The following is a 115,343-nucleotide window of genomic DNA, read 5'->3' on the forward strand; positions in this document are numbered from 1 at the left end:
TGTCGGCCATTTTAAATCTACCCATGCTAAGTCCTAACTACAAAGATAATCCTGAGCACTACAAACAACTGATTGTCAAGATCAATGAAGGAACAAATTTCCCCATGTACCTACACCAAAATGGGTATGTGTTGGTAAAACGGAGTGCAGGATCCATGGAGTTCAAGAACGATGAAGACCGTATCGTGCTGCAAACATCAAGAAGTCCGGTCACCTATTTTAACCGAAATGATTCCCATGATAAAGGACTGTTTTTCAAATATCTATTGCTCCGAAATCCTAATTTTTATGCTGCGGTACAAAATGGATTAGAAATCAGTAACCAAAAACACGAGATGGACACTATCGATTTAAAAACTGAAAAAATTAAACGGCCGACCGTATCTTTAGAGGAAAACTATAGTATTGTTCCGTTACAAAATACGACCTATTTACAAAAAGATAGGTACATCTCCAATGAAACGATCAACGACCACTTATTCAAAGGTCGGATTTTTAACGCCTATCACATTAGGGATAACGGCGGTAAAATTGCCAATATCGCCTTTCCAAAGTATGACTTAGAAAAAAGGGCTAAAAACTATATCATTTACAATAAGCCGTATAAAAGTAAAGCCGACAATAAAATTAGAAAGTTCAGACTTGTACTAAATCGAAAAGATCATTTTCTGTTTTATTCAAAACCTATAGCGCATCCCTCTCGAATCCTCTGTGGTGAAAGTGGCACTGACCTCCTCTCCTATCACGAGCTTCACGGAAAATCCGACAACTTTTATGTTTCCTTTGGCGGCAATGTATATAAGGAGAAACTAGAATTTTTTGTTCAGCTTATCGAACCTTATTTAAAAAGCAACACAGTTCATCTGGTGTCTATTATGGATAACGATAGTTCCGGTCATGAGTTCGATTTGAAGTTGTTTTCAGCAATCATCAACCACTATAACAAGAACGTTGATGTTGAACATGCTATTAGAAAGAATATCGTGAGTTTACATATCCATTACAAGACGAGCGTCAGAAACCGGATATCCAAACATCGGGATGTGATAGTTGCTATGAAAAAGGAATACCCTAATATGGATATGATTAAATGTGTAGCATTCTCTGATAAGCTTCTTTTGGAATTTCCATTGAAAGAGACCATCACCGCCAAGCATGCAGAACAAAAAGATAATGTATTCCAAACGGTGTTAAGAACAATCAATGCACTATACCTCCCTATTAAAACCAGCATCCATAAATCTAAAGGAAAGGATTGGAACGATGATCTTCGAGAATCTAAAAGAACAAAGTATCTAAAAATGGAAAAAGTGGTACCGAATAACCTGAACATAGGCGACAAAATCGAATTGAACACTACAAAAGGACCCGAGGGAACGACCAACCAGGGAATTATAAAGTCCATCGGTAAGAAAGGAGCTGAATGTGATTTTGGACTGCATTACACCTATGCAATCCCTTATTCGGCAGTGGCATCACATTTCAAGAAAATCACAGCGAAACATGTTTTGAAGATGAATAAAATAACAGAAAAGAACAGCAAAAACAGTAACTTACAAAGCCATACCTTATGAAAATCATGGAGCCATTATCCGAAGAATTAAAGAACAATCAATTTTACGTTTCCTTGTTAGACGAACTTATCGAAGAAAACGACCACCCCTTAAAGCACCGTTTGCAGAAAGCGGACACCTATGCGCGTTTTATCAATGAACAGGCTGGTCTATTAATGTACCAGACTATCGAGTACATCAGAGAAAACGAGACTTCGTTTTCAATAGCATCTTCCGCACTTATCGAAGAGTGGAAGGAACGGATGTTCAATTAGTTCATTACTTCATTTCATAATTTCAAGGTTTTATCATGAAGGATAAGAATTTGGCATTTTCGGCCATGCTACTCTCGGTGGCATTTTTCGCAGTTATCGGTTTTATTACCTATTACCCGTTCTTACATGGTCAAAACTGGAATTCAGAACTATCTAGCCTCATCTACCAGTTTTTGACACGGTTTGAACCCATACAACATCCGCTTAAAAGTAGGGTATTATTAGTGATGTGTATTTTAGGGGCAGTCTTACTTTACAATCCAAGAAAAAAAGAGGGCAAGTCCGTATTAGGTGGGCTTCTATATTTTGTGCTAGGCGTTCTTTTACTGTCCGTGTCTGCATATATTTCTTCGACACATACTGGCCTCATCTGGTCTTCTATAGCCCTATACAGTTTCGGATTTCTATTTACGGTTACCGGAACGGTACATCTCTTTCAAGTGATGAACTTTGGCAATTTGGTAGAGGATGACCCTTTCAACGACGAGAACGAAACCTTTAAACAAACAGAGCAACGAATCGATACTGAATATTCAGTAAATATACCTTACGAGTACCGCTATAAAGGGAAAATAAGAAAAGGCTGGATCAACTTTGTGAATCTTTTCAGGGCCCTGTTGATTATCGGAACTCCCGGTAGTGGGAAGTCTTTTGCATTGATAGAGGAGATAATAGAACAGTTCATTGAAAAGCGGTTTACCCTTCTTATCTATGATTTCAAATTCGACACCCTCAGTAAAATCGCTTATAACTATTGGAGACGAAAAAAAGAAGCATTGGAAAAGTCGAAATCCGGTAAACATTTAAAAATGCCGGAATTCTATACCATTAGCTTCGATAATATCGAAAAATCGCATCGTTGCAATCCAATAGACCCTTATTTGATGACAAACCAAACGGATGCCGCCGATGCCGCCACGATTATCATGAAAAATTTAAACAAGGACTGGATAAAGCGGAGCGACTTTTTCTCAAAGAGTGCCATTAGTTTTGTTTCGGGACTTATCTGGTATCTCAAGAAAAAATCGGAGGCACTCGGCAAGAATATTTGCACCCTACCGCATGTGATAACCCTATCAACGGTCAACATTGAGTACCTATTGGAAATTATGATGCAGGAAGTCGAGGTACGAAGTCTTATGATTCCCTTTAAGGATGCTATGGAAAGACAGGCGGGTCAACAATTGGCGGGTCAGACGGCAAGTGCACAGATATCCCTATCCATGTTGGCCAACAAGGAAATCTATTATATCATGACCGGAAACGATTTTCGATTGGACTTGAACAATCCAAAAAGGCCAAAAATACTTTGTATCCAGAATAACCCGGACCGTTCGGAAATCTATGCAGCTCCCATTGGTCTTTATATCAATAAAATTCTTCAGGTCGTCAATAAACCTGGCGGGAGGCCGTTAGGATTGATTCTTGATGAACTACCCACTGTATTTATCATGGGACTCCGTAAAATTATCGATACAGGCCGATCACATTATGTGGCGACTATTTTGGGTATTCAGAGTATAACCCAATTGACAGCTGATTACGGTAGGGAACTGGCGGAGGTCATCTTTGATAATTGTTCCAATGTTTTCAGCGGTGCGGCCAAAGGAGAGACGGCCAAACGTATCAGTGAGATTTTTGGCCGCATCCATCAAGAAAAAAAGACAAATACCATATCCAATAACGATACTACCGTAAATTTCAGCACCATACTTTCCGAGCTACTTCCCAAGAGCAAGATTACCAGCATGTCTACCGGGCATTTTGGGGGTATTGTAGCGGATACTTTTGAGCATCCTATATCACAAAAACTATGTTTTGGATTGATACGACCGAATCTGGAGTCGAAACAAATACAGGGAACCTATGACATTCCACCACATACACATTTTAAGAGTAAACATCACAAAGAACTGGTCGAAAGTAAATTACGTTTGATGAAGACCTTAGATTTCTCTACTATTATTGGTAAACTGGACTTTGACCAAACCGACTATCTTGGATTTTATAAGCGCTATTTAAAGGAGTTTTCCACTGAGCATTGTAAAAATCCTATACACCGCATGCAGTTTGTACCCCTAGCGACCGAATTAAAACTATTTGATCACCTGCAAAAAATAGAAGAATTAACGCATCCGGATTCAGGCTCTGCGGTAGAACTTACCTCGTTTCTGGAAGACTTGGTAGACCGCATGTTTTTGGATAAAGAAATCGACGCTGTACTGGATGCAAATTTCTTACAGGTGATAAGGGATATCGACGAGTTGGTTCAGGAAGAATATGTGACCTGTACGGGGAAACAACCAAAGTTGGCCGTATTCGACACCGATAAAACAGGTGATGAAATAAGTGCATCCTTGGAGAAAGACCAGGTGGTGGCCGATCAATTTATGACGGAGTATAACAAACGTTCTAGCCGGGAATTGGCGGATGCATTTCGTAAGGCGCACGAAATCCCTACTTTTGAGAAAGTTGCGGTTGCCAACGTGGCAGCGGTATCGGATGATACAACTTTTAACGATTTGGAAGATTTGTTTTCCAGTCATCCCGTGAATATGCTAGAAGATTAAAAAAAATAAACGTAAAACCTATGAAGGAAATAGACGAAATTATGAGGGCCTCGGTCGAGGACTTTGACTACATCGGAGAACGATTGCGTATCATACGCGATGAACTTATCGAAAAGGATACGGGCAATAAACGCACCAGTGCATTTTCCCGGAAAACCATTTCGGAACGCTTTGATATGGATTATAACACCCTTGCCAACGTAGAACGAGGAACCGTATCGCTAACGACCATAAAATTGGTATTGTACTACTATACCTTGGGTTACAACCCCATGTGGATACTGTCGCCCGACAACGAGTTCATTCCCAAGCACAATATCGGAGAGAACGTGGTCTACCAAACCGATGTACAAGAAGAATATAAAGATCTCGAATCTGTCATTGTCAATGCCTTGATGGACTTCAAAAAGAAGATTTAAAACTGTAGCGCTACCAAAGCATTCAAAGGGTATCACATTTTGTGATACCCCTAAAAAAGAAAGACATGACAAAAGTTGTACCTGAAATCATAGCCGATACCATACAATACCTTAGAGACCAAAAAGTAATTCTGGATTTTCATTTGGCCAAACTCTATGAAGTGGAGACCCGTGCCTTAAAACAGCAGGTTAAACGAAACCTTGATCGGTTTCCCGAAGATTTTATGTTCGAACTTACTCCAGAAGAAATCAACGAACTGGTATCACAACATGTGATACCTAACAAAAGTATTTTTGGTGGCGCAGTACCCATGGCCTTTACCGAACAAGGAGTTGCCATGCTTTCTAGTGTACTCACAAGTAAAAAAGCCCTCGATGTTAATATTGCCATTATACGAACTTTTGTACAACTGAGAAAGCTCCTAGAATCAAATAAGGAACTGGAAAAGCAAATACTCTCCATGGAACGGAAATATGATCAACAGTTTAAAGTGGTTTTTGATGCGATAAAAACGCTTATTGTGAAGGAAAATGAGCCTAGAAAACGAATTGGATATATTAATGAAGTATGAAGTCTGAAGATTTAGCGTCTTTATCTCCTTTGAAGGTTAAAGACTCTCTGGCGCTAATCAGTAACCCTGCTGAGAGAACGTCACCAACTTTCTGTAATTTTCGGGATTCCTGAGTATATAGTTGATTCATTTTTGAATACGATTCAAATGCTGTTATATCCTCGGTAAGAAATGATGTTAATCCGATGGTATCGCACTTTAAAGATATATCCCCATATTCATTTTTAAATGTATAAACTTTATCTTTATATCCAATAAACACCCGACAAGATTGCTCCATCAAGTCTTTACCTAAATTAGTAGCACTAGAGCAACTATTTGTATAGAAAAAAGAGTTGTTAAAAAAAGAATTGTCATTCCCAGCCATAACGAAAGGAACATTACCAACTGTAATACTATCCTCGTCACCGTGTGTAAATGCCGCCCATATAAAAGGTGGTTCCTTTAGATTCTGCAATGAGATGTCAATATAAGCTTGATTACATTTATTAGCAGATAGTTCAGTAACCCTTATTCTATTTCTATTTACTTCAATAGAATTGATTATCTCTATGGAATCATCTTTGCATAATGTGAAATAAAGCCCCAAGTCCGCATCGGAGTCATCAAAAGCAATTAATAAATTAATCATTTAATCGTTCTTGATTTGATGTTAGCAAATCAATTGCCAAGAGTAGAATACTCTTCTTCATTTGTCTACCTAACTCTGTTTCTAGTCTAATTTCAACCATTAAGTCTTCTAAGGAATAAACTTTTCCTGATTTTGTAGTTAAATAAGGCTTCTCTAACTCGTCCTGACTCCTCTTTGAAATCCATTCTTCCAAAATACAATCTACTCTAGTTTCAAGTTGATGAGAAGCCTTTTTTACTAGATTAACAACTGTTTCTGTAGATTCTGTATTTTGTATGAATGCCAAGGCATCGTTATTAATGAAATCGATTAAATCTTCCTTGCTAATTTCAATAAGTAGTTTAGCTGTCCAAATTATAACGTAGACAAGGGAAGTTGTTTCTCGTATTTTTTTAAATACGAAAGGTGCATTAGGATGACCAGTACCTAAATCAAAATCGAGTAATACAACGAGTTTAGTGGTTAGATTATTTTCTATAAATTCTATACCTTTTTCAGAAACTGGTTCTAAAATAACATTACCCTCTCCATAAATTTCTTTCAAAGTAATGATGACAGGGTCCATTGGAGATAAATCATCGTGTATTATAAGTACTTTAAGATTTTCCATCATCTTCTCTATTAAATGGGAATGTCATTTTAAATGTAACCCCCTTATTTTCAAATTCACTTCCTACTACTTCAATTGCACCATTTAATGATTCTATTCTTGTTTTTACAATATATAATCCAATTCCCGCACCACCTAAATCAGCCGTGGTAGTATAATAAATATCAAAAATCCTATTTTCATCACCTTTTTGTAAACCTTCACCATTGTCGGAATAATATAGCACAAATTCATTATTATCTATAAATCCAGAACACTTAATCTGCTTATCCTCTTCGTTTCTAAGTGCCTTTATAGAATTAGAGATAAGGTTTTCAAAAATATCTTCAAAAAACTTCTTGTTTGTAGGTATTGTAAAGCTATCACTAATTTCAATATTCGTTTTAATATTCTCAGCTTCAAAAACCGGCACATAAGAGATGTTGAATAGGTTAGTTATTAGCTCTTTTATATTTATGTCGTTAACATCTAAAGTGGAGCCTGCATAACTGAGCATAAAATCAATAACCTTGTTCAGGTTACTCATTTCTTTATAAATTGATGATGCATATTCAATAAAAACATTATTCATACTTGGGTTCGGAAATCTATCTTTAAAAAACTCTGCCATTCTTTTAACTTTGCCTAGAGATGTTCTAATCGCATGAGAAATATGAATAGCATAATCTTGTAGGGACATCAGGCTCAAATAGATATTTTCCTTTCTTATGAACTCATCCCTTTCCTTTTCTTGTTGAATTATACCTTGTCTAATAGATTTATCAATTGTTTTTGCTAATGTTTTAATTGGGACTAATGAATCTTTAAGATTAGGATTTTCTTTTGCTATTAACTCAATAGCTTGCGAAAATTCCTTAACATCGATGTTAGCACGAACTAATTCTTCATCAATTTTTTCTCGGAATATCATTCGTTCCGATTTTTTTAACTCCCCTATTGCATTTAATTGGTCAATCACATATTCTTTTAGTTCTCGATACTCCTGATTATCCACAAAATCCTGTCTATTTGTAGCGTCAGTAATGTTAGGGTTAAGTTCCTTGGAAATATCAAGTACTCCTATAATTTCTCGTGAACCAATTTTATCAAACGCGCCAGACCATAATCTTTTATCTATTCCTAAAACGTCTCTTTTTTTATCTCTTTTTTGTTCAAATTCTGCAAAAGGTGTGGTAATTATTCCATCTCTGTAAATTTTAATTCCATCTATTCTGTAATCTACATTTTTGTACTCTCTATTATACCTCATTTTTGCCTTCTCATTGAAGTAAAAAAGCTGAAGGGAAATAGGGCCAAAAGAAGCTATTGGAATTTCTTTTTTTCTTATCAAATTTGTCGAATTGTCGAAGTAGAGTGTTTCCTGAGTACCTGATTCAATATTATAATTAATTTTGAATTCGCTACTGGAATATTTAATGCTTTCAGCAACTATTTTTTTATGACTAAATTCAGGAAATTCATCAGATTCAATAACAATATTAAAAGGGGGAGTCAAGGGATGGAAAGGAGAAACAATTTTCTCTAATTCTCTTTCCAATCTTCTAATATCGTTTTCTGACCAAATATCATCTATAAATGATATAATCAACGAGGTTCCCTTTTCTTCTTTTGGAGCTGAAGTAAAAGTATATCCGTTTTCCACTTCTGTAAAAAGAGTCAACTGGGGCTGGTCAGACAAACGCTGATACTCCTCCCAATCTATATTTACTATTAATCGCTCCGAGCTATCTTCTTGAGTAGTCGAAATCTTTACTTTATCACCCAATTTATCAACTGCAAAGCGCCCAATGCCCTTTTCCCCAACATATCTCCTATTGAAAGGCTCCGCAGTAAAAAGTTCTTTTCTTTTACTTGCTGTTCCAACAACCATCCATTTATCTCTAATATCTTCAAAAGACATACCATGGCCATCATCTGATATGATGATTTTTGCATCAGGATTATTAGATGTACTTACTTTTTCAAAACGAACAACTACCTTAGTGGCATTTGCATCATAACAATTTTTAACCAACTCGTATATAGCAGTAATTCTATCCGTTATTAGTTCTCGTCCTAATAACCGGAAAGTATTAACGTCAAATCTCCATTTTAAAGTTTGTTTTTTACTCATTGCTATATTGTTCAATATGTTTTTGCACACTTACAGCAATCGCTTGACCTAATTTTACTGGAACTGCATTTCCTATCTGTTTAGCTATTCTCCCAGACGAAAAAACCCTTTTTGGGTCAACAAAGTCATATTTTTTAGGAAATGACTGTAATATTGCCGCCTCTCTTAGTGAAATAGCTCTGTCTTGTTCTGGGTGACCAAACCTACCATTATTGTATCCAATACAATACGTTGTCATAGTTGGTGCCACATCATTCCAACTCATTCTTCCGTATGCACTACCATATGCTTTTCCTCCCTCTTTTTTATGACAATCAGCAATCAATTCTTCCTCCCAATCTTTCCAACCACCTCCTTCAGGTGTTGCTTTTATCCGTTTTAAACTTAAATCACTTAACTTTCTAGCACGATGTAAAATATCTTTTTTATGTACTTCTCCTGATTCTATTTTTGGTAGTTTGCCTATGGCTTTCTTAACGCTATTAGTCTTTTTAACATGAGTATATGGTATCATCTCAATAGGACCATTCAAGGAGGCAAGTAAAACTAGTCGTTTGCGTCTTTGAGGAACTCCATAAAATTGTGAATCATAAACCTCCGCAGAAACGTGATATCCGAAACTTTTTAGGGATTGGATAAAATCATTAAGTACTTTGCCATTTTTAAAAGTTTTCAACAATGGTACATTTTCCATTGAAACTATTTCTGGCTTTATTTCCTGTATTAAATCAGCAAAGGAATATAACAACTTCCATCTTTCTGAATTCATATCACTAACGGAACCGTTACTTTTTTGATTGAAAATTGAGAAAGGTTGACAAGGTGCACAACCAATTAGTATTTTTCTTGAATCTTTACCAAAGAGGGAAGTAAGATAGTTAGAACTTAAATCGGCTACACTTTTGCCAATGAAACTAGCCTTATTGTTTTTTTCATACGCATACCGACAATCTTCATCTATATCCACCCCAGCAGTTACTTTGAAGCCTTTATCTAAAAAACCCCTAGTTAAACCTCCTACTCCGCAAAAGAGGTCTACTACTGAATACTGTTCTATTTTACTCATTAATTATTTCTAGTTATTAAAAGCTTATTTACATCTACCTCTAGTATTTCGGCAATTGAGATTAGCGTCTCAACAGACGGCTGTCTGGCATTAGTGCACCAATTAGATACCGTCGTCTCACTCTTAGAAAGCTTTTTCGCTAGCCATTTATTCGTCTTATCGCTCTCAACAAGAACCAATTTTAGCCGATTTAATTTCTTCCTATTCATAATTCGTTTTTAACGTATAAGCAAATATATTTAAGTATTAGCATACTTTTTAACATTAGTCTGATTATTTACCCTTTATATAAAGACACCCCGATACTTCGAATAATCAGTCAGCTCGTCCTTAAACCCATTAAAAGCTTCTTCTTCCACATAATTCTTACCTCCTAAAATTGAACTAAAAGCATATACGCTTTTTCTTAGTACAGCCGCAAACTCTCTATTAATTTTTTGGTTTGAAACTTCAAGTATCTTCTCTCGTAACCCGGCATCAAGATGATGCCCCATAACTTCATCATGCAGATTTGGATGTACCCTGTCATAAACCATCATGTAGGCTGCCTTATCGTAGAGTTTCAATTCAATCAAGTGCGTGACCCATAGGTTCTTTAATTGGCCCTGTGCATTCTCTTGGATTTTTCGGGTAATCTGGTTTTGTTGCGTTAGTAGGGAGTCCAAGTTTTTTATGGAACTTAAGTAAGACTTTGTTCTTTGCGACAACGGAATGCTAATTCCACTCTTGGAATAAATTGAACCTAAATGAAGGTCATTCTCTTTTCGTTCAAAATAAAAACCCTTGGCAATAAAGAGCTTGATATAATCCGTCGGCGACTTTTCGAAGTGTTTATTGAACTGTTCTGCCTTATGATGATAGGCTTTCAGGCTTATTTCCTCAAATCGTACTCGGTATTCGGGCTTCATTGCAACATATTGGTCAGGAAACATCATCGGTAAAAAAAAAGAAGTTGCCTTTAAGTCGGTAGATGTACTTTGATTTACTTCTGTAAGGATTTCCATTACTTTTTCATTTTGACTTATGAAACCTGTTGATATAAAGGAATTGGTTGTCTTTGGAATCATAAGTTTTCCCAAAGTCATAGGAACAGAGTAAGCATTCGAATTTATAAAGGATAGCCTTCCGTTTGCATACTTAAGTCCTAGACCTTGTAGTAAATGGAAAGGGATATTCGAACCATCTTCGGTTTCAAACGCCGATATCTCCATCACTTTGTTAAATAGCGTCACTTTTTCTTCCAAAGCTTCGATTTCTTGTTTTGACTGCGAAACAGCTAGTTTGTTGCGTACTCCCTCAAATTCCTGCTGCAGCTTCTTCAGTAGCACTTGGCGACCATTTTTGTCCGAATAAAAGTTTAAAAAGGTGTAGGACTTTGAATTTACGATACGGGGCAACAAATCCTTCAAATTCTTGGTCGTTACAAATTCAGATAGCAAATGGTTTCTTTTATCTGATCTCAAATACAATTCTACAAAGGCATTTTTTATTAATTTTTGGACTTCAAGTATCAATTGTTCGCTCTGGGAGTTGATATTGCTTTCAACGTCCTCATTATCGGATAGCTGTGGATGGTTCTTAAAATCGGTTCTAAAACCTATTTCAGCCTGGTTAAAAACATATCCTGACTTATCATAAAGAGTTAAACCAATAGGTCTATGCTTTCGGTCATACTGAAGCTCGCAGTCAATATTTTGATAGGTCTTTAGAATATCTGGCAAATCTTCGTAACGAATGCTTTCAAAGAGTTTCAGGGTTGTTGCCAACTGTTTTTCCAGACGTTTTTTGTGCATTGGAACTAGCTTCGATTTTCTATTACGCTCAAAAACAGCTTTGATTTTAGGACCACTTAGTTTCGGATGCACTTGATAACCATCTATAAATCGTGTTTTATACTGTTTTTGGTTGTTCAGTCCGTACGCTACTCCTACCCTACCATTTTCGTTAATGGATTGCTTTATGACAATGTGATAGGGTTCTAGAAGTATTTTCAGTTCATCGATGCTACGTATGTTGTATTTCTGAAACGTACTGTTCAATACCTCCTGAAGATAAAATCGATTGCCATTGCTGTCGTCAGTACTAAACTGTAATTCAGGCAATCGATGTATGGGTAATTGCCGCTCCGATCGCGTTTCAGGAGCTGGGGAAAGTCCGTATCTTTTTTCAAGATATTTTTGTGTGGCCACATTACGCCTGTAATCATGGGAAAGATTGATACTACTCCCATCGTCTGTTATAGTAGAGGAGACAATATGTATGTGCTCATGTTTGGTATCATCATGCCTCACTACAACATAAGGCTGCTCCCCATAACCCATCTGTTCCATATATTCTTTCGCCACCTCATAGAACTTGGTGTTATCCAAATGTTCGCCATGGGGCAGGTTCAATGTGATATGCGCGTACCGTTTGGTAGACTTTTTACGCTGTCCCAAACCATATAGTATGTTAACGAACAGTCGGGTATCCGTATCAAATTCTGAATAGGTATTTTGAAAGCCTAAAATGATTCTACCTTCTTTCCCGAAAACATAATTCAATACGCCTTGTACAGTTTCTCGGTATAAGATTCGGGCAATCATATTATGGCTTTTTTTGAATTAGTAATAGCATGACTTGGTGTAAAAGTTCATTTGATTTTTCCACCTCACTTTGCAATTTTGCCGATGGTGACCTCATGTTTTTGTACTGTGCCACTTTTGTCAATTGATTAATATTGTTTCCGATTTTGTTGATTTGATAGACTAAATTTGAGAAACCATCCGGCAGTTTATCCTCCTTTTCGGCTTCTTTATTTAAAATAAACCGTCTTAAAAATGGACCTACTGTTCCTCTTTTATTAAAATCAAGGTTATAGGATTGCAGCATCGTTTTGACTTTTTCCAATTCTTCATCGTTGAAACGCAGCATAATCCGGTGTTCTCTTTTCTTTTTGCCAAGACGCTTTCTACCTCCTTTGTTCTGTGCCACTATGGTATCAATTTTATAGACGTATCGTCGTTTTCACTTCGTAAGAAGTAGTAAGTTTTAAGCTGCTTAAAACATAACTCGCTATATTCTCCGAATATAAATATACTGAAATATTTCCATGTTGGATTTACCCATCATTTGACCTATTTATCCTCTAATACTTTATAGCTTAAATATTGAATCATTTTTATATTATGATTGATGTTTGCAAGTTAAAATGGCTAGTAATTATACTAATTTTTAAATTAGAGGACAGCTATGGAATTTCTTCCTACAACACCATCCCTCAAGACATGAATAAAGATAAGTGAACCGTGCTTTGGCAAAAAAAGTTCATGGGACTTTTTCGTCCCATGTGCTTTTGCGCGGTTACGAGGAGGCCCTGGATGCCGATAGGCATCCTTGGCTTCCGCAGGAACTTCGGATAAGCATTACATCTGTAATTTCAACTATTTCATGGCAATAACTATCATTAGCCTTTACACGAGACACAGCCAATTTTATTCTCTTCAGAAACAAGCCTTGGCTACAAAAAGTAGTGTGCTACCCTCAAGGTTTTTAGTTGTGTGACTACCCTTTGTTGGAAGCAAAAGTAATCTTACAAGACCATATCAATTACAGTTCCGTACCCATATGTATTCATGTGGTTTTATATGGTTTTACATTAAAATATAATCCATAAATGCTTGTTTATTAATGTTTTATATTTCTATATTCATCATTAATTATATAATTATTGAGGTATATAAATCATTGGTTAATGCATTCATCAATGTATTATTTAACTACGTATGGAACGAATTAAATAACTAATTATGGAAACAAAAATTATAAGTGTCGTTGGCGAAAAAGGAGGCATTGGAAAAACGACCTTGAACATCATCCTGGCCTCTGACCTTTTTTATGCTAAGGGTAAAAAAATAGTGCTATTGGATGCGGATAACCCCCAATATTCCATTTACAATAAAAGGCAGCGTGAACTGGAATCATTGGAGGAGAACGAAAGACAATCCATGCAATTTTATCCTATAGAACGGGTAAGCGTTACTAGTTTACAGGATACCATAGTAAAGCACTACGGCAATGTGGATTACATTATCTTAGATCTTCCCGGAAGCCTTAACGTAGAGATGGTAAAGGGGCTTTTATATGTGGAACATATTTTTGTGCCTTTCGATCATGATGAACTGGAAATCGACAGCACCTCCCATTTTTATTTTACCCTAAAAAATAACTTTCTGGACAATGAGGAACGTGTGCTAAAAAGTATTCATCTATTCTTCAACAAATACAAGCTGGTAAAAAAAACCAAGTTTGCCGTACTTCGTCAGCAGTTTTTGGAAGCGGATATCCCGATGATGGAAAGTGTGGTCAAGGATAAAACCATATATAAGGAACGTTACCGAAACACCCTCTACCCTATTCCCGAACATAAAGAAATGGGTGAAAAGGACATCAAACATTTTTTCAAAGAGATTGCCCAATTAACAAGCTAACAACCAATACTATGAAGAAAGAACCGAAAATAGATACCCTAGGCCTTATCCAAAAGATGACGGAGAAAAATAAGGAAACCATTGATGTTCTGGAAGGCTTAAAAAACGAACGATCATATAACAAGCCTCCGGTGGCGTCCAAACAACATTTGAAGACAAAATCCGTTAGCAAAAAGGACGAAACCACGGACACGGAGAATTTTAAAACCCCTAAACAGGAAAATGCACCAGAGGGTAATGGTTATGCGGTTCAAAAGTTCGAAGGGTTTCTAACTGCTGAAAATTTCAGGGACAGGAAAGAATCGTTTGTACTGTCCTTAAGTAAAGAGTGTATGGCCAAATATGAGAAATTGGCACAGGGTGCATCCTATAAATTGAATATTAAGACGCACCGCAACGATTTAATGCGCAAGGTTTTGGAAGATTTTATACACCAAAAGTTTAGAAAATTGCTAAACCTTATCGAACAGGAATAAAAAACATAATGAGTAATTATTGGTACATATTCGTCGGGTTGGCCCTTATTTATTATGGGTACATTACTTGGGTGTTGCTCAAAAAGAAGAAATCCACAAAGAAAAAAGATTCAAAAAAACTTGCTTATTTGCGTTTAAATAATAAATTTGTAAATAATTCCGATAATGAGCAGACTGATTTAGGAGCTGTACTCAACCAAATAACCGAGGTAGAAGATACTTCAAAACTTTTGGAAGCTTTTAAAGAGGGTTCATTGGAGGAAGATTCAAATTCCTTAACTCGCAAAAAGCATGAAAAACTCAAAGTTATCCGTAACAAGGATACGGCGAAAGAAAATTCACCGGACTCCAAAAACTGACGTACTCCTCCTATTTCTAGTCCTGCTCAGCATTCCAATATGCTCCTATGGCCAACTGGAACAATTGCTCCAAGAGGCGCAAGATTTCAAAAACGACTCGCAAACACTTTCCAGAGAAATCGTTGACATTATCAAGATTATTGCCGGCGTGGCCATAGCCATTACGGGTTTAGCCTATCTCTATATCAGAGACCAGCAGACGGACTTGGCCAATAAGCTGGGCAAGGCAATTATAGGGATAGCTATATTTTTTGCATTGGTCGCCATCGGCGAGGAAATTGCCAATATCTAAATTTTCTTACGCCATGGAGAATTATCATATCCCTATTAAGAAAGGGCTGCAAAAGGATGTCCTATATAGAGGTCTCAAGGCAAAGTACATCATGTACTGCCTTTACCTCGGCATAGGAGCAATTCTGTTAGGCCTTGTTCTATCCACTTTCATTCCGATGCTAATGGCGATGATAGCCGTTATTATCGCAGTTGCAGTTGTATTTCTAATACTCTTGTTTTACTCCAGAACTTATGGTGCCAATGGCTTTGTTAAAAAGTTAGCAGATGCGGCTAAGCCCAATTCCATAAAAGTCTCTAATTCATTTGAAAACCTATTGCTATGGAAAAACAGCTAGCTCTTTGGGATGCCTTCCCTATTTATGGTTATGAAAAGCAATCACTAATAGCAAAGGAAAAAGGTTGCGTAACCATTCCATTGCAATTGCAACTACCAGAGGTTTTTACCTTGGATGCAAGGGAATATGAAATAGTGCAAGAACTGTTTTTTAACATCATAAACGTTCTTGGACCAAATCGACTTTTACACCGACAGGACTTTTTTCTACAAGAAAACTACGAACCCATCCCGCAAAGGTTGCAAGGCGATATGTTGGAAAGAGCGAACGAGAATCATTTTGAAGGTCGTCCATATTTGAGGGATACACATTACATGTATATAAGTATTGTCCCAAAAAATTATATGAACTATAGTCCCAAACGTGCTAACTCGTTTTTGGGAAAAACACGGGAATTTTATTTTTCGCAAACGGTTCCGGAAGATTATATAGACGGAAATACCTTGAAAGATTTCGAAAATCAGGTACAGAGCGTAAACAACCTGATTAATTCAAGTGGACTCATCAAGTCCACAATTTTGGATTATAAGGAACTGTTCTCGCCAAATGGCCTGTTTGCCAAATACTTTGGACTTAGTGCTACAAATACGAATTTACCAGATATTGATTTTAACAATAAAACAATACATGTAGGAAAGAAGCAGGGTCAGTTTTTTACAGTTGAAAACTTAGATCAGTTTACTAAAGGTCATATAGGAACCCATGAGCTGTATGGCAAGTTCACCACCCGTGATAATCGATTTCCGATCGGTAATCTATTTTCATTGGGTTTTAAAGTGCCTTATGAACATGTTATCAATCAGTACATCTATGTTCCGAATCAAGAAAAAGCCCTAAAGAGCCTACACAAAAAGGCAAAGAGTTTTGAGCGATTTAGCTCAGGAAAACAAGATGACAGCAATTCCATTTATGCAAATCAAATCCATGAGTATATCAAGGACATTCTTGAAAATCACAAGGAAACAGTATTCTATCACTTAAATGTATTTGGTTTTGAGGATGAGTCCAAAAAACAAAAGCAAATGGAAAACGCTATCGCTGCGGCATTTAAAAGATTAAAAATAAATGCAAAACAAAATACCATTGATCGAAAGAACTTATTTTTTGCAGGGGTGCCTGGCAATGCGATAGGTATATCATCTGATATGTATATGCCGATGCCGAGCGATATGGCCGCTGCCCTACTCTATGTTGAGGGAGACTATAAAGATTCATCTAAAGCGGTTGATGGTATACGGCTTGTTAACAGAATTTCAGGTCGTCCACTATCCGTAAGCATATATAGTGAGCCGGAAAAAAAGGATTGGATATTTAATCGCGGTATGTTGGTCGCTTCCGGATCTGGCGGCGGAAAATCGTATTTGGCAAACCACTATTTCGCTTCTGAATTACGGCAAGGTGGAGAGGCCATTATTATGGAAGATGGTAATTCTTACGATAAACTTACCGAGGTATTTGGAGGTATTATTTTACAGCATGACGATGAACGGCCATTCACGTTCAATCCGTTCCTTTTAGATGAACATGATGTTATAGAAAGCCCGACCCATGAAAAAACATTGAGTGAAGATAAATTAGTATATATCATTACTTTATTGAAATTGATTTCAGGCGACCAAAGCAATACCAATAATTCTGAAGTTACCAACACAGTTCTTGAACATTTGGTTGCTGGCTATTATCAGTCTATGTGGCGGCTTTATACACCGTCTTTTAAATTTAATACTTTTTATGAATATTGTAAAAGGCACTTATCTGACTTTTTAACAAGTAAAGAAGTACCAAAAAAACAATTCGATGCCAAAGTTTTCCTTTTCATTTTGGAAAAATATTATGCCGAGGGCTCAAGAGGAAACCTATTGAACAAGGAAGACGAAAGAATTTGTAATCTCAGCAATGAAAAACTGGTGTACTTTAAATTGGGTAAACTGATAGACAACGAGCTATTGTTCCCTATTACCGCTTTAATGATTATGGACATCTTCAATAAGAAGATGCATGATTCTTCAAAATTATCGATCAATAAAATATTGGCGGTCGATGAAGCTTGGAAGGCCTTAGAACGACCAGAATTGGTGCATTATTTTAATAGTCAATCCAGAATGGCAAGAAAACTGGGAGGTCAGCCGATTTTCATTTCACAAAAGGTAGATGACTTTATTTCCTCCGAAATCATTAAAAACGCCATTGTTGTCAATTCGCATATTAAGGTGTTTTTAGACATGCGAGACTTTGCCCAATCATTTGACAAAATACAATCGATTATGGGATTGGGAGAAAAACAAAAGCAGCTCATTCTTTCTTTGAACAGGGACATTCCAAAGGACAAAAAATTTCGCGAGGTCGCCATTTGTTGGATGGACAGAGTAAAGGTGTATGGCGTAGAAACGTCCTTAGAAGAAAAATGCATTTACGAAACGAATCCCACCGAAAGCACTAAAATTGATCAATTATATCACAAAAATCATAGTAACTGGGAGTTGACGGCGAAGGCCTATGCTTTTACAAATACTACTAAAAACTAAGACTATGAAACGATTACTATTACTACTAGGGCTGTTGATATCCAATCCAATACTTGCGCAGATACCAGTAACCGATATCGGAACAAATACCAGCTTAGGCATTCTTAGTAAACAACTGGGTAACATGAATGTTCAACTAACGACCATGAACCAAAACCTGTCTCAGATCATAAATCTCCTCGAAGAAAACAATCAAGTAGCGGAGAAATCGAGAGGTATACTGGAAGAGGAACTGGAAGCAAAGAAAACAGCACCAGAATTCGTGATATCATCCACAGATGTGAGTACAACAATGGATTTGAAAACCAAAATTTTACAGGCGTATCGTTCATCGCAACATAGCCTAGAACAATGGGAATATTTAGATAGGGAGGAAAAGCAGGAATATATCGCTTTTGCCTCACTGGCGATTTCAGAAACCACAAATCTGTTCAAACAATGTAAGGATATTTTAACAACCAAAGCGATTATCCAGCCCGAAGAACGGCTAAAGAAGGTCAATGGTATAAACACCAAACTAGATAACATTCTTGATGAGCTAATCGCCTACAACAATAAATTATCAAGCACCAATAATTTTAGAAAGTCGAGAAGCACCCTTATCAATTTAGAAAAACAATAAAGAATACAGATGCAAACCACGGACAAAGGAATACGGGAGGCAGTCAACGAACTATTCGATCAATATATTATCGATGCTTTTGAATTGGTCGACCCTATCGTGGGCATAGGCCAACAATTCGCTTACATAGGTATTGCCCTTATAGCCCTTGGAATATTTCTTAATGAAGATAAACGTGCAGATTTATTCGCCTATTTGCGATGGGTACCCTTGGCTATGCTATTGTTGAATTACAGGGTTGTCACTTTGACGATATTTGAGTTTTATCAATCCATCGGAAACACGTTCAAGGCCAATGATATTTCGTGGGACATTCTCCAAATGAAAATATTTAAGGCACAGCTACAGGCTTTAGAAGCAGAGGATGGTACCTGGAGCTTATTGGCCTTGGATGCTGAAGGCCTTGCTTCGATAGCCTTGGGGTTTATGACGTCTCTGGTCACATCGATAGCTTCTTTAATAGCAGCAGTAGTGTTTATAGGGATAAAGTCGATGTCGGTCATATATCTGTTTGTCCTCATCATATTTGGGCCTCTAAACGTCGGTTTATCTTTTATACCCGCATTTTCCGGCATGTGGAAGACCTGGCTACAGAAATTCATGAGCGTTTGTCTATGGATACCTATGCTATATCTCATCGACAATTTCATGTTGAACGTGCTAGATAAACTGATTCGCACACTACTGTACGACGGGGAAGCTAATTTAGGTCTGGTACTTACTAGCGCTTTACTCATGCTCATGAACGTATTTGTATACCTCAAAGCTCCAACATTATCAAATTTTATAGTGCAGGGAATGAACGTTAGCGCAAGTCAGTTGAAGGATCGAACCAAACACTATGCGAAAAAGGCGGCACAAACTGCGGTGGACGTAAAGACGGGAGGGGCTACAAAAGGGGTAAGAACAATGATACAATAATCCAGTTACCGATAATAATGGAATTTCAACGAATACCAAAATACAAATGGACGACAATTATATGATTTTCAACGATTTAACAAAGATTCGGAGCAATAGTTACAGAGTTCTGTATGTATCTTTAGTACTAACGTTCGTATTGACAACCCTCAATATCTTTTATACCTACAGAACGAACGAGAGTGCCAAAAATAAATTTTACCTACTCGACAAAGGCCAAAAGTTGGCCGCTACCAGAATAACGGACCAAAAGCGGGCGGTAGACATTTTATGTGAGGGCCATATTGCAAATTTCCATGAACTCTTTTTTGCCTTGGAGCCTGATTTGCGCCATATCAAAAGAAGTATAGAAGGCAAAGCACTTTATATGGGAGATCACTCGATACAACGGTTATATAATCGCTTGATCGACCAGAACTATTATGAGGATATCGCTAAAAGTGGTTACTCCATTGAAGTTGAAACCGATTCGATTTATGTGGACTATTCACGTTATCCGTTTCCGTTTAGGTTCATTGGTAAACAACGTATTCTAAAAGATGGTAACGCGGAATATCGAACGCTGATAACGCAAGGGTATTTAGAAGAGACAACGTCGACACTTAACAACCTGAACGGCTTAAAAATTTTGAGGTTCGACGTTTTAAATAATAGAGACTTATAAAACCTACCTATGAAAAGTCTAAAGGAGAAGTTTAATTTATGGATAAAACGGCATTCGCTTTTTGCTGCCTTTGCTCCCATTATTGTGGGGCTATTGATATATTTCGTTAGTAACAACTTTAACGGAAAGGAGGGTGGGAATACAGACGCTTCTACAACCGGTCAATACAATAATACGCTTCCTAATCAAAAAAAGGAACTACAAGTGGAGGCACCCAAGGATATCTTTAAAAAATTACAGCAAGATTCTCTAATGGCCCGTAATGAAAAAGGTATTTTCAAAAGTATGCTCGACACTAAAAAAGAGAACGATTCTTTAGAACGAGTATTAGAGGAGTTGAATAATTTTTCATTGGATACCACTACTACAACTGCTTTAAATAGTGCGCAAGTCTATAGCACAAAGAATAGCGCTAAGACGGAAAATGTCTCTAAAACCTCCATAGCGCAGGAAAAACTTGCGTACAGAAACTTATTAATGCAAGCACGGGACGAAAGGCTTTCAAGAAGTCAGGATTACTCGGCACCATATGAGGAAGATATCGATGAGGTTCCAGCCATCAAAAAAATATTAAAGCCACAATTTATCGTGACCAGTTCGTGTTACCCGGTGATCGGGTCACACTACTACTAAACGAGGAAGTTTACTTGAACGGCTACCATTTTCCTAAAAATACGTTTGTCTACGCAACGGCCAATATACAGGCATCACGGCTACTATTAGAGGTCCAAAATATTAAAAGTGAAAAAATGAGTTTAACAGCTGTGGATCGGGAAGACGGGATGTTAGGCCTTTATAACAATAGAGCCGGTGAGCTACTTCAGGAATTTAACGCAACGATAGAGCAGCAAAGTGTAAACGAACTTTCGCAATATGTAGGAGAAACTACGGGCCTACCCTTGGCAAGGAACCTGATACGGTCTTTTGGAAACTTTTTCACTAAGAAAAAATATAGACAAAGAGATAAGATTTTACTGGTAAACGGTGACCAATTATATCTCGTGGAAAAAAACTAAATAGATGAAAACGAATTTTTTTTTTATAATCTCTCTCTTGCTAACTGGAAAATCGGTCGCACAGGTATGGACCGATACTATTCAGATTTCCAAGCATTACAAGACTATCGTCATTTTTCCCGAAAACATTTCTGAAAGTAGCATAGGAAATGATTTTGGGTTTATCGTGGACCTTCCCAAATCGGAAAACGGAAAATATAGTGGTCGAATTTCAAAATTATATTATGATGAATTAGCCACGGAGAAAGAGAACACAACAAATTATTTAGTAATAACCCAGTCAGGAAATGTTTATGATTTCCTTATTGAACTGGTTGAAATCCCTGTTAAGACCACATATTATATAAAGCCGAATATGGCAGTTGCCAACATTGACAGTTCATCAATAAACCAGATAGAAATACCGATGACGAATCCAAATCTTGGCGATTTCGTTGGATTAACAGATAACAAAATAACTCCCGATGCGGTTAGCTCCCTAGAAACGATTCAAGACAACTCGGTTGACAGAGCAACGGCAGAACTTTATAAGCAAGACCCTTTGGAATATTACCGCCTTCGATGCTATTATATGCAATTCGACAAGGCAAAAATCAGTCGTTATTTTTCAAGATTAGACAACGTCTTCTTATGGTTAAAAGGAGTCTACTATAACGAAAACGAACTCTATTTTCAGTATCGTATCGAGAACAAAGAAGGTTTGGACTTGGATATCAATTTCATAAAACATCAAATAGGGACCAATTACAAAAACAGCAGTAGCAATCAAAAGATATTGCTAGAACCCGTTTTTGTGTACAAACAACCAAAAACGGTCTCCCGAAAAAGCGAGAACCATTTTGTGCTTGTATTTAAAAAATTCGCTTTGGACGAAAAAAAGGAGGTCGTGGTTGTTTTGGACGAAGCGTCCGGTAATAGAAATCTTTCCCTGAGCATAGGTCATGAAATTATTAACAACCCTATACAATTCTAAGCAATGAACAAAATCATACTCTTAATAGCACTTTTAGTTATGCCTTTTGGCTATTGCCAAGGTGGTAATTATGCCTCTTCCTTAGGCATAAGCGGCGGATATGCAGAAGATGGATTTGGCGTCATGGGTACTTATAATTATCATCTAAACCGTAATCACTACGCACAATTAAGTGTATTTGCAGCCATTGCAGAAGACAAGGGCGCTTTCAATATTCCTTACAACATTTTTACAGTTCAGCCCGGATATTTCATAAGGGTTTGGGAACAAAAGAATTTTAAAAAATTCGCGCTTAACCTCGGAGGTGGTACAATTTTCGGCTATGAGGTCATTAATAACGGAAATAGTGTGTTGGAGACCGGTGCCGTAATCAATGCCAAAAGCCAGTTCATTTATGGTGCATTCATAGGACTTGAAGGTGAAATAACCCTTAGCAACGACTTTTCCCTTTTGTTAAAAGCAAACGAGTATTACCATATAAATTCTGATGTTGGCCAATTTTATCCTTATGCAGGGATTGGTCTTAGATATTTTCTTTTCTAAAGCATATAAACATGAAAAAAATAACTCCTTTGACCAAATATTCATTTTTTTTCGTCCTAGTATCCTTCATTCTAATACTTGCCTGTAGTAAGGATTTTGAAGATGTGATTCTGGATGATTTCGATTTTAGTTTTACAGGTGAAAATGAAGAAGAGAGCTTTTTATTTGAAAGCACGCGAACTTCTTTTTCTTTGGTTCCTGATAAGGAAATTACCACCGTAAACTATTTTGTGAAATATGCGACTACCAATAATAAGGGATATTTTTTGACCATGAAGGGCGATACCATTCACGCAAATGATACTTTGAACATAACTGACCGTAATTGGAACTATAATTATGTGGCTATAGATACAGGATCACATAAAGTGAAGTTTTTGGCATGGGACTCCAATAAAAATCAGAAAGAGTTGGCGCTAACCTACAATGCTAAATATGCCAGTTTTAGCTTTTTGCTCAACAAAGGGGTAAACGATTTTATTGTCAACTCCAAAAACCCTGTAAGTGCAACATTGCTTAGGGACAAAGAAACCGAAGACCCTAATAATAAAGGGGATTTTGAAGTTACGTATCAAATAGAAAACGGAACAGGTAAGTTGTATTTGGACAATGAAATATTCGATGCCGGAAAACCGTTTTTCCTTCCCAAAGGTATCTCCGAACTATCGTATCTGCCCGAAACATTGGGGGAGCATAAACTTACTGTAACGGCAAAAGCCCCCGATGGCGCAACCTTGACAGAAGAACTACTTCTAAATGTCCTGAATCTAGGTTTTATCATCAACGCGACTGCCTCATCTACACAGGTAGAACTCGATACCAATTTGGCCATTGCCATTGACCTAACTACCCAGGACGAAGAATCGGAAGTGGAATATGAAATAACCCATTCATTTGCCAACACGAGCAATGGCGGAGGAAAGGTTCGAGACCATAACGGAGGCGTGATGGATCCCGGTCAATATAGAACAATTGTACCCAACTCGTACAACTATACCTTTACGAGTACCGAATTAGGTAAAAGAAAAATATATTTCGATATCAGGGACTCCAACGGACAAATAAAAAGGGATAGTGTGGAAATCGAGGTAGCGAACATACCTTTTACTTTTTCTGGAAATTCTGAGAGTAATTCTGTTTTTGTCAACGAACGATCACAATTCAATTTTAATATAAAATCAAACGGCAATACGGAAAACATCGAATACAATCTTACCTATGAGATATTGGAAGGCAATGGAAGGGTTACCGGAATTAATGGAAATAATATTCAAAATTCAACCGATTATCCCGTTGATCTAGGCAATTTTTCGATGTTCTACTATCCCGAAAGTTTAGGCTCCCATCAAGTTTCATTCATCGTAACCGATAATTATGGACAGGAAGTAGGTCCAGTAATCATTGACTTAGAAACCAAACAGAACGATTTTCAGGTAAACATTACTCCATCGAAAACCTCCGAATTCGCCAATATTCCAGTAAACGTGATTATAGATATCGACGAAATTCCCGATGGTGCGAATGGTACTTACGAGGCTTTCTATTCCTCCGGAAGAAATAGCGCAATGAGGGTAAATGGCACGGAATACGGCCCTGGGGAAAAATTCCAATTAAGACCGAATAGCAACAATGTTGTTTACACAGGAACAGAAACAGGCCAGCACGATATTGTGCTGAGCGTCGAATCCGATGCAGGTGTAACCCATACGGCCAACACTTCGATTACGTATAATCAGGTAGATTTTCTGTTTACGGCAGGAAGCCAAAAATCGGATATTTCAGTAGGCGAAATCACTTCCTTGAACTTCAATATTTCCGAGAGTATAGGATCTTCAGATTATACGATGCGCTATAGTTTGAACGGGAATGCCCTAATAAAGAATGAAAACGGCATCGAAGTAAGCGCGGGAAATATTTATGACGTTCCCAAAGGAAACTTTAACTGGAGCTTGGAGGGTACTGATGAGAGCAACATCAATTTGACATTCTACGTCGTGAATGATACAGGTCTTGAAAAAACGGTTATTGTTCCAATCGTAGTGAGTCCAAAGGAGTATAATTTTACGGCTAGCTCAACATTGTCCCAAGCATTCACCGACGAGGAGGTAACACTTAACTTCAATATATCGGAATTAGGTATTGGTGGGGACACCTATGAAATGTATTATGCATCTGGAAATAATATAGGAAATTTTGAATATCTTGGAACTAGTTACGCAGCAGGGGAAAGTATTCCTGTTCCAATTGGTTCGTTTCAAGCAAAATATATCGGAACAACAGAATCTGACCATAGTATCGAATTTACCGTTCGATCCTCTTCCAATATTGAAAAGACCGGTATTGTTACAATTGAATATAACAGATACGTGGAGTTTTTTGATTTGACCGTAAGTCAGGCAGCAATTGATAAATATGAAGGTACTCCTTTTCCCTTTAACTTCGTAACTAATGCTACTAGTGGACATAATAATGAGATTTCATACGAGCTATCCTTTACGTTTGATGAAGGAGGTGCTGGGTATATTGTTTATGATAATGGAATCTACAGGGAGGGGGAAATAATTCCTATGGACTATGGTTCTACGTTCATGGTGTTTCATCCAAGAACCGATGAATCATTTTCGATTAATTTTCGAGTGGAAAACTCTACAGGAATTTCTCAGGCCGCTAGTGAATCTGTAATAATGTTTAAAATACCAAAGATAGCTGCAAAAGGAGAAAAACATAATGTGAGTTGCGGAGGTCTGAATGGATGTGATTATCAAATAAGATTATATACCTGTTTTGACACCAATTGTTCAGAAGCTTATAACGGTGCTACTTTACAACAGGTGGAAATCCGAATTTACAACCGATTCGACCGCAGATGGGATACTAAAATTTTCAATTATGACGATGCACAGGGTCCTGGATTTAATCGATATTTTCTAATTGAAGAAGAGCCAAGCGAGGGTACCCTAAGATATCAGGACCAACCTTATGAAGTAAGAGTAATGGACACAAATGGTCAATGGAGTGAAATAGCTACTGGTAATATCATTAGGGTATGATTAAGAAAGACAGAACATTCAATTTTTCCCATAAATTATTGTGACGATGACATTTTCCTCCCCAAGACTCTTATTTGTTTCAATGACAAGTTGAGACTTTGTCATTTCAATGATTCGCATGTCGTTTCTTGTTTCAAACCGAATAATATGATTATCGACCAGTTGATAATTATCACTTTCGATTGTTGAGAAAGGGTCGTTTTCATCACAGGCCAAACCGTTTTCATTAATTGAGTAGTCTCCCTCGCCAGCTATTCCCATTTCAGTAAAAAAGGTAAGGTTATCTTTGATACATTGCCTTATCTCTTGAGTATTGAAAAGATCTATATTTACCGTTCCATCTCCATTGATATCAACGGCTTTGTCTGTCATGATAGATTCATATTTCCATTGTCCCAATAGCGCTTTGCTTCTATCAGATACTGCTATCCCATCATCCGAACTACAACACATCAGTAATATTGAAAAGGTAAAGAGTCCTAAAGGGAAAATCTTAATTGTTAAAAGCCTGAATTGTATCATATATCTTTAAAGATAGAGAAAATATATAAACGACTAAGCTATAGAGAAAAAGAGATAAATATGCACTAGTAATTTTGGTAAACACCTACTTTTTAAAATTTTAAATATACTGGAATGGAAATACTGGTTAAATTAACAATCAAATAGACAGAAGTAATCTAGGATCTACTTAGCTCTTTCTCAACCTTGAGATTAATTAAAATATAATACTGGGATAGGATTAAAACGGAATGATATAAAATTACAGGGGTGCGATAATTAAGAGTTTGCCAAATAATGTATTTTACATTAGTACTACCAATACGTACTAACTAAAAACATATAAATCGAGAAAAAACTAATTACTAAATAAAGCGATGTGTAATAACAATAATGAAAAAGTATTATATCTGAAAAAAAATGTTCGTATTGGACTCTTGTTCTAAATAGACAACTCAAATCCTCCTTTTTCACCTGTATTTTGACTGTTTTTCAAATTGTTAAGTTTATTTTCAGCAATATCATGTCGAACTGCAATTTCTTTATTGAACTCAATCATTCCTGAATGCATTGCTACCATTCGGCTATTCCTTGAATCTACTACTTCAAACATTGGCGACTTCAAGTTCAATTCCTTAGCTAATTCATAGCCAAGATTGAATGCCTCCAAATATTCATTGTCAGTTTTCGTTTGTGCGCTCATAATTTAAAAAGTTTCGCGTGCATGTTTTTCGATATATTCATTAATCGAATCACGATCATAAATAATTATTTTTTTCTGAGGCTGTGAAAACCTGATTTTTCCACCATCCCTCAATTTTTGTAAAGTAGTTGTGGACTTTATTTTTAGTAGGCCCATTGCCTCATCCCCATCAATCCATTTGGCGGGTTTATCCTTTCGCTTAGTTTCCATATGCTCAATTACCTTATCAAATAAGGCATAAAAAGCTTCTTCTTGTAGACAGACTACTTGCATTGAATTATTTTTTAATCAGCTAGTTCGATTAATACTGAGTAATCAATAATATAATTTAATAATTTTTCAAAGTCTATTCGCCAAAAACAGTTTATAAGTCAATATATTAGTTAAAACCACCTAACCATTTCAAAAATTCACAACTTTTTCCAAAGCATCGTCAGTTTCCTTATGCATAAAATTAGATTGATAATTAACAGTTGTTGTAATTGAGGAATGTCGATATAGTTTTTGAAGCATTTGTATAGGGATTTTGTCCCCCGATATATTGCCAAAGGTATGGCGGGCAATATGCATGCTAAGTTTCTTGTCGATACCCAATTTTTCGGCTACAATTTCCAATCGCCGGTTTAGGTTTCTTGTTATGGTTTTTATCCGAATGGTCAAATGTCTTTTATCCCTTAAATTAGTCCCCTTCAAATAAGGGAAAACCAAATCATCCTTACCATTTTTGTTAGATGCATAATAATTCAATATTAATTCTACTTTCTCAGGATTAGCCAAAGAAACAAGTTTTTTGTTTTTACCCATTCGATAGTAAAGTCGATTATCGATAAAGTCGGACCATTTGAGTTGAAGTACATCCGAGACTCGAATACCTGCATAATAGAAACTTGTTAACCATGCATTAACCGCATGTTGTTGAGCGAGGGTTAAGTCATCAGCCGTTTCAAGCAATTGAACCTCTTCCATATTCAACCCAATTTTTTCAGATTCGGGAAACTTAATCTGGATTTTACCTTTACCAAATGGATAGTTTCTGTCATCTATCTGATATTCTTTTCGGGCAAAATTATATATAGTTCGAATAAGCATAAGGTAATTCATGGCTGTTCTTGGAGCTACATTTCTTTCATATAAAAGATATGCCTCAAAACTCTTCAGTAAGGTGACGTCCAAATCGGTAAAAGAAAGTTCTTTTCTTCCGAGAAATGATTTGAAAATATCCAATCTTTTTTCCTGATTGTAATGTTGATTGAACTTTTTTCTTTTGAGAAGATTTGAAAGAAATACTTCGCTCGCTTTGAAAAAATCATATTGATCCTCTCCAACAATTTTTCTTACTATGGTTGAAACGGTTTGTTTCTTTTCCTCAGCTTCGACCATCAAAGCCATATCATGAGCCTCGGTAACCTTCTTTAATAACATGTTATTAAGTCTTGAAGAAGTAGGATGGCTCTTTTTTGCCAAACCTTTAATCTCGTCCCAATCTTTTTCTAGAATGTACTCTCCAGTAAATAAAAATTTTGACTTTCTATCTTTGGTTAATCTCAAAACAATTGGATATGTTCCGTCCTTCTTCTGATAATTTTTTCTCAATACAATCTTAACAGTTGCCATATCCTTTTGATTTCATACATAAATATACAAAATCTATGTACAACATATGTACAACATTTTGTGTATTTTTATGTTATTTGATGGTTTTTACTCTTATATCATAAAACATAAATAACTCATAAACAGTTGATTATTAAACCATTTAAGACCATAAAGGCACAAATGTCTCAGGATTCATAACCCGGAGGTCGGGGGATCGTGCCCCCCTCTCGCTACAGTTAAAAGCTCTCTCAACGGGAGCTTTTTTTATAGAAACCAATGCCGGAATTTGTTGTCTACATACTGTATTCCAAAAAATACGATAAGTTCTACAAAGGCTATACTACCTCTTTAATTGAACGATTTAAATCCCACAACAAACTAGCTCGTAAAGGTTATACCGCTAAGTATAGACCATGGGAAGTGGTACATGTGGAATTCTACGAAACGAAATTCGAGGCAATGAAAAGAGAAAAGTTTCTTAAATCGGGAGCTGGAAGATGTTGGATTCGCGAAAAGTTCTAAAATAGGGAGGATTCATATCCGCCGGAGGCGGACGGGGGATCGTGCCCCCCTCTCGCTACAGTTAAAAGCTCTCTCAACGGGAGCTTTTTTTATAGAAACCAATGCCGGAATTTGTTGTCTATATACTGTATTCCAAAAAATACGATAAGTTCTACAAAGGCTATACTACATCTTTAATTGAACGATTTAAATCCCACAACAAACTAGCTCGTTAAGGTTATACCGCTAAGTATAGACCATGGGAAGTGGTACATGTGGAATTCTACGAAACGAAATTCGAGGCAATGAAAAGAGAAAAGTTTCTTAAATCAGGAGCTGGAAGATGTTGGATTCGCGAAAAGTTCTAAAATAGGGAGGATTCATATCCGCCGGGGGCGGACGGGGGATTGTGCCCCCCTCTCGCTACAGTTAAAAGCTCTCTCAACGGGAGCTTTTTTTATAGAAACCAATGCCGGAATTTGTTGTCTACATACTGTATTCCAAAAAATACAATAAGTTCTACAAAGGCTATACTACCTCTTTAATTGAACGATTTAAATCCCACAACAAACTAGCTCGTAAAGGTTATACCGCTACGTATAGACCATGGGAAGTGGTACATGTGGAATTCTACGAAACGAAATTCGAGGCAATGAAAAGAGAAAAGTTTCTTAAACACCCACATAAGAACAGAACAGAAAACTCTAAAAAAGATATTTATAAACGGTTAAGCACACTTGATATGTGGCACAGAAATTTGATTTCAAAGCCAAGGTTATTGATGCTTTTCAAGAAAAACTTAAGATAGACCTATACGCCATTGTAGATTACAAGCACAACCTTTTTAAAATAGTGATAAACGAAAGCATTGGTTAACATTTGAGTATGTATTCTGAACTTCCTTTTTTAATACTACCTTCACATGCCTGATAATTGTCATCGGCAATTAGAAAACCATAGTATATATTTATCTAACTAAATCCGAAAAAAGAATATGTTGAACAAAGGAAAGCCCACGTTTATTAATAGGTTTTGATAACTTACTACCACATAAAATACTGATACAATGCAAAACATTCTTGTTCCAACGGACTTTTCCAAAAACGCTTTCCACGCGCTCAACTACGCAACAGAACTTTTAAAAAATGAAGAATGTAGTTTCTTTCTTTTACATGTATTCACCGAAAAGAAAGGTTTCAAAAGCAAACGAATAAAAGATGATGGTAAAAAGAATTCAACGAAAATTGAAGAAGATTCAAAGGTCCGTTTGAACCATATCATACTTAAAATCAAAAAGCAACAAAATAACCAAAAACATACCTATCAATTAATTTCCGAAAGGAACGGATTGATGCGGGTTATAAATTCACTCACCGAAGAACTTAGTATAGATTTGATCGTAATGGGTATCAAGGGCAAAAAGAGTAGTATCCCTGTTTTTTTTGAAAATAATATTATCGAAGCATCCCAAACTGTGAAAAAATGTCCAGTACTAACAGTTCCAAAAAATACGGGATTTTCAATACCAAAAGAAATTGCGTTCATTACAGATTTAAAAAAAACCTTTGATGCAGAAGCCTTAAATCCGTTATTATATATGGCAGGGCTTTATGGAGCTGCTATCAGAATAGTGCATATAGATGACGAGGAGGAGTTAGATAGATTCCAACGATCCAATTTAGATGCCCTCTTGGGCTGTTTTAACACCGTAGAACATTCCTTTCAGCAGATACCTAATTTTATCAGCAAAACAAAAATCATAGAAGTATTTCTAGCGCATACGGGCAGCGATATACTAGCAATGGCATACAATGAGCATGGTCTTTTAGAAAAAATGTTGCGCGAACCCGTAATAGAGAAGATGATAATTAATATCAATATCCCTTTTCTGGTTATTCCTTAAACTTCTCACTAATTATAAGAGTATCAGTTCATCTGTGAATCTTCGCATTTCTTCATTGGTAACGCATATTGACTTTAACCTGTGAACCATAATTTTCAACTCTCAACCTTTTAAGACGAAAATCGGAACTTACTGTATTCCAATACATAGGATAAGTGCTACAAAGGCGATACCACCACCTTGTCGAAAGAAAAATTCAACTTCTAGAGCAAACTAGTTACTTAAGGTTATACCGTGAAGTATAGACCGTGGGAGGTGATACATGAAGAATCTAACGCACAAAATTTGAGGTAATTAAAAGAGAAGACTTTCCTAAATCGGGAGCAAGGAGACGATGAATTTATGAAAAGTTCCAAGAATTAGGAGAATCCCTATTCGCAAGAGGCGGATGGGGGATTGTACCCCGCTCCCACTGCAGATAACAGCACTTGGAAACAAGGGTATTTTTTTTCTACGACACATGACCTTATTCACAGAATAGGCGCTCTATATGGTCGAATTTAGTATAACGTAATTATTGAAGTAAACAATCTGTAATTTCATTATTTTTAGAGAAGGATAAATACAGCCAATAATTAACGAAGGAAATTGGAAAAAATTCTACTAGACCCTAATCAATAAGAGCTAGAAGGTCTTTAGAGTTTTCTGGTGTTACATAAAGTTCTAATTACCTATGGAAATACTACTAAAAGAAGAAGAGAACAAAGGCTATGCCATGGCACAGGAGAATAATTTAAAAGTCGGAACGATGACCTACTCCATTGCCGGAACTAAAATGATTATCATAGACCACACCGAGGTTGAACCCACCTACAAGGGTAAAGGCGTAGGCAAACAAATGTTATATAAAATAGTAGAAATGGCACGTGAAAAGCATATTAAGATTTTACCGCTATGTCCGTTTGCGAATTCTATGTTCAGAAAATTAAACGATATCAAAGATGTATTAAAATCATAACTATGGACCCAATTAAAGAGTATCAAAAAGACAACTTAACGGTAATATGGTCACCCAAAAAGTGCATTCATGCTGGCGTTTGCGTGAAAACATTACCAAAGGTATACGACCCAAAGGCCAAACCTTGGATTACTCCTGAAAACGCCTCGGTGAAGGCTTTAATAAAACAAATCGATGCTTGCCCGTCAGGTGCTTTGAGCTATAGAGAATCATAATCAAAGCCTATGCAACACCACATACTCGTTAATATTTGTGCCATTTTTGGAGTAGCCACCGCGGTAATCATCATCTGCAAATTTTTAAAAATCAGATATATCACCGAGTAATAAATAACGGGAGTTTTATAAAGTACAAATACATCCGGATATTTTGCTGATATGGAAGAGGTGGATGTCTATGCCGAAATTGGCACCATCCTACTAGTTTTACCGTAACAGAGGCCGAAATACGTGCTTTATAGGCTAGCGTACTGTAGTTTCCAGAAGACCCCAAGTATTGGCGAATTAAATCGTTTTTTAGAAAAGGCCGAAATTAGCGGACAAGGGTTTTAAACGAATAACTTATTTTGAATCGCGAGAGAGCAAATAACGGGAAACAAAATCCTTAAGCAATGATAGCAGAACTTAAAAAATTTCCTCAATTTAAATCTATACCCGAAGAACAATTGGTATGGCTCAATGATAATCTAGAAATCCTAGAAATACCCGAAGGGCAGTTTCTGTTTGAGAAAGGGAATCCTATTGATGAACTTTTACTAATTTTCAAAGGAGAATTTCAGATATACATCCTTCAAAATAATACCAGAAAAGCATTTACCCGTTTAAACACAATGGATGTTTCGGGATTATTGCCTTATTCCAGAGCAACTGTTGCAGGAGGATATGCAGTAGCTTTAAAGGATTCCTTAGTCGGTAAATTATCTAGGGAAAAACTGCAGGAGATGATTCTAAAGCATTACGAACTTACGGAAGTTCTAGTTCACGAAATGAATAACCGTATCAGGAACATGACCCAAACGGAAGTTCAGAACGAAAAACTGATTGCCCTTGGAAAGTTGTCCGCGGGGCTGGCGCATGAACTTAACAATCCTGCATCGGCAATGGTGCGCAGCGCTGATCTGTTGCAAACGCATTTAATGGGCCTGCCGGAGCATTTTAAAAATGTAATCAAAATTAAGTTAGATGATGCTATCGTTGATAGTATCAACGATTTTATGTTCAAAAAGTTAGCCGAAAAATCGGACCAGCTAACCCTAATGGAAAGCAATGAACTAGAGGATGAATTGCTAGATTGGTTTCAGGATTGCCAGCTCGATGATAAATACGATTTAATTCCTTTACTGGTAGAATATCAATTTGACACCAATGACCTCAATCATGTCAAAAGTTTATTACGGGAGGAAGATTTTAACCCTATTCTCAAATGGATTGTTCAAAATATGACCACCGAAAAAACGGTAGCGGATATTAAAGAAGCATCCGGTAGAATAGAAACCTTGGTACAATCCATAAAGACCTATTCGTATATGGATCAAAGTGCCGATTTTCAGTTGTTGGACATTCATAATGGCATCCAAAGCACTTTGAATATTCTTAACCATAAAATTGAAAAAAAGGGACATACCCTCATATCTAATTTTAGTAAAACCGTCCCTAAAATAAAAGGAATGCCCGGCGAACTCAATCAAGTGTGGACTAATCTAATAGACAATGCCATTGATGCGTTGCCACAAAAAGGAGGAGTCATTGAAATCAGCACAGAAACCAAAGGTAATTTTGTCTATACCTGGATAAAAGATAACGGGCACGGAATTTCCGAAGAACATCTAAACCGCATTTTTGAACCCTTTTTCACTACCAAGGAAATAGGTCAAGGCACTGGAATGGGACTGGATATAGCGATGAAAATCATTAAGCAGCACAACGGAAACTTAAAAGCCACCTCCAAACAAGGAGAAACCATCTTTGAAGTCTGTTTGCCAATAACTAAACAAAATACCTCAGCCAAGTAATGAAAAAACCAATTATTTTAACGGTCGATGACGACCCACAAGTACTGGCAGCTATCCGCAATGATTTGAGATCGCGGTACCGTGATGATTACCGGATTATGGCAACCACTTCCGCAAATGAAGGATTGGAAGCTGTCGTATCCTTAAAAAATAAAGGCGAGGAAGTCGCGCTATTTTTATCGGACCAGCGTATGCCCGAAATGCTGGGCGTTGAATTTTTGGAGCTTGCCATGGTTTCCTTTCCGCAGGCAAAACGTGTGCTGTTAACTGCCTATTCCGATACCGATGCCGCCATTAAGGCAATAAACGAGGTACAGTTGGACTATTATCTGCTGAAACCCTGGAATCCTCCAGAAGAAAAATTATTTCCTATAATCGATGACGTGCTCCAAGATTGGTCGGCCAACTACAAACCACCGTTTACCGGCCTACGGATTGTGGGCTATCCCTTCTCGCCAAAAATTCACTACATCAAGGATTTTCTAGCGGGGAATATGTTTCCTTATCAATTTCTGAACATTGAGAACGAAACCACGGCTAAAGAACTTATGCAAAGTAATCAACTGACCGATAAGGATGTACCCGCGGTCTTTTTTGAAAATGGGGACGTCTTGAAAAATCCAGAGATTACAGCTGTTGCCGAAAAACTAGGTTTAAATATCAAGGCTAAAGAAGAATTATATGATGTTATCATCGTTGGTGCAGGCCCAGCAGGTTTAGCCGCAGCGGTCTATGGCGGTAGCGAGGGATTAAAAACCCTTCTAATCGATAGAAAAGCGCCTGGTGGACAAGCAGGAACAAGCTCTCGCATTGAAAATTATTTAGGATTTCCGAACGGCTTAAGCGGTTCAGATTTGGCACGTAGAGCAATAACGCAGGCGACCCGTTTCGGTATTGAGTTCTTGTCGCCTATGGGTGTGGAAGGTATCGAGGTAAAGGATTCCTACAAAATCATCAAATTATCCGACGGCAATGACGTAAAGAGCAGATCGGTCGTCATTTCAACCGGTGTCGATTACCGTAAATTAAACAATACGGGGATGGAAAAGCTTTCCGGTGCCGGCGTTTATTATGGTGCTGCAACGACCGAAGCACATACCTGTAAAGATGGCAACGTGTATATCGTTGGTGGTGGCAATAGTGCCGGCCAAGGGGCTATGTACCTTTCCAAATTTGCCAAAAAAGTAAATATCGTCATCAGAAAAGAATCTCTCACAGCTACCATGAGTTCCTATCTGATAGACCAAATAGAGAATACCGAAAACATCGAATTACTTCCCTTTACTGAAATTATTGAAGCAAAAGGCGATAAAAAATTACAGTTTGTGGTGCTGAGAAATAACCAAACTAAAACAGAAACCGAACATGATGCCCGTGCGATTTTTATTTTCATCGGGGCAAAGCCTTATACAGAATGGACGGGCGATACCTTTATGAAAGACGAAAAAGGATTTTTACTGACCGGTCGTGCGATAACCGACCATCAACTGGCCAAACAGTTTTGGAAAAAGGAACAACCGCCCTACCTTCTGGAAACCAGCGTTTCCGGGATTTTTGCCGCTGGTGATGTACGTAATGGTGCTATGAACCGTGTTGCCTCAGCTGTTGGTGAAGGGGCGATTTCCATTAGTTTGGTGCATAAATACTTGAGTGAAAATTAAGTCTAAAGGCAACAGTAAGTGGCCTTAAAAATTGTTGGCTACTTTATTCGCCTTCGGTCAAGACGAGGAATTACTTGTTAGCTTTTACATGTTACGTTACTGTTGCAAAAACACTTGGAGGTCGCAAACAGAGCTTTTATATACCAACCCTTGGTTTATAAAAAGTATCGAAAAACAATCCCAGTTTATAAATGGTTACCATAGTCTGGGCTTCCTATTCCCAAATACAGAACCGTTAAAAAACAGTAACCCAACTAATATACCATCCTAGCTTTAAAAAAATAGTACCTTAGGCGCTCTAACTTTGTACCCACCAACTATATGAAACCTTCAAATGACTTCGACGAACTTCAACACCTAGACGAAGAACAACTCCCCGTAGCCAAACATAAATTACACGATTGGACACACTTTGCAGGTCTTTATGCTGCGGAGCATGTGGCAGCAACCGAGTTTGTTATCGGGGCAACTTTTGTCGCCCTCGGCGCCAAAACCATGGATATTATCCTAGGACTATTGATTGGTAATATACTAGCAGTACTCAGTTGGCGATTTATCACCTCTCCGATTGCGGTTGAAACGCGTTTGAGTCTCTATACCTATCTGAACAAGATTGCGGGCGATTCCATGACCAAGCTGTACAATTGGGCCAATGTCATCATCTTTTCGGTGATTTCGGCAGCAATGATAACGGTCTCGTCATCAGCAGTGCGCTTTGCCTTTGATATTCCTGCACAACTCAACTGGTACCCTACCAATGCCTGGTTTATACTGATTGTGTTAGCCGTTGGTATCGTGGTGGTTTCCATCGCGCTTTATGGCTTTAATGCCGTCTCCGAATTTTCAGGCATCTGTGCACCTTGGCTCTTTGTGATGTTTACGAGTGGTGCCATGGTACTCCTCCCCGCTTTATCCCTCGATGTTCTCGATAAAACCTTACCCTCTAGCTGGACAGATATCTTATCGCTTGGAGACCAAAGTATATGGACGGGCATCAACAGTGACGGCGAACCGGGAATTGGCTTGATTGAAGTGATTGGATTCGGTTGGGCCGCCAATAGCATCACCCATTTCGGCTTAATTGATATGGCCCTACTCCGCTACGCTAAAAAGAAGAACTACGCATACGCCTCTAGCACCGGGATGATGTTCGGTCACTACGTGGCATGGATCGCAGCCGGAATCATGGGTGCCGGAGCCGCTGTTATTTTAGGAAAATCCATCGTAGAACTGGATCCTGGCGATGTGGCGTATTACGCACTAGGTTGGTCCGGTTTTGTAATCGTTATCGTTGCAGGTTGGACGACGGCCATCACTAATCTTTATAGGGCAGGTCTGGCCGCACAGGCAATCTTTTTTAACCATTCCCGCAAGAAAACGACTATTGTCGTGGGGTTGGTTACCGTTGCCATTGCCTGTTTCCCTTTCGTTTTTTCACAAATTCTACCGCTACTTACCTATGCAGGCTTACTCGTTGTTCCTGTGGGCGCCATTGTGTTTGCAGAACATCAAATTTTTCCAAGAATTGGCTTTACACGCTATTGGTCTTCCTACCGTAAACTTACCTTTAGCACGCCTGCCGTTGCGGCTTGGGGCTTGGGCTTAGGGTTTGGTTTTGGTCTGCAAGCTTTAGATGTAATTTCCTTCTACTACCTATTTATCCCTACCTGGTTTTTTACCATCGCTGTCTATACGCTCCTCGCTTCTAGGTATGGAGCGAAAGCAACCTACACGGAAGAAGCAAAGGAAGAAGCGGTAAGAAAGGAAACTATAGAACGATTTCAGGCAGCCCAAGCTGAAAATGAAGCTGTACATATAAAAGACGTTTCAGGATTCACCAAAGGATTGAAATTTGTCGCTATAGCAGCCTTGGTCACTACCTTAATTTTGGCTTGCAATGTGCTCTTCGGAAGTGCTACGCAAGCAAATTATATTGAAAATAGAGAACTCTTTTACACCTATGCTTTCATTTGCACCCTAGTTTATTTCGTGTTGGCCTATTGGGCGTTAAAACGTGGGAAGCGAACCGCTTCAGGTAATCCCTAAAAGACGGTATAATGAAAGATATTTAATTTCAAGACAGCACTCAGAAGCTTTAAATCGCTATTATCGAGTCTAATATAGCAGCATACCAATGGAAAAACCAATACAACTCAATCAGGAAAATTTAAGACAAATAGGTGAGCATCTACCCGTACCCATGTATTCCCGGCATGGGGATAAAACAGGAATCGTACATATTGGTGTTGGCGGATTTCATAGAGCCCACCTCGCTTATTATCTACACCAACTTAAAAACGTCGCCTCCTCGGAGTGGGGAATTTGTGGCGTCGGTTTACGGGAGGCGGATGCCACACTTCACGATATTTTTAAAATCCAAGACCACCTGTACACCTTGATGGTCAAACACCCTGATGGAAAAATGGAGCTCGAAGTCATGGGGTCGATACTAGATTTTAAAATGGGAACGACCGACCAAGAGTCCGTAATTGCCACCATGGCAGCTGCCGATACCAAGATTATATCGCTAACTATTACCGAAGGTGGTTATAATTTTAATCCCACTACTGGAGAGTTCGATTTTGACAATCCGGATATCCAACACGAATTACAGCACCCTCATGAGCCTAAAACGGTGTATGGCTTTTTAACCGCCGCTTTAAAAAGACGCCGCGATGCAGATTTACCGGCTGTGACCATTTTATCCTGTGATAATTTAGAACACAATGGCGATGTTACCCGTAAGATGCTGCTCGCTTTTGCCGAGGCCCAAAACGCGGACTTGGCCGCATGGATCGCAAAAGAAGTCTGTTTTCCAAATAGCATGGTAGATCGAATTACACCTGTGACGACACCAGCGGATATAGAAATCCTAGCGAAAACTTATGGTGTACAAGATGCTTGGCCCGTTACCTGCGAACCCTTTATTCAATGGGTGGTAGAGGATAAATTCGCTAATGGCAGGCCCGCTTTCGAAAAAGTAGGGGTACAGTTTGTACCCGATGTGGGTCCTTATGAGAAAATGAAACTGCGCTTGCTAAATGCCGGTCATTCTGTGTTGGGAATCTTAGGAGCGCTTCACGGTCACCCAACCATAAACGCATGTGTGGAGGACGAAGTTTTCAAAACCTATCTGCGCGCCTTCCTAGATACGGAGGCCACGCCTATCCTAGGAGACATTCAAGGTATTGATTTATCGGCCTACAAAGACAGCCTGTTGGAGCGTTTTGCCAACCCCAATATCAAAGACAGTGTAAGCCGTATCTGTGCAGAAAGCTCCGCAAAACTGCCCAAGTTTTTAATCCCTACCATAAAAGAAAATTTGGCTACCGGCGGAAGCATCCAGTTGGCCACCTTGGTCATTGTGGCATGGTGTTATTATAGCGACAAACAAGCAGATCAAAACGGAACAGCGTTGGACATCAACGACACCCTAAAGACAGAACTGCATGAAGCAGCAGCAGCCTCAGCGTACGATCCCTTAGCATTTATTAAGCAGAAAGCCCTCTTTGGAGACCTTATCAAAGACGGGCGTTTTATTACTACCTATCACGCCATGCTCGAACAGCTGAGCCATGTAGGTGATATTCGGAAGTTGATGAAAGAGTTACTTTAACTAAAAGGTCAAAAAAGAAACTATGAAAATCCTATCCATAGAAGTAATGAGCAATGCAATAGGCATGCTGCTAATAGAAGGAAACCAACAAAGCTATAGCGTTGAAAATTTTGGAAAACCGCTCTCCATTCCAAAAGAAGATATGTCCATAAAAAACATCATAGCCTTTCAAGCTAGTTTTGCTAGTTATCTTCAAAGTAAAACCATAGATAAGGTGGTACTGTGTGAAGGAGGAAATGATTCCAAGAAAATGAGGGTACGCATGGAATTTGCCATACTAGTCGAATGCGAAAAACTAGGGATTGATTATGTCACCTACCCCACCGGATCCTGTACACGACTCATCAACTCCACTTACCAAAAAGATACGGGGCGCGAGTTTTCGGACGAATTAGCTATGTTTAAACTACCAAAATATATGGGCAAATGTCTGGCCGCTGGATGGCGATTTTTAGAATAACAAACATCAAACGAAAACCTAATGAACCGTCTTCTACTTCTTTGTGTGCTAATTCTGAGTATAAGTTGTACCGAAAACAAAAGAACGCAATCACAACAAATAACTACTTACTACGAAGGCTTTAAAAATTCAGATTATAATCTAGTAAAAAGTACGCTCTCCGATAGTCTAATAAGCATTTCGGGCGATTATGTTATGCCCTATTCCCGTGAGAGTTTCTACGAAAAATTTAAATGGGATTCGGTTTTTAAACCTGAATACAAATTGGTTTCAATTGAAAGCAATGCAGAACACCCTATTGTAACAGTGACTATGAACTCTCCAAAACTGAAATTTCTACAGAACAATCCAATGACTTGCAGGTATGCCATTTATTTTGATAAGGATAAAATAGCTAGAATTGAAGAACTGAACTGCCCAACGGCAAACTGGGAGCAGTGGGCAAAACAACGAGACTCATTGGTAGCTTGGACAAAAATCAACCATCCAGAACTCGATGGCTTCATTAACGATTTAACGATGCAAGGCGCTATAAATTACATGAAGGCAATAGAATTCTACAACAATAAATAAAACAAGCATTGGGTTAAAATGCCGACCCTTAGCGAATGGTAAATTCTAATGCTGTTTTCTGGCCTTTTTATTCCTGCTACTTCTAAAATTTGTACTGTTTCTCGTCAAATAAGCGACGAGAACAAAGCCAGCTGAAACAAAAACAACGCAGTATACTATATTCTGGGCTTCTATTGGTAATTCCATATTTCCAAGATACAAAAAATTCCCAACTCCCTTGTTCTTAATTTATTACCCATGGTTAAACCATATTTAGACCCCTACCCAATGTTATAAAAAGTAAATATTCTACCCGTTGTACACTATGGATAAACATGTAGCACATGTCAGTTCGAGTGCTGGATTTTACAATTATTTCATTGTAAAATCAAGTGTATCGAGAACCTTTTAGACTAGAAAGTTTCTCGATACAACTGTTGTTCTCGAAAAGGTCACAGAATTCACTCGAAATGACATCTATTCCTAGAAATAGAATCAAAATGCACAACGGATTGTTCTTTTTTATATACGTTCAAAGCTTTGCGGTTAACAGCAACCAATTAAAAACAGAGACAGCCATTCCCAGGTTTATGAGGGTCTTTACCATTACCTAACCCAAATAAACAACTTATCTTAGCGTAAAATCCCTGAAAGAAAGTAACATGTTAACATTTATCCAAAATGTACTGAAAAATATGCCAGAAGGCTGGTTGAAATTGACCACACACCGACTGGATATTTACGATGAAAAATTGGCTAAAACAAAGTTTTTAAAGGCTTTTGAAAACTTATATGACACGAATAATGCCGGAGCACTGGCCTTACACGAATTACCCACGGCGTACGACTATATTCGATTAGGTCATCCCCTATCCTGCGTTTTGGAATGGGCAATTGCTAAACAACATGAGCTGAAACCAGAAGATGTAATCAGTTTTTCTTCAAAGACGATTCCTATGTTTGCCATTCTTAGGAAAAATGCATTGGATGGTACGGCTACGCGAATTATATACACTGAAAAACTACATGAGCCTTTTGATGCCGACCTATTAAAAAACGTGTATGGCTATACCTTTGAGTTGCAAAAAGTGGAGCACATAGCGTCTATTTTAGAGTTCAACGGTATTACCATTCTTATTGCTCCCCAAGATACTATCGCTACCCAACCCCTTAGTCCAAATGTTGACTTTTATGTCCATACGTATGACGAATTAGGCAGTATACTACTGGTACATGGAGCCAAAAACAAAGGCTATATTTCAGAAATTCAACATGTACGACGACGGGAAACCATCGCCATGACGCCAGCCAATTGTTATACCGGATTAAAAAGCTTCGTCGGAAAAACGTCCTTAAACACCACGGAAAACAACGAAAAACAAAACGAAGTAACCGTTTTGGATGCTATTAAAAAAATTACGGGTACCGACTCAAAACCGTTGGTAGGATCTAGCGGATTATCCGTTCAGTATGCGATAATGATGGGGCTTGTACATGATGCCCTAGAGAACCATAAAGGAAAGCTTATCAAATTTATTGTTCCTCCCAATTGCTACGGTGGTACAAATGACCAGGCAAGAAGGGTTGCCGCTAGTATAGGAAACGTAGCAGTAGTCGATTTACCGGTAGACGGGGATAACGATATGGTGCGGAGTTTGCATACGGTTTTAGATAAGATAGCCCAGGAGGATGCAGTTCCGTATATCATAGCTGAAATTCCGACCAATCCAAGAGTAGAAGTACCCGACCTTCAAGAATTAAAGGACGTATTAAATCAAGCACGAAAAACAGCAACCGGCGACCTTGCCATTGACCCCGTTTTTATTTTAGACCAAACCTTTTGTCCCAATGTACATTTTTTAGGGGACGGTGAAATATTATCCAGTGTTAGGGCAATTTCGTATGCAAGTGGTTCCAAATTTCCAAGTGGAGGACGTTGTACGGCCGGGTATTGTGTAGGTAATAAAAAAGTCGATACCCTGATGCAAAAAATAGCGCTGCATCTAAAACTATGTGATAACGAGGCTACAGGATTACAAATGGAAGTTTTGGCAGCGCAACTCCCATCCATGAACCAACGCATTAAAGACGCCTATAAAAACACACGCGAATTTGTAAATTTTATTCATAAGACATTGCCGGCGGCGAAAATCAATTTCGTATCCGAAGCACTGGCAGCACAAGGCTTTACTCCATCGGTATTCTCCTTGGACCTTCCAACAAAAGGAAAAACACATGAAGAAAGGGAAACCTATAAACGGAAATTGAATCATAGACTAATTGATATGATGATTACAGAAATTCCTGAGGAAAGCAAGTATTGTGTAAGCTATGGCCAATTACAAGGTTGTTATTGGACCATCCCCGCAACATCGACACAAGGTACCACCAAAGAGGGTGACAAAGATTACATAGCAAGGATATCCCTTTCTCCCGACATGGATCTTGAACTTCATAAAAAGGTATTTTTAAAATTTGTAGATACGCTATAAGCCCATGGATTTTATCACCGACCCAATGTATGTTCTAACCATGCTATGCCTCATGGTCATTTTAGCGGTATATGCCGGTAAGACGAAATTTGGAAAGCAGTTTGGAGCGGCATTATTGGTGATTCTGTTCACGGCGGTCTTAGCCAATCTAAACCTTATTCCTACCGCATCCAATAGTATCGGTTTATATAGGGCAATTTTTAAATACGTAGCGCCGATTTCTATCTTTTACTTGTTACTAAATGTAAACCTCAGGTCCATTAAGCAAGCTGGCTTACCCATGATCGGTTTGTTTTTAGTGGGTTCATTGGCAACTACCTTAGGTATACTTATTTCTTGGTTCCTTATTTCCCCAGAACGGGTATTGGGAGAAGACGGGAAAATAATCGCAGGTATGATTACCGGAACATACACCGGTGGAAGTGTGAATTTTAATGCCGTGGCCCTCGAATATGGCTTTCAAGAAAAAGGAATCTTATACGCGGGTACCATTGCTGTAGACAATGTCGTTACGACGTTATGGATTGTGGCCACCCTAGCTTTCCCTGTTTTTTTAAGACGTGTTTGGAAAGATAAAACAAGGGTGAAACCTACGACCCAAACAGACAATGAACCGAATATGGAAACCGAGCGTATGGACTTTTATTCGGTGATCTGGTTATTTTTTCTGGGTATCGCGGCCTACTACATATCCGAATTAATTTCAGATGTAGTGCCGAAAATTCCTTCCATTCTTATCCTCTCTACGCTTGGGATTGTTTTGGCACAGTTCAAGTTTATATCAAATTTAAAAGGCAGCCATAATTTAGGCATGTACCTGGTTTTTCTGTTCTTGGCCGTCATTGGTGCCTACTGCGAATTGAGTGCCGTAGGCGAGCTACAGGAAGTGGGTCTTACCCTGCTCCTATTTGCCGGTTTAGCGGTCCTGTTTCATGGTGTTTTGGTGATACTCATTGGTGGCTTGCTATATCGTGATTGGGAAATGATAGCTATTGTTAGTCAGGCAAATGTAGGTGGCGGTGCCACGGCCATTGCCCTCGCGGAAACGTTCAACCGGAAAGACTTGGTGCTTCCCGCCATCTTGGTAGGCACTTTGGGTATCGCTTTGGGCAGCTATCTCGGCTTTTTTGTGGTGTATCTTCTTTCCTGAAAAAATTCCGTGCGTTTTATAAATCACTTAAAAGCCAGTGCTATACCTTGCTATTTACGCTCCGTTAGCGCAAAGCCGAGAACCTAATGAAACCAAAAGCTGGCTTCCACTACCCTAAGGCTAGCAGTTGTGGCATAAATGTTACACCAAGTAACTAGTGCTATTTAAAATTTACAATAAAAAAGCAGGTTGTTATCCTGATAGCTTTCTTAATTCCATACGGAGTTAAATGGTGCTGATTATCGACCATTTGCCGCTTCATTTTAAGATTTTACCGTTAAATTTGCAGCTTTAAAAACATAGCATGAGCAAAGCTGTTTATATAGCCACTACCGAACCAAATAGCGGTAAATCTATCATTTCCCTAGGCCTAATGCAATTACTGCTGGGCAAAGCTGCTAAGGTATCCTATTTTAGGCCCATTATCGATGATGTTGAACCAGGTGGATAGACAATCATATCAATACCATAAGTACCCATTTTAATTTGGATATACCCTTCTCGGATTCCTACGCATTTACGAGAAGTCAGGTAATTCGGATGAAAAACGATGATGAAGACGATGAGATAATCAATAAGATCATTAATAAGTACAAGGCCATAGAGGAACAGTCGGATTTCGTGTTGGTAGAAGGCACCAATTTCACGGGAGAGGGTGCCATTATAGAATTCGACATCAATATAGTCATTGCCAAGAATTTAGGAATACCTGCCATTATTTTGGCAAGTGGTGTGGGCAAGACCATGGAGGCCTTGGTCGGCAATTTACAAATTGCCTATGATTCCTTTGACGATAAGGGCGTACAGGTGCTGGCAGCTATTGCGAACAAAGTAATACCAGAAAATTTGACCAGTGTAATAACGGAATTAAAAAAACAGCTTCCAACATCCGTATTGGTTGCCGCTATTCCTTCCAATCCTATTTTATCCAATCCGTCCGTTAAGGAGATCAATGACAGTTTAAAAGGAAAGATACTCTTTGGAGAAAACTACATTAACAATAGAGTCGACGGGTTTAGTGTAGGTGCGATGCAGTTACGAAACTACTTGACACATATTAAAGAAAGTGGTTTAGTAATTACGCCAGGTGATCGGGCGGATATTATCCTGGGTGCCTTACAGGCGAATATTTCTGCAAATTATCCTGCCATCTCGGGTATAGTGCTAACCGGTGGGTTAGTTCCCGAAGAGGCCATCATCAAGCTAATAGAGGGCCTATCAGATGTGGTTCCCATAATTTCTGTAGAGGGTGGCACCTTTTCAATGGCAAATAGTATTGGGGCCATTAAATCACAGATGTATGCCGAAAATACCGAAAAAATAAAAACGGCAATCAGTGATTTTGATACGTATATCCCAACCGAGGAACTTGCAGAACGGTTGATCACCTTTAAGGCTACTGGGATAACCCCTAGAATGTTCCAATACAATCTATTAAAGCGCGCCAAGCAACACAAGAAGCATATTGTGCTACCAGAGGGATTGGACGAACGTATTTTAAGAGCGGCTAAGCAATTGATCGATGTAAATGCGGTCAGTCTTACCTTACTCGGCAATAAAGCGCTAATTCTGGATAAACTGGCAACATTGGATTTGGTCTTGGATTTGGAAAAAATCCAGATCGTAGATCCTATAGACTCCCCTAATTTTCAGGACTATGCCAATACGCTTTACCAGCTGAGAAAACACAAGAATGTGGACCTCACCATGGCCGAAGATTTAATGACAGATGTCTCCTATTTTGGCACTATGATGGTATACAAAGGCCATGCAGATGGGATGGTTTCCGGTGCCATACATACCACACAGCATACGATACTCCCTGCCTTGCAGTTTGTAAAAACCAGACCGGAAGTATCTTTGGTGTCCTCCGTATTTTTCATGTGTTTACCCGATCGGGTTACGGTTTTTGGCGACTGTGCCATTAATCCTAATCCCACAGCGGAACAATTGGCAGAAATTGCCATTTCCTCCGCCGATACCAGTACCGCTTTTGGTATAGAGCCACGGATTGCCATGTTGTCCTATTCTTCTGGTGCCTCGGGGATCGGGGAAGACGTAGACCGGGTGCGCAAAGCGACCGAACTTGTGAAACTGAAGCGGCCCGACCTGAAAATTGAAGGTCCCATCCAATACGATGCAGCAGTAGACCACAAAGTTGGTATGAGTAAATTACCGGATTCCCAAGTAGCTGGTAGGGCGACCGTATTTATTTTCCCAGACCTCAACACCGGAAACAACACCTATAAGGCGGTGCAACGCGAAACTGGAGCCTTGGCAATTGGCCCCATGCTACAAGGATTAAACAAGCCCGTAAACGATTTAAGCCGTGGCTGCACCGTAGATGATATATTTAATACGGTAGTGATTACAGCCATACAAGCGGAAGGGTTTTAGATAGTTGGTAGTTAGGAGACAATTGCAAGTGGAGACAATGGTGAGTTCGAGTGCTTTTGTTACACAGCGCAGCAAGGGAACGAAAGTGTATCGAGAACAACCTACAATCAAAAAAGGTTCTCGATACTAATTTCTCGTACCTACAAATTCACTCGAAGTGACGTAGGGATTTGATTAATCCAGAAACTAATTAAAAATTTGGAATGTCAGTTCGGGTGCTTTTGTTCCGCTGCGCAGCAAGGGAAAGAAAGTGTATCGAGAACAACCTACAATCAAAAAAGGTTCTCGATACTAATTTCTCACACCTACAAATTCACTCGAAGTGACATAGGGATTTGATTAATCCAGAAACTAATTAAAAAATGGAATGTCAGTTCGAGTGCTTTTGTTCCGCTGCGCAGCAAGGAAACGAAAGTGTATCGAGAACAACCTCCAATCAAAAAGGTTCTCGATACTAATTTCTCTTCCCTCCAAATTCATTCGAAGTGACATAGGGATTTGATTTTTCCAGAAACTAATTAAAAATTTGGAATGTCAGTTCGAGTGCTTTTGCTCCGCAGCGCAGCGAAGGAACGAAAGTGTATCGAGAACAGTCTCCAATCAAAAAAGGTTCTCGATACGCTTGCCTTTCCGATGAAAAATCGGAAATTCAACCACTCGAACTGACAGTAAATTGAAGCAACTTACGAAACCATGAATATCCTCATCATAAACGCCGGAAGCTCCTCTATCAAATTCCAACTGATACAAATGCCATCAGAAAGGGTGATTTGTTCAGGATTGGTAGAACGCATAGGTTCCGATGAAGCCGTTTTTAAATACAGCTCCCATAACGTTCAACTAGAGGAAACCAGCAGCATTGCCACACACAGAAAAGGACTGGAAAAAATAGCGGCAGTATTGCTACATCCTGAAAAAGGGGTCATAAAAAACAGTTCGGAAATAGATGCGGTAGGACACCGTGTGGTACATGGGGGCGATTCCTTCTCTGCCACTACCCTGATTACTCCGGACGTTAAAAAGGAAATTCTGGAGTTTTCCTCACTCGCGCCGCTACATAATCCGCATAATCTTGAAGGCATTGGCATTGCCGAAGAATTGTTTACCAATGCAAAACAAATAGCGGTGTTTGATACGGCCTTTCACCAGACCATGCCCGTAAAAGCACGAAAATTTGCGATTCCCAATGCGCTTTACCAAGAACATGGCATACAAAACTATGGATTTCACGGTACCAGTCATAAATATGTATCCGAAGCTGCAATAGCCTATCTCAACAAACCCGAATCCAAAATCCTCAGTATCCATTTAGGCAATGGCTGTAGTATTACGGCAATTAAAAACGGAAAGAGTATAGACCACAGTTTGGGTTTTGCCCCTGGGAACGGACTCATTATGGGCTCCCGAAGCGGTGATATAGACCATGCGGTTATTTTCCACTTGGTACATACGCTCGGTTATTCCTTAGCGGAGGTAAATACCCTACTCACCAAAAAGAGCGGTATGCTTGGGCTTACGGGTTTTAGCGACTTACGGGACATTCAGACCGAGGCGGAGAACGGCAATACAGCCTGTCAACTCGCTTTGGAAATGAACGCCTACCGCATAAAAAAATACATTGGTGCCTATACCGCAGCCATGAACGGATTGGACGCCATTGTTTTCACTGCAGGTATCGGCGAGAATTCAAGTGTGCTTCGGAAACTCGTTTGTAGCGATATGGGCTTTTTTGGAATTACGCTAGACGATGCTAAAAATGAACTGCGATCTACCGAACTCCGGGAAATTAATACCAAAGCAGCGAAAGTGAAGGTATTGGTCATTCCTACCAATGAAGAATTGGAGATTGCCAAGCAGGCCTTTGCCCTTTGCTCCTAAGAGCTGTGCTAAAGAAAGCGCAGGAATACGTAGTTAAATACCATGGAAACTTTGCATATCTTCGGGGGAGAACGATAATTCATTCCAAAACAAAACGCATATGCCAACCAACACCTATTCTTCGAAATTCAATACCGCTATTTTATTCCTGTTTTTTATTACGATAGCTATTCAAGCGCAACAAACCCAGACCGATAGCTATACACGGTACGAACTGCTGACGCCAGAGAGTCATTCCTTTCGAATTATTTACGACGTAAGTGCAACAACGGCGAACAGCACCTATTATTGGAATACCTTAAGGCGCGGAAGTGAGCATGAGGTCAATACCGTTTGGGACCTTTATTCCGGAGAAGAACTCCAATGGCAAATCGTAGACAACGAGATTGCAAAACAGAATGGACTAGTAGAGGCATCCGATGACACCGATTATCTTCAGATCACCTTGGCAAGACCTATTCCAGAAGGCGGACAAGCTCGAATTCGAATCGATAAAACCTATAAAGACTCCTCCAGCTATTTTACCGAAGATGGGTCCCTTGTATTTTCACGTAGCTTGGGCATTAAACGCAATAGTGTGGTATTACCAAAAGGATACGAACTAACGCATTGTAACTATCCGTCTCAGGTGGACCTTACCGAAGATGCCCGTATAAAAGTGAGTTTTATGAATGTGAGTCCCGCTGCGGTTCCCTTGGTGGTCAAAGCCAAACCCCTTACAGTAACTACCGAGATAAAATTGATAGAAGAAGCGCAATACACACCTGGAACGGGTACCGGAAGAGATGCCTCCAAAGCCCGATTAGGCTATCGGTTTAGCGAGCGTGCCTTTCAAGATCGCGACATTACGTATTTCCTGCAGCAACCAGAAACCAGTTCGTTTTTGTTGTATCATGATTATACGGAAACACGCCCTGGGGTAGACCGCTATATTAACATTGTACGGGCAGGCAGCAAAGCCTCCAACCCATCCGCAGTTATTTTAGATACAGGAGAACAGCTACAGGTAGAAACCTTTATTGGGGATGCCATCACCAAACGGGGGATTACCATCGGTGCGGAAATTAAACCAGACACGGAAGTGGTTGCCATTTGGTTTGATGCAGTGAAAGAAGGGGAATCCAAACGTTTGCGCATTACAGAAACCTATACGGACCCCAAACGCTACACAACCTATAAGGACCAATTAGTCTGGGACCGTAGTTTTGGACGTAACCGTAATACCGTGGTGCTTCCCACAGGCTGGTTCTTGACTACCTCCTCCATTCCCGCGGTCATTGCTCCAACCGAAGACGGACGTACCTCCTTGCGCTTCGTGAACGAAAGGCCAGATGCCATTGATGTGTTTATTAAAGCACAGCGGAAATAAATAGCATCCGCTAGTTTTAGCCATATAAACTTACAATGCCTGTACGTAGTTGTTGATATTTTGTGGAAAACCTAATCGACTATTAAGTTTAAGCTGGTTTTTAATCTGCGAACTTTGATAGCAACCGATACAACGGAAATGCAAGGTCACTTTTCTTAGCGTTGTAGCCATTAGGAACAAATATTATGATAAAACAAAATCCCTTTTCACTTTATGATTTTCTTGGATATTTTGTTCCAGGTGCTTTAATGATTTACCTCTATTTAATTATAGAGTATATTAAAACAAATAATGGAACTTTTAAAATATCCGAATTTCTTGCAAGTACTTCTGACTTAAAGCTTGAACAATTTCTTTTTTTTGTGATTATTAGTTATGCTATTGGTCATTTAATAAACTTTATTTCATCGATTACAATAGAAAAGTATGCAAATTGGAAATATGACTATCCTTCAAAATATCTACTTGGATTTGAAAAAAAGAGTTATTGGACAGAAGGAATAGGAAACTTATGGAGAGTTCTTTTACCAATTTTATTACTCCCAAATACCATATTTGATTTAATACTTGGTGACCTTTTTAAATTTAAGAACTTTTATACAAGAAAACTTGACCAATTTTTAATTGAAGTAATTAAAGAAAAAGGAATAACACTTGTGAACAAACTATTTAAAAATAAAATAGGTAATAAGGATGTTAAAAAGATTCGAGGTTATGATTTTTTTAGAATTTTTGCTCATTACACTTTTGAACATTCAAAAAATCATCAATTCAAAATGGTTAATTATGTGTCATTATATGGATTTTTAAGAGTTCTCTGTTTGATAACTACAATTGGCTTTTGGTTTGTATTTAGTACAATGATTTTTACAAATTATTTAAAATTTAATATCTGGACTTTATTATTAATTGGATTCATTAACTATACCTTTTTTATGGCATTTATGAAATTCTATCGACGTTATACATTGGAAGGATTGATGTTGATTGCTATAAATGAAGAAATATAAAAGCATATTGTCAAAATAATTACTAGTACAAACCTACTTGCGAAAATACTGGCTGATTTTCTATTCCGTTTGTCATTGCTAATTTAGTTACTTAATCATATACTAAGCAGGTATTATAACGATAACGAAACCAATTAAATAAATACTAAATCCCCAAGCCTAGATACTGCTGAATTACTTTGAAATTTTTAATACCACAAATCCCTTAGATATTTAAAACACAAGCCAACCACAATTCGTAATTTGATGTCATTATCGTACTTTTGCACCCTTGCTATGAACACATGATCAATTACGAAGAAAATATAGAGGTGAAGGGCGCTCGCGTTCATAACCTTAAAAACATAGATGTGACCATTCCCCGAGAGAAATTAGTGGTCATTACCGGTCTTTCTGGTAGTGGGAAATCTTCCTTGGCCTTTGATACTATTTATGCAGAGGGACAACGCAGGTATATCGAAACGTTTTCGGCCTACGCTCGGCAATTTCTAGGCGGACTAGAACGCCCGGATGTGGATAAGATAGACGGACTCTCCCCGGTCATCGCCATTGAACAAAAAACCACCTCCAAGTCGCCCCGCTCTACGGTAGGTACGATTACCGAAATCTATGATTTCCTACGTTTACTTTTTGCCCGTGCAGGAGATGCGCACAGTTACAATACAGGCGAAAAAATGGTGAGCTATAACGATGCCCAGATCAAGGAATTGATTATAGAATCGTATCGTGGCAAGAAAATAAATGTGCTTGCCCCCATCATAAAATCCAGAAAGGGCCATTACCGTGAACTTTTTGAGCAGATCGGCAAACAAGGCTTTGTTAAAGTACGTGTAGACGGCGAGGTAATGGATATTGTAAAGGGCATGAAAGTAGACCGCTACAAGACCCACGACATCGAAATTGTGATAGACCGCCTAAAAGTGGTAGAAACGGAAGACTTGCACAAGCGTATTTCGGAGACGATAAACACGGCCATGTACAGCGGCAATAATGTGTTAATGATTCTGGAGGAAGGCACCTCGGAACCCCGGTATTTTAGTCGGGATTTAATGTGCCCTACTACGGGTATCTCCTACCCTGTTCCGGAACCCAATACCTTTTCGTTCAACTCACCTAAAGGCATGTGCAGCCATTGCAGTGGCTTGGGGCATGTGTACGAGGTAAACGAAGCAAAAATATTTCCCAATAAAAAACTTTCTATCAAAGCCGGAGGAATCGCACCCTTGGGCGAATACAAGAAATCATGGGCCTTCAAACAAATAGAGACCATTGCGCAACGGTACAATTTTGAATTAACCGATGCCATAGACAAAATTCCAGACGAAGCCATGGACGTATTATTACGTGGCGGCGTGGAAAACTTTGAAGTCGATTCAAAAACGCTTGGCGTAAAGCGGACCTATAAAATAGATTACGAAGGTATTTCCAATTTTATAAAGAGTCAGTTTGATGCGGCAGCGTCTACCTCCATAAAAAGATGGGCAAAGGAGTATATGGACAAGATTACTTGCCCTACCTGTGAAGGCGCACGCTTACGGAAGGAATCCCTGAATTTTAAAATAGACAATAAGAACATTGCCGAAATAGCCCATATGGATGTTTCCGAACTGGCGGCGTTTTTTGAAGACCTAGAGAAAAAATTGGAGGGCAATCAATTAAAGATTGCTGGAGAAATTGTAAAGGAAATCCGTACCCGAATTCGCTTTCTTTTAGATGTAGGTCTGGACTATCTATCACTGAACAGAAGCTCCAAATCCCTTTCGGGTGGCGAGGCACAACGGATTCGTTTGGCTACGCAAATAGGTTCGCAACTGGTAGGCGTTCTGTACATCTTGGACGAACCCAGCATTGGTTTGCACCAACGGGATAATGAAAGGCTTATAAAATCCTTGGAATCCCTGCGGGACATAGGAAATTCCGTTATTGTGGTAGAACATGACCGGGACATGATCATGTGTGCGGACCATGTGATCGATATAGGCCCTAAAGCCGGAAAACATGGCGGAGAAATCATTTCTGAAGGTACACCCAAGGAACTTATAAACCACCATACCTTAACTGCGGATTACATTACAGGGGTTAAAGAAATTGCGGTTCCCAAAACAAGAAGAAAAGGCAACGGAAAAAAAATAGTGCTTTCTGGCTGTACCGGCAATAACTTGAAAAATGTAAAGGTGGAGTTTCCCCTAGGGAAAATGATAGGGGTTACCGGAGTTTCCGGTAGCGGTAAATCTACCCTGATCAATGAGACCCTGTACCCTATTATGAACGCCCATTACTTCAACGGTGTAAAAAAACCCATGCCCTACAAGAAGATAACAGGCTTGGAACATATTGATAAGGTTATTGATATAAATCAATCGCCCATTGGTCGCACCCCGCGCTCCAATCCGGCAACATATACAGGGGTATTTAGTGAAATACGTTCCTTGTTCACCAAAACTCCGGAAGCGGCCATTCGTGGTTACAAACCAGGTCGTTTTAGCTTCAACGTAAAAGGTGGAAGATGTGAAACCTGCCAAGGTGGAGGTTTGCGGGTTATAGAAATGAATTTCCTGCCCGATGTATATGTAGAATGTGAAACCTGCAACGGAAAACGCTTTAACCGGGAAACCTTGGAGATTCGGTACAAAGGCAAGTCCATTGCAGACGTTTTGGAAATGACAATTGACGAAGCCGTATCTTTTTTTGAACTTATTCCTAAAATACATCGTAAGTTAAAGACCATACAAGACGTTGGTCTAGGCTATATTTCATTAGGTCAGCAGTCTACCACCCTATCCGGTGGGGAAGCACAACGTATAAAACTAGCTACTGAACTATCTAAACGGGATACGGGCAATACATTTTATATCTTGGACGAACCTACGACCGGACTTCATTTTGAAGATATTCGGGTATTGATGGACGTTTTGAACAAACTGGCGGACAAAGGAAACACGGTCTTGGTCATAGAGCATAACCTAGACGTGATAAAATTGGCCGATCATGTAATCGATATTGGTTACGAAGGGGGTCGTGCGGGGGGTCAACTCGTCGCAAAAGGAACACCAGAGCAAATTTGTAAGGATAAAAAGAGTTATACGGCAGAGTTTTTGAGAAAGGAAATGAATATCAAATAAACCAAATTAGGAAACGTTCATAAAACAATTCCGATAGGTTAATTGAGCTTGAGTTTGAATTAGTATTTAGTCAAAAATATATGAGATCAGAAAAACATCATAAAGGTTGGAACGAAATAAAGACCAATGATTCTTGGGCCCTATTTAAGATCATGGGCGAATTTGTCAACGGTTTTGAAAAAATGAGCAAAATAGGACCGTGCATCTCCGTGTTCGGTTCTGCGCGCACCAAGGAAGACGCCAAGTACTATAAATTGGCCGTAGAAATATCCAAAACTATTGCCGAGGCCGGATATGGTGTTATTACAGGCGGTGGCCCAGGAATCATGGAGGCCGGTAACCGAGGAGCAAATTTAGCCGGTGGCACATCGGTTGGGCTAAACATAGACCTTCCGTTCGAGCAGCATGATAATCCATATATAGACGACGACAAAAGCTTGGATTTTGATTATTTCTTCGTGAGAAAAGTCATGTTTGTAAAATATTCACAAGGCTTTGTAGTCATGCCAGGTGGTTTTGGTACTTTAGACGAGCTGTTTGAGGCCATAACCTTGATACAGACCCATAAGATTGGAAAATTCCCTATTATCCTTGTGGGAAGTGAATTCTGGTCCGGTCTTTTCGACTGGATAAAGAACACCATGTTAACGCAAGGAACCATAAGTCCAGAGGATTTAAACTTGATAAAAATTGTGGATACGCCAGAGGAAGTAGTAGAAATTATAGATGCATTCTACAAAGGACACACCTTAAGTCCTAACTTTTAATAGATCTTTTGAAAACGTTTCCCGACTATACAAAAACGCTCGGCTTGCTGCTATTTTTAGTAGTGAGCATGCCGATTTTCGCTCAATACGAAACAAAACTTTCGGTGAGCTTAAACGAGTATAGCAAGGAATTGGATATCAAACAAGAATTCACATACTACAATGATTCGCGGTACAACCTTGGCATGCTTTACTTTAACGACTGGGCCAACGCCTATGCCAAAAAGAATACAGAGCTGGCCAAACGTTTTGCGCAGGAGTTTAAAAAGAGTCTTCATCTTGCAAAGGATAGTGAGCGTGGCTACACCACCATTATAAGCGTAGTAGACGATAATTACAACGGACTGCAATGGGAACGAACCGCTGGGGAAGATATTATTCAAGTGCGATTGAACGAATCTCTGGCACCAAAAGATTCGACCAAAATATTTATTACCTATAAAGTTAAATTACCGTCGGATAAATTTACCACATACGGGTACAACAATCGGGGCAACTATTATTTAAAGGATTGGTACCTCACACCTGCCGTATACGATGGCAAATGGCGTTTATATTCAAATAAGGACTTAGAAGACCTGTACACGAATATTACGAAAACGAGAATCGATTTCAAATATCCCGACAGCCTGTTTTTAAGCACCAACTTAACCAAAAGCACAGAATCAAAACTAGCTAACAGTCAAATCGCACAAATTACGGGAGAAAAACAAAAAAGCGCGGAACTGATTTTAAGAACCACCAAGGATTTTACCATCCACATTACGCCTACGCTAACCATAGAAACAGACATATCCGCACCGCGTTATAGCCCTGTAGAGCAAAGCATTAGCATTAATCGAATAACCGAATTTATACATACAAATCTTGGAGACTACCCACATAAAAAACTACTAGTGAGTCAATTGGATTATAACAAAGACCCGTTATTTGGTCTTAATCTGTTGCCTTCCTTCTTAAGACCTTATGAGCAGCAGTTTCAATTTGAAATGAAGTTTCTGAAAACAGCATTGAATAGCATGCTTAAAGAAACCTTGTTTCTGGACCCTAGGAGCGAACAGTGGCTCAACAGTGCTATTGCCAATTACCTTATGATTGCCTACGTAGAAGAATATTATCCGGATCAAAAACTCTTCGGAAACCTATCGCGGATTTGGGGCCTTCGTAGTTTTAATATGGCCAAAATGGATTTCAATGATCAATATGCCTTCCTTTATAATCTCATGGCAAGAAGCAACAGAGATCAAGCCTTGACCGTACGAAACGATTCGCTTATCAAATTCAATCAAAAAATAGCGAATAAATACAAAGCAGGACTTGGTCTTGCTTATTTGGCCAACTACATTGGTAAAGAAAAAGTTGATGAAAGTATCAAGACCTTTTTTAAATATTATCAATTAAACAAGGTAAGTGTTAACGATTTTGAGTCTATTCTAAAAAGGGCTACAACGGATGATATAAATTGGTTTTTTAACGAATACGTAGCATCTGATAGCCGTATCGATTTTAAAATTAAAAAAGTCGAAAAACTTGGGGACTCCCTTGCTGTTAGCATTAAAAATAAAGAAGGTACGAATGTCCCCATATCTATGTTCGGCCTTAAGAATGATACGGTAGTTTCCAAATACTGGTTTACGGACATAAAAGAGCTGGAAACCTTTACCGTACCAAATAAGGACGAGGACAAACTGGTATTGAACTACGACCAAAAAATACCGGAATTCAATCAACGCGACAACTGGAAATCTCTGGGTGGTTTTCTCTCAAGCAACAAAAACTTGCATTTTACTTTCTTTAAGGATACCGAGAATCCCTATTACAATCAAGTGTTCTACGTTCCCGTATTAAATTTTAATATCTATGACGGTTGGGCACCGGGTATGAGACTCTACAATAAAACGTTTTTGGAACGCCCCTTTGTGTATGATTTTGCACCCTCCTATTCCTTTAGGGAAAAAGCTTTTGTAGGATATGGGAAGTTCAACTATCGCAAATATTTGAATAAAACAGGGCTCTACGTGACAAACTATGGGTTAAGCGCATCTACCTCGCATTTTAATGTGAACTCTAGGGCTACATCGGTAACCCCTTCCCTGAGTATTGGTTGGAGACCGGACGATTTACGATCGGATAAACGTGAGTTTTTAACCTTTAGGTATATCAATATCCTTCGGGATTTTGATGAAAACATACCGGACATTAATATTGACTCAGAAAATCCGGACTACAGCGTGTTTAATGCAAGGTATCTAAACAGGCACAACGGAATCCTTGATTATAACTCGTGGTCGGTAGACTTTCAACTGGCCGGTAATTTTAGTAAACTAGCCTTTGAATATGAATATCGAAAACTTTTTGAAAGTAATAGGCAGTTTAACCTCCGTTTTTTTGCAGGAAAATTTTTAAGCAATAATACAGATACCAATTTCTTTAATTTTGCCTTGGATAGGCCAACAAACTACCTTTTTGATTACAACTATTTAGGCCAATCAGAAGATTCCGGAATATACAGCCAACAGCTTATTATCGCCGAGGGCGGCTTCAAGTCTTTTTTAGATGAAGAATACCGTTTTTCAGATAACTGGATGACGACGGTTAATACCAGTTTTAACCTTTGGCGGTGGATAGAAATGTATGGAGATGCAGGTTTGGTGAAAAATTCAGGTTCAAAAGCAAAATTCGTGTACGATTCTGGCATTCGTTTAAATCTTGTGACAGATTTCTTTGAGCTTTACTTCCCCGTTCACTCCAACAATGGATGGGAAGTGGGCCAACCCAACTACGGTGAAAAAATCCGTTTCATCATTACGGTAAGTCCTAGAACTCTTACAGGATTATTTACAAGAACTTGGTTTTAAGTTCCATATCCGCAACAAAAGCACCTATTATTAAGCTATTTTTAACAAATACATAATTATTTGTTGCTAAAACTAGTAATATATCAACCAATATTGCCGTTGTATCATTGCTAAAATGCTTTTGTTTAAGTATTTTTGCAACAACACGATATAGCCTATGAACGTCTCTTCCAAAACTAGTAACGACATTTCCTTTGAAGATTTTAAGGCGCAAATACTTCAAGACTACAAAACAGCATTTATAAGTAGGGCTTGTAGTCTTTTGGGCAGAAAGGAAGTACTTACAGGTAAGGCTAAATTTGGGATTTTTGGTGATGGTAAAGAACTGCCACAATTGGCAATGGCCAGAGCTTTTAAGGATGGAGATTTCAGAAGCGGTTACTACCGGGACCAAACTTTTATGATGGCTTTGGGGCTTTTAGGACCTAAGGATTTTTTTCATGGACTCTATGCCACCACGAACATGGAAATGGAACCCATGAGCGGGGGGCGCCAAATGGGAGGTCATTTTCTCACCTACAGCTTAAATGAGGACGGTACCTGGAAAGACTTAACGAAACAAAAGAACAGTAGCGCAGATATTTCCTGTACCGCAGGTCAAATGCCAAGACTCCTCGGCCTGGCACAAGCCTCTAAGGTATATAGGAAGGAGTCCAAAATGGACAGCAGCAAATTCTCCGATGGCGGAAACGAAGTAGCATGGGGAACCATTGGAAATGCCAGTACCAGTGAAGGGATGTTCTGGGAAACCATAAACGCCGGAGGCGTATTACAGGTGCCTATGGTGGTTAGTGTTTGGGACGATGAATACGGAATTTCTGTTCCGGCAAAACACCATACTACAAAAGAAGATATCTCTAAAATATTATCAGGATTCCAACGGGATGAAGAACATCAAGGATACGAAATACTAAAAGTAAAAGGTTGGGACTATACGGCGCTTATGCATGCCTATGAAAATGCCTCTGATATTGCCAGGCAGGAACATGTACCTGTACTTATCCATGTGACCGAACTTACCCAACCCCAAGGTCACTCCACTTCGGGTTCCCACGAGCGTTATAAGAATGATAAGCGATTGGAATGGGAACGCGACAATGATTGCAATAAACGATTTAAAGAATGGATTTTGGAATCCGGAATTGCCGCTGCCGAAGAGTTGGAAGATTTGGAGAAGCAAATAAAGCGGACTGTCCGAGAAGCTAAAAAACAAGCCTGGGCAGAATTCTTACAAGAAAATATCGTAGCCAAAAAAAGCCTTGTGCAACTTTTGCATGCAGCGGCGTCTAAAAGCCCTAATAAGAATTTTTTAATCAAAATAAAAAATGATCTTATAGCCGTTGAAGAACCGATACTAAAAGATTTGGCCATTGCTTCCAGAAAAGCGCTTCGGTATCTTTTAGGAGAATCAACACCCGAACGGCAAGCGTTGGTAACGTGGGTAGAAAAATTTCTTGCCAAATCCCAACCCGAATATAGTTCGTACTTATACAGTCCAAATGATAACAGGGCAACTAATATTAGTCCTATTCCTCCTAGGTACGATAGTAACGGAGAAAAAGTGGACGGCCGCGTTATATTACGGGACAATTTTGACAAACTCTTCCAAAACTACCCTAATGCATTGGTTTTTGGCGAAGATACAGGTGCAATAGGTGATGTAAATCAAGGACTGGAAGGCTTACAGGAAAAGTACGGAAGTACCAGAATAGCGGACACAGGTATACGGGAAACTACGATAATCGGACAAGGAATAGGTATGGCAATGAGAGGATTACGGCCCATTGCAGAAATTCAATATTTAGACTATATATTTTATGCTATGTCTTCCCTAACGGATGATTTGGCTACACTATTATACCGTTCTAAAGGTAAGCAGAAAGCACCGCTAATTGTAAGAACACGTGGTCATAGACTGGAGGGGATATGGCATTCTGGCTCCGAGATGGGCGGATTAATACACCTATTACGAGGCATGTACATTTTGGCACCTAGAAACATGACCCAGGCTGCAGGGTTTTACAACACCTTAATGAAAAGTGATGAGCCTGCATTGGTTATAGAAAGTCTTAACGGCTATCGTTTAAAAGAACCCAAACCTAGCAATTTAGGTGAGTTCTGCACTCCAATAGGGGTTGTGGAAACGGTAAAAGAAGGAGCGGATATCACCCTTCTTTCCTACGGCTCCACCCTAAGAATAGTGGAACAAGCAGCTAAGGAACTGCTAGAAGTAGGGATAGATGCAGAAGTAATAGACGCACAGACCTTATTGCCTTTTGACATTAACCACGATGTCGTTAAGAGTATTCAAAAAACAAATCGACTTTTGGTCATCGATGAGGATGTTCCTGGCGGATGTGCCGCATACTTGCTCAATGAAATAGTAGAAAAGCAACAAGGCTACCGTTATTTGGACAGCGCACCCCAAACCTTGACGGCGCAAGCGCATAGAGCTGCTTATGGCACGGACGGAGACTACTTTTCCAAACCCAATGCCGAAGACATTTTTGAAAAAGTATATAGTATTATGCACGAAGCAAATCCACAAGATTATCCAAAATTGAGATAATCCTAATCCTAATTTTTATACACTTCTTTCTGTTTTAACGGCCCACGCATTACTAGCAAGTTCGTGAGGAAAATTACATTTGTCACTAATTAACGTAGCAATCACATCGATTCTTTCTATTTTTCCGTTCACAAGATTTAATTTTGTTGTTAACGACTATAATTAACATAGGATGGATGCTATTCTAGGTCACTACTATACACTTGAGAACTGTTCCTTCAAAACCTTAGAAGGTTATGAGAGTGTCAATTTCAAGGTAACAACGAACTCGGGTACCTTCGTTTTAAAAAAATACCCGTACTCTGAGGAAACGCTTTCAATCCTTGAAGCAGAGGATACCGTAGCGGGTAAATTGCAACAAATACCTGATTTGCATTTTCCAAAAAGTATTCCTACCACGGAAAATCTTTCTTATGCTATCGTTGAAAATTTCATTTATAGGCTCCTACCCTTTATAGAAGGTAAATTTTTAGCAGAAGTTCCTAAAGTTGAAAAATTACAACGCTCGTTTGGCACTACTTTAGCACATATTGATAAAACACTAGAAGGACATTCTAGCTCAATTATTTCAGCTAAAGAAACGCTATGGGATTTAAAGCATTTTACGAATAATCGGCAGTATCTAGATGCTATTCCTAATACGAAGGACCGAAATCTGGTTCGGTATTTTTTTCTTCAATTTCATGAGCATATTATCCCTGTTCAACATCAATTTAGGAAAAGCGTCATCCATAACGATGCTAACGATTGGAATATACTTACCACGAACGGAGAAGTGACAGGGGTTATCGATTTTGGCGATATGTGTCATTCGTGGCTCATCAATGAACTTGCCATAGGCCTTACTTATATCATGATGGGCGAAGAACATCCTTTAGCCATTGCAACAACGGTGGTATCGGCCTATAATCGGGTGCTACCCTTGCAAACTGAGGAGCTAGACGCCTTGTACTATTTAATTGCAGCCAGGCTCTGTACGAGTGTCTGCCACTCTGCCCATACCAAAAAACAGAAACCAGATTCCGATTATATTACCATAAGCGAGCAACCAGCATGGGATTTATTGCGAAAATGGCTTAGAATAAATCCTATTTTGGCAAAAAATTCTTTTAGAAAGGTATGTGGCTTCGCTGAAATTCAAAAGAAGTCTTTGGAACATCAACTTAACAGAAGAAGTAAACATATTAGTAGCGCACTATCCCTGAGTTATACCGAGCCAATTCAAATGTCGCGTTCGGCATTCCAATTTATGTACGATACGGACGGAAACACCATTTTAGATGCATACAATAATATTATGCAAGTTGGCCATTGTCACCCTAGGGTTGTAGAAGCAGGACAAAGAACTATGGCGCGTTTAAATACCAACACCCGTTATGTTTACGAAGAACTGCTTTCCTATTCGGAAAAGTTATTGTCTAAGTTTCCATCTCATCTGAACAAAGTCTTTTTTGTAAATTCTGGCAGTGCGGCCAGTGATTTGGCCATGAGAATAGCCAAAAACTACACTCAAAAAGAAAAAGTGATGGTTTTAGAACACGGCTATCACGGCAATACACAGAACGGTATAGATATTAGTCACTACAAATACAACCACAAGGGTGGAAAGGGAAAAGCCGAACATATTTTACAAACCCCCATGCCCAAGGTATATGGTTCCGGTTTCAGTACGGAAATAGAAGCAGGTGCCTATTACGCCAATATCACTAAAAAGCAGATTACCGAAGAGTACGGAAATATAGCCGCGTTTATTGCGGAGCCGATTGTAGGTTGCGGTGGGCAAGTTCCATTGGCAAAGAACTATTTAAAAGAGGTATATACTAAAATAAGGGCGCAAGACGGTATTTGTATTAGCGATGAAGTCCAGGTAGGATTTGGAAGATTAGGTGCCCATTTCTGGGGTTACGAGATGTACGATGTGGTGCCGGATATGGTGATACTGGGTAAACCTATGGGAAATGGACACCCTATCGGTGCCGTAGTAACTACTAGTGAAATAGCACATAGCTTTGATAATGGAATGGAATTTTTTAGCTCATTTGGTGGTAACCCGGTTTCCTGTGCCATTGGAGAGGCCGTCTTAGATGTCATCGAAGAAGATAAATTGCAAACTCATGCACTGGAAGTAGGTACCTATTTAAAGGATGAACTTATAGCACTTAAGGGCGAGCATAGCGGCATAGGCGACGTACGTGGAAGTGGTCTCTTTTTAGGTGTGGAATTGGTGCAAACAGATGGCAGCCCAGATACGGACCTCGCACAAACCATAAAAAACAACCTTCGAAAGAAATTAATATTGGTTAGCACGGATGGTCCCTACGATAATGTACTTAAAATAAAACCGCCTCTATATTTTAACATAGCAAATAGCCAAGAGCTTATCGATCAATTAAAAATAATTTTAAATAAGACAATAAAAATCGATAATTTTAAACAAATTAATTAAAACACGATATGAATAATTCCCCCCTAAAAGCTATTGGACTTGCCTTTTTCAGGATTTCCATGTCCGCGATGATGCTCACACATGGCCTTCCAAAATTTCAGAAACTTATTGCCGGTGACTTTGAGTTCGGTGATCCAATCGGAATTGGAGCGACTCCGTCCCTATTCCTTGCCGTGATTGGTGAGTTTATATGTCCCATATTAATCATTATTGGCTATAAAACTAGATTAGCAAGTATACCCACGGCCATAACAATGTTAGTAGCCGGTTTCATCGTACATAGCGATGATCCATTTGGTTCCAAAGAAAAAGCGTTTCTTTATTTAGTGTCATTTGTGACCATCGCTTTACTAGGTCCTGGAAAATTCAGTATCGACAAAAGGTAACTAATAAAATAGTTTTTGATTGGAAACAAACATTGGCATTCATACCACCAATGATACTTACTCGGTAAACGTAGGCAAAAGCTACTTTTAATACAGACTAAAAAATCTTCACCAAAAGCTCTTTCAATAGATCTGCCTGATTTGTATGTGTGGTTCCAACCCCTTTTCCTTTCAAATCCATTTCCCGTAAATGTGATATGATTTGACTTACCTTTCTCATTGGAAAGTTTCTTGCAGCGGTTTGCATTTCATCCACAAAATAGGGGTTTATCCGAAGGGCAGACGCAACACTTTTAGGTGAATGGTCTGTAAGTCCATGGTATTGCAGTAATTGCGTAAAAAACATATTCAGCAAGGTCACGGTAAGCACAAAAGGATTGTCCTTAGGGTTTTGGCCAAAATACGTTATAATTTTGGTTGCCTTGAGAATATTTCGCTCGCCAATAGCTTTTTTTAGCTCAAAATTATTATAATCCTTACTAATGCCTATATGCTCCTCAATATGGCCTGGAGTAATCTCTATACCTTGAGGCAGCATCAACTTTAGTTTATTCAGTTCACTTACAATTCTACCCAAATCGGTACCCAAATGTTCCGCTAAGAGCATCGCCGATTTTTGTGGAATAGAAAATCCCACATTCTTCCCTGTTTTTTGAATCCAGGCAGGAATTTGGTAGTCTCTTAATACCTGACTTTCAAAAACTACACCGTCTTTCTTCACCGCTTTATAAAGTGGCTTCCGCTTATCCAGCTTCTTGTACTTATAGCAAATTACCAGAACAGTGGTCAACTGTGGATTTTTTACATAAGAAGCTAAGTTTTCTATAGTCCTGGAAAGGTGCTGGGCTTCCTTCACGATTACCACCTGTTTTTCTGCCATCATAGGATAGCGTTTGGCATTCCCTACAATGTCATCTATGCTAACATCTTTGCCATAAAGAACCATTTGATTGAACCCCTTTTCCTCCTCGGTCAACACTTTACTGGCGATGTAATCAGAAATCTTATCTATGTAATACGGCTCTTCTCCATATAAAAAATAGATTGGTTTTAAAATCCCCTTACGTATATCGTTTACAATTTGTAATGCTTCGTCCATTCAGAAAAAATGATCAAATTTGCGTAATGCAACCGTTACAATTTCCCAGCTACAACTTTAGGCTCAAAAATAAACAAAATAAGCCCTTCATCTTTGACCCTGTTAGGAAAAAATTCGTTTGGCTTACTCCCGAAGAATGGGTACGACAACATGTGTTAAACTATCTTGTTTTGGATAAAAAGTACCCGATAAGTCATATTAATATTGAAAAACAGATTGTCGTTAACGGTTTAAAAAAAAGATACGATATCGTTGTTTTCAATAGGAACGGTAGCATTCATTTGTTAGTAGAATGCAAAGCGCCCGATGTGAAAATAAATCAAAACACTTTTGACCAGATCGCTAGGTACAACTTTAAGTTGGATGCTACTTTTTTAATGGTCACTAATGGATTACAGCATTTTTATTGTCAGATGCTCATAAATGAGGAAAAATATGAGTTTTTGCGGGAGATTCCTGAATTTAGCCGTTAATTTGCCATCATTTTGAAGATAGCCATCGTCATACTCAATTGGAACGGAGAAGTGCTCTTAGAGCGTTTCTTACCCTCGGTTATGGAATTTTCTGACGATGCTGAAATATATGTAGCGGACAATGCATCTACAGATAGTTCTATCTCCTTCCTAAAAGAGAACTATCCCACAATACATATCATACAGAATAGCAGTAACGGAGGCTTTGCCAAAGGTTATAATGACGCTTTAAAACACGTAAAAGCGGATGTTTTTTGTTTGCTGAATTCAGATGTAGAAGTAACAGAACATTGGCTAGACCCCATTTTGACAGCTTTTGAACAGTTACCTAATGCTAGTGTTATACAACCCAAGATTTTAGATTTACTAAAACCAGACCATTTTGAATATGCCGGTGCTGCCGGTGGTTTTATAGACAAACTAGGATATCCGTTTTGCAGGGGCAGAATCTTTCAGCACTTGGAACGAGATACAGGACAGTACAACGATACCAAGGAAATTTTTTGGGCTACAGGTGCTTGCATGTTCGTGAAAAGTGATGTATTTATGACGCTAGGTGGCTTTGATACGGACTATTTTGCCCACCAAGAAGAAGTAGATTTCTGTTGGAGAGCAAAAAACAAAGGTCATAAAATATATTACGTGGGCGATTCAAAAGTATATCACCTAGGTGGTTCTACCTTAAGTAACATGAACCCAAAAAAGACCTATTTAAATTTTAGAAATTCACTCTTTTCCATCGTAAAGAACCTTCCTTTGGGCAAAGCATTTCTGATTATTTTTATAAGGCTCCTTTTGGACGGTATTGCTGCACTTCGCTTTATATTCCAATTTCGATTTAAACACTGTTTCGCAATCTTAAGGGCTCATTTGAGTTTCTACCGCCAATTTCCTAAAATGTTGAAGAAGCGGAAAAAAGGAAATTTTTTATTAAAATACCATACCACAACGTCCATAGTGTGGTCTTACTTCGTAAATGGGATAAAAGAATTTAACATTTTAGTAAAAGATTAACGAGTAGAGGGAATTAACAAATTCCAAATTATATACATTTGATATGGCTTAGGCTAAAAATTAGTAAATAACAAACATTTAATATAGGTAACAATTATGAAAAAAATCATTCTAGGATGTCTCGGTGTAACGCTTTTATTGTCTTCTTGTGTATCGCAGAAGAAATATTCGGACCTTGAGGCAAAACAAAAAGAAACACAGGATTTATTGAATTCTGCCACAGTAAAATTAAATGATTGCTTAGAAGAAAAAGCGACTGCTTCTTCCAGGTTACAGACGTTAGAAGATCAAAATGCGTTCTTGAAAGCCAATAATCAGGAATTGATAAACAATATGGGCAACCTTACAACGTTGACGACCAAAGGCGCCGAAAACTTAGAAAAGTCCTTAGAAAGTCTACAGGAAAAAGATTTAACCATTCGTAAATTAAACGATGCTATCACTCGCAGGGATTCAGTAAACTTATCCTTAGTACAAAGCTTAAAAGGTGTACTTGGAAACTTAGACGACGAGGATATTGAAATAAGCGTGGAAAAAGGAGTAGTTTTCGTTTCTATCTCAGATAAATTATTATTCAGCAGTGGAAGCTACAACATTACCAAAAGAGCTAAAGAAGTATTAGGTAAAGTAGCGAAGGTAGTCAACAACAAACCAGATTTTGAGTTTATGGTTGAAGGCCATACCGATGATGTGCCTTACAGAAGAAATGGCGCATTATTGGATAACTGGGATTTGAGCGTTAAGCGTGCAACCTCTGTTGTTCGTATTTTGCAAAATGATTTCAATGTAGATCCAAAGAGAATGACAGCTGCAGGTAGAGCGGAATACATACCGGTTTCAGCTACAGAAAAGTCTAAAAACAGAAGAACTAGAATTGTAGTGCTTCCAAAAATTGATCAGTTCTACAGCATGATAGAAGAAGGAATGAAAGATCCGGCGATAAACAAATAGGAACTAGTCCTTAGATTTTTAAAAATAAAAAAGGGTGCTTGAAAATTCAAGCACCCTTTTTTTATGCTGTTATGCGAGCCTAGTAAGGATGTATCTGATTATTGTGATACAAGTTGTTACTTCAAAAAATTATAACAAAGGAATTATGCCCAGAGCCTATCATAGTAGTAACGGGGCTTAACAATGATATTTGCCAACTAGATAATATCCAAACTTCCCTTACCCTCACGAACAACCTCAGGGTAACCGTCGGACAAATCAATAATCGTTGATGCCACGTTACCGCCGTAGCCGCCGTCAATGACTACATCTACCAAATTTTCCCACTTCTCAAATATAAGTTCGGGGTCTGTCGTATATTCCAATACATCATCATCATCACGGATAGAAGTGGATACGATAGGGTTTCCCAAAGCAACCACCAGCGCTTGGATAATAGCATTATCGGGTACCCGGATACCAACCGTTTTCTTCTTTTTAAAATCCTTGGGCAAATTATTGTTTCCCGGAAGAATAAAAGTGTAAGGGCCGGGAAGCGCTCTTTTTAATATTTTAAAGGTCGCCGTGTCTATTTGACGCACATAGTCAGAAAGATTACTCAAATCGGGACAAATAAAAGACCAGTTTGCTTTGGCTAATTTTATACCCTTGATCCGTGCGATTTTTTCCAAAGCTTTGGTGTTTGTAATATCACAACCTAAACCGTATACGGTATCCGTAGGGTAAATGATTAAACCACCTTTGCGCAAGACCTGTACCACCCTATTGATTTCTTTAGGGTTGGGGTTCTCTTCGTATATTTTAATAAATTCTGCCAAGTGTATAAAGACTGTTTACTCCTACAAAATACAAAAATATTGAAACAGTTTTTTAAAATAATGCGTAACGGTTAACCAATCTTACGATACAGTACTGTTTAACTTTTGTTCACGTGCATTGTAAATGTTATTATACGTGCGGGAAACCAAACTATTGGAATTAAATCCAATAGCACCTTATTGCTAACCCAATTAAGAAACCACCTCTAACTTGGCAAAACGAAGTAACAATTTCTTTACATCGCCCTTATCAAATTTTATTTCTGCTTTGCGGTCATTACCAATACCCTCAATTTTAAGAACTTGCCCTCTTCCAAAACGGTTGTGATTAATTATAGAACCTTCTGCTAAGTTAGGATCTATCTGATTAGTGTTCCCAACCGGCCTGGACAACTCTGGCTTTATTTTGCGTAATTTTTTAAGCTGGTTACTATTGGGTTGGCCTACTATCGGAGGCGTGCCTTTTATCGGTTTGTTTTGACGGAGTGTACTTTTATCAACCTCGCCGAAAATATCTGCATTTATTAAAGACTTGTAACGATAGCCTCCATCTACTGGGGTAAGATTTTCCACATATTGCTCATCGATTTCCTCTAAAAACCTACTAGGTTCGGCATCGATTAACTTGCCCCAACGATACCTATTTTGGGTATAGGTAAGATATGCCTGTTTTTCCGCACGTGTTAAGGCCACATAAAACAGACGTCGTTCTTCTTCTAGTTCGCTTCGTGTATTCATACTCATTCCTGACGGAAACAGGTCCTCTTCCATCCCAACGATATATACGTATGGAAACTCCAGTCCTTTTGCCAAATGAATGGTCATCAACGCCACCCGGTCATCATCACCTGTGTCATTATCCAAATCTGTTGCAAGGGCAACATCCTCGAGAAATTCACTAACACTTCCCGTAGCATCTACCACTTCTACTTGTCCCTCTACAAAGTCCTTAATTCCATTTAACAAGCCTTCTATATTCTCCATTTTGGCAATACCTTCCGGTGTGCCGTCTTTTTTAAATTCGAGCAGTAATCCGGTCTTTTTTGCAACATGCTCGGAGAGTTCAAAAGCGTTCGCGCCCTCGTTCATTATCTGAAAGCTTTTGATCATGGTCACAAAATCCTCTAGCTTTCGTTTGGTACCGCTATTTATCTTTAGGTCAATCTTGGAAATGTTTTCCATAACCTCAAAAATAGACCGCCCATAGTGGTTGGCTGCAACTACCAATTTATCAACCGTAGTTTGACCAATACCTCTTGCAGGAAAATTAATCACTCTTTTCAGCGCTTCTTCATCCTTGGGGTTAATAACAAGTCGTAAATAGGATAGGACATCCTTTATCTCCTTCCGTTGATAAAATGAGAGTCCACCGTAGATACGGTATGGAATATCCCGTTTACGCAATCCGTCTTCAATGGCCCTAGACTGGGAGTTTGTTCTGTATAGCACCGCAAATTCCCCGTTGTGCATCTGCTGATTCATCTTATGGTCCCAAATAGACTGGGCTACAAACCTACCTTCTTCCGCATCTGTGATACTGCGGTGTATTTTTATTTGTGCACCGTCGTCATTAGCTGTCCAGACCACTTTTTCCAACTGGTCCTTATTTTTGGCAATGATAGAGTTTGCCGCATTTACAATGTTTTTCGTAGATCGGTAGTTCTGTTCTAGACGATACATACCCACATTCTCATAATCGCGCTGAAAATTAAGAATATTGCTAATGTTGGCACCTCTGAAAGAATAGATACTTTGTGCATCGTCCCCTACTACGCAAATGTTCTGGAACCGATCGGCCAAAGCTTTTACTATTAAATATTGGGAATGATTGGTATCTTGGTACTCGTCTACCAAAATATATCGGAACCTATCCTGATACTTCATAAGTACATCTGGAAAGCGCGTCAACAGCTCATTGGTACGCAGCAACAAATCATCAAAATCCATTGCCCCTGCCTTAAAGCAACGGTCTACATAATTCTGGTAAATATCCCCTACTCTCGGTCGTTTTGCCATAGCATCCGCTTCCATGAGCTCGGGATTGTTAAAATAGGCCTTTACCGTTATAAGGCTATTTTTAAAAGAGGATATCCTATTCTGTATTTGCTTGTATTTATAAATATCCTTGTCCAATCCCATTTCCTTAATGATGGAAGAAATTAAACGTTGTGAGTCTTGGGTATCGTAAATGGTAAAATTACTGGGGTACCCTAGCTTATCCCCATCATAACGCAGAAGCTTGGCAAAAACAGAATGGAAGGTACCCATCCAGAGGTTTTTGGTCTCGGAGACACCCACCATTTCGGAAATACGTTTTTTCATTTCGCGGGCTGCCTTGTTGGTAAAAGTCAGGGCAAGAATATTAAACGCATCTACGTTCTGTTCCATTAAATACGCAATCCTGTAGGTAAGGACTCTTGTCTTCCCGGAACCTGCTCCGGCAATGACCATGAGCGGTCCGTCTTTATGAAGTACAGGCTCCCGCTGCGCATCGTTCAATACATCTAAAAAAGTACTCAATTTAATCTTTGTTTTAGAGCGTGAATTTAGCTATTATCTAGGGATCGTAGAAATCTTGTTTTTTAGATTTATAAACAATAAGTGGTTATTCCTTTCAATTTGAATATATTTATCGCCTGATTATCTAGAACATCATGAAAATTAAAGATAAACGTAGCTTTTTCTTCTTATTGGTACTCGGTTTTACTGTGGGCGTCATAGCACAGGAAAAGAAAAGTGGACCTATAATCGCTGATTATGGAGCGGTATGGGATATTAGCCAGCCAGACTTTAAGACCGATACATCAACAACGTATAAAGCGGTTTTTGATATTATGAGTACGCCAGATGACCCAGCTGTTCTTAACGCTAATCTAGAAACAGCGGCGAGGTTCTTAAATATGCACGCCCAAAGTGGTGTTCCTTTAGCGCAATTGAAAGTCGCCTTAGTAGTTCATAACAAAGCTTCTAAGGATATGATTCATTCCAAAGCGTACAACAAAAAATTCGGCGTAGACAATCCAAATGAAAGATTACTAAAAGAGTTGATGGATGCCGGTGCCGATATTATTTTCTGCGGACAGTCTTCTGCTTCTCGGGGATTTCCAAAAGAAGACCTTGTCACCGGAATACAGATTTCCCTTTCAGCCATGACAGCATTGATACATCTACAGAACGATAATTACAGATTAATTAAATTTTAAAACAACACTATGAGATATCTAGGATGTTTAGCATTATTGGTTTTCGCAGCTACCGCAACTGCCCAAGGACCAAATTTGGATAAAGACTATGAAGCTATCGAAGGAAAAGTAATTGATTGGAGACGAGATATCCATCAAAACCCAGAACTCGGAAACCGCGAATTCAAGACCGCGGAAAAAATTGCAAAACACCTCAAGTCTTTAGGACTAGAAGTACAGACCGGTGTTGCACACACAGGAGTCGTGGGATTATTAAAGGGTGATAAACCTGGTAAAGTTGTTGCCTTGCGAGCGGATATCGACGCACTTCCGGTAAAGGAACGCAATGACCTACCTTTTAAATCGACCGTAACATCGGAGTTTATGGGTGAAAAAGTGGACGTTATGCATGCCTGTGGACATGATACACATACCGCCATCTTAATGGGTGTGGCCGAGGTTATGGCGAAGAATAAAGATAAAATAAAGGGAACGGTTAAATTCATTTTTCAACCTGCCGAAGAAGGTCCACCACCAGGAGAAGAAGGCGGTGCGTTGCTTATGGTAAAAGAAGGTGTAATGGAAAACCCAAAGGTCGATGCTATCTTTGGACTGCACATAAATTCACAAACACCAGTAGGAACTATTCGTTACAAATCTGGTGGAACCATGGCAGCTGCACAAAGTTTTACCATTAAGGTGAAAGGTAAGCAAAGCCACGGTTCACAACCTTGGTCTGGTGTAGATCCAATTTTGATAAGTGCAAAGATTATCGATGGCCTTCAAACCATTATTAGTAGGGAAACCGAACTAACCAATGAAGCGGCCGTAATCACGGTTGGAAAAATTAGAAGTGGTGTACGGTTCAACATTATTCCAGAAGATGCCGAAATGATAGGTACGATAAGAACTTTGGACTATGACATGAAAGACAAGTTGAACAAACGTATGATAGAAATGGTAAGTACTATTGCCAAAGCATACGGTGGTGAGGCTACTTGTGAAATTAAGGATGCAACCGATATCACTTATAACAATCCGGAATTAGTTGACCAAATGCTTCCTACTATTAAAAGGGTTGCCGGTGAGGGCAATGTAGTTACCCAAAAGGCAATCACCGGAGCAGAGGATTTCTCTTATTTTCAGCGCGAAGCGCCGGGCTTCTTTTTCTTTTTGGGAGGAATGACTCCAGGTAATACAGAATCCTTTCCCCACCATACGCCTGATTTTAAAATAGATGATAGCGATTTATTATTGGGCGTGCGTGCCTTGACAGAAATGAGCTTAGATTATTTGAATAGCGATAAAACTCCACGTTTGGAAACAAAACCAAAAGGATAATCGTTCCCATATCTAATTGGAATACTAAATAAAAATTGACGTTTATAATTGTATGAAAAATATTTTTGTGCTCTCCGTTATTGTACTATTTGGGTGTTTACCCCTTCAAGGACAAAAGAAAAGTGAATTAATTTCACAGAATCAAGAATTGAAATTTCAATTAGATTCCGTTAACCGCATTATTTCAGATGCAAAACGAAATGAAAGAATTGGACTTCAAAAAGCCGAAGAACTGCAGTCACAGGTAACCGAATTACAGGATGCCAACGCTACTTTGATGAAAAACCTGAATAGTTTTGCCACCTTATCGAGTCAAAACACAGCGAACATCAATAAGACTCTAGAAACCTTAGAGCGCAAAGAAGCACAGATAAAAAGTATCATTGGAGGTTTCGCCAGTGCAGATTCTACTGCATTGGTTGTACTTACCGATGCAAAACGGACCTTAGGAGAGAATGCAAAAGTACAAGTAAGTGAGGGTGTCGTAATCATCTCTGAAAAATTGGATTTTTTCTTCGAGGACGGACTCGGAAATAACCTCTTGGAAACCTCTAAAGAGCTGCTAGGGAAAGTAGGCCAACTTTTAAACGCTAACCCTAATGCAGCGATTACGGTTATAGGAATGAATATTACAGGAGAATTACATCTTGGCCTAAACCAAGCGGTTGCTATTGCTAATCAATTAATAGTACAAAACGGCGTAGACGGAAGCCGTTTGCAAGTAAAGGCGCAAGACGGGGGCTTTAAAGAGGGAATTCAGATTCGTATCCACCCAGATTATAAAGCTTTTTACACAAAGGCAAAAGCGGATATGAAAAACAAATAAACTGGAATTTTAAGTGCTAGGTTTCACATCTGATAATAGCGACTCTTCCATTAGTCTAGGGGGCATATTTCCTATTTTTAAAAGTCTTTCATGAAAATCGCCCAACGTAAAACGTTCTCCCATTTTTTGTTTGTAAAGGTCCCTAATTCTTAAAATTTCTGACATTCCTAAATAATAGCCTATAAAATAACCTGGACTTTTCGCGGCAGAATCAATTTCTAATTGTGCTGCCCATCTCAAAAAGCCAACTTTGTCTGTCATCAGCGTAACAGCTTCCTCGTAGGTCATGCGTCCAGAGTGCATCCCTACGTCATAAATGACCCTGGCATTACGCCAGAGTCGTAGCTGTAATTGTCGTAGATGAATTCTTTTATTAGGAAAAAAACCAGTTTCGGCCATCAGCTGTTCGTTATAAAGGCCCCAACCTTCACTAAAAAGGGAAAGTCCGTTCTCTCGGCGGATTTTTCTTGGATTATGCATCTGATACAAGCCCTGTACATGATGTCCCCCGTATGACTCATGCGGTGCGGTCACAATGATAACACCCCAATCATGCTCTACTAAATATTCCTGTTTTGTCTTCTCATCCCACTGGTCTTCATAAGGATTTATCATCCATTTAGCTGTTAAAACCCCTTCTTCATCCTTACCTTTGGCTCGAGAAAAATTGCCATAATAAGACGTTTTTCTCAAATATTCTGCCCTAGGAACAACCTGTACTTGTTCTTCCCATGGAATGGGAATTAGTTTATGGTTTAAAATATGCGTTCGGGAACTATCTACCCATAATTGGTGGGCCGCTATCATTTCATGCGGTTTGGGAAAGTCATTTTTAATTTCTAAGGCCAATTCTTGCCAACTTTTCGAGGAATCTATTTCCTTTGCCAACACCTCCAATTCGGACAAGGTAGCGTCAAATCTATCCTTTCCAAATTGCCAAAGGCTCTCAGCGTTGTAATCCAAAAGAAGCTCTTGTTCTAAAATATTATTATAGGTTGACTCCCCTAATTCAAATCCTGCTTTAGGCTTTTTAGGAAGCTCTTGGGTCAAGAATAAAATATACGTATCCAAGGCTTTTTTAGCGTTTTCTATTAAGGGTGTAAGCTCATCTACCTTATTTGTCAGTTTTGCAAATTCTGGTAAAGAAGTCTTAAACAAGGGAATAGCATTTTGCGCCATGAAAAGTGACAGTTCTTGAAATCTAGGAACAAAAAACTCAATTTGCTTCGTGCCATTTCCCAATTGTATAGGAAGTGCCTTCAATTTCTCCAACAATTCTTCTATTTTTTCCTCAGGTTCCCCTGGCCTGTCTAGAATGTTTCCTAAGCTTCTAAACTGCATATATTCCCTGGGATCCTTTCTCCAAGCTTGATGATTCGCTTGTCTTAGCTCCTTACCTTTTAAAATGCTGTGCGCAAAGCGCCAGTCAATTCGATCTTCAAAGGAGAGAGGTACCGTATCTATCTGCAATAAGTTATCTAATGTTTTTCTTGTTTTAGCCAGTTCTTCGTAGAAATATTCACTACTTAAAGTTAAATCCTTTACGGTCCCGGCTTCAATTGTATTAAAAGCCGCACTAAAAGTTTCAAAACTATTGTTGCTAGTTCGTTCTTTACTATCTGTTTTACAACCTGCAACAAACATAAAACCAATGAAAATTATCAATACCCTCATTATCAAGTTTTTTTAATTAGCTACCTAAATATACTATTGTTTCCCTGCTAATTCCAAAGAATCTGCGCTGTTAGCCATAAATATTATAATTATCCCCTACTAGTGCATTTAATACATTACTGTTTTAAGTTAGCTCATAATCAGATATTTCAATCATCTTAGTATAATGAACTATAGCCAAAATAAAGGTAACACTGTACTTTAAGCAACGTAGGTTAAAAAGCAAATTGAAAACTACTGGTTTCTGGATTGGTAAGGCTCACTAAAATATTCTACGGGTTAAATTTCTGTATTTCATCGATCAGCCTATATAATAATTGAAGAAATTGGTCGTTCTTGTGTTTAATACTAACCACTAACAACGATAAATTCCTAGACATGAGTTCAGACCAAATATTACAACTTTTCGCATACACGTTTCCTTCTATAGTTACCGGCGCCGTTGCATTTTATTTTTTTAGATTACATACCAAAAATGAAGAAGGAAGAAGACGCTTTTTATTGCATAAAGATTCTCAAAAAGATGCTTTACCTGTAAGAATGCAGGCTTACGAACGTATGGTACTTTTTTTAGAGCGAATTGCGATTCCAAGTTTGGTTGTTCGGGTGGGACCAGCTTCAGAGAATAAATCCGACTATGAGAATTTACTTATTAAAAATATAGAGACGGAGTTTGAGCACAATCTTTCGCAACAAATCTATATGACCGATGAATGTTGGAATATCATAAAAGCGGCAAAAAGTGCTACGATACAAATGATACGAAAAGCGGCCATGAGCGAAACTGAAACCGCAGATAAACTAAGGGAGGATATTCTTACCGAAACCATGGAAAAAACATCGCCATCTACAACGGCATTGTCATATCTTAAAAAAGAAATTGGTGAACTTTGGTAAAAGTCCCCTAACCCCAAAACCAGGTAAACAATAAACCTCGAATACAAATCCAAGAAACAAGTACAAGCCTGCATGCATGCATCAAAGTTATTCGCTTAACGATAATAGCGAGCTCTAAATGAAAGTTTTATAGCGCAAAAAGACAAAAGCAATTCCCTACCCGTAAATTCTTTCTTGATTTGCTTGTTAAACACAGGCCAAATAAAGAATTTTGCAGGCTATGAATACATTACAAGTAGGCTCTACAGAGACTGACAAGTTTATTTTCTGCCTCGAAGCCCTTCCAGATATAGATAATACTGATACAACCGAAGTTTTGAAAATTTTGGAGGATATTGCGCTGAATCAAAATATTGCGAGCATCTACAAAGCCTGCGATACTATTGAAGGATTAGAAGACAGCCTTAATAACTTATTGTATAACGACCATAACTTTAAAGATTATGAAATTATCTACTTGGTTATGCCCGGTGAGCCGAACAATATCCTAATTAACGACTATTACTATAGCATTGAGGAAATTGCGGAACTTTTTGAAGGTAAGATGCGTGGAAAAGTGATACATTTTGCGAACAAAAAAATACTGGACCTAACAGATGAGGAATCGCAATACTTTTTAGATGTAACCGGGGCACGAGCCATCTCTGGCTACGGTGTCAACCAGAGCAAAATTTCTAGTGCTAGTACTATTGATAGGGTTTTCTTTGGTTTGTACCAAGAAAATGATGATTTTAAGGAAGTTGTGGAACTTATGTTTCAAAAGCATTATAATCTCTGTAAGCTACTTGACTTTAGACTTTATTATTAGACCACTTTTGAAAATTTAATTAGATGTTTCAAAAGAACCCTTGAAATAGGTTTCAATTGGAGTAAGAAGTCTATTTAAACAGATTACCTTTAATAGGAACACTTTCTACGACTTACCTACCTATATTTTACTTTTTCTGTAGTCCTACCTCTGAAAATCTCACTCATACTCATTAGGCTCGATCGGATTGGTTTCTTCATTTTTGTTTTTAGCGTACAAATAGCCACGCTGCCACCAGCGAGTCATTTTCGCCTTATCAAAAATCAGGGAATTTGTGGTTAAAATAGTTGGGGTGTAATATAGATTGATAATTGCATCTTTCTGATTTGCTACAAGTTTTCCAATTCGTATATTTTGATTTTCAATTCGGTCTAAAATAAAACTCAACATGGTAGTAAGCAACTCAAAAGGATTTCTGGACGGCATTCTGTTCAGATAGTTTACTTCGGTATGTAAGACTACGACATCGACTTCCGTGGCACCACGCCTTATGGCTTCCTCAATAGGAACAATACTTCCTAAACCCCCATCTGCATATTCACATCCGTTTACGCGGGCCAAACTCATAAACGGGACATAGTTAGATGATATCCATATCCAATCACAAAATTCATCGTAGCTACATTCATTGATCGATTTATACTCCACCTGATTTAATGACAAATTAGATACCGTTACAACAACATCGGTTAATCCATTTTTAAGTTCGTTAAACTCTTCGATGGTTACGCTTTGCCTGATCATTTTTCGGAGATTTTCACTTTCCCCAAACGTCTGTTTGCCAGCTATAAAATTCTTTAATACATTCCAATGATTAATGGAAATCTCATCTACCCCATATTTTTTCTTAATGATAAAGGGACAATTGTTAAAAATAGTATCCTGATTAACATTGGAATAAATTTCTTTTATTTTTTCCAACTTGCCCAAAGCCAAATGCGATATAAGCAAGCTACCTGTAGAAGTACCCACAAAAAGGTCATATTTTTTGCCAGAATTTTTAATTAAAAATTCGGCCACACCGCCAGCAAATGCTCCCTTGCTACCACCACCGGAAATAACCAAGGCTCTCATTCTAGATTAAGTTTTGTATTAAAATATCGCAAATCATCGCCGTTTAGTCTTTTAGCTGTTTCTTGTAATTGTATTCTAATGCCCTCATCTTCCCATAGTCTGTCCAACAGGCGCCTCGCAAAGTTCCGAAATTGCCATGAATGATGATTTGTAGCTTGTATCAACTCCCTAAAAACGGCCTCGCTCAGGCCTCCTATTTCCTCTAGAAATTGAAAAGCAGTTTGCCTAACCTCTTGGCTATGATTTGAACCTGTATATGAACTAAGTTCTGTAAAAAACACCGGTTTCTCCCCAGCCCTATACTCTGGGGTTACCAAGGCCAATGTTAACCACAGCAAGCGAACATTTTTATTTGGCAATCCATCTACACGATCCAATTGATCCAAGTAATTACCCCTGTCCTTTTCAAATGTACTCCATAGCTTTATTAAGGCCAACTCCTTCGTCACATAACTTTTGTCTTTAAGAAGTGACTCAAAACTATTTTTCCATACATCCTTGTCATTTTCCGAGGGAGAAATTCCCAGCATGGAAACTGCCAAAGCTTGTCGTATTGGAATGCTATCTGTGGCAAATGCTTTTTCAATAACAGACTTTGGCAAAACTCGATGGTACTTTTTTATGATATGTTGTTTAAAGTGCACGGAAGTGGAAGCGTCCCAATACCCTTCGTAATCAAGGTCATCACTTTGTATAACTTCAAACTCAGCATTCATTTGAGATAACAAATCCAAAGAAGGAGAATGTTCTTTCAAGATTGCGATAGCTTCCGCTATAGGAAAGTCCTTACTATCCAACCACGTATTTTTGTAAGATAGGAGGTCAATACCTTTTGCTCTAGCCATTTCCTGTAAAAACTGGGAAACGGTTACGTTTTTAAATTGATAAGTATTCAGGTAATTTTGTATCCCCTTCCTAAATGCATTATCCCCAACTGCTTCTCGTAGTGCCACCAGCGCCCACGCCCCTTTTTCGTAAAACGTAAGACTACTGGCTTTGGGGTTTAAAAGAGACTGACCTTCACCTTTTTCGGACAAATCTTGCAGCTGTTGTGCGGTATCATATAGTTTCCAGTAAAAATGGTCATCGCCAAATAGTTTTTTCTCAGCCAAGTAAGCGAAATAGGTGGCAAAACCCTCATGCAACCAATGATGGTTGCCATCCTTTTCCGTAACCAAATTCCCAAACCATTGATGCGCCAGTTCATGTGCGTTTACATTCACATAGTTTTTGTCTATAAAGGCGGTAGAATCTATCATAAACCCATCCGAAAAAATAGTGGCTCCTGTATTTTCCATTCCGGCATATAAAAAATCATGCACGGGTGCCTGCTTATAATTTTGCCACGGATAAGCAACACCGATTTCGCCCTCCAAAAAATCAAAAATTTCCTTGGTATACCGATATGTAGGTTCTACACGTAGACTATCACTTGGGTAATAATAATTTTCCAGAGGAATACCACTATTGGATACCAATTCCTGCTTGTGATAGTTACCTATTGCAAAGGCAAGAAGATAACTACTCATGGGCTTTTGCATGTCGAATTGCCAGATAGCGCTATGGTCCAGTTTTTGGCTCTTAACCATTTTTCCATTGGCGATAACCGTAAAATCATTAGTGGTCTTAATATGTATATCAAACTCCACTTTTTCCTCCATATCGTCAAAACTAGGTAGCCAATGACTTGTATATTTCCCCTGACCTTGGGTCCAAATTTGTTCATTACCAACGACTGTATCCTCCCATCCAATAAAATAAACAGTCTGTTTTGGATTACAGGTATATTCCAATCGTAACGAATATGTCCGTCCTTTTTTAAATTTCTCGTGAATTACAATGTGTTTGCCGTCGTAATCAAATCGCGGATTCTTGTTATTGAGTTGTACCAAAGTAAAATCGATATTTTTGGCGTCCAAAAAAATAGAATCTACCTTTTCGGTAATAATAAATTGATAATCAACTTGTCCTTCTATTAGCCGCTCATCGGGTATCGGATAAACTATAACCTTGGCGTTAAGAAAATCGACCTTATCTTGATGCTGGGCGACTACAAGGGCATTAATAAAAAGCAGAACCACAAAACTAAACCTTTGCATACACTATAAACTTCAGAGCAATCAAAGTTAGGGTTTTCGGCAATTACAGCCTAAACCCAAGTTATTTGAAAATAGTATACTTTACCATTAAGAATACATAAGAAAACATCACAGATAAAATTCTCTGCTTGGGGAATCGGGGCTTTATTCACTTTGGGGGCTATGGAGCTTTTTACGTAATTTAGTCCCATGAATTCCACAGTACTCCAAACCCCCATTGCCTATCTAAAAGGTGTTGGCCCCAACAGGGCGGATAGTTTACAATCGGAACTTGGAATTCATGTATATCAAGACCTGTTAAATCTCTTTCCACATCGATATATCGACAAAACCCAATATTATAAAATAGGACAACTTCAAAAAAGCAACGCAGATGTGCAGATTATTGGAAAAATCGTACATGTAAAAACCGTTGAACAAAAAAAAGGAACCCGTTTGGTCGCTCGCTTTCAAGACGATACCGGAGAAATGGAACTCGTATGGTTTAGAGGTCAAAAATGGATACGGGAAAATTTGAAATTAAATACACCGTATGTCATCTTTGGCAAGTGCAATGTATTTAATAATAGCTTTTCCATGCCGCATCCGGAGATGGAACTTTTAACCGAACACCAACAAGGTCTAAAAGTTGACATGCAACCGGTATATCCATCTACGGAGAAACTAAACAACAAGGGTATTACGAACCGCGTTATTAGCAAATTGATGCAGCAACTATTCCTAGAGACCAAAGGAAAGTTCTCCGAAACCTTGTCAGATGGTCTTTTGTATGAACTAAAACTAATTTCTAGAAGCGAAGCACTGTTTAACATCCATTTTCCTAAGAGTCAGGAGTTATTGGCAAAAGCACAGTTCCGGCTTAAATTTGAGGAACTATTCTACCTGCAAATGCAACTTATTGCAAAGAATATGCTCCACAAACAAAAAATTAAAGGTTTTCCGTTTGACCAAGTAGGCGATGGCTTCAATGATTTTTATACGAATAAGCTCCCTTTTGAACTTACCAATGCCCAAAAACGGGTCATCAAGGAAATACGTGCAGACTTAGGTAGCAATGCCCAAATGAACCGCTTGTTACAGGGCGATGTTGGTTCAGGAAAAACTATTGTCGCTGTGATGGCGATGCTTTTGGCTATTGACAATGATTTCCAAGCTTGTTTGATGGCTCCAACAGAAATCCTTGCCAATCAGCACTACCAAGGTATCTCCGACTTACTGAAAGACACAGATGTAACTTGTGCGTTACTTACAGGTGCAGTTAAAAAATCAGCCCGAAAACCTATCCACGAGCAGTTGGAAAACGGGGAGCTAAAAATTCTAATCGGCACCCATGCACTTTTGGAGGATAAGGTAAAATTCAAGAATTTAGGTTTAGCTATTATTGACGAACAGCACCGTTTTGGAGTAGCGCAACGCTCCAAACTATGGCATAAAAACCAATATCCGCCCCATATTCTTGTAATGACGGCAACCCCGATACCGCGAACTTTGGCTATGAGCTTATATGGGGATTTGGATATTTCGGTCATAGATGAGCTTCCACCGGGCAGAAAACCCATCAAAACAGTCCATAGGTTTGATTCTAACCGTTTAAAAGTATTCCGATTCATACGAGATGAAATCCAAAAAGGAAGACAAATCTATATCGTATATCCTTTGATACAAGAATCAGAGGCATTGGATTATAAAGATTTGATGGACGGTTATGAAAGCATAGTAAGGGATTTTGCACCACCGGAATATCAGATATCCATAGTCCATGGACAAATGAAGCCAGCGGACAAGGAGTATGAAATGCAGCGTTTTGTGAAAGGGGAAACCCAGATTATGGTCGCAACGACTGTAATAGAAGTTGGCGTAAACGTACCTAATGCCTCTGTAATGATTATTGAGAGCGCGGAACGTTTTGGACTATCTCAATTGCATCAATTACGAGGACGTGTGGGCCGTGGTGCGGACCAAAGCTTCTGTATTTTGATGACGAGCCACAAACTCTCTGCCGAATCCAAGACCCGTTTAGAAACCATGGTACGCACCAATGACGGCTTTGAAATTGCGGAAGTCGATTTAAAGTTACGTGGCCCCGGAGATATTATGGGTACCCAACAAAGTGGTATTCTTAATCTAAAAATTGCGGATATTGTAAAGGATAATGATATTCTAAAAACGGCACGTTTCTATGCCTTGCGGTTGCTTAAAGACGACCCATCTTTAGAAAAACCGGAAAATTTAATCATAAGGCATGGTTACGCGCAATTGGTAAAGTACAAGAATATTTGGAATTATATCAGCTAAGTTGACCGGCTCACTTTTAGTTGAACATCGTAATTTCCGTGCCTGTCAATTTCTAAAAAAGCCCTTCTTTTAGTAGCTTTGATAGCTTAGAAATGAAAGAAGATGAGTTCAAAAAAAACACTGTTTGACAAAGTTTGGGATTCGCATGTAGTGCATCAAATTGAAAATGGACCAGATGTCCTATTTATAGATAGGCACATGGTTCATGAGGTAACAAGTCCGGTTGCCTTTTTAGGTTTAAAAAACCGAGGTATAGGCGTACTGCATCCAGAAAAAACATTCGCTACGGCAGATCACAATACACCTACAATCAACCAACATCTACCTGTAGAAGACCCACTTTCTGCCCATCAATTAAAAATGTTAGAAGAAAATGCCAATGAACATGGTATTTCGTATTGGGGACTGGGTCACGAGAAAAACGGGATTGTACACGTTGTAGGTCCGGAATATGGTATAACGGTTCCCGGAGCAACGATTGTTTGCGGCGATTCTCATACATCTACCCATGGTGCCTTTGGTGCTATTGCTTTTGGAATAGGAACTTCTGAAGTGGAGATGGTTTTGGCCTCTCAATGCATTATGCAGCCTAAGCCTAAGCGTATGCGCATTAATATAACCGGAGAACTTCAATTTGGCGTTACACCCAAAGATGTTGCCTTGTTTATAATCTCACAGTTAACCACCTCTGGTGCTACGGGATATTTTGTAGAATATGCGGGTGACGTATTTAAAAATATGACCATGGAAGGTCGTATGACCGTTTGCAACCTGAGTATAGAAATGGGTGCAAGAGGCGGTATGATTGCACCGGACGAAACGACTTTCCACTATATTAAGGGACGTGAGTTTACACCCAAAGGAGAAGCCTGGGATAAAGCCATGGACTACTGGCAAACCTTACATACGGATGCGGACGCCATTTTTGATAAAGAATTAACTTTTGATGGTTCACTTATAGAGCCTATGATTACCTATGGTACCAACCCTGGCATGGGAATGGGTATATCAAATGATATTCCAAGTTCCAATATGGTTCAAGGTGGCGCAACAACCTATAAAAAATCCTTAGAATACATGAAATTCGGAGAAGGCGATTCCATGATTGGAAAACCTATCGATTTTGTATTCCTTGGAAGTTGTACCAATGGTAGAATCGAAGATTTTAGAGCCTTTGCGTCTATTGTAAAAGGAAGAAAAAAAGCAGATAATGTTACCGCTTGGTTGGTTCCTGGTTCTCACAAAGTAGAAAAGGCAATTAAAGAGGAAGGCCTTTTGGCAATCATCAACGAAGCTGGTTTTGAACTCCGTGAACCTGGTTGTTCCGCTTGTTTGGCCATGAACGATGATAAAGTACCTCCCGGAAAACTGGCTGTTAGCACTTCTAATAGAAACTTTGAAGGTAGACAGGGGCCTGGTTCAAGAACACTTTTAGCGAGCCCTTTAGTTGCTGCGGCAGCTGCCGTTACCGGTAAGGTCACAGATCCAAGAGAGCTAATGCAGAAAGAAATGGCTTAATATATTACCCTATATATCTAAATTAAAATTAAACAATCATCAATAGTCTAGCGTCTAAAATCTAACATCTATTTATGGCATACGATAAATTCACCACACTAACTTCAACAGCAGTACCACTGGCAATCGAGAATGTGGATACCGATCAAATCATACCTGCACGTTTCTTAAAAGCTACCGAAAGAGAAGGTTTTGGTGACAATTTGTTTCGCGATTGGCGCTACAATCAAGATAATAGTCCAAAAGAAGATTTTGTTTTAAACAATCCTAAGTATTCAGGTAAAATTCTAGTAGGTGGAAAAAACTTTGGTTCTGGTTCTTCTCGGGAGCACGCAGCCTGGGCTGTATATGACTATGGATTCCGAGTCGTAGTCTCCAGTTTTTTTGCCGATATTTTTAGAGGCAACTGTTTAAATATTGGCGTACTCCCCGTTCAAGTAAGTGCGGACTTCCTAGGAAAAATATTTGATGCTGTAGAAAAGGACCCGAACACCGAATTAAAGGTAGACCTTCCTGAGCAAAAAATCACGCTGCTTTCCACTGGCGAAAGTGAATCTTTCGACATTAACGACTACAAGAAAAATAACATGACCAATGGTTTTGATGATATCGATTACCTGTTGAACATCAAAAATGATATTAAGGAATTCGCAAAAACAAGGCCTTTTTAAAATTGCTCCCACTAACCGAAAAGGCAGGGCTTATAGCCGTTTTTCTAAGCCAATAGAAGAATGGGGCCAAGGCGAATTAATCCTGTTAAAGCAAGTTCATCAGACATGAAAAAACGACATTTGGAAATAATGGATACCACCCTACGAGATGGTGAGCAGACCTCGGGTGTGTCTTTTTCCGCTTCCGAAAAGTTAACACTTGCCAAACTATTGTTGGAAGAACTGAACGTGGACCGTATTGAAGTTGCCTCTGCACGCGTGTCGGATGGCGAACTACAAGCGGTACAGCAAATTACGGAATGGGCAAAAGAAAAAAACTATTTAGATAGGATTGAGGTTTTAACTTTTGTAGATGGCGGTGTCTCCTTACAATGGATGATAAAAGCTGGTGCCAAATCGCAAAACCTATTGACAAAAGGCTCGCTAAACCATTTACAACACCAACTCAAAAAAACACCAGAGCAGCATTTTTCAGAAATCGCCCAAGTGTTTAAAGGGGCTGAAAAAATAGGTGTAATCAATAACGTCTATTTGGAGGACTGGAGCAATGGTATGCGTAACTCCAAAGAATATGTGTTTCAATTCTTGGATTTTTTGGCTACACAACCTGTAAAGCGAATTCTATTACCTGATACGCTTGGTATTCTCACCCATACCGAAACGGCCAAATATATCTCTGAAATTACTAAACGCTATCCTGAACAACATTTTGATTTTCATGGACATAATGACTATGATCTTGGTGTCGCCAATGTTATGGAGGCGGCAAAGGCTGGTTGTCATGGATTACATCTTACGGTAAACGGTATGGGAGAACGGGCAGGAAATGCTCCTATGGCCAGCGCCGTTGCCGTCATCAAAGATTTTTTGCCAGATGTTGAAATAGGTATAAACGAATCATCCTTATTCAAGGTAAGCAAGTTGGTATCTGCTTTTACAGGATTAAGTATCCCTGCAAACAAACCCATTGTTGGAGACAATGTATTTACCCAAACCGCTGGCATACATGCAGATGGGGATAGCAAAAACAATCTATACTTTAGCAACTTAATGCCCGAGCGTTTTGGCAGAAAACGGAAATACGCCTTAGGAAAATTATCCGGAAAGGCAAATATCCAAAAAAATTTACAGGAATTAGGACTCACATTAAATGACGAGGAACTTAAAAAAGTAACCCAACGTATCATTGAATTGGGGGATAAAAAGGAACGGGTAACCAAGGACGATTTGCCCTTTATAATTTCGGATGTATTGGATACAGATACCCACCACCAAAAGGTATTTGTAAAATCCTACGTCCTCACACATGCTAAAGGATTAATGCCTTCCACTACCCTATCTATGGAAATCGAAGGAGAATCCTTTGAGGCCCACGCACAGGGAGATGGGCAATACGATGCCTTTATAAATGCCTTGAAAAAAGTATATGTCGCTAAAAAAATTACATTACCAAAATTAGTAGATTATGCAGTGCGTATACCACCAGGAAGTACTTCAGATGCACTATGCGAGACCGTAATTACATGGGAATACAAAGGAAAAGAATTTACCTCTAGGGGATTGGATTCTGACCAAACTGTATCTGCGATTAAGGCAACTGAAAAAATGTTGAATATGATAACCCCTAGCTCCAAGGAGATAACAAAGGATAAAATATAATTGATATAGCGTAAAGCCTTAAGCGTATAGCTTAAAACTTTTTCGCAAAATTGAAATAAGAATTAAAAGATTCCGGCTTTCGCAGGAATGAAAATAAAATAGTAACACTCATGAAATTAAATATAGCCCTTTTGGCCGGAGACGGGATTGGCCCTGAAGTAATTGATCAAGCCGTTAAAGTATGCGATGCCATAGCTAATAAATATAAACACGATATCACGTGGAAACCAGCGTTGACAGGAGCTGCGGCCATTGATGCTGTTGGAGAACCATATCCAGACGAAACACATGAAATTTGTTCCAATGCCGATGCCGTTCTTTTTGGAGCCATTGGCCATCCTAGATTTGACAATGATCCTACTGCAAAGGTACGTCCTGAACAGGGTTTGTTGAAAATGAGACAGAAACTAGGTCTTTTTGCCAATGTGCGCCCTACGTTTACGTTCCCCTCTCTAATTGACAAATCGCCCTTAAAACGTGACCGTATCGAAGGAACTGACCTAATCATTCTAAGGGAACTTACAGGGGGTATTTATTTTGGCGAACGCGGTAGAAAAGACAACGGCGAAACCGCCTTTGATACCATGACCTATCAACGATTTGAAATTGAGCGTTTGGCAAAAAAAGGTTTTGAAATGGCTTTAAAACGTTCTAAAAAACTATGCTGCGTGGACAAAGCCAATGTCTTGGAATCCTCTAGATTATGGCGCGAAACAATACAGCGAATGGAAAAAGACTACCCAGAAGTAGAAGTCACCTATGAGTTCGTAGACGCCGTAGCCATGCGTTTAATTCAATGGCCTAAAGGTTATGACGTTATAATCACCGCAAACCTTTTTGGGGATATATTAACGGACGAAGCCTCAGTAATTTCAGGTTCTATGGGCTTGATGCCATCTTCATCAATAGGTAATAAGGTATCGCTTTACGAACCAATACATGGTTCCTATCCACAAGCTGCAGGCAAGGATATTGCAAATCCGCTAGCGACGGTTTTGTCAGCCGCCATGCTTTTTGAGGACATGAACATGACCGATGAGGCCGAAGATATTCGACGCATAGTCAATAAATCTTTGGCTGAAGGTATAGTTACAGAAGACCTTGCAGAAGGCGGAAAAGCATACAAGACTAGTGAAGTTGGCGATTGGTTGGCAAAGCATATTTAGCGTAAACGAGTAAGCCAAAAATTAGGAGTATCTAACAAAAACTAATGGTAAGCATTTGTTCCTAGCTGCCTTTATTATTATAGCCGCCTTGTTATCAATTTATTTTCAGTTTGATGATGGGGCGACTAGTTACACTTTTACAGGATTATTTGTGTCAGCTTTTGGTCAACGATTTTTAAAGAATAAGAAAAGTGATTCCTAAAAATATCCTACCAATCTACATACACCTCAGAAGTATTTTTTATCATTTGCTTGGCTTCAAATGATTAATTTTGAGTAAACCTATCTATATAGAAAATGAAATCTTTGGTATTCTCGAGTTTGGCATTTATAATGATGCTCTTCTATAACTGTAATGCACAGCATGGGCTAGATCATACCAAAACCGATTCTACCAAAGACGTATTGTTAACAACAGAGCTAGGGGAAATTGTTTTGAGATTATCGGATATCACACCCAAACATCGCGACAATTTTCTAAAGCTAGTTCATAATGGTTTTTATGATGGTATTGCCTTTCACCGGGTTATCAATAATTTCCTGATACAGACCGGTAATCCAGAAACAAGAACTACACCCTCCATGATTCCAGAAATTGAGTATACAATTCCATCTGAGATACATCCAAGCCTTTATCATAAACGCGGTGCTGTAAATGCCGCTAGAATGGGCGATGATCACAATCCGAGCCAAGCGTCAAGTGGCACACAATTTACAATTATCCAAGGTAAGACCTATACGGATAGCACCTTGGCCAAAGCGGAAAAACGCATAAATAATTGGCTAGCGTACAACAAGGTAATCAATGACCCAAACAATAAATCAGATTTTGAAGCGTATACCAACATACTGAAGGAATTGAACACTTTATACGCCTCAGAGAACAAAGAAGATATAACACGAAGCGCTATTTTAAAAGATACTTCAGCAGCGCTAAAAACCAAACTAGATTCTTTAACAGAACTAATGAAAGCCAAAATGACACCCTATGTGTATCCAGAGGAACATCGTTCTACCTATAAAACGATTGGCGGTGCCGCTCATTTAGACCAAAACTATGTTGTATTTGGAGCGGTAATCAAAGGAATGGACATCGTTGATCGCATAGCGGCCGTACCAACGGATAGTTTAGATACGCCGATTACGGATGTTAGAATCTTGTCAGCGACATTAATAGAAAGAAAATAATAAATCACGGTTATAATTATAGAAGTAGGTCTCCGATGCCCAAAAACCAATACCACGTATACGTTATTGAATTGTCCAAACGCGTATATACCGAAAACAGAAAATTTAGGGAAGCTAATCCTCAATTTAATGGTGTATTGGAATGCTTATACGTGGGTATGACCAGTAAAACACCTACGGAACGTTTTAAGCAACACAAATCTGGGTTTATAAGTAAAAAAGGATACAAAATTTCGGCTACCATCGTTGAAAAATATGGCCTCTACTTAAGAGGTAGCCTCTACAATCATATCCTGCCTATGGCAACTAGGGAGGAAGCATTAAAAATGGAAGAAACCTTAGCGTTAGAATTACGCAGAAAAAAATATGCGGTTTGGTTCAATTGAACCAAACCGCATCATCAAGTACTATAAGACTTTTATTTACTTAAATACATCTTGCGCCTTGCATATAGGTTGTAAAAATCATCATCCTTTAAACTATCAATAAAAAGAATGCTTTCTCCTGTACTTTTCATTTCCGGACCTAAATTCTTATTTACATTCGGAAATTTATTAAATGAGAATACAGGTTGTTTTATGGCATACCCCTCTAAATGAGGTTTAAAATCAAAATCCTTTACCTTCTTTTCCCCCAACATCACTTTAGTTGCATAATTCACATAGGGTTCCTTATATGCCTTGGCGATAAAAGGTACGGTTCGTGATGCCCTTGGGTTCGCTTCTATAATATAAACCATATCATCTTTTATCGCGAATTGGATATTGATAAGACCGACCGTATTGAGTGCCAAGGCAATTTTCTTGGTATGATCTTTAATCTGCTGCATTACAAATTCACCTAAATTAAATGGTGGTAAGGTCGCATTTGAATCTCCAGAGTGAATCCCACAAGGCTCTATATGCTCCATAATACCTATGATGTAGACATCCTTACCATCGCAGATGGCATCTGCTTCGGCTTCTATGGCACCATCTAAATAATGGTCCAATAATAGTTTATTATTTGGTATTTTATGAAGTAAATCTACAACATGCTCCTCCAGTTCTTCTTTATTGATGACAATTTTCATTCCTTGCCCTCCCAATACATAGGATGGTCTTACTAAAAGTGGAAAATCTAACTTATCGGCAAGAGCTAGTGCTTCATCAGCAGTTTCGGCCACACCAAATTCTGGAAACGGAATATTATTTTCCTGTAATAGTTTGGAGAAACTACCACGGTCCTCGGCAAGATCCAAAGATTCAAAACTGGTCCCGATGATTTTAATTCCATACTTGGATAGTTTTTCAGCCAATTTTAAAGCGGTTTGCCCACCTAACTGAACAATCACCCCTTCCGGTTTCTCATGACGAATGATGTCGTAAATATGTTCCCAAAATACCGGTTCAAAATACAACTTGTCCGCCGTATCAAAATCTGTAGAAACCGTTTCTGGATTACAGTTGATCATTATTGTCTCATAACCACATTCGGCAGCGGCTAAAACTCCATGTACGCAACAATAATCAAACTCAATCCCTTGTCCAATTCGGTTAGGGCCCGAACCTAAAACCACTATCTTTTTCTTATCGGTAACAATACTATCGTTTTGAACATAACGAGTACCATCTGGCTGCTCAATTTCAGCTTCAAAAGTGGAGTAGTAATACGGCGTAATGGCTTTAAACTCCGCAGCACAAGTATCTACCAGTTTGTACACCCTGTTGATATTAAGCTCTGTTCGTTTATTATACACTTCGCTCTCGTAACAATCCAACATATGTGCAATTTGCCTATCGGCAAACCCTTTTTGCTTGGCCTCTAACAGCAATTCCTTAGAAAGTGATGCTATCGTAAACTTTGAGATTTCCTTTTCTAATTGATATAGCTCTTCATATTGTTTGAGGAACCACATATCAATTTTTGTGATTTCGTGTATTCTGCTTAATGGAATACCCATTTGTATGGCATCATAAATTACAAATACCCTGTCCCAACTGGGTATTGTTAATTTACTTATGATTTGGTCGTAATCTTTGTAGCCTTTACCATCCGCCCCCAAACCATTCCTTTTTATCTCTAAGGATTGTGTTGCTTTATGCAGTGCTTCTTGAAAGGAACGCCCAATGCCCATTACCTCTCCTACAGATTTCATTTGTAATCCCAATGTTCTGTCGGAGCCTTCGAATTTATCAAAATTCCATCGTGGAATTTTAACGATTACGTAATCTAATGTGGGTTCAAATAATGCTGAAGTTGATTTGGTTATCTGATTTTCCAACTCGTCCAAAGAATACCCGATCGCTAGCTTGGTGGCAACTTTCGCTATTGGATATCCGGTAGCTTTAGAGGCCAAAGCAGAAGACCTAGAGACCCTTGGGTTTATTTCAATTGCAATGATATCTTCTTCTTCGTCTGGACTAACCGCAAACTGTACATTACAACCTCCCTCAAAATCACCGATACTACGCATCATGTGAATTGCCATATCCCTCATTTTTTGGTAGGTCCTATCCGATAAGGTCATTGCTGGTGCTACCGTAATGGAATCACCCGTATGAATTCCCATGGGGTCCATATTTTCAATAGCACAAATGATAACCACATTATCATTTTTGTCACGCAACAATTCTAACTCATATTCTTTCCAGCCCATGAGCGCTTTATCGATCATTACCTCATGTATGGGCGAGATCTCCAATCCATAGCTCAGTAATTCATCAAAATCCTCTGGCTTATAAACAATTGCCGCTCCCGCCCCGCCCAGCGTGTAAGAAGCTCGTATGACCAAGGGAAAACCAAATCGTTGTGCTATTTCCTTACCTTTTAAGAAAGAGGTGGCCGTTGCTTGAGGTGCCATGCCAACACCAATTTTTAACATTAGCTCCCTAAACTGTTCGCGATCTTCCGTTACGTTTATTGCATCGATATCCACACCGATCAACTCTACTCCAAAATCCTCCCAAATACCTTTTTTATCGGCTTCTATACATAGATTCAAAGCAGTTTGGCCTCCCATAGTGGGCAATACCGCATCAATTTGTGGATGTTCTTTTAATATTTCTATAATAGATTTAGTCGTCAATGGTTTTAGGTACACATGGTCCGCCATTGAGGGATCCGTCATAATGGTAGCCGGATTACTATTGATTAATATAGTTTCGATGCCATCTTCACGTAGCGAACGGAGAGACTGCGATCCTGCGTAGTCAAATTCACAAGCCTGACCAATGATAATAGGGCCAGAACCAATAATTAGTATAGAGTTTAAATCTTTTCTTTTCGGCATGTTCTAGGTTCCTTTTTTACAGTATTAAATAATTAAGTCGATTAAGCACAAAAAAAAGGTGCCACTTTAGAAAAAGTAACACCTTAAATATTTTTAAAAAATAAAATCATTTATTTCTTATGTCTTGGCTCGGAGGAAACGGTTAACTTCTTTCTTCCTTTAGCTCTTCTTCTTGCTAAAACTTTTCTTCCATTAACGGAAGCCATGCGCTCTCTAAACCCATGTTTATTCTTTCTTTTCCTCTTTGACGGCTGATATGTTCTTTTCTGTCCGGGCATTGCTTAAAACCTTTTCTATGTTTGATGTCGTACAGAACTACCTGTAAAACTGGGCGCAAATATACAAAGACTTTTTTCTTTAACAAGACTTATCAAAAAAATATTTTTAGAATTCTTTACAGCCCAAAACCTAGGTTTTACCTAATTTTGCAGGGCTGAAATTTTGCTTTTAAAACACAGTTTTAAAATAATAAGTATACCAGCAAAAAAGTAAATCAACCGCATCAAAGCACATACACATGTTCAACAAAAATATTAAGCTAGTAATTGCAGGGCTAATAATTGCATATGCAATATATCAATTTATCGAAGGAGAAATTGGGAACGGTATTTTCCTACTTCTTTTATCCGCTATCTTTATTTTTCTATATTTTAGAAATGAAATTATCCTTTTGGCATTTTTACGGATGCGAAAACAGGATTTGACTGGAACAGAGAATTGGTTAAAAAAAATAAAAAATCCTGAAGGCGCCTTAACCACCAAACAGCAAGGATACTACAACTATCTGCATGGTATCATATTTTCTCAAACAAATTTAACCAAGGCCGAAAAATATTTTAAGAAAGCATTAAAGCTCGGTTTAACAATGGATTACGATTTAGCAATGGCAAAGCTAAGCTTAGCGGGCATTTCAATGCAAAAACGTCGAAAAAGAGAAGCTACCACCTTATTAAAAGAAGCAAAAAAGCTTGACAAGAACAATATGCTTACAGAGCAGATTCGCATGATGCAGCAACAAATGAAAAAGATTTAAATGCCAAAATAAGTGGTAATTGCCATAACAAAATTAATTAAAACTTAGTAAAAAAATCCCAAATGTAGTGTTGTAAAAAACACTGTATTTGGGATTTTGAATTAGGGAGGGCCCTATAAACTGTGATGACACATTCTTATTTAGACTCCATATAAAACCCTTTGTTGGGAATCTCTATGGTATACTTCTTTCTGGAACTATTGTTTAAATGAGGCTCGCGCAACCAAGGATTGTGTCTTTTTAGTATTTTATAGTTGATCTCATATTCTTTGGCAAAGTCCGCAAAACTGGCAACCGGCTCATCGATCTCTACGGTAAAGGAAGGTGCTGCACTGTACATATCTTCCTCATCTAAATGAAATCCGTATTTCTCCGGATTGGATAGAATTTCTTTAATTGCCATAATCCTAAACACGTACCTACCTGTTTCCTGACCTAACAGTAAATCATAATAATTATCCACTTTTTGGATTCTCATGTATTTGTTAATTCCACCCGGTCCTGCATTATAAGCAGCAGCAGTTAGTGTCCAACTCCCATATTTATCGTTCCATTTGTTCAAGTAACTACACGCCACCTCTGTAGATTTCTCAAGGTGATAGCGTTCATCTACATTAGAATTGACCTCTAAACCGTATTCCCTTCCGGTTTCTCGCATAATCTGCCAAAACCCTGTAGCACCTGCAGGTGAAACCACATTGGTCAATCCACTTTCAGCAACGGCCAAGTATTTAAAATCATCAGGTATACCATTCTTGGCCAAAATAGGCTCTATGATAGGAAAGTATTTGTTTGCTCTTTTCATAAGCAAAAGTGCGTTTGATTGCCAATATGTATTTACCAAAAACTCACGATCCACCCGTTCCATAATTTCTGGATCTTGTTGCGGAACCACCTCCCCTGCAAAATTTAAATCCTCTGGAATATCTATCGATGAGATACGGTATTCGTTCGCTACATTTATTTCAGTACTATCGTTGACAACTGTGTTGCTGACCTTATCCTTAATACTATCAGAATTTACTGCAAAAATCAACGAGCCTACCACGAAAAGTACGCCCAAAAGCATAAGAATATTTTTTAAAACTTTCATACCTATCAATTTAGTTTCTACCAAAGGTATTAATAGAACTGTCTTAATCCAAAATAATTGTGGGAAGGTGCTGGTTAAACCATTTTGCTCTGTGAATAATCATGGTATGCGTACCATTTGGTACAATTATACATTCCTTTATGTTCGCGATAGGAAAAACAGCATCCTTGTCACCTTGTAAATGAATTACATTTTGTGAAGGAATTGCTTGACTCCAATTTACCATTTCATGTATGCACCAATCAATATAAAATTTGTCTCGAATGGATAAATACTTTTCATAAAGCGCCAATCTTTTAGTAACCGTCTCCCCAAAGGCATATTTTGCCAAAAGCTCTACATTGTTGACCAAACCTGTAGGAAGCAATTTGTGAATACTGGTATAGCGTGCAAACAACATCCTCTTGGGAAGTTCATTTTTACTTTTTACACTAGACACTATAATTACTTTGCGTGCCGGTATAATTTTGGCCATTTCCTGCACCAAGAGACCACCAAAGGAAACCCCCAAAAGAACTGGGTCTTTATGTGTAACCAACCCACACATTTTCTGTGCATACGAAACAATACTCATTCCCTTTTCAGGTAAGCACCAATCCAAATAATGGATTTTAAAATGCTCTTCAGGTAATCTAATATGTTCAAAAATAGAACTGTTAGCTGCCATTCCGGGCATAAAGTATACATGAACTATTGATGTTGACATATTTATGAAACTATATAAAAACTAGGAAATTAGCTATTTTTTTACTAATTTTATTGCTTGGCTTTGGTATATCCAAACTTAATAATACTTAGGCCAAAGCAAAATCACGGATTTATTTAATTGAAAATTACGAGTTGAGAACATCGTAATTTTTTTGTCTTGAACCAATACTAAAATCAACTATATGAACGATGTACTAATTAAGGACAATGCCTTCCTGCGCCAGTTTGAAACAAGTTTGGATGGCCATTTAGCTAAAATCGAGTATTCATCTCAAGAACGAAAGGTTTTTTTAACCAAGATTGTAGTCCCGGAAGAAATCACCAAAGAAGGTTTCAATGAAAGCTTCATCAAAGCGGTACTTCATCATTTACAAGAGAAGAATTTAAGAGTGGTTCCCACTAGTCCTCAAATTGCAGGTTTTCTCCGTAGAAATAGACAGTATAAAGAAATGCTGCCTATAGGCATCAGAATCTAATAAAAAAGCCTCTCATTCGAGAGGTTTTTTTATGCCCTTACTTTAGCTTCCAAAACATTACTAAACTTCATAGTTACCAAACCATCCTCAGCTATATCGCATAATACAACATCGTGTATCGTGTTTACCAAGTTAGGATTCCATGGTGTTTTTATTTTAACGTAGTTTTCGGTAAACCCATGTATGTATCCTTCTTTATTTTCACCTTCAAAGAGCACGCTTAACGTTTCCCCTAGCTGACTTTCATAAAAAGCCCTTCGCTTCTTAACGGATAGCCCTCTAAGCATTTTGCTTCTTTTATTACGTACGGCCTTGGGAACTGCGCCAGACATTTTGGCTGCTTCCGTATTGTCCCTTTCGGAATACGTAAATACATGTAAATAAGATACCTCCAATTCGTTTAAAAAATGATAGGTTTCCATAAAATGTTCTTCTGTCTCCCCAGGAAATCCAACAATGACATCTACCCCGATACAACAATTGGGCATTACGCTTTTTATTCTTGCAACACGGTCTGTATACAGGGCCGTCATATACCTTCTTTTCATTAGCCTTAAAAGTGCATCGCTTCCAGTTTGTAGTGGAATATGAAAATGTGGTACGAACGAATTACTTTTTGCTACAAAATCTATTGTTTCATTCTTTAAAAGATTCGGTTCAATAGAAGAGATACGAAGCCGATGAATCCCATGAACGGTATCCAATGCCTTTATTAAATCCAAAAAGGTATGTTCGTGTTTTTTGTTGCCAAATTCTCCTTTGCCGTAATCCCCGATATTAACACCGGTAAGCACAATTTCCTTAATGCCTTGTGCAGAAATTTCAGCTGCGTTTTTCAATACATTATCCAAGGCATCACTCCTAGAAATCCCTCTTGCTAATGGGATGGTACAATAGGTACATTTATAATCACAACCATCCTGCACTTTTAAGAAAGCCCTGGTGCGGTCTCCAATAGCATAGCTGCCGACATAAAAATCAGCCTCTTCGATTTCACAGGAATGAACTTCACCAAAATCGTTTTTAGACAGGTCATTGATATAATCCCTTATCTTAAACTTTTCCGTGGCCCCCAACACCAAATCTACCCCATCAACCGATGCCAACTCTTCTGGTTTTAATTGAGCGTAACATCCCACAGCAGCAATAAAAGCTTTTGGATTTCCTTTTTGAGCCTGTTTTACGACTGTTTTGAATTTTTTATCTGCGTTATCCGTTACCGAACAGGTGTTAACGACGTACATATCTGCGGATTCCGAAAAATCTACGCGGTCAAAACCTTCATCGACAAAGCCTCGGGCAATTGTAGATGTTTCGGAAAAATTAAGCTTACAGCCCAAGGTATAAAATGCTACTTTCTTTTTCATGAAATTGTACTCGATAAATGCAAAGATAAGGGTTAGGGCAAACGGCTAGAAATTTGGGGTTGAAGATTTGAAATAAATAGTCAAATGTTGAGCTAAACAATTTTTATCCTTTATGATTCCTATTATTTAGTCCATACTTTTTTTTCCAACACTCCTATTCTAATATTTCCTCCACTTTTTTGTTATTTCAAAAACATGATTCAATATGTCTGCCTCAATTGTATCAAATTCCACACCTCTTCTTGCCATCATTACTTCAGCAGCTTCAAAAGCCTTTTGGGGCATATACGTAGAAAATCCAGAAGCTCCCCCCAACTAAAACTTGGAATGAAGTTTCTAGGAAATCCTGGGGTATAGACATTCACGTTTACACCGATAACAGTACCGGTATTCAACATCGTATTGATAGCCGTTTTACTATGGTCTCCCATCATTAATCCACAGAATTGCAAACCGGTTTGTTCAAACCTTTCGGTGGCGTAATTCCAAATACGCACTTTGGCGTAATTATTTTTTAGGTTGGAATTATTGGAATCTGCCCCTATATTACACCATTCACCCAATACCGCGTTACCTAAATAACCTTCGTGTCCCTTACTTGTATAACCAAAAATTACTGAGTTACTAACCTCACCACAAACTTTAGAATGGGGACCTATCGTTGTGGGTCCGTAAAGCTTCCCTCCCATTTTAACTACTGCGTTGTCACATAACGCAAGTCCGCCACGAATGAGGCTACCTTCCCAAATCTCCGCATTTTTTCCAATATAAATTGGACCTTCCGTAGCATTAAGTATACTAAACTCTGCTTTGGCGCCTTCTTCCAAGAATATGCGTTCTGGCTTTATAAGACGGTTGGTTTCAGATATGGGTTGACTAACCCTACCATTTGTCAAAAAATGAAAATCGGCCTCCAAAGCTTCACCATTTTTAGAGAAAATATCCCATGTGAACTGAATATGAAGCGGATCGTGTTCCAATGAAATACGTTCAAAACGGCTAGTATCGCTATGATTCTCTAAGCGTTCTGTACGGTACGCCACCAATCTATCATCATACATCAAAGCTTGTCCAAAACGTAAGGCGCTTATGGCCTTTAAAAGTCTTAGGTCAGGAAGAAAAGAACCATTAACGAAAATGTTATCCGTACCGGCAACTAAAGGATACTTAACGGATAGATAATCTTGTGTCTTATAGGAAACGGTAGTTTTAAGATATGCCTCCCATTTTTCCGTAATAGTTAGGATACCCAACCTAATTTCGCAAACAGGCCTTGTAAACGTAAAGGGCAAAAAGTTATCCCTTTCAGCACCGTCAAAAAGAACATAATTCATAAAATATAGTATTTTGTCAAAATTAAGTAAACCAAGTGCAGTATTGAGATAGAATAGACAAGATGGTCAAATATTAGCTATACTAAAAAAGCGCCCGCGATAAATATATCATGGGCGCTTTAGTATGTGGTAAAAGAAACTCTTATTTCTCCTCTTCTTTTACTTCCTCCGTCGCCTCTGGCGCAGATTTAGCAAATTTCTTGTACTTGTTCTTGAACTTATCAATACGTCCTGCTGTATCCAAGAATTTCGCTTTTCCTGTATAGAAAGGATGTGATGTTCTTGAAATCTCCAATTTTACTAACGGATACTCAACACCATCTACTTCTAAGGTTTCTTTGGTATCTGCAGTAGATTTCGTTAAAAACACTTCCTCATTGGACATATCTTTAAACGCTACTAGTCTATAATTTTCTGGGTGTATTCCTTTTTGCATGGTACTAAACATTTTACACTCCCATTCCGACGGGAGCTTATTTTAAGTTTGCAAATTTACTTATTTTCTCTAAATTGACAATCTATTATCCCAAAAATAAAACGAAAATAATTTGTACCTTCCCTTGTAACAATTAGCATGCTTTTGCTACCTATAAAATAATCAACCTCTAAACTTTAAACATTATGGAAGAAAATCAACCAAAAACAGGAAAATTTGCCCTAACCTACGGACTCATATTAGGAGGGGTTAGCGTAATTTTTGCTTTCATGCTTTATACAATGGATATGCACTATCAAGGTGGTACTGCAGTTATGCTAATTAGCGTTGGCTTAATGCTTGCGGCAGTTATCATTGGAATGATTCAATTTAAAAAAGCTAACAATGGTTTTATGTCCTTTGGACAAGCGTTGAAGGTTGGCGTGGGTATTTGCTTAATAAGTGGTATCATTGGTGTTATCTTCAATCAAATCCTGTCTAACGTAATTGATCCGGATATGATGACCAAAGCTATGGAGTACCAAAGAAATCAGCTATTGGAAAGCACAGCGCTTACCACCCAACAGATTGATCAACAAATGGAAATGGGACAAAAATTTTCAACACCTGGTATGCAGGTTTTGTTTGGCCTCATTTTTAGTGTTGTACTAGGTTTCATAGTTTCACTCGTTCCTGCTTTGGTTCTAAAAAAACAAGAAGTTCTAGACTAAGTTTGTATTTTTGAAGGGAATTTTTGAAGCAACCGATGCAACTATCCATTGTTATTCCCTTACTTAACGAAGAAGAATCTTTAAAAGAGCTACATGCTTGGATTGCATCTGTGATGCAATCCAAGCATTTTTCTTACGAGATTTTATTCGTAGACGATGGCAGTACAGATAATTCTTGGAAAATAATATCTGCACTTTCCAATGAAGACAGCAATGTCAAAGGAATTCGATTTCAACGAAATTTTGGCAAATCACAAGCCTTGCATGCCGGGTTTAAAGCTGCTCAAGGAGATGTTGTGATCACTATGGATGCAGATCTACAGGACAATCCTGAAGAAATACCTGAACTTTTTGATTTAATACAGAAAGAAGGATATGACCTGGTTTCCGGTTGGAAGAAAAAACGGTACGATTCCATTCTCTTTAAAAATTTACCTTCCAAACTGTTCAATTGGGCTGCACGTAAAACATCGGGAGTGCACCTGCATGATTTTAATTGTGGGTTAAAAGCTTATGACCGTGTCGTTATAAAAACCATAGAAGTATCTGGTGAAATGCATCGATATATACCTGTACTCGCAAAAAATGCAGGTTTTTCCAAGATTGGGGAAAAAGTAGTAAAGCATCAATCTAGAAAATATGGGAGAACAAAATTTGGGATGGAACGATTTATTAATGGGTTTTTAGATTTAATTACCATTTGGTTCGTTTCTAAATTTGGAAAACGTCCTATGCACTTGTTCGGAGCCTTAGGTGTCCTCATGTTTATTATTGGTTTTAGTTTTGCAATTTACTTGGGCGTGGACAAGTTGTTCATCAATCCTTTTGGAAGATTGATAACTAATAGACCACAGTTTTATATCGCCTTAACGTCTATGGTTATCGGTACACAATTATTTTTAGCAGGATTTTTAGGAGAAATTATGATTCGCTCAAAGAAAACGGAAAACAGGTATGCAATTGCCGATAAGATTGCACTATAAAACAGTATAGCAACTAGAATTCTTCGTAGATTTAAAAGATAAACAAAATAAGAGATTACATGGATAACTTCCTTGATACTGCCAAGAGCTGGATGACAGATTTTTTGACCCAGCAGTAAAAAAAGAAATTCAACAGTTAATAGATACAGATACCGAAGAGCTTAAAGACCGATTTTACAAGCAAATGGAATTTGGCACAGGTGGTATGCGCGGTGTCATGGGTGTTGGCACCAACAGAATAAACAAATATACTCTTGGAAAAAGTACACAAGGACTTAGTAATTATTTAAACAAAACATACACCAACGAGGATATAAAGGTAGCTATTGCTTTTGATTGCCGTCACAATAGCGATACGCTGGCCAGAACGGTAGCCGAAGTATTTTCAGCAAATGGCATTAAAGTTTTTTTATTTTCTGAATTGCGTACTACACCAGAGCTTTCTTTCGCTGTACGACATCTCAATTGTCATGCAGGAATCGTGCTTACGGCATCACATAACCCGCCAGAGTATAATGGGTATAAGGTATATTGGACAGATGGGGGACAAATAGTACCACCACAAGACGAGGAAATTATTGCAGAGATTAATGCACTACCCTTTGAGGATATAAAATTCGAAGCCAACGATAGTCTAATCCAAGTTATAGATAAAGAAGTTGATGAGGCATTTATTGAAGCCTGTGTAGCCAATGGGAATTATAATGCAGAAGGTAAAGATGATTTCAAAATCGTGTTTACTTCCTTGCACGGCACCTCTATAACTGCCATTCCTGAAGTATTAAAACGTGCAGGGTATAAAAATGTAACCGTCATTACCGAACAGGCAGAGCCAGATGGTAATTTCCCTACCGTAAAATCGCCTAACCCAGAAGAACCGGAAGCGTTATCAATAGCAGTTGCAAAAGCAGAGGAAATAGGTGCGGACATGGTTGTAGGAACCGATCCCGATAGTGATCGTTTAGGTATTGCGGTTCGGAATTTAGATGGAAAGATGGAAATCGTAAACGGAAACCAAGCCATGGTACTCATGACCAAGTTCCTTTTAGAACAAAGAAAACAAGAAGGTTTTAAGGGTAATGAGTTTATTGCTACAACCATTGTCTCCACACCAATGATGGAGGCTATGGCCAAAGCCTATGGGGTTGAATTTAAAACGGCATTAACCGGATTTAAATGGATCGGAAAAATGATAAAAGATTTTCCGCAATCCGATTTTATAGGTGGCGGAGAAGAAAGCTTCGGTTATATGGTTGGTGATTTTGTACGTGATAAAGACGCGGTAACCTCTACCCTACTCGCTTGTGAAATAGCCGCACAGGCTAAAGCGAACGGAAGTTCTTTTTACAAGGATTTAATCGAATGTTATGTAGCATATGGTTTCTACAAAGAACATCTGGTCTCCATAACCAAAAAAGGAATAAGCGGTGCAGAAGAAATTAAACAAATGCTGAAAGATTTTAAGGAAAATCCGGTAGCATCCGTTGCAGGTTCCAAGGTGAAATGGATCGAGGACTATAATACCGCTACCGCAAGGAACGTACTCACCGGTGAAGAAAAAGTTATTGATATTCCAAAATCAAATGTTTTAATCTACGAAACCGAAGACGGAACCCGAGTTGCTGCAAGACCAAGCGGAACAGAGCCTAAAGTAAAGTTTTACATTAGCACGAACACCACCTTGGATACCGCTACGAATTATCACAAAGTAGCGACGCAATTAGATGCTAAAATAGAAAGCATCCTCAGTGAGCTTAAACTAGGCTAATGGATTATTTTAAAAAGATTCTTCGTTTTGCTAAGCCTTACCGAAAATACGGGTATTTAAATATTTTCTTTAATGTTTTGTATGCGCTCTTTAGTGCCTTGGCGTTTGCAGCGTTAATACCAACCTTAGATGTCATTTTTTATCCTGAAAAAAAAATAACCATCGAACCTGTGTATGAAGGTTTAAGTAAAGTAAAAGAATTTGCATTGGAGTATGTTAACTACTCTGTAAACCAATATGCGGGTGATGACCAAATGAAGGGCCTAATTATGGTTATAAGTTTAGTGCTGCTCTTGTTTTTGCTCAAAAACTTTTTTAACTATCTGGCAATGTACTTCATTACCTTTTTACGGAATGGTGTATTGCAGGATATTAGAAATGCGATGTACCAAAAAATTACCGACCTACCTATTTCCTATTTCTCAGAAAAGCGAAAAGGGGATGTTATCGCAAGGGTTACCACCGATGTTTTGGAAATTCAGCACTCCTTTTTATCCATCTTAGAGCTTATCGTTAGAGAACCTTTAACCATGTTCTTTACACTTTTGATAATGTTCGGCATTAGCCCAAAGCTCACATTATTTGTTTTTATTTTCATTCCTATATCTGGGTTGATAATCTCTAAAATAGGAAAGTCCCTCAAAAAGAAATCCGATCGAGTACAAAAGGAACAAGGAGAATTCTTATCTATTGTGGAAGAAACCTTAGGTGGTCTGCGCGTTATAAAGGCATTTAATTCGGAAAATAGATTTGTATCCAACTTTAAAAAAAGCACCAATCGTTTTTACAAATTTTCAAATTCACTCTTAAATCGACAAAATTTAGCTTCACCTACCGGCGAATTTTTAGGTATTTTGGTAATTGGAGTGTTGCTGTGGTACGGAGGACAATTGGTAATCGTAGAAAAAACATTGGATGCGGCTTCTTTCATTGGCTATATTGCACTGGCCTACAACTTTTTAACTCCGGCGAAGGCAATAAGCAAGGCTTCCTATGGTGTGCAGAAAGGTAATGCTGCGGCCGAGCGTGTTCTAGAAATTCTAGAAACTGAAAATCCGATAGGGGAAATCGAGAATCCAATCGAGAAGTTGGACTTTGAAAACAATATCGCCCTAGAAAACATTTCGTTTAAATACGAGGACGAATATGTTCTAAAGGATTTTAACCTCAATGTTCCCAAAGGCGGAACCGTAGCTTTGGTAGGACAATCGGGTAGTGGCAAAAGTACTATAGCTAATTTGGTAACTCGGTTTTATGATGTAAACAAAGGGAATATTACAATTGATGGTATAGATATAAAAGAGCTTTCTAAAACATCCTTGCGTAGTATGCTTGGTCTAGTAACCCAAGATTCCATTTTATTTAATGATTCAGTAAAAAGTAATATTAGCCTGGGAAAAGAAGGTGCAAGCTTGGAGGAAATTACAGAAGCGGCTAAAATTGCGAATGCCCATGACTTTATTATGGAACTTCCTAAAGGCTATGATACTAATATTGGCGACAGTGGTAACAAGTTAAGCGGTGGACAAAAACAACGATTATCCATAGCCCGTGCCGTTCTTAAAAATCCACCGATCATGATTTTGGACGAGGCCACTTCTGCCTTGGATACCGAAAGCGAGCGCTTGGTACAAGATGCCCTGGAGAAGATGATGAAAAATAGAACCTCCATTGTTATCGCCCACCGCCTCTCTACCATCCAGAACGCAGATAACATTGTCGTACTTCAAAAAGGAGAAATTGTAGAACAAGGATCTCACACGGAACTTTTGGCCAAAAACGGCACGTACAAAAAGTTGGTGGATATGCAATCGCTTGAGTAAAGCCCAAAACCCAATAAAGGAAGAATAAGTATCGCTAAAACCTTAATAAGCACTGCGAGATTCGGGTTATTTTCACAAACAAAATTACTTTAAGTAAGGGCCATATACTACTACTCTTTGAATTCTGCTAGTCCATACTACTAGCGAATAAGCTTCTTATACTTAATACGTTTCGGCATAATATCGGCACCCAAGCGTTTCTTTCTATTCTCCTCATAGTCAGAAAAGGAACCTTCAAAGAAATAGACTTGAGAATCGCCTTCAAATGCAAGAATATGAGTACAAACCCTATCTAAAAACCATCTATCGTGAGAAATAACAACAGCACAGCCGGCAAAATTTTCCAACCCTTCTTCTAAGGCACGTAAGGTGTTTACATCCAAATCATTCGTTGGCTCATCCAAAAGCAAAACGTTCCCTTCTTCTTTAAGGGTCATTGCCAGATGTAAACGGTTTCGTTCCCCACCGGATAACATGCTTACCTTTTTGTTCTGCTCACTACCGGAAAAATTAAAACGGCTCAAATACGCCCTAGAATTGACTTGACGGCCGCCCATCATCACTAGTTCTTGCTCATCGCTAAAGTTCTGCCAAATCGTTTTATCCGGGTCAATGTTGGAGTGACTTTGGTCTACATACGCTATTTTTGCCGTATCACCGACTATGAATTCTCCCTTGTCCGGTTTCTCCTCCCCCATCACCATTCTAAATATGGTAGTTTTACCAGCTCCGTTAGGACCAATGACCCCCACGATACCGGCTTGTGGCAAGGTAAAGTTTAAATCTTCGTACAGTAATTTATCACCATAAGCCTTACTTACACCTTTAGCCTCTATAACATTGGTACCCAAACGAGGTCCGTTGGGGATATATATTTCTAATTTTTCGTCCAACTGCTTTTGGTCTTGGCTCATCAGCTTATCATAATTCTTCAAACGGGCTTTTTGTTTTGTCTGTCTGCCCTTAGCACCTTGTCTCACCCATTCTAGCTCACGTTCCAAAGTTTTTTGTCTTTTGGAAGCTGTTTTACTTTCCTGCGCTAAACGTTTGGACTTTTGGTCCAACCAAGAGGAATAATTTCCTTTCCATGGAATACCCTCTCCCCTATCAAGTTCTAAAATCCAACCGGCTACATTATCCAAGAAATAACGGTCGTGTGTTACCGCAATTACGGTTCCTTTATATTGCGCTAAATGATGTTCCAACCAGTGTACAGATTCCGCATCCAAGTGGTTGGTAGGCTCGTCCAGCAATAAAATTTCCGGTTCCTGTAACAACAATCTGCAAAGTGCTACACGTCTTTTTTCACCTCCGGACAGAACGCTAATTTTTTTATCGGATTCTGGTGTTCGGAGCGCATCCATCGCAATTTCGAGCTTGGTATCCAGTTCCCATGCGTTAGAGGCATCTATTTTATCCTGTAAAACAGCTTGCTTATCCATCAACTTTTGCATCTTGTCCGCATCCTCATAAACCTCCGGCAGACCGAACATATCGTTGATTTTATTGTATTCGTCCAAGATAGCGACCGTCTCGGATACCCCTTCCTTTACGACTTCCAATACCGTTTTGTCTGCATCTAACTGAGGTTCTTGCTCCAAGTAACCAACATTATAACCAGGAGAAAATACAACATCGCCTTGAAAATTTTTATCGACTCCTGCAATAATCTTTAACAAGGTAGATTTACCGGAACCGTTAAGCCCTAGAATACCAATTTTAGCACCATAAAAGAAACTGAGGTATATATTTTTAAGAACAGGCGTATTCGCAGTCTTAAATGTCTTTGTTACTCCAGACATGGAGAAAATGACCTTTTTATCGTCGGACATATCCTAAATATTTAAAATAGAGATTCTTGATTAATAAACGTTTTATAGAAAATAAATCTTGAGAAAATTATGGTTAAAAGTTTCGATTGTCACCAATTTCTAATTGAAAATGTAATCACAAAGCACATGGAACACTAAAACTTCGGCTTTTGTTATACCCTCCCCTTTAACGCGTTAAAAACCCATGCAATGGCAAAAAAACCAATTCCTACAGAGGCAAAACCCCAGCCGGCAACATCGTCATATCTAAAAGCTCCAAGGGCTATAAGCGCACAACCTACACAAATCATTATAAATGTGGCCCAAGCCAGCACTGTATTCTTATTCATTCCCATGTTCTTTGGTTTTGGTTCGTGGTAATTTCAAATATCGGAAATTTATAAAAACTTCACGCTATTATTGCAAAGGTTTTACAGCTCAAATGGAAAACGAACTCCTGCCTCTTCTCTAACCGTATCCAAAAGACGACAAAGGTCTTTTGAATTCTGGTGACTCCATAGTGCACTCTCTAGTTTTCCCTTGGTAATACAGTGCGCTACTTCTTCAATTTCATAGGTATAGCCCTTCCCTATTTTATCAACCGGAACATGCTCAGATTCACCACCCTTCACCATAACATACGATGATGCTTCGTGCCATCTAGGGTTTATAAATAAACTTCCCTTACTACCGGCTATTTCCGCTTTCATTTCCGTGTTACATGTCAAACTACTAAAAAGCAGGGCTTGGGCATTTTCGTACTCAAAAATCATAGAGGTTTGACTTTCAATTCCCGTTTTATAAAACTGAGATTGAGCTGTAATCTTTTTAGGCATTCCTAAAATCAAATAGGACAGAAAAATAGGATAAATACCAATGTCCAAAAGCGTACCTCCTCCCAAATCTGGATTAAGTAACCGTCCGTTTTCATCCCTATCCAAACCGTAAAAGGCGAAATCTGCTTTTAGATAGGCTACGTTCCCAATTTGTCCCGTAGACACTAGTTCCTTAACTTTTTTTATGGTAGGATTAAACCTAGTCCATAAGGCTTCCATCAAAAAGACTTCGTTCTCCTTAGCTTTTTTCAACATCAGCTCCACCTCGGCACTATTCATACCCATAGGTTTTTCGCAGAGCACATGCTTTTTATGGTTCATTGCATTAATACTTAGGCTGGCATGGGATGTATGTGGCGTTGCTATGTAAACTACGTCAACAACATCACTCTTAAACAGCTCATCATAACTGCCAAAGGCATGTTCAGCATCATAAGTTTCTGCAAACTCTTTAGCTTTGGACACACTTCTTGAAGCTACGGCACATAAACGATTACCAGGCACCAATTCAAGGTCCTTGGCAAAAGTGTTCGCAATATTACCGGCACCAACTATTCCCCAACGTATCATATTCATAGTTCTATTAAAGGTTTATTCAAATGTACTCAATTTTACTCCTTATCTTTAGGGGATAAATTGAAAGAAGTACAATGGATATCAAGTTCAACCAAAACGAAGATGCTAATAAATTAATGCTTTCCGAGCTTAAGAAACGAATGGCTCATGTAGCTTTAGGCGGAGGGAAATCTAGTATTGAAAAGCAACATGCAAAAGGAAAAATGACGGCACGAGAACGCATAGACTATCTGTTGGATTCAAAAGCCGATAATATAGAAATTGGCGCTTTTGTTGGGGATGGAATGTATGAGGAGCATGGCGGATGCCCTTCTGGTGGTGTTGTTATAAAAATGGGCTATGTATCGGGAAAACAATGTTTGGTCGTTGCTAACGACGCTACGGTAAAAGCAGGTGCTTGGTTTCCCATAACGGCCAAAAAAAACTTGAGAGCACAGGAAATTGCGATGGAAAATCGTCTGCCTATTATTTATTTAGTAGATAGTGCCGGCGTCTATTTACCAATGCAAGATGAAATTTTTCCGGATAAAGAACATTTTGGACGTATTTTTAGGAACAATGCCATTATGAGCAGTATGGGAATTACTCAAATTTCTGCGGTCATGGGCAGTTGTGTTGCCGGTGGAGCCTATTTGCCGATTATGAGCGACGAAGCGCTTATTGTAGATAAAACAGGTAGTATTTTCCTAGCGGGAAGTTATTTGGTAAAAGCCGCCATTGGCGAAAGTATTGACAATGAAACTTTAGGCGGAGCCACTACGCACTGCGAAATTAGCGGGGTTACGGACTACAAGGCAAAGGATGATGCTGCTGCCTTGGATACGATTAAAAACATCATGGACAAAATAGGTGATGTTACCAAAGCAGGATATAATCGTGCTACCCCGGAAAAGCCAAAGGAAAATCCAGCTGATATGTATGGCATATTACCCAGCTCTAGATCCGAGCAGTACGACATGATGGAAATCATTCACCGACTTGTGGATAATTCTGAATTTGAAGCCTATAAAGACGGTTACGGACAAAGTATTATTACCGGGTATGCACGCATAGATGGCTGGGCCGTAGGTATTGTAGCCAACCAACGTAAAGTGGTGAAAACAAAAAAGGGCGAAATGCAGTTCGGTGGGGTTATCTATTCCGATTCTGCCGACAAGGCGACCCGGTTTATTGCCAATTGCAACCAGAAAAAAATTCCACTGGTTTTTCTCCAGGATGTTACCGGATTTATGGTCGGTAGTAAAAGTGAGCATGGCGGAATTATAAAAGATGGAGCCAAAATGGTAAACGCAGTAAGTAATTCCGTTGTACCCAAGTTTACTATCGTAATAGGTAATAGCTATGGCGCTGGCAACTATGCGATGTGCGGTAAAGCCTATGATCCAAGACTAATAGTAGCTTGGCCAAGTGCAGAGCTAGCGGTAATGAGTGGTAATTCTGCAGCAAAAGTTTTGTTACAGATAGAAACCGCTTCCTTAAAAAAACGTGGAGAAAAAATTACAGCCGAAAAAGAAAAGGAGTTGTTCGATAAAATAAAACAGCGCTACGATAATCAAGTCTCTCCCTATTTTGCCGCTGCTAGATTATGGACAGATGCCGTAATAGACCCTTTGGATACCCGAAAATGGATTTCTATGGGTATTGAGGCAGCTGATCATGCACCCATAGAAAAACCATTTAATATGGGGGTGTTGCAGGTTTAGTTTTGCTACTACTTATTGGAACTTTCCAATCTCATTATGGCATTTGCAAATTTCTCATCCCGTACTTCCAAAAACATTTTTTGGTACCCTTTTTTTGTGAAGAAAAGTATGTCCCTTTTCTCTGCTTCTATGATATATCTACCGGCTTCATCGGTCTGTACGATTTCTTTAGTTCGCTCGTTTTGGACTGTAACACCGGCTATCATCTTTCCGCGAAAAATGGCAAATCCGGAGAGTGTTGATTTTTTTGATCGTGCCCGCTCTACTTTCTTTTCATATCTACTCGCTTTTTTTTGCGTTACATAAGGAGATGTTTCCAAATAATACGCCATGTGCAGATCGCTCACAAATTCCCACTCCCCTTGACTTGCATATTTCCTAAAAGACGAACCTTCCCTACCAGATGCTGGTAGCACCAACCCTAACTCTCCATCGCCATATACTTGCAATAATTCCAATGAAACAAAAAAATCGTTGTCTACGTAAAGTTCATAAGGATTTAGGTCTATTTTAATGTCGTTTTTACCGTTGGGCAATGTGTGAAGTATATTCTTTTGACTTTTATTTAGATTAGAACCAGGGGCTCCAAGTAGGCCTCCTCCAAGGTCATAGATATTAACACGGATCAATACACTATCGGAAGGATTCTCCCACACCTCAAATTCTAAACTATTTAACTGTCTTTTGCCCTGGCGTGCATTGACCTTGGTAGCCAACTCACCTCCTAAGGCAACGTTTTTATTCCAATACCCAAAGTTCCGCTCTCCATAATTACGATAGCCCAAAAATTCCGTGATGGGAACTAAAGCATCACTTGAAAGAATTACCTCATCCAATATAATATCTGAAGGTTGCATTAAAATCTCAGGAAACTCCTTAGCTCCAACGGTAATTTGACCCACAGGAATCCTGATATTTTCGTAACCCAAAGAAGATATTTGAACAATATCCTCATTAGTAAACCTTGCGGTATCGATAACTAAATAAAAACGACCCGTCTCATCAGTAACGGTACCAAATCCTTTGTTCACAATTCCGATATTCACATAAGGTAACGGTTCTTGAGTTTTGGCATCTACAATTCTTCCCGTAAAGTTTAGTTGGGCAAAGGAAAAACAAGAGCTAAAAAGTAATAAAATGAAAAGAAATATACGCATAAACGATTAATTAGCAACGATGGCAGAACTACTTACCAATTTAAACAACTCCTGATTTACGTTTTTTAAACTGAGCTTAAACAGCTTTATCTCTTTACGTTGCGAGATTTCGCCGTAATTGTAGTACACCGTTGCTTTTAAATAGGTAGGCGTCAAGCTTTTGTTACCAAGATACTTAACGTTTACCTGCCAAGTACCTGGCAAAGAACTATCTATTAATTCCTCCATGGAATTGTAACCGTAGGTCTTTTCGCGAGCTATCAATTCCGGATTATCCGCAAGACTATGCTTCCAAATGTGGTATTGCTTGCCAGGGTTAACGAACTGTAGTTCAAACTCCGCCTCCCCGTCGTTCCACTCAAAAACTACGCGTGTGCCTTTAAAGTCGTTATCCGCTATATAGAGTTTTTTCTGTTTTCCCTTTTCCACTACCGCATCTTTCTCCAATGTGAGTAAGTTGTTGAACTCCCTGTCCATGATTTTACCAATACCTACCGTATCCTGCTCCATAAAACCCTGCTCCAACAAATAACCGTATCGGGTATGTAAAGAGGCAGCCTTTGCATAACTACCCAGTTCACGGTAGCTGCGTGCCATATCCAAATAACTCTGGGCATAGTTGGGACGGAGCAAGAAGACTTCCTTGCACAGGTCGTTCGCCTTACTATATTGGCCCTGAGCTTGATATTGATATGCCAGAGCTTTTAACAATACCGGATTCTCCTCATAAATTCCAAAATGATTCTTGATTACTTCTTCACCCAAATCCGGTCGTTGCCATTCTTCTGTAAAATAAGCCTGTGCATCCAATATAAAATACGGAGTATTTGCGTATGTCCCTACCAACTCCTTAAATTTTTCTTGTGCGAATTCTACCGAAGTGCTCGCATATAATTGTTTTTTATAGGTTGGCCAGTTGGACTTTATATTTTCAGCACTTAAGGCATCGTCTTTATAAAAGTTATTCCTCAATTTTACCTTGTCTAGAATACCATCCGGAGAAATATTACCAGTAATTGTATTTATTACTACCACACCGCCTTTGCCAATACTACCATATGATGTAGCCAAAGACAGACTGCCTAAAATGGTAATTCTATCTATGCTATTCACATCGAGCCAAATTGGTGCATCTTTTACAATTAAACCATCAATGTCGTAAATAGCGGCATTAGAACCGGAAAAGCTTGAAGTACCCCTAACGATAACTCCACCACCGTAAATACAATCTCCAAATACGGTAACCCCTGGCCAACGACCATTTATCAATTCCAAAATACATAAAGCGGCGATAGAAAGATCCTCTCGCTTCACAATCTGCACCCTACCAGGAGCCGCATCCGCATGGACATAACCGAACGCCGTTCTAATAATTTTAGGGTTCTCATTATAATCGGCCTCTAGGTCTTTCTGCGATTTACGTCTACTTTTTGTTACGACCACTTCATCCAGTTCATTTACATCGGGAACCATAATAGGGTTTAGAATGCGTGTTACATCCTCTACACGTATACTTATGGTCTTCATTCCCATGTAGGAAAATTGTAGTACGTCTCCAGTGGAAATGGGCAACTGGTAAAACCCCTCTTTATCCGAAGTGGTAACGACATTCGTGTTCAAGATTTTAACAGCAACGTTCTCCATGGGCGCATTACCATCGGATACTTTTCCGCTTACCGTTCGTTGTTCCTGTGCATCTGCAAAGTGTATTGCCGCAAAGCAAAAAACGAACACGAAAATTTTGTTTACCATAGCTTTATTTTTCTAATATGTCCAAATGAAATTTAATTTGTCTTATTTGGATACAAGAGCCGGACTACTCACCAACTTAAACAACTCCTGATTTACGTTTTTTAAAGTGAGCTTGAACAGCTTTACCTCTTTCCGTTGTGAGACCTCCCCATAGTTATAATAAATAGACGCTTTCAGATAGGTTGGCGTTAAACTCTTGTTTCCCAGATATTTTATGTTTACCTGCCAGCTACCAGGCAAAGAACCGTCTATCAGTTCTTCCATAGTGTTGTAACCTAAATTCTTCTCCCTCGAAATTAGTGCTGCGTTATCCGCAAGACTGTGTTTCCAGGTATGGTACTGCTTACCGGGATTTACAAACTGTAGCTCAAATTCCGCCTCCCCATCATTCCATTCGAATACGACCCTCGTGCCATCAAAATCGTCATTGGCAACAAATAGCGTATTGCGCTTACCACTATCTACCAGGGCATCCTTATCAAAAGCAAGAAGGTTGTTTAACTCACGTTCCATTATAGGGCCAAAGCCCACCGTATCTTGCTCCATAAGGCCCTGTTCCTGTAAATAGCTATATCTGGCATGCAACGAAGCGGCTTGCAACGGATTACCTAATTCTCGGTAACTTCTTGCCATATCCAAATAGCTCTGGGCATAGTTGGGACGGAGCAGAAAAATTTCCTTGTAGACATCGTTAGCCTTTTCGTATTGGCCTTGCTGTTGGTATTGGTACGCCAAGGCCTTTAAAAGCACGGAGTTCTCTGAGAAAGGTTCGAAATGATTAACAATGATTTCCTCACCAATATCGGACCTATCCCACTCGTTTGTAAAATAATCCTGAGCATCCAACAAGAAATAAGGAGAGTTGGCATACGTAAGAGCGAGTTTAGTAAACTTAATTTGGGCAGCTTCCAATGAACTGCTGGCATAGAGTTCTTTTTTATATTTAGGCCAATTCCGTTTTACCCCTTGACTGTCTAGGGCATCATTCTGGTAAAAGTTGTTACGCAATTTAGCTTGATCAACCACTTTTGTTGGTGCCAGATTACCCGAAATGGTATTTATTACGATTACCCCGCCGGAAGCAATAGAACCATATTGTGTGGTAGTTGCAAAATTATTGAGAATTGCTATTCGTTTAACGTTCCCCAAGTCTACCCAAATAGGTATTTGAGTGAAAATTTGTCCATCCACATCAAAAATAGCAGGCTGGGGATTTTCAATTGAAGAGAGACCCCTAATAAAAACGTTACCACTAACAGATTCTGGTTTATCAATAGCGGCAGCTGCTCTTTCCAATTGATCACCATTTAAAGCTTCTATTTCGGGTAATCTTCCTGGGCTACGCCTAATGGCACCTCTATCCAAAGGACCTCCGCTGATGAGCTGGACACCGGGTAGTCTTCCAGAAGCCAACAAGTTGACAATATTACCGTTTATAAAGGTGATTTCATCTTCGTTTATAAAACCAATACGGCCAGATGCACGTTCCGCGTCCAGATATCCATAAGCCGTTTTAATAATATTTTTTCGCAAATTATATTGCTCTTCAATATTTTTTTGTGATAAGCGTCTACTACTTTCCACTATTACTTCGTCCAGTACGTTCACATCCGGTACCATAATGGGATTTAGAATGCGTGTGACGTCTTCCACACGTATGGTCATGGTCTTCATGCCCATGTAAGAGAATTGTAGTTCGTCTCCAGTGGAAATGGGCAACTGGTAAAAACCCTCTTTATCCGAAGTGGTAACGACATTCGTGTTCAAGATTTTAACAGCAACGTTCTCCATGGGCGCATTACCATCGGAAACTTTTCCGCTTATCGTTCGTTGCTCTTGTGCCTGAACCAGATGTATTGCCAAAACGCAACAGATGATTACTATAATTTTCTTTGCCATAGCTTTATTTTTTTAATATTTCCAAATGAAATTTAATTTGTCTTATTTGGATACAAGAGCCGGACTACTTACCAACTTAAACAACTCCTGATTTACGTTTTTTAAACTGAGCTTGAACAGCTTTACCTCTTTCCGTTGTGAAACCTCCCCATAATTATAATAAATAGAGGCTTTCAAATAGGTGGGCGTCAAACTCTTGTTTCCCAGATATTTTACGTTTACCTGCCAGGTACCAGGAAGGGAACCGTCTATCAGTTCTTCCATAGTATTGTAACCATAGGCCTTCTCACCTGCTATCAATTCCCCATTTTCCGCCAAACTGTGCTTCCAGGTGTGATACTGTTTTCCAGGGTTTACGAATTGTAGCTCAAACTCCGCCTCGCCGTCGTTCCATTCAAAAACAACACGTGTACCGTTAAAGTCGTTATCCGCTATAAACAGTTTGTTTTGTTTCCCCTTTTTCACTACCGCATCTTTCTCCATTGTAAGCAGGTTGTTGAACTCCCTGTCCATAATCTTACCTATACCTACAGAATCTTGTTGCATAAAGCCCTGCTCCAATAAATAGCTGTATCTAGTATATAAGGAAGCAGACTTTGCATAGCTACCTACTTCACGGTAGCTTCTAGCCATATCCAGATAACTTTGCGCATAATGGGGACGAAGTAAAAAAATCTCTTTGTATGTATCGTTAGCTCTTTCGAACTGGCCTTGAACCTGATACTGATACGCAAGTGCCTTTAAGAGTACCGAATTATCCTCATAAAGTTTAAAATGATTCGTGATTATTTCCTCAGCCAAATCTGGTCGTTGCCATTCTTCCGCAAAATAAGCTTGTGCATCCAATATAAAATAGGGGGCATTGGCATACGTTGCTACCAATTCCTTAAATTTTGCTTGGGCAGCTTCTACCGAAGTACTCGCATACAATTGTTTTTTATACGCCGGCCAGTTATTGCGGATAGCTTGGTCTTCTAAAGAATCGTCCTTATAAAAATTATTACGCAATCGCGCTCTATCTACAACCCCGTCACGAAAAGAATTTCCGGATTTCGTATTGATTACCACAATACCACCTGAACCCAAAGTGCCATAGCTTACTCCAGTTACTAAAGATGACATTACGGCGATTCTTTGTATGTTATTAACGTCTAACCAAATAGGAGCATCAGCCAAAATCATACCATCCACATCCCAAGCTACTAGATTTCTACCAAAAAGTGAAGATGTACCCCTATTGGTGACCACACCTCCGCCAAAACAGTCTCCTGATACGGCAAGTCCCGGAAATCGATTACGTAGAAGGTCTAGGACGCATGGCGTAGGGGGTATTATGTTATTTTCATTCAAAATACGTACAGTACCTGCTGAACTTTGGGCATGTAGGTAACCGAAGGCAGTTCTAATGATATTTGGGTCTACTTGATATTCAAATTCCAAATCTTTCTGCGATTTACGCCTACTTTTGGTCACTACAACCTCATTCAATATGTTTACTTCGGGCACCATAATCGGGTTCAAAATCCGAGTTACGTCTTCCACAAGTATGGTCATGGTCTTCATACCCATGTAGGAAAATTGTAATTCATCGTCCGTTTCAACCGCTATGCGATAAAAACCTTCTGCATTTGTGCTGGTAACAACTCCAGTGTTCACTATCGTAACCGCGACATTCTCCATAGGCGCATTGCCGTCGGAGACCTTACCACTAACGGTTCTTTCTACCTGACCATGTGCAAGGCCGAAGATAAACAAGCAAAACACGAACAGTACAAATTTATTTCCCATATTATAGATTTTATGCTTACCGTATGCAACTATAAACGATGAATAGATTTACCGACTATTTAGCCGCCAATCCAGGGGCAGTGCGTACTTTAAACAGTTCCTGATTCACATTCTTCAAACTGAGTTTAAACACTTTTACCTCTTCTTTTTGGGCATTCGTACCATAGTTATAATATACGGTGGCTTTCAAATAGGTAGGCGTTAAGCTCTTGTTGCCAAGATACTTTACGTTTATTTGCCAATTACCCGGAAGAGAACCGTCTACAAGCTCTTCCATGATATTAAAACCAAAGGTCTTTTCGCGAGATATGAGCTCGGTATTGTCCGCCAAACTATGTTTCCAAGTGTAGTATTGTTTTCCGGGGTTTACGAACTGTACTTCAAATTCCGCTTCACCGTCGTTCCATTCCAAGACTACCCTAGACCCTTCAAAATCTTCTTTTGCCACAAATACCTTGTTTCGTTTGCTCTTATCCACTACCGCATCCTTCTCCAAAGCGAGAAGGTTGTTGAACTCCCTTTCCATTACCGGACCAAAACTGGCCGTATCTATCTCCATAAAACCTTGATCTTGTAAATAGGCGTACCTGGCATGAATCGATGCGGATTGCACAGGACTCCCTATTTCTCGATAGCTTCTTGCCATATCCAGATAGCTCTGCGCATAATTAGGCCGAAGCAGGAATATTTCCTTATAGATATCATTGGCTCTCTTGTACTGACCCTGTGCTTGATACTGGTACGCCAATGCCTTTAGCAATACCGGATTCTCCTTGTATGTTGAAAAGTGTGCTGCAATAACATCTTCCCCCAAATCTGGCCTGTCCCATTTTTCCGTGAAATAAGACTGTGCGTCCAAAAGAAAGTACGGTGAATTGGAATTTGTGGTCTGTAGTTCTTTAAATTTAAGAAGCGCCGCGTCTACGGAGGTACTCGCGTACAATTCCTTTTTGTAGGTAGGCCAGTTCTTTTTGATGCCTTCGCTATCAAGTGCATCCCCTTTGTAAAAATTATTTCGCAATTTGGCCTGATCAACAATTCCTTTTTTTGCCAAATTACCAGAAAAGGTATTTATTACGATGACCCCGCCCGAAGCGATGGAAC

Annotated in this window: 94 protein-coding genes and 4 pseudogenes (2 of these 98 running past the window's edge); 66 read left to right on the top strand and 32 right to left on the bottom strand. The window is 38.9% G+C overall.

All coding sequences use genetic code 11. From position 1 onward, the window contains the following. From MS6x_RS01485 to MS6x_RS01505, 5 genes are all read left to right on the top strand, one after another. Window positions 1-1,574, top strand: the 3' portion of a protein-coding gene (locus tag MS6x_RS01485) for a hypothetical protein (RefSeq protein WP_482605012.1). It extends 19 nt beyond the left edge of the window; 1,574 of the gene's 1,593 nt are visible here — the last part of the coding sequence; the start codon falls outside the window, past its left edge; its stop codon occupies window positions 1,572-1,574. After that, complete coding sequence (locus MS6x_RS01490) at window positions 1,571-1,828, top strand: hypothetical protein (RefSeq protein WP_482605013.1); 258 nt, start codon at window positions 1,571-1,573, stop codon at window positions 1,826-1,828. The genes MS6x_RS01485 and MS6x_RS01490 overlap by 4 nt, the downstream gene beginning before the upstream one ends. A 35-nt stretch (window positions 1,829-1,863) precedes the next feature. Continuing rightward, entirely contained in the window at window positions 1,864-4,398 is a 2,535-nt protein-coding gene (locus MS6x_RS01495) for a type IV secretory system conjugative DNA transfer family protein (RefSeq protein WP_482605014.1), read from the top strand. Between the two features lie 20 nt (window positions 4,399-4,418). Next, window positions 4,419-4,817 (top strand): hypothetical protein, encoded by a 399-nt coding sequence (locus MS6x_RS01500; RefSeq protein WP_482605015.1) that lies wholly within the window; start codon window positions 4,419-4,421, stop codon window positions 4,815-4,817. 65 nt (window positions 4,818-4,882) lie between these two features. Beyond that, window positions 4,883-5,389, top strand: a complete 507-nt coding sequence (locus MS6x_RS01505) for an ORF6N domain-containing protein (protein ID WP_482605016.1) — start codon at window positions 4,883-4,885, stop codon at window positions 5,387-5,389. Here the strand turns inward: MS6x_RS01505 and MS6x_RS01510 are convergent. The 7 genes from MS6x_RS01510 to MS6x_RS01540 form a co-directional block, all read right to left on the bottom strand. Then, window positions 5,376-6,020, bottom strand: a complete 645-nt coding sequence (locus MS6x_RS01510; RefSeq protein ID WP_482605017.1) for a hypothetical protein — start codon at window positions 6,018-6,020, stop codon at window positions 5,376-5,378. The genes MS6x_RS01505 and MS6x_RS01510 overlap by 14 nt on opposite strands. Then, window positions 6,013-6,633 carry a hypothetical protein gene (locus MS6x_RS01515; RefSeq protein WP_482605018.1) on the bottom strand — a complete coding sequence of 207 codons (621 nt, stop codon included), beginning with the start codon at window positions 6,631-6,633 and terminating at the stop codon, window positions 6,013-6,015. Before MS6x_RS01515 ends, MS6x_RS01510 begins: the two co-directional genes overlap by 8 nt. Further along, a complete protein-coding gene (locus MS6x_RS01520; protein ID WP_482605019.1) occupies window positions 6,617-8,743 on the bottom strand; it encodes an ATP-binding protein in 2,127 nt (708 codons plus the stop codon). Before MS6x_RS01520 ends, MS6x_RS01515 begins: the two co-directional genes overlap by 17 nt. Continuing rightward, window positions 8,736-9,809: a DNA cytosine methyltransferase gene (locus MS6x_RS01525; RefSeq protein WP_482605020.1), complete on the bottom strand. Its 1,074-nt coding sequence runs from the start codon at window positions 9,807-9,809 to the stop codon at window positions 8,736-8,738. Before MS6x_RS01525 ends, MS6x_RS01520 begins: the two co-directional genes overlap by 8 nt. Further along, entirely contained in the window at window positions 9,809-10,018 is a 210-nt protein-coding gene (locus tag MS6x_RS01530; RefSeq protein ID WP_482605021.1) for a helix-turn-helix transcriptional regulator, read from the bottom strand. Before MS6x_RS01530 ends, MS6x_RS01525 begins: the two co-directional genes overlap by 1 nt. 75 nt (window positions 10,019-10,093) lie before the next feature. After that, window positions 10,094-12,394: a relaxase/mobilization nuclease domain-containing protein gene (locus MS6x_RS01535; RefSeq protein WP_482605022.1), complete on the bottom strand. Its 2,301-nt coding sequence runs from the start codon at window positions 12,392-12,394 to the stop codon at window positions 10,094-10,096. Window position 12,395: 1 nt separating this feature from the next. Further along, window positions 12,396-12,782, bottom strand: a complete 387-nt coding sequence (locus MS6x_RS01540; protein WP_482605023.1) for a plasmid mobilization protein — start codon at window positions 12,780-12,782, stop codon at window positions 12,396-12,398. A gap of 319 nt (window positions 12,783-13,101) precedes the next feature. Between MS6x_RS01540 and MS6x_RS01545 the strand changes: the two genes are divergently transcribed. The 15 genes from MS6x_RS01545 (at window position 13,102) to MS6x_RS01615 (ending at window position 26,056) form a co-directional block, all read left to right on the top strand. Then, window positions 13,102-13,248 carry a hypothetical protein gene (locus tag MS6x_RS01545; RefSeq protein WP_482605024.1) on the top strand — a complete coding sequence of 49 codons (147 nt, stop codon included), beginning with the start codon at window positions 13,102-13,104 and terminating at the stop codon, window positions 13,246-13,248. Between the two features lie 349 nt (window positions 13,249-13,597). Continuing rightward, window positions 13,598-14,278, top strand: coding sequence for a ParA family protein (locus MS6x_RS01550; RefSeq protein ID WP_482605025.1), 681 nt, complete (start codon window positions 13,598-13,600; stop codon window positions 14,276-14,278). Between the two features lie 11 nt (window positions 14,279-14,289). After that, a complete protein-coding gene (locus MS6x_RS01555; RefSeq protein ID WP_482605026.1) occupies window positions 14,290-14,754 on the top strand; it encodes a hypothetical protein in 465 nt (154 codons plus the stop codon). 8 nt (window positions 14,755-14,762) lie between these two features. Then, window positions 14,763-15,113, top strand: coding sequence for a hypothetical protein (locus MS6x_RS01560; RefSeq protein WP_482605027.1), 351 nt, complete (start codon window positions 14,763-14,765; stop codon window positions 15,111-15,113). After that, window positions 15,046-15,405, top strand: a complete 360-nt coding sequence (locus tag MS6x_RS01565) for a hypothetical protein (protein ID WP_482605028.1) — start codon at window positions 15,046-15,048, stop codon at window positions 15,403-15,405. The genes MS6x_RS01560 and MS6x_RS01565 overlap by 68 nt, the downstream gene beginning before the upstream one ends. A gap of 13 nt (window positions 15,406-15,418) precedes the next feature. Continuing rightward, window positions 15,419-15,742 carry a DUF4133 domain-containing protein gene (locus tag MS6x_RS01570; RefSeq protein WP_482605029.1) on the top strand — a complete coding sequence of 108 codons (324 nt, stop codon included), beginning with the start codon at window positions 15,419-15,421 and terminating at the stop codon, window positions 15,740-15,742. Further along, window positions 15,727-18,267: a TraG family conjugative transposon ATPase gene (locus MS6x_RS01575; RefSeq protein ID WP_482605030.1), complete on the top strand. Its 2,541-nt coding sequence runs from the start codon at window positions 15,727-15,729 to the stop codon at window positions 18,265-18,267. Before MS6x_RS01570 ends, MS6x_RS01575 begins: the two co-directional genes overlap by 16 nt. A 4-nt stretch (window positions 18,268-18,271) precedes the next feature. Then, window positions 18,272-18,889 carry a hypothetical protein gene (locus tag MS6x_RS01580; RefSeq protein WP_482605031.1) on the top strand — a complete coding sequence of 206 codons (618 nt, stop codon included), beginning with the start codon at window positions 18,272-18,274 and terminating at the stop codon, window positions 18,887-18,889. Window positions 18,890-18,898: 9 nt separating this feature from the next. Further along, window positions 18,899-19,810, top strand: a complete 912-nt coding sequence (locus MS6x_RS01585; protein WP_482605032.1) for a TraJ family protein — start codon at window positions 18,899-18,901, stop codon at window positions 19,808-19,810. Window positions 19,811-19,856: 46 nt separating this feature from the next. Beyond that, complete coding sequence (locus MS6x_RS01590) at window positions 19,857-20,474, top strand: hypothetical protein (RefSeq protein WP_482605033.1); 618 nt, start codon at window positions 19,857-19,859, stop codon at window positions 20,472-20,474. A gap of 9 nt (window positions 20,475-20,483) precedes the next feature. Further along, window positions 20,484-21,107 (top strand): hypothetical protein, encoded by a 624-nt coding sequence (locus tag MS6x_RS01595; protein WP_482605034.1) that lies wholly within the window; start codon window positions 20,484-20,486, stop codon window positions 21,105-21,107. Next, window positions 21,074-21,490 (top strand): conjugative transposon protein TraM, encoded by a 417-nt coding sequence (traM, locus tag MS6x_RS01600; protein ID WP_482605035.1) that lies wholly within the window; start codon window positions 21,074-21,076, stop codon window positions 21,488-21,490. The genes MS6x_RS01595 and traM overlap by 34 nt, the downstream gene beginning before the upstream one ends. 4 nt (window positions 21,491-21,494) lie before the next feature. Beyond that, the gene (locus MS6x_RS01605) at window positions 21,495-22,463 is read left to right on the top strand and encodes a DUF4138 domain-containing protein (RefSeq protein ID WP_482605036.1); all 969 of its coding nucleotides are present in this window, start codon (window positions 21,495-21,497) and stop codon (window positions 22,461-22,463) included. Between the two features lie 3 nt (window positions 22,464-22,466). Then, entirely contained in the window at window positions 22,467-23,006 is a 540-nt protein-coding gene (locus tag MS6x_RS01610) for a conjugal transfer protein TraO (protein ID WP_482605037.1), read from the top strand. Window positions 23,007-23,017: 11 nt separating this feature from the next. Beyond that, on the top strand, window positions 23,018-26,056 hold the full coding sequence (locus tag MS6x_RS01615) for a hypothetical protein (RefSeq protein WP_482605038.1): 3,039 nt from the start codon (window positions 23,018-23,020) through the stop codon (window positions 26,054-26,056). Between the two features lie 18 nt (window positions 26,057-26,074). On the opposite strand, the gene MS6x_RS01620 is transcribed toward MS6x_RS01615, so the two are convergent. The 4 genes from MS6x_RS01620 to MS6x_RS01635 all read right to left on the bottom strand — a co-directional run bounded on the left by MS6x_RS01620 (window position 26,075) and on the right by MS6x_RS01635 (window position 28,874). After that, the gene (locus MS6x_RS01620) at window positions 26,075-26,578 is read right to left on the bottom strand and encodes a hypothetical protein (protein ID WP_482605039.1); all 504 of its coding nucleotides are present in this window, start codon (window positions 26,576-26,578) and stop codon (window positions 26,075-26,077) included. Window positions 26,579-26,999: 421 nt separating this feature from the next. Continuing rightward, window positions 27,000-27,260: a hypothetical protein gene (locus MS6x_RS01625; RefSeq protein WP_482605040.1), complete on the bottom strand. Its 261-nt coding sequence runs from the start codon at window positions 27,258-27,260 to the stop codon at window positions 27,000-27,002. A gap of 3 nt (window positions 27,261-27,263) precedes the next feature. Then, on the bottom strand, window positions 27,264-27,533 hold the full coding sequence (locus tag MS6x_RS01630; protein WP_482605041.1) for a helix-turn-helix domain-containing protein: 270 nt from the start codon (window positions 27,531-27,533) through the stop codon (window positions 27,264-27,266). 129 nt (window positions 27,534-27,662) lie between these two features. Further along, on the bottom strand, window positions 27,663-28,874 hold the full coding sequence (locus MS6x_RS01635) for a tyrosine-type recombinase/integrase (RefSeq protein ID WP_482605042.1): 1,212 nt from the start codon (window positions 28,872-28,874) through the stop codon (window positions 27,663-27,665). Window positions 28,875-29,132: 258 nt separating this feature from the next. Between MS6x_RS01635 and MS6x_RS01640 the strand changes: the two genes are divergently transcribed. The 24 genes and pseudogenes from MS6x_RS01640 (at window position 29,133) to MS6x_RS01755 (ending at window position 62,962) form a co-directional block, all read left to right on the top strand. Then, window positions 29,133-29,378, top strand: coding sequence for a GIY-YIG nuclease family protein (locus MS6x_RS01640; protein ID WP_482605043.1), 246 nt, complete (start codon window positions 29,133-29,135; stop codon window positions 29,376-29,378). 101 nt (window positions 29,379-29,479) lie between these two features. Next, window positions 29,480-29,725, top strand: a pseudogene (locus MS6x_RS01645) (GIY-YIG nuclease family protein). A gap of 101 nt (window positions 29,726-29,826) precedes the next feature. Beyond that, a complete protein-coding gene (locus tag MS6x_RS01650; protein WP_482605044.1) occupies window positions 29,827-30,165 on the top strand; it encodes a GIY-YIG nuclease family protein in 339 nt (112 codons plus the stop codon). A gap of 258 nt (window positions 30,166-30,423) precedes the next feature. Beyond that, on the top strand, window positions 30,424-31,260 hold the full coding sequence (locus MS6x_RS01655) for a universal stress protein (protein WP_482605045.1): 837 nt from the start codon (window positions 30,424-30,426) through the stop codon (window positions 31,258-31,260). Window positions 31,261-31,933: 673 nt separating this feature from the next. Further along, window positions 31,934-32,218: a GNAT family N-acetyltransferase gene (locus MS6x_RS01660; protein WP_482605046.1), complete on the top strand. Its 285-nt coding sequence runs from the start codon at window positions 31,934-31,936 to the stop codon at window positions 32,216-32,218. Between the two features lie 2 nt (window positions 32,219-32,220). Then, window positions 32,221-32,433, top strand: coding sequence for a (4Fe-4S)-binding protein (locus tag MS6x_RS01665; protein ID WP_482605047.1), 213 nt, complete (start codon window positions 32,221-32,223; stop codon window positions 32,431-32,433). A 395-nt stretch (window positions 32,434-32,828) separates the two neighbouring features. Then, window positions 32,829-34,229 carry a sensor histidine kinase gene (locus MS6x_RS01670; protein ID WP_482605048.1) on the top strand — a complete coding sequence of 467 codons (1,401 nt, stop codon included), beginning with the start codon at window positions 32,829-32,831 and terminating at the stop codon, window positions 34,227-34,229. Further along, window positions 34,229-35,890: an NAD(P)/FAD-dependent oxidoreductase gene (locus MS6x_RS01675; RefSeq protein ID WP_482605049.1), complete on the top strand. Its 1,662-nt coding sequence runs from the start codon at window positions 34,229-34,231 to the stop codon at window positions 35,888-35,890. The genes MS6x_RS01670 and MS6x_RS01675 overlap by 1 nt, the downstream gene beginning before the upstream one ends. A gap of 321 nt (window positions 35,891-36,211) precedes the next feature. Then, entirely contained in the window at window positions 36,212-37,936 is a 1,725-nt protein-coding gene (locus tag MS6x_RS01680) for a purine-cytosine permease family protein (RefSeq protein WP_482605050.1), read from the top strand. An 88-nt stretch (window positions 37,937-38,024) separates the two neighbouring features. Further along, window positions 38,025-39,506, top strand: coding sequence for a mannitol dehydrogenase family protein (locus tag MS6x_RS01685; protein WP_482605051.1), 1,482 nt, complete (start codon window positions 38,025-38,027; stop codon window positions 39,504-39,506). Between the two features lie 22 nt (window positions 39,507-39,528). Next, window positions 39,529-39,966, top strand: coding sequence for a DUF3010 family protein (locus tag MS6x_RS01690; RefSeq protein ID WP_482605052.1), 438 nt, complete (start codon window positions 39,529-39,531; stop codon window positions 39,964-39,966). Window positions 39,967-39,987: 21 nt separating this feature from the next. Continuing rightward, window positions 39,988-40,539: a hypothetical protein gene (locus tag MS6x_RS01695; protein ID WP_482605053.1), complete on the top strand. Its 552-nt coding sequence runs from the start codon at window positions 39,988-39,990 to the stop codon at window positions 40,537-40,539. Between the two features lie 641 nt (window positions 40,540-41,180). Continuing rightward, window positions 41,181-43,010: a cystathionine beta-synthase gene (locus tag MS6x_RS01700; protein ID WP_482605054.1), complete on the top strand. Its 1,830-nt coding sequence runs from the start codon at window positions 41,181-41,183 to the stop codon at window positions 43,008-43,010. A 4-nt stretch (window positions 43,011-43,014) separates the two neighbouring features. Then, on the top strand, window positions 43,015-44,160 hold the full coding sequence (locus MS6x_RS01705) for a DUF819 family protein (RefSeq protein WP_482605055.1): 1,146 nt from the start codon (window positions 43,015-43,017) through the stop codon (window positions 44,158-44,160). A 304-nt stretch (window positions 44,161-44,464) separates the two neighbouring features. Beyond that, a pseudogene (pta, locus tag MS6x_RS01710) lies at window positions 44,465-46,557 on the top strand (phosphate acetyltransferase). 693 nt (window positions 46,558-47,250) lie between these two features. Next, window positions 47,251-48,435 carry an acetate/propionate family kinase gene (locus tag MS6x_RS01715; RefSeq protein ID WP_482605056.1) on the top strand — a complete coding sequence of 395 codons (1,185 nt, stop codon included), beginning with the start codon at window positions 47,251-47,253 and terminating at the stop codon, window positions 48,433-48,435. A 100-nt stretch (window positions 48,436-48,535) separates the two neighbouring features. Further along, entirely contained in the window at window positions 48,536-49,804 is a 1,269-nt protein-coding gene (locus MS6x_RS01720; protein WP_482605057.1) for a hypothetical protein, read from the top strand. A gap of 185 nt (window positions 49,805-49,989) precedes the next feature. Beyond that, on the top strand, window positions 49,990-50,814 hold the full coding sequence (locus tag MS6x_RS01725) for a hypothetical protein (protein ID WP_482605058.1): 825 nt from the start codon (window positions 49,990-49,992) through the stop codon (window positions 50,812-50,814). Window positions 50,815-51,098: 284 nt separating this feature from the next. After that, window positions 51,099-53,936: an excinuclease ABC subunit UvrA gene (gene uvrA, locus MS6x_RS01730; protein ID WP_482605059.1), complete on the top strand. Its 2,838-nt coding sequence runs from the start codon at window positions 51,099-51,101 to the stop codon at window positions 53,934-53,936. 80 nt (window positions 53,937-54,016) lie between these two features. Continuing rightward, on the top strand, window positions 54,017-54,703 hold the full coding sequence (locus MS6x_RS01735; RefSeq protein ID WP_482605060.1) for an LOG family protein: 687 nt from the start codon (window positions 54,017-54,019) through the stop codon (window positions 54,701-54,703). An 8-nt stretch (window positions 54,704-54,711) separates the two neighbouring features. After that, window positions 54,712-57,561 carry a gluzincin family metallopeptidase gene (locus MS6x_RS01740; protein ID WP_482605061.1) on the top strand — a complete coding sequence of 950 codons (2,850 nt, stop codon included), beginning with the start codon at window positions 54,712-54,714 and terminating at the stop codon, window positions 57,559-57,561. A 157-nt stretch (window positions 57,562-57,718) separates the two neighbouring features. Further along, window positions 57,719-60,130, top strand: coding sequence for an alpha-ketoacid dehydrogenase subunit alpha/beta (locus MS6x_RS01745; RefSeq protein WP_482605062.1), 2,412 nt, complete (start codon window positions 57,719-57,721; stop codon window positions 60,128-60,130). Window positions 60,131-60,302: 172 nt separating this feature from the next. Further along, on the top strand, window positions 60,303-62,576 hold the full coding sequence (locus MS6x_RS01750) for an aminotransferase class III-fold pyridoxal phosphate-dependent enzyme (RefSeq protein WP_482605063.1): 2,274 nt from the start codon (window positions 60,303-60,305) through the stop codon (window positions 62,574-62,576). Between the two features lie 8 nt (window positions 62,577-62,584). Beyond that, window positions 62,585-62,962, top strand: coding sequence for a DoxX family protein (locus tag MS6x_RS01755; RefSeq protein WP_482605064.1), 378 nt, complete (start codon window positions 62,585-62,587; stop codon window positions 62,960-62,962). Window positions 62,963-63,059: 97 nt separating this feature from the next. On the opposite strand, the gene holA is transcribed toward MS6x_RS01755, so the two are convergent. After that, window positions 63,060-64,061, bottom strand: a complete 1,002-nt coding sequence (gene holA, locus MS6x_RS01760; protein WP_482605065.1) for a DNA polymerase III subunit delta — start codon at window positions 64,059-64,061, stop codon at window positions 63,060-63,062. Between the two features lie 26 nt (window positions 64,062-64,087). Between holA and MS6x_RS01765 the strand changes: the two genes are divergently transcribed. The 3 genes from MS6x_RS01765 to MS6x_RS01775 all read left to right on the top strand — a co-directional run bounded on the left by MS6x_RS01765 (window position 64,088) and on the right by MS6x_RS01775 (window position 66,499). Then, the gene (locus MS6x_RS01765) at window positions 64,088-64,534 is read left to right on the top strand and encodes a type I restriction enzyme HsdR N-terminal domain-containing protein (protein ID WP_482605066.1); all 447 of its coding nucleotides are present in this window, start codon (window positions 64,088-64,090) and stop codon (window positions 64,532-64,534) included. A 12-nt stretch (window positions 64,535-64,546) separates the two neighbouring features. Then, window positions 64,547-65,548, top strand: coding sequence for a glycosyltransferase family 2 protein (locus tag MS6x_RS01770; RefSeq protein WP_482605067.1), 1,002 nt, complete (start codon window positions 64,547-64,549; stop codon window positions 65,546-65,548). Window positions 65,549-65,644: 96 nt separating this feature from the next. Continuing rightward, window positions 65,645-66,499, top strand: coding sequence for an OmpA/MotB family protein (locus tag MS6x_RS01775; protein ID WP_482605068.1), 855 nt, complete (start codon window positions 65,645-65,647; stop codon window positions 66,497-66,499). Window positions 66,500-66,696: 197 nt separating this feature from the next. Here MS6x_RS01775 and MS6x_RS01780 read toward each other — a convergent pair whose 3' ends face one another. After that, a complete protein-coding gene (locus MS6x_RS01780; protein ID WP_482605069.1) occupies window positions 66,697-67,317 on the bottom strand; it encodes an L-threonylcarbamoyladenylate synthase in 621 nt (206 codons plus the stop codon). Between the two features lie 192 nt (window positions 67,318-67,509). After that, window positions 67,510-69,768 (bottom strand): ATP-dependent helicase, encoded by a 2,259-nt coding sequence (locus MS6x_RS01785; RefSeq protein WP_482607125.1) that lies wholly within the window; start codon window positions 69,766-69,768, stop codon window positions 67,510-67,512. Window positions 69,769-69,971: 203 nt separating this feature from the next. Between MS6x_RS01785 and MS6x_RS01790 the strand changes: the two genes are divergently transcribed. From MS6x_RS01790 to MS6x_RS01800, 3 genes are read left to right on the top strand one after another with little or no spacing between them, the layout of a single operon-like run. Beyond that, window positions 69,972-70,520, top strand: a complete 549-nt coding sequence (locus tag MS6x_RS01790) for a DsrE family protein (protein ID WP_482605070.1) — start codon at window positions 69,972-69,974, stop codon at window positions 70,518-70,520. A gap of 9 nt (window positions 70,521-70,529) precedes the next feature. Beyond that, on the top strand, window positions 70,530-71,840 hold the full coding sequence (locus tag MS6x_RS01795; protein ID WP_482605071.1) for an amidohydrolase: 1,311 nt from the start codon (window positions 70,530-70,532) through the stop codon (window positions 71,838-71,840). A gap of 52 nt (window positions 71,841-71,892) precedes the next feature. Further along, window positions 71,893-72,666, top strand: a complete 774-nt coding sequence (locus MS6x_RS01800) for an OmpA family protein (RefSeq protein WP_482605072.1) — start codon at window positions 71,893-71,895, stop codon at window positions 72,664-72,666. Window positions 72,667-72,675: 9 nt separating this feature from the next. Here the strand turns inward: MS6x_RS01800 and MS6x_RS01805 are convergent, their stop codons facing one another. Further along, window positions 72,676-74,340 (bottom strand): DUF885 domain-containing protein, encoded by a 1,665-nt coding sequence (locus tag MS6x_RS01805; protein WP_482605073.1) that lies wholly within the window; start codon window positions 74,338-74,340, stop codon window positions 72,676-72,678. Window positions 74,341-74,718: 378 nt separating this feature from the next. Here MS6x_RS01805 and MS6x_RS01810 point away from each other — a divergent pair, with 378 nt between their 5' ends. Together MS6x_RS01810 and MS6x_RS01815 are read left to right on the top strand one after the other, a co-directional pair. Next, a complete protein-coding gene (locus MS6x_RS01810; protein WP_482605074.1) occupies window positions 74,719-75,237 on the top strand; it encodes a DUF7935 family protein in 519 nt (172 codons plus the stop codon). Window positions 75,238-75,457: 220 nt separating this feature from the next. Further along, window positions 75,458-76,045, top strand: a complete 588-nt coding sequence (locus tag MS6x_RS01815) for a DUF6642 family protein (RefSeq protein WP_482605075.1) — start codon at window positions 75,458-75,460, stop codon at window positions 76,043-76,045. Window positions 76,046-76,204: 159 nt separating this feature from the next. On the opposite strand, the gene MS6x_RS01820 is transcribed toward MS6x_RS01815, so the two are convergent. Both MS6x_RS01820 and MS6x_RS01825 read right to left on the bottom strand, forming a co-directional pair. Beyond that, window positions 76,205-77,119: a patatin-like phospholipase family protein gene (locus MS6x_RS01820; RefSeq protein WP_482605076.1), complete on the bottom strand. Its 915-nt coding sequence runs from the start codon at window positions 77,117-77,119 to the stop codon at window positions 76,205-76,207. Next, complete coding sequence (locus MS6x_RS01825; protein WP_482605077.1) at window positions 77,116-79,218, bottom strand: M1 family metallopeptidase; 2,103 nt, start codon at window positions 79,216-79,218, stop codon at window positions 77,116-77,118. Before MS6x_RS01825 ends, MS6x_RS01820 begins: the two co-directional genes overlap by 4 nt. 189 nt (window positions 79,219-79,407) lie before the next feature. On the opposite strand from MS6x_RS01825, the gene recG reads away from it, so the two are divergent. The 7 genes from recG (at window position 79,408) to MS6x_RS01860 (ending at window position 88,101) form a co-directional block, all read left to right on the top strand. Further along, window positions 79,408-81,513 (top strand): ATP-dependent DNA helicase RecG, encoded by a 2,106-nt coding sequence (gene recG / locus MS6x_RS01830; RefSeq protein ID WP_482605078.1) that lies wholly within the window; start codon window positions 79,408-79,410, stop codon window positions 81,511-81,513. Between the two features lie 102 nt (window positions 81,514-81,615). Further along, complete coding sequence (leuC, locus tag MS6x_RS01835) at window positions 81,616-83,031, top strand: 3-isopropylmalate dehydratase large subunit (protein WP_482605079.1); 1,416 nt, start codon at window positions 81,616-81,618, stop codon at window positions 83,029-83,031. A gap of 74 nt (window positions 83,032-83,105) precedes the next feature. Further along, complete coding sequence (gene leuD, locus MS6x_RS01840; RefSeq protein WP_482605080.1) at window positions 83,106-83,702, top strand: 3-isopropylmalate dehydratase small subunit; 597 nt, start codon at window positions 83,106-83,108, stop codon at window positions 83,700-83,702. A 105-nt stretch (window positions 83,703-83,807) separates the two neighbouring features. After that, on the top strand, window positions 83,808-85,361 hold the full coding sequence (locus MS6x_RS01845) for an alpha-isopropylmalate synthase regulatory domain-containing protein (RefSeq protein WP_482605081.1): 1,554 nt from the start codon (window positions 83,808-83,810) through the stop codon (window positions 85,359-85,361). A 110-nt stretch (window positions 85,362-85,471) separates the two neighbouring features. Further along, on the top strand, window positions 85,472-86,527 hold the full coding sequence (gene leuB / locus MS6x_RS01850) for a 3-isopropylmalate dehydrogenase (RefSeq protein WP_482605082.1): 1,056 nt from the start codon (window positions 85,472-85,474) through the stop codon (window positions 86,525-86,527). Between the two features lie 297 nt (window positions 86,528-86,824). Then, entirely contained in the window at window positions 86,825-87,715 is an 891-nt protein-coding gene (locus tag MS6x_RS01855) for a peptidylprolyl isomerase (protein WP_482605083.1), read from the top strand. Between the two features lie 35 nt (window positions 87,716-87,750). Continuing rightward, window positions 87,751-88,101 carry a ribose-5-phosphate isomerase gene (locus tag MS6x_RS01860; protein ID WP_482605084.1) on the top strand — a complete coding sequence of 117 codons (351 nt, stop codon included), beginning with the start codon at window positions 87,751-87,753 and terminating at the stop codon, window positions 88,099-88,101. 32 nt (window positions 88,102-88,133) lie between these two features. Here the strand turns inward: MS6x_RS01860 and carB are convergent, their stop codons facing one another. Both carB and rpmH read right to left on the bottom strand, forming a co-directional pair. Further along, on the bottom strand, window positions 88,134-90,986 hold the full coding sequence (gene carB, locus MS6x_RS01865) for a carbamoyl-phosphate synthase large subunit (protein ID WP_482605085.1): 2,853 nt from the start codon (window positions 90,984-90,986) through the stop codon (window positions 88,134-88,136). A gap of 110 nt (window positions 90,987-91,096) precedes the next feature. Continuing rightward, window positions 91,097-91,264, bottom strand: coding sequence for a 50S ribosomal protein L34 (gene rpmH / locus MS6x_RS01870; RefSeq protein ID WP_068484552.1), 168 nt, complete (start codon window positions 91,262-91,264; stop codon window positions 91,097-91,099). A gap of 239 nt (window positions 91,265-91,503) precedes the next feature. Here rpmH and MS6x_RS01875 point away from each other — a divergent pair, with 239 nt between their 5' ends. Next, window positions 91,504-92,019, top strand: a complete 516-nt coding sequence (locus MS6x_RS01875) for a DUF2892 domain-containing protein (protein ID WP_482605086.1) — start codon at window positions 91,504-91,506, stop codon at window positions 92,017-92,019. A gap of 136 nt (window positions 92,020-92,155) precedes the next feature. Here MS6x_RS01875 and MS6x_RS01880 read toward each other — a convergent pair whose 3' ends face one another. Next, window positions 92,156-93,112: a lytic transglycosylase domain-containing protein gene (locus tag MS6x_RS01880; RefSeq protein ID WP_482605087.1), complete on the bottom strand. Its 957-nt coding sequence runs from the start codon at window positions 93,110-93,112 to the stop codon at window positions 92,156-92,158. A 43-nt stretch (window positions 93,113-93,155) separates the two neighbouring features. After that, on the bottom strand, window positions 93,156-93,818 hold the full coding sequence (locus MS6x_RS01885; protein ID WP_482605088.1) for an alpha/beta fold hydrolase: 663 nt from the start codon (window positions 93,816-93,818) through the stop codon (window positions 93,156-93,158). Between the two features lie 184 nt (window positions 93,819-94,002). On the opposite strand from MS6x_RS01885, the gene MS6x_RS01890 reads away from it, so the two are divergent. Further along, window positions 94,003-94,296 (top strand): GNAT family N-acetyltransferase, encoded by a 294-nt coding sequence (locus MS6x_RS01890; RefSeq protein ID WP_482605089.1) that lies wholly within the window; start codon window positions 94,003-94,005, stop codon window positions 94,294-94,296. A gap of 29 nt (window positions 94,297-94,325) precedes the next feature. Here the strand turns inward: MS6x_RS01890 and mtaB are convergent, their stop codons facing one another. From mtaB to MS6x_RS01905, 3 genes and pseudogenes are all read right to left on the bottom strand, one after another. Further along, window positions 94,326-95,663 carry a tRNA (N(6)-L-threonylcarbamoyladenosine(37)-C(2))-methylthiotransferase MtaB gene (gene mtaB, locus MS6x_RS01895; protein ID WP_482605090.1) on the bottom strand — a complete coding sequence of 446 codons (1,338 nt, stop codon included), beginning with the start codon at window positions 95,661-95,663 and terminating at the stop codon, window positions 94,326-94,328. A 159-nt stretch (window positions 95,664-95,822) separates the two neighbouring features. Beyond that, a pseudogene (locus MS6x_RS01900) lies at window positions 95,823-96,997 on the bottom strand (GlmU family protein). 142 nt (window positions 96,998-97,139) lie between these two features. Next, complete coding sequence (locus MS6x_RS01905) at window positions 97,140-97,433, bottom strand: type B 50S ribosomal protein L31 (protein ID WP_482605091.1); 294 nt, start codon at window positions 97,431-97,433, stop codon at window positions 97,140-97,142. Window positions 97,434-97,618: 185 nt separating this feature from the next. Between MS6x_RS01905 and MS6x_RS01910 the strand changes: the two genes are divergently transcribed. From MS6x_RS01910 to MS6x_RS01925, 4 genes and pseudogenes are all read left to right on the top strand, one after another. Next, window positions 97,619-98,143 carry a DUF4199 domain-containing protein gene (locus tag MS6x_RS01910; protein ID WP_482605092.1) on the top strand — a complete coding sequence of 175 codons (525 nt, stop codon included), beginning with the start codon at window positions 97,619-97,621 and terminating at the stop codon, window positions 98,141-98,143. Between the two features lie 35 nt (window positions 98,144-98,178). Beyond that, window positions 98,179-99,126 (top strand): glycosyltransferase family 2 protein, encoded by a 948-nt coding sequence (locus MS6x_RS01915; RefSeq protein WP_482605093.1) that lies wholly within the window; start codon window positions 98,179-98,181, stop codon window positions 99,124-99,126. Between the two features lie 59 nt (window positions 99,127-99,185). Continuing rightward, window positions 99,186-100,894, top strand: a pseudogene (locus MS6x_RS01920) (phospho-sugar mutase). Next, window positions 100,894-102,717, top strand: coding sequence for an ABC transporter ATP-binding protein (locus MS6x_RS01925; RefSeq protein WP_482605094.1), 1,824 nt, complete (start codon window positions 100,894-100,896; stop codon window positions 102,715-102,717). Before MS6x_RS01920 ends, MS6x_RS01925 begins: the two are co-directional and overlap by 1 nt. 140 nt (window positions 102,718-102,857) lie before the next feature. On the opposite strand, the gene ettA is transcribed toward MS6x_RS01925, so the two are convergent. The 3 genes from ettA to MS6x_RS01940 all read right to left on the bottom strand — a co-directional run bounded on the left by ettA (window position 102,858) and on the right by MS6x_RS01940 (window position 105,940). Continuing rightward, window positions 102,858-104,549 carry an energy-dependent translational throttle protein EttA gene (gene ettA / locus MS6x_RS01930; RefSeq protein ID WP_482605095.1) on the bottom strand — a complete coding sequence of 564 codons (1,692 nt, stop codon included), beginning with the start codon at window positions 104,547-104,549 and terminating at the stop codon, window positions 102,858-102,860. A 152-nt stretch (window positions 104,550-104,701) separates the two neighbouring features. Further along, a complete protein-coding gene (locus tag MS6x_RS01935) occupies window positions 104,702-104,884 on the bottom strand; it encodes a CAL67264 family membrane protein (RefSeq protein ID WP_027076178.1) in 183 nt (60 codons plus the stop codon). A 75-nt stretch (window positions 104,885-104,959) separates the two neighbouring features. After that, a complete protein-coding gene (locus tag MS6x_RS01940; RefSeq protein ID WP_482605096.1) occupies window positions 104,960-105,940 on the bottom strand; it encodes a Gfo/Idh/MocA family protein in 981 nt (326 codons plus the stop codon). Window positions 105,941-106,014: 74 nt separating this feature from the next. Between MS6x_RS01940 and MS6x_RS01945 the strand changes: the two genes are divergently transcribed. Next, window positions 106,015-107,643: an acyl-CoA carboxylase subunit beta gene (locus MS6x_RS01945; protein WP_482605097.1), complete on the top strand. Its 1,629-nt coding sequence runs from the start codon at window positions 106,015-106,017 to the stop codon at window positions 107,641-107,643. An 8-nt stretch (window positions 107,644-107,651) separates the two neighbouring features. On the opposite strand, the gene MS6x_RS01950 is transcribed toward MS6x_RS01945, so the two are convergent. The 5 genes in view from MS6x_RS01950 to MS6x_RS01970 are tightly spaced (at most 55 nt apart) and all read right to left on the bottom strand, a layout consistent with a single transcriptional unit that may run on beyond the window. Next, window positions 107,652-108,800: a carboxypeptidase-like regulatory domain-containing protein gene (locus tag MS6x_RS01950; protein WP_482605098.1), complete on the bottom strand. Its 1,149-nt coding sequence runs from the start codon at window positions 108,798-108,800 to the stop codon at window positions 107,652-107,654. Window positions 108,801-108,806: 6 nt separating this feature from the next. Continuing rightward, complete coding sequence (locus MS6x_RS01955) at window positions 108,807-110,552, bottom strand: carboxypeptidase-like regulatory domain-containing protein (protein WP_482605099.1); 1,746 nt, start codon at window positions 110,550-110,552, stop codon at window positions 108,807-108,809. A gap of 42 nt (window positions 110,553-110,594) precedes the next feature. Then, the gene (locus MS6x_RS01960) at window positions 110,595-112,451 is read right to left on the bottom strand and encodes a carboxypeptidase-like regulatory domain-containing protein (RefSeq protein WP_482605100.1); all 1,857 of its coding nucleotides are present in this window, start codon (window positions 112,449-112,451) and stop codon (window positions 110,595-110,597) included. A gap of 42 nt (window positions 112,452-112,493) precedes the next feature. Next, window positions 112,494-114,239, bottom strand: coding sequence for a carboxypeptidase-like regulatory domain-containing protein (locus tag MS6x_RS01965; RefSeq protein ID WP_482605101.1), 1,746 nt, complete (start codon window positions 114,237-114,239; stop codon window positions 112,494-112,496). A 55-nt stretch (window positions 114,240-114,294) separates the two neighbouring features. After that, window positions 114,295-115,343, bottom strand: partial view of a carboxypeptidase-like regulatory domain-containing protein gene (locus MS6x_RS01970; RefSeq protein ID WP_482605102.1) — the 3' portion only. It continues 685 nt past the right edge of the window; only the last 1,049 of its 1,734 coding nucleotides appear in the window; its start codon lies beyond the right edge, outside the window; the stop codon is at window positions 114,295-114,297.

The organism is Maribacter sp. MS6 (assembly GCF_056839185.1).

Coding starts and splice junctions, on each gene's coding strand:
- MS6x_RS01490 (WP_482605013.1), top strand. CDS start 1,571: ATGAAAATCATGGAGCCATTATCCGAAGAATTAAAGAACAATCAATTT.
- MS6x_RS01495 (WP_482605014.1), top strand. CDS start 1,864: ATGAAGGATAAGAATTTGGCATTTTCGGCCATGCTACTCTCGGTGGCA.
- MS6x_RS01500 (WP_482605015.1), top strand. CDS start 4,419: ATGAAGGAAATAGACGAAATTATGAGGGCCTCGGTCGAGGACTTTGAC.
- MS6x_RS01505 (WP_482605016.1), top strand. CDS start 4,883: ATGACAAAAGTTGTACCTGAAATCATAGCCGATACCATACAATACCTT.
- MS6x_RS01510 (WP_482605017.1), bottom strand. CDS start 6,020: ATGATTAATTTATTAATTGCTTTTGATGACTCCGATGCGGACTTGGGG.
- MS6x_RS01515 (WP_482605018.1), bottom strand. CDS start 6,633: ATGATGGAAAATCTTAAAGTACTTATAATACACGATGATTTATCTCCA.
- MS6x_RS01520 (WP_482605019.1), bottom strand. CDS start 8,743: ATGAGTAAAAAACAAACTTTAAAATGGAGATTTGACGTTAATACTTTC.
- MS6x_RS01525 (WP_482605020.1), bottom strand. CDS start 9,809: ATGAGTAAAATAGAACAGTATTCAGTAGTAGACCTCTTTTGCGGAGTA.
- MS6x_RS01530 (WP_482605021.1), bottom strand. CDS start 10,018: ATGAATAGGAAGAAATTAAATCGGCTAAAATTGGTTCTTGTTGAGAGC.
- MS6x_RS01535 (WP_482605022.1), bottom strand. CDS start 12,394: ATGATTGCCCGAATCTTATACCGAGAAACTGTACAAGGCGTATTGAAT.
- MS6x_RS01550 (WP_482605025.1), top strand. CDS start 13,598: ATGGAAACAAAAATTATAAGTGTCGTTGGCGAAAAAGGAGGCATTGGA.
- MS6x_RS01555 (WP_482605026.1), top strand. CDS start 14,290: ATGAAGAAAGAACCGAAAATAGATACCCTAGGCCTTATCCAAAAGATG.
- MS6x_RS01560 (WP_482605027.1), top strand. CDS start 14,763: ATGAGTAATTATTGGTACATATTCGTCGGGTTGGCCCTTATTTATTAT.
- MS6x_RS01565 (WP_482605028.1), top strand. CDS start 15,046: ATGAAAAACTCAAAGTTATCCGTAACAAGGATACGGCGAAAGAAAATT.
- MS6x_RS01570 (WP_482605029.1), top strand. CDS start 15,419: ATGGAGAATTATCATATCCCTATTAAGAAAGGGCTGCAAAAGGATGTC.
- MS6x_RS01575 (WP_482605030.1), top strand. CDS start 15,727: ATGGAAAAACAGCTAGCTCTTTGGGATGCCTTCCCTATTTATGGTTAT.
- MS6x_RS01580 (WP_482605031.1), top strand. CDS start 18,272: ATGAAACGATTACTATTACTACTAGGGCTGTTGATATCCAATCCAATA.
- MS6x_RS01585 (WP_482605032.1), top strand. CDS start 18,899: ATGCAAACCACGGACAAAGGAATACGGGAGGCAGTCAACGAACTATTC.
- MS6x_RS01590 (WP_482605033.1), top strand. CDS start 19,857: ATGGACGACAATTATATGATTTTCAACGATTTAACAAAGATTCGGAGC.
- MS6x_RS01595 (WP_482605034.1), top strand. CDS start 20,484: ATGAAAAGTCTAAAGGAGAAGTTTAATTTATGGATAAAACGGCATTCG.
- MS6x_RS01605 (WP_482605036.1), top strand. CDS start 21,495: ATGAAAACGAATTTTTTTTTTATAATCTCTCTCTTGCTAACTGGAAAA.
- MS6x_RS01610 (WP_482605037.1), top strand. CDS start 22,467: ATGAACAAAATCATACTCTTAATAGCACTTTTAGTTATGCCTTTTGGC.
- MS6x_RS01615 (WP_482605038.1), top strand. CDS start 23,018: ATGAAAAAAATAACTCCTTTGACCAAATATTCATTTTTTTTCGTCCTA.
- MS6x_RS01620 (WP_482605039.1), bottom strand. CDS start 26,578: ATGATACAATTCAGGCTTTTAACAATTAAGATTTTCCCTTTAGGACTC.
- MS6x_RS01625 (WP_482605040.1), bottom strand. CDS start 27,260: ATGAGCGCACAAACGAAAACTGACAATGAATATTTGGAGGCATTCAAT.
- MS6x_RS01630 (WP_482605041.1), bottom strand. CDS start 27,533: ATGCAAGTAGTCTGTCTACAAGAAGAAGCTTTTTATGCCTTATTTGAT.
- MS6x_RS01635 (WP_482605042.1), bottom strand. CDS start 28,874: ATGGCAACTGTTAAGATTGTATTGAGAAAAAATTATCAGAAGAAGGAC.
- MS6x_RS01640 (WP_482605043.1), top strand. CDS start 29,133: ATGCCGGAATTTGTTGTCTACATACTGTATTCCAAAAAATACGATAAG.
- MS6x_RS01650 (WP_482605044.1), top strand. CDS start 29,827: ATGCCGGAATTTGTTGTCTACATACTGTATTCCAAAAAATACAATAAG.
- MS6x_RS01655 (WP_482605045.1), top strand. CDS start 30,424: ATGCAAAACATTCTTGTTCCAACGGACTTTTCCAAAAACGCTTTCCAC.
- MS6x_RS01660 (WP_482605046.1), top strand. CDS start 31,934: ATGGAAATACTACTAAAAGAAGAAGAGAACAAAGGCTATGCCATGGCA.
- MS6x_RS01665 (WP_482605047.1), top strand. CDS start 32,221: ATGGACCCAATTAAAGAGTATCAAAAAGACAACTTAACGGTAATATGG.
- MS6x_RS01670 (WP_482605048.1), top strand. CDS start 32,829: ATGATAGCAGAACTTAAAAAATTTCCTCAATTTAAATCTATACCCGAA.
- MS6x_RS01675 (WP_482605049.1), top strand. CDS start 34,229: ATGAAAAAACCAATTATTTTAACGGTCGATGACGACCCACAAGTACTG.
- MS6x_RS01680 (WP_482605050.1), top strand. CDS start 36,212: ATGAAACCTTCAAATGACTTCGACGAACTTCAACACCTAGACGAAGAA.
- MS6x_RS01685 (WP_482605051.1), top strand. CDS start 38,025: ATGGAAAAACCAATACAACTCAATCAGGAAAATTTAAGACAAATAGGT.
- MS6x_RS01690 (WP_482605052.1), top strand. CDS start 39,529: ATGAAAATCCTATCCATAGAAGTAATGAGCAATGCAATAGGCATGCTG.
- MS6x_RS01695 (WP_482605053.1), top strand. CDS start 39,988: ATGAACCGTCTTCTACTTCTTTGTGTGCTAATTCTGAGTATAAGTTGT.
- MS6x_RS01700 (WP_482605054.1), top strand. CDS start 41,181: ATGTTAACATTTATCCAAAATGTACTGAAAAATATGCCAGAAGGCTGG.
- MS6x_RS01705 (WP_482605055.1), top strand. CDS start 43,015: ATGGATTTTATCACCGACCCAATGTATGTTCTAACCATGCTATGCCTC.
- MS6x_RS01715 (WP_482605056.1), top strand. CDS start 47,251: ATGAATATCCTCATCATAAACGCCGGAAGCTCCTCTATCAAATTCCAA.
- MS6x_RS01720 (WP_482605057.1), top strand. CDS start 48,536: ATGCCAACCAACACCTATTCTTCGAAATTCAATACCGCTATTTTATTC.
- MS6x_RS01725 (WP_482605058.1), top strand. CDS start 49,990: ATGATAAAACAAAATCCCTTTTCACTTTATGATTTTCTTGGATATTTT.
- uvrA (WP_482605059.1), top strand. CDS start 51,099: ATGATCAATTACGAAGAAAATATAGAGGTGAAGGGCGCTCGCGTTCAT.
- MS6x_RS01735 (WP_482605060.1), top strand. CDS start 54,017: ATGAGATCAGAAAAACATCATAAAGGTTGGAACGAAATAAAGACCAAT.
- MS6x_RS01745 (WP_482605062.1), top strand. CDS start 57,719: ATGAACGTCTCTTCCAAAACTAGTAACGACATTTCCTTTGAAGATTTT.
- MS6x_RS01750 (WP_482605063.1), top strand. CDS start 60,303: ATGGATGCTATTCTAGGTCACTACTATACACTTGAGAACTGTTCCTTC.
- MS6x_RS01755 (WP_482605064.1), top strand. CDS start 62,585: ATGAATAATTCCCCCCTAAAAGCTATTGGACTTGCCTTTTTCAGGATT.
- holA (WP_482605065.1), bottom strand. CDS start 64,061: ATGGACGAAGCATTACAAATTGTAAACGATATACGTAAGGGGATTTTA.
- MS6x_RS01765 (WP_482605066.1), top strand. CDS start 64,088: ATGCAACCGTTACAATTTCCCAGCTACAACTTTAGGCTCAAAAATAAA.
- MS6x_RS01775 (WP_482605068.1), top strand. CDS start 65,645: ATGAAAAAAATCATTCTAGGATGTCTCGGTGTAACGCTTTTATTGTCT.
- MS6x_RS01785 (WP_482607125.1), bottom strand. CDS start 69,768: ATGGTCATTGCCGGAGCAGGTTCCGGGAAGACAAGAGTCCTTACCTAC.
- MS6x_RS01790 (WP_482605070.1), top strand. CDS start 69,972: ATGAAAATTAAAGATAAACGTAGCTTTTTCTTCTTATTGGTACTCGGT.
- MS6x_RS01795 (WP_482605071.1), top strand. CDS start 70,530: ATGAGATATCTAGGATGTTTAGCATTATTGGTTTTCGCAGCTACCGCA.
- MS6x_RS01800 (WP_482605072.1), top strand. CDS start 71,893: ATGAAAAATATTTTTGTGCTCTCCGTTATTGTACTATTTGGGTGTTTA.
- MS6x_RS01805 (WP_482605073.1), bottom strand. CDS start 74,340: ATGAGGGTATTGATAATTTTCATTGGTTTTATGTTTGTTGCAGGTTGT.
- MS6x_RS01810 (WP_482605074.1), top strand. CDS start 74,719: ATGAGTTCAGACCAAATATTACAACTTTTCGCATACACGTTTCCTTCT.
- MS6x_RS01815 (WP_482605075.1), top strand. CDS start 75,458: ATGAATACATTACAAGTAGGCTCTACAGAGACTGACAAGTTTATTTTC.
- MS6x_RS01820 (WP_482605076.1), bottom strand. CDS start 77,119: ATGAGAGCCTTGGTTATTTCCGGTGGTGGTAGCAAGGGAGCATTTGCT.
- MS6x_RS01825 (WP_482605077.1), bottom strand. CDS start 79,218: ATGCAAAGGTTTAGTTTTGTGGTTCTGCTTTTTATTAATGCCCTTGTA.
- recG (WP_482605078.1), top strand. CDS start 79,408: ATGAATTCCACAGTACTCCAAACCCCCATTGCCTATCTAAAAGGTGTT.
- leuC (WP_482605079.1), top strand. CDS start 81,616: ATGAGTTCAAAAAAAACACTGTTTGACAAAGTTTGGGATTCGCATGTA.
- leuD (WP_482605080.1), top strand. CDS start 83,106: ATGGCATACGATAAATTCACCACACTAACTTCAACAGCAGTACCACTG.
- MS6x_RS01845 (WP_482605081.1), top strand. CDS start 83,808: ATGAAAAAACGACATTTGGAAATAATGGATACCACCCTACGAGATGGT.
- leuB (WP_482605082.1), top strand. CDS start 85,472: ATGAAATTAAATATAGCCCTTTTGGCCGGAGACGGGATTGGCCCTGAA.
- MS6x_RS01855 (WP_482605083.1), top strand. CDS start 86,825: ATGAAATCTTTGGTATTCTCGAGTTTGGCATTTATAATGATGCTCTTC.
- MS6x_RS01860 (WP_482605084.1), top strand. CDS start 87,751: ATGCCCAAAAACCAATACCACGTATACGTTATTGAATTGTCCAAACGC.
- carB (WP_482605085.1), bottom strand. CDS start 90,986: ATGCCGAAAAGAAAAGATTTAAACTCTATACTAATTATTGGTTCTGGC.
- rpmH (WP_068484552.1), bottom strand. CDS start 91,264: ATGCCCGGACAGAAAAGAACATATCAGCCGTCAAAGAGGAAAAGAAAG.
- MS6x_RS01875 (WP_482605086.1), top strand. CDS start 91,504: ATGTTCAACAAAAATATTAAGCTAGTAATTGCAGGGCTAATAATTGCA.
- MS6x_RS01880 (WP_482605087.1), bottom strand. CDS start 93,112: ATGAAAGTTTTAAAAAATATTCTTATGCTTTTGGGCGTACTTTTCGTG.
- MS6x_RS01885 (WP_482605088.1), bottom strand. CDS start 93,818: ATGTCAACATCAATAGTTCATGTATACTTTATGCCCGGAATGGCAGCT.
- MS6x_RS01890 (WP_482605089.1), top strand. CDS start 94,003: ATGAACGATGTACTAATTAAGGACAATGCCTTCCTGCGCCAGTTTGAA.
- mtaB (WP_482605090.1), bottom strand. CDS start 95,663: ATGAAAAAGAAAGTAGCATTTTATACCTTGGGCTGTAAGCTTAATTTT.
- MS6x_RS01905 (WP_482605091.1), bottom strand. CDS start 97,433: ATGCAAAAAGGAATACACCCAGAAAATTATAGACTAGTAGCGTTTAAA.
- MS6x_RS01910 (WP_482605092.1), top strand. CDS start 97,619: ATGGAAGAAAATCAACCAAAAACAGGAAAATTTGCCCTAACCTACGGA.
- MS6x_RS01915 (WP_482605093.1), top strand. CDS start 98,179: ATGCAACTATCCATTGTTATTCCCTTACTTAACGAAGAAGAATCTTTA.
- MS6x_RS01925 (WP_482605094.1), top strand. CDS start 100,894: ATGGATTATTTTAAAAAGATTCTTCGTTTTGCTAAGCCTTACCGAAAA.
- ettA (WP_482605095.1), bottom strand. CDS start 104,549: ATGTCCGACGATAAAAAGGTCATTTTCTCCATGTCTGGAGTAACAAAG.
- MS6x_RS01935 (WP_027076178.1), bottom strand. CDS start 104,884: ATGGGAATGAATAAGAATACAGTGCTGGCTTGGGCCACATTTATAATG.
- MS6x_RS01940 (WP_482605096.1), bottom strand. CDS start 105,940: ATGAATATGATACGTTGGGGAATAGTTGGTGCCGGTAATATTGCGAAC.
- MS6x_RS01945 (WP_482605097.1), top strand. CDS start 106,015: ATGGATATCAAGTTCAACCAAAACGAAGATGCTAATAAATTAATGCTT.
- MS6x_RS01950 (WP_482605098.1), bottom strand. CDS start 108,800: ATGCGTATATTTCTTTTCATTTTATTACTTTTTAGCTCTTGTTTTTCC.
- MS6x_RS01955 (WP_482605099.1), bottom strand. CDS start 110,552: ATGGTAAACAAAATTTTCGTGTTCGTTTTTTGCTTTGCGGCAATACAC.
- MS6x_RS01960 (WP_482605100.1), bottom strand. CDS start 112,451: ATGGCAAAGAAAATTATAGTAATCATCTGTTGCGTTTTGGCAATACAT.
- MS6x_RS01965 (WP_482605101.1), bottom strand. CDS start 114,239: ATGGGAAATAAATTTGTACTGTTCGTGTTTTGCTTGTTTATCTTCGGC.